This is a genomic window from Pelagibius sp., assembly GCF_028281305.1.
Taxonomy (GTDB): Bacteria; Pseudomonadota; Alphaproteobacteria; order Kiloniellales; family Kiloniellaceae; genus Pelagibius.
This window is the reverse complement of record NZ_JANQKD010000108.1, coordinates 57,672-141,432: the sequence shown is the minus strand read 5'-3', so window position 1 is coordinate 141,432 and position 83,761 is coordinate 57,672. Positions and strand designations below refer to the sequence as shown.

Annotated in this window: 71 protein-coding genes (1 of these 71 running past the window's edge); 36 read left to right on the top strand and 35 right to left on the bottom strand. The window is 66.0% G+C overall.

Annotated features, from left to right (window positions below):
• Positions 1-7 precede the first annotated feature (7 nt).
• On the top strand, positions 8-88 hold the full coding sequence (locus Q0982_RS23870) for a 2OG-Fe(II) oxygenase (RefSeq protein ID WP_299399242.1): 81 nt from the start codon (positions 8-10) through the stop codon (positions 86-88).
• A 9-nt stretch (positions 89-97) separates the two neighbouring features.
• Here the strand turns inward: Q0982_RS23870 and Q0982_RS20745 are convergent, their stop codons facing one another.
• On the bottom strand, positions 98-850 hold the full coding sequence (locus Q0982_RS20745) for an RDD family protein (RefSeq protein WP_299399230.1): 753 nt from the start codon (positions 848-850) through the stop codon (positions 98-100).
• Positions 851-1,052: 202 nt separating this feature from the next.
• Between Q0982_RS20745 and Q0982_RS20740 the strand changes: the two genes are divergently transcribed.
• The 9 genes from Q0982_RS20740 to argE all read left to right on the top strand — a co-directional run bounded on the left by Q0982_RS20740 (position 1,053) and on the right by argE (position 10,378).
• Positions 1,053-1,640: a cytochrome c gene (locus tag Q0982_RS20740; protein WP_299399227.1), complete on the top strand. Its 588-nt coding sequence runs from the start codon at positions 1,053-1,055 to the stop codon at positions 1,638-1,640.
• A 345-nt stretch (positions 1,641-1,985) separates the two neighbouring features.
• Complete coding sequence (locus Q0982_RS20735) at positions 1,986-3,212, top strand: ABC transporter substrate-binding protein (protein ID WP_299399225.1); 1,227 nt, start codon at positions 1,986-1,988, stop codon at positions 3,210-3,212.
• A gap of 61 nt (positions 3,213-3,273) precedes the next feature.
• On the top strand, positions 3,274-4,971 hold the full coding sequence (locus Q0982_RS20730) for an ABC transporter permease (protein ID WP_299399222.1): 1,698 nt from the start codon (positions 3,274-3,276) through the stop codon (positions 4,969-4,971).
• Positions 4,968-5,669 carry an ATP-binding cassette domain-containing protein gene (locus Q0982_RS20725; RefSeq protein WP_299399220.1) on the top strand — a complete coding sequence of 234 codons (702 nt, stop codon included), beginning with the start codon at positions 4,968-4,970 and terminating at the stop codon, positions 5,667-5,669. Before Q0982_RS20730 ends, Q0982_RS20725 begins: the two co-directional genes overlap by 4 nt.
• 228 nt (positions 5,670-5,897) lie before the next feature.
• Positions 5,898-6,767: an OmpA family protein gene (locus tag Q0982_RS20720; RefSeq protein WP_299399217.1), complete on the top strand. Its 870-nt coding sequence runs from the start codon at positions 5,898-5,900 to the stop codon at positions 6,765-6,767.
• Between the two features lie 220 nt (positions 6,768-6,987).
• Positions 6,988-7,380 carry a Co2+/Mg2+ efflux protein ApaG gene (apaG, locus tag Q0982_RS20715; protein WP_299399215.1) on the top strand — a complete coding sequence of 131 codons (393 nt, stop codon included), beginning with the start codon at positions 6,988-6,990 and terminating at the stop codon, positions 7,378-7,380.
• 78 nt (positions 7,381-7,458) lie between these two features.
• Positions 7,459-7,635, top strand: coding sequence for a hypothetical protein (locus Q0982_RS20710; RefSeq protein WP_299399212.1), 177 nt, complete (start codon positions 7,459-7,461; stop codon positions 7,633-7,635).
• A gap of 129 nt (positions 7,636-7,764) precedes the next feature.
• A complete protein-coding gene (locus tag Q0982_RS20705) occupies positions 7,765-9,210 on the top strand; it encodes a TrkH family potassium uptake protein (RefSeq protein WP_299399210.1) in 1,446 nt (481 codons plus the stop codon).
• Positions 9,211-9,220: 10 nt separating this feature from the next.
• Complete coding sequence (argE, locus tag Q0982_RS20700) at positions 9,221-10,378, top strand: acetylornithine deacetylase (RefSeq protein WP_299399207.1); 1,158 nt, start codon at positions 9,221-9,223, stop codon at positions 10,376-10,378.
• Between the two features lie 47 nt (positions 10,379-10,425).
• Here the strand turns inward: argE and murI are convergent, their stop codons facing one another.
• The 7 genes from murI to Q0982_RS20665 all read right to left on the bottom strand — a co-directional run bounded on the left by murI (position 10,426) and on the right by Q0982_RS20665 (position 19,248).
• Positions 10,426-11,286, bottom strand: a complete 861-nt coding sequence (gene murI / locus Q0982_RS20695) for a glutamate racemase (protein ID WP_299399205.1) — start codon at positions 11,284-11,286, stop codon at positions 10,426-10,428.
• A 15-nt stretch (positions 11,287-11,301) separates the two neighbouring features.
• Positions 11,302-11,892, bottom strand: a complete 591-nt coding sequence (locus Q0982_RS20690; RefSeq protein WP_299399202.1) for a hypothetical protein — start codon at positions 11,890-11,892, stop codon at positions 11,302-11,304.
• Between the two features lie 63 nt (positions 11,893-11,955).
• A complete protein-coding gene (locus Q0982_RS20685; RefSeq protein ID WP_299399199.1) occupies positions 11,956-12,891 on the bottom strand; it encodes an Hsp33 family molecular chaperone HslO in 936 nt (311 codons plus the stop codon).
• On the bottom strand, positions 12,876-13,814 hold the full coding sequence (gene argF / locus Q0982_RS20680; RefSeq protein WP_299399197.1) for an ornithine carbamoyltransferase: 939 nt from the start codon (positions 13,812-13,814) through the stop codon (positions 12,876-12,878). The genes Q0982_RS20685 and argF overlap by 16 nt, the downstream gene beginning before the upstream one ends.
• Position 13,815: 1 nt before the next feature.
• A complete protein-coding gene (locus Q0982_RS20675) occupies positions 13,816-14,994 on the bottom strand; it encodes an aspartate aminotransferase family protein (RefSeq protein ID WP_299399195.1) in 1,179 nt (392 codons plus the stop codon).
• A 274-nt stretch (positions 14,995-15,268) separates the two neighbouring features.
• Positions 15,269-17,683, bottom strand: coding sequence for an FAD-dependent oxidoreductase (locus tag Q0982_RS20670; protein ID WP_299399194.1), 2,415 nt, complete (start codon positions 17,681-17,683; stop codon positions 15,269-15,271).
• 41 nt (positions 17,684-17,724) lie between these two features.
• Entirely contained in the window at positions 17,725-19,248 is a 1,524-nt protein-coding gene (locus Q0982_RS20665) for a trimethylamine methyltransferase family protein (RefSeq protein ID WP_299399192.1), read from the bottom strand.
• A gap of 102 nt (positions 19,249-19,350) precedes the next feature.
• Between Q0982_RS20665 and Q0982_RS20660 the strand changes: the two genes are divergently transcribed.
• Both Q0982_RS20660 and Q0982_RS20655 read left to right on the top strand, forming a co-directional pair.
• Positions 19,351-20,265, top strand: a complete 915-nt coding sequence (locus Q0982_RS20660; protein ID WP_299399181.1) for a LysR substrate-binding domain-containing protein — start codon at positions 19,351-19,353, stop codon at positions 20,263-20,265.
• 70 nt (positions 20,266-20,335) lie between these two features.
• Positions 20,336-20,773: a GNAT family N-acetyltransferase gene (locus tag Q0982_RS20655; RefSeq protein WP_299399180.1), complete on the top strand. Its 438-nt coding sequence runs from the start codon at positions 20,336-20,338 to the stop codon at positions 20,771-20,773.
• A gap of 23 nt (positions 20,774-20,796) precedes the next feature.
• Here Q0982_RS20655 and Q0982_RS20650 read toward each other — a convergent pair whose 3' ends face one another.
• The 6 genes from Q0982_RS20650 to Q0982_RS20625 form a co-directional block, all read right to left on the bottom strand.
• The gene (locus Q0982_RS20650) at positions 20,797-21,762 is read right to left on the bottom strand and encodes a TraB/GumN family protein (protein ID WP_299399179.1); all 966 of its coding nucleotides are present in this window, start codon (positions 21,760-21,762) and stop codon (positions 20,797-20,799) included.
• A 22-nt stretch (positions 21,763-21,784) separates the two neighbouring features.
• Entirely contained in the window at positions 21,785-22,735 is a 951-nt protein-coding gene (locus Q0982_RS20645; protein ID WP_299399178.1) for a TraB/GumN family protein, read from the bottom strand.
• A gap of 146 nt (positions 22,736-22,881) precedes the next feature.
• Complete coding sequence (locus tag Q0982_RS20640; protein ID WP_299399177.1) at positions 22,882-23,826, bottom strand: TraB/GumN family protein; 945 nt, start codon at positions 23,824-23,826, stop codon at positions 22,882-22,884.
• A gap of 127 nt (positions 23,827-23,953) precedes the next feature.
• The gene (locus tag Q0982_RS20635) at positions 23,954-24,889 is read right to left on the bottom strand and encodes a TraB/GumN family protein (RefSeq protein ID WP_299399176.1); all 936 of its coding nucleotides are present in this window, start codon (positions 24,887-24,889) and stop codon (positions 23,954-23,956) included.
• A gap of 31 nt (positions 24,890-24,920) precedes the next feature.
• Complete coding sequence (locus tag Q0982_RS20630) at positions 24,921-25,760, bottom strand: ABC transporter permease (protein WP_299399175.1); 840 nt, start codon at positions 25,758-25,760, stop codon at positions 24,921-24,923.
• A 24-nt stretch (positions 25,761-25,784) separates the two neighbouring features.
• Complete coding sequence (locus Q0982_RS20625) at positions 25,785-26,600, bottom strand: ABC transporter permease (protein WP_299399174.1); 816 nt, start codon at positions 26,598-26,600, stop codon at positions 25,785-25,787.
• Between the two features lie 93 nt (positions 26,601-26,693).
• Here Q0982_RS20625 and Q0982_RS20620 point away from each other — a divergent pair, with 93 nt between their 5' ends.
• Positions 26,694-27,314: a regulatory protein RecX gene (locus Q0982_RS20620; protein ID WP_299399173.1), complete on the top strand. Its 621-nt coding sequence runs from the start codon at positions 26,694-26,696 to the stop codon at positions 27,312-27,314.
• A 10-nt stretch (positions 27,315-27,324) separates the two neighbouring features.
• Here the strand turns inward: Q0982_RS20620 and Q0982_RS20615 are convergent, their stop codons facing one another.
• Positions 27,325-28,065: a sulfite exporter TauE/SafE family protein gene (locus tag Q0982_RS20615; protein ID WP_299399172.1), complete on the bottom strand. Its 741-nt coding sequence runs from the start codon at positions 28,063-28,065 to the stop codon at positions 27,325-27,327.
• 156 nt (positions 28,066-28,221) lie between these two features.
• Between Q0982_RS20615 and Q0982_RS20610 the strand changes: the two genes are divergently transcribed.
• Positions 28,222-28,833, top strand: coding sequence for a glutathione peroxidase (locus Q0982_RS20610; protein WP_299399171.1), 612 nt, complete (start codon positions 28,222-28,224; stop codon positions 28,831-28,833).
• Positions 28,834-28,985: 152 nt separating this feature from the next.
• A complete protein-coding gene (locus tag Q0982_RS20605; RefSeq protein ID WP_299399169.1) occupies positions 28,986-29,456 on the top strand; it encodes a M48 family metallopeptidase in 471 nt (156 codons plus the stop codon).
• 12 nt (positions 29,457-29,468) lie between these two features.
• Here the strand turns inward: Q0982_RS20605 and Q0982_RS20600 are convergent, their stop codons facing one another.
• Complete coding sequence (locus Q0982_RS20600) at positions 29,469-31,121, bottom strand: adenylate/guanylate cyclase domain-containing protein (RefSeq protein WP_299399168.1); 1,653 nt, start codon at positions 31,119-31,121, stop codon at positions 29,469-29,471.
• Positions 31,122-31,354: 233 nt separating this feature from the next.
• Between Q0982_RS20600 and Q0982_RS20595 the strand changes: the two genes are divergently transcribed.
• A complete protein-coding gene (locus Q0982_RS20595; RefSeq protein WP_299399164.1) occupies positions 31,355-31,735 on the top strand; it encodes a DUF1289 domain-containing protein in 381 nt (126 codons plus the stop codon).
• 43 nt (positions 31,736-31,778) lie between these two features.
• On the opposite strand, the gene Q0982_RS20590 is transcribed toward Q0982_RS20595, so the two are convergent.
• The 6 genes from Q0982_RS20590 to Q0982_RS20565 form a co-directional block, all read right to left on the bottom strand.
• On the bottom strand, positions 31,779-32,219 hold the full coding sequence (locus tag Q0982_RS20590; protein WP_299399163.1) for a hypothetical protein: 441 nt from the start codon (positions 32,217-32,219) through the stop codon (positions 31,779-31,781).
• A gap of 145 nt (positions 32,220-32,364) precedes the next feature.
• Positions 32,365-32,583, bottom strand: coding sequence for a hypothetical protein (locus tag Q0982_RS20585; protein WP_299399162.1), 219 nt, complete (start codon positions 32,581-32,583; stop codon positions 32,365-32,367).
• A 323-nt stretch (positions 32,584-32,906) separates the two neighbouring features.
• The gene (locus Q0982_RS20580; protein WP_299399161.1) at positions 32,907-33,368 is read right to left on the bottom strand and encodes a hypothetical protein; all 462 of its coding nucleotides are present in this window, start codon (positions 33,366-33,368) and stop codon (positions 32,907-32,909) included.
• A 118-nt stretch (positions 33,369-33,486) separates the two neighbouring features.
• Positions 33,487-34,704, bottom strand: coding sequence for an efflux RND transporter periplasmic adaptor subunit (locus tag Q0982_RS20575; protein ID WP_299399160.1), 1,218 nt, complete (start codon positions 34,702-34,704; stop codon positions 33,487-33,489).
• 28 nt (positions 34,705-34,732) lie between these two features.
• Positions 34,733-37,096: an ABC transporter permease gene (locus Q0982_RS20570; RefSeq protein ID WP_299399159.1), complete on the bottom strand. Its 2,364-nt coding sequence runs from the start codon at positions 37,094-37,096 to the stop codon at positions 34,733-34,735.
• Positions 37,097-37,104: 8 nt separating this feature from the next.
• On the bottom strand, positions 37,105-37,848 hold the full coding sequence (locus Q0982_RS20565) for an ABC transporter ATP-binding protein (RefSeq protein ID WP_299399158.1): 744 nt from the start codon (positions 37,846-37,848) through the stop codon (positions 37,105-37,107).
• A gap of 160 nt (positions 37,849-38,008) precedes the next feature.
• Here Q0982_RS20565 and Q0982_RS20560 point away from each other — a divergent pair, with 160 nt between their 5' ends.
• The 4 genes from Q0982_RS20560 (at position 38,009) to Q0982_RS20545 (ending at position 45,197) form a co-directional block, all read left to right on the top strand.
• Positions 38,009-39,241, top strand: coding sequence for an alpha/beta fold hydrolase (locus tag Q0982_RS20560; RefSeq protein ID WP_299399157.1), 1,233 nt, complete (start codon positions 38,009-38,011; stop codon positions 39,239-39,241).
• A 267-nt stretch (positions 39,242-39,508) separates the two neighbouring features.
• Complete coding sequence (locus Q0982_RS20555; protein WP_299399156.1) at positions 39,509-40,915, top strand: trehalose-6-phosphate synthase; 1,407 nt, start codon at positions 39,509-39,511, stop codon at positions 40,913-40,915.
• A gap of 80 nt (positions 40,916-40,995) precedes the next feature.
• A complete protein-coding gene (gene otsB, locus Q0982_RS20550) occupies positions 40,996-42,678 on the top strand; it encodes a trehalose-phosphatase (protein ID WP_299399155.1) in 1,683 nt (560 codons plus the stop codon).
• Entirely contained in the window at positions 42,675-45,197 is a 2,523-nt protein-coding gene (locus Q0982_RS20545; RefSeq protein WP_299399154.1) for a glycoside hydrolase family 65 protein, read from the top strand. Before otsB ends, Q0982_RS20545 begins: the two co-directional genes overlap by 4 nt.
• Positions 45,198-45,267: 70 nt before the next feature.
• Here Q0982_RS20545 and Q0982_RS20540 read toward each other — a convergent pair whose 3' ends face one another.
• Both Q0982_RS20540 and Q0982_RS20535 read right to left on the bottom strand, forming a co-directional pair.
• On the bottom strand, positions 45,268-46,419 hold the full coding sequence (locus tag Q0982_RS20540; protein WP_299399153.1) for a helix-turn-helix transcriptional regulator: 1,152 nt from the start codon (positions 46,417-46,419) through the stop codon (positions 45,268-45,270).
• A gap of 600 nt (positions 46,420-47,019) precedes the next feature.
• Positions 47,020-54,699 (bottom strand): right-handed parallel beta-helix repeat-containing protein, encoded by a 7,680-nt coding sequence (locus tag Q0982_RS20535; protein WP_299399152.1) that lies wholly within the window; start codon positions 54,697-54,699, stop codon positions 47,020-47,022.
• A gap of 427 nt (positions 54,700-55,126) precedes the next feature.
• Here Q0982_RS20535 and Q0982_RS20530 point away from each other — a divergent pair, with 427 nt between their 5' ends.
• The 5 genes from Q0982_RS20530 to Q0982_RS20510 all read left to right on the top strand — a co-directional run bounded on the left by Q0982_RS20530 (position 55,127) and on the right by Q0982_RS20510 (position 61,495).
• A complete protein-coding gene (locus Q0982_RS20530; protein ID WP_299399151.1) occupies positions 55,127-55,738 on the top strand; it encodes a transglutaminase-like cysteine peptidase in 612 nt (203 codons plus the stop codon).
• Positions 55,739-55,815: 77 nt separating this feature from the next.
• Positions 55,816-56,892 carry a DUF1612 domain-containing protein gene (locus tag Q0982_RS20525; RefSeq protein ID WP_299399150.1) on the top strand — a complete coding sequence of 359 codons (1,077 nt, stop codon included), beginning with the start codon at positions 55,816-55,818 and terminating at the stop codon, positions 56,890-56,892.
• Between the two features lie 686 nt (positions 56,893-57,578).
• Entirely contained in the window at positions 57,579-58,733 is a 1,155-nt protein-coding gene (locus Q0982_RS20520) for a helix-turn-helix transcriptional regulator (protein WP_299399148.1), read from the top strand.
• A 201-nt stretch (positions 58,734-58,934) separates the two neighbouring features.
• Positions 58,935-59,684, top strand: a complete 750-nt coding sequence (locus tag Q0982_RS20515) for a TylF/MycF/NovP-related O-methyltransferase (RefSeq protein ID WP_299399146.1) — start codon at positions 58,935-58,937, stop codon at positions 59,682-59,684.
• A 92-nt stretch (positions 59,685-59,776) separates the two neighbouring features.
• A complete protein-coding gene (locus Q0982_RS20510) occupies positions 59,777-61,495 on the top strand; it encodes an ABC transporter ATP-binding protein (protein WP_299399145.1) in 1,719 nt (572 codons plus the stop codon).
• Between the two features lie 31 nt (positions 61,496-61,526).
• On the opposite strand, the gene Q0982_RS20505 is transcribed toward Q0982_RS20510, so the two are convergent.
• The 5 genes from Q0982_RS20505 to Q0982_RS20485 all read right to left on the bottom strand — a co-directional run bounded on the left by Q0982_RS20505 (position 61,527) and on the right by Q0982_RS20485 (position 67,310).
• Positions 61,527-62,273 carry a 2OG-Fe(II) oxygenase gene (locus tag Q0982_RS20505; RefSeq protein WP_299399143.1) on the bottom strand — a complete coding sequence of 249 codons (747 nt, stop codon included), beginning with the start codon at positions 62,271-62,273 and terminating at the stop codon, positions 61,527-61,529.
• Positions 62,267-63,124, bottom strand: coding sequence for an FkbM family methyltransferase (locus tag Q0982_RS20500; protein ID WP_299399142.1), 858 nt, complete (start codon positions 63,122-63,124; stop codon positions 62,267-62,269). Before Q0982_RS20500 ends, Q0982_RS20505 begins: the two co-directional genes overlap by 7 nt.
• Before the next feature lie 27 nt (positions 63,125-63,151).
• A complete protein-coding gene (locus Q0982_RS20495; protein ID WP_299399140.1) occupies positions 63,152-64,555 on the bottom strand; it encodes a hypothetical protein in 1,404 nt (467 codons plus the stop codon).
• A gap of 194 nt (positions 64,556-64,749) precedes the next feature.
• Complete coding sequence (locus Q0982_RS20490; protein ID WP_299399139.1) at positions 64,750-66,168, bottom strand: hypothetical protein; 1,419 nt, start codon at positions 66,166-66,168, stop codon at positions 64,750-64,752.
• Positions 66,168-67,310, bottom strand: a complete 1,143-nt coding sequence (locus Q0982_RS20485) for a mitochondrial fission ELM1 family protein (RefSeq protein ID WP_299399137.1) — start codon at positions 67,308-67,310, stop codon at positions 66,168-66,170. Before Q0982_RS20485 ends, Q0982_RS20490 begins: the two co-directional genes overlap by 1 nt.
• 174 nt (positions 67,311-67,484) lie before the next feature.
• On the opposite strand from Q0982_RS20485, the gene Q0982_RS20480 reads away from it, so the two are divergent.
• From Q0982_RS20480 to Q0982_RS20465, 4 genes are all read left to right on the top strand, one after another.
• Positions 67,485-68,243 (top strand): 2,3-diphosphoglycerate-dependent phosphoglycerate mutase, encoded by a 759-nt coding sequence (locus Q0982_RS20480; RefSeq protein WP_299399136.1) that lies wholly within the window; start codon positions 67,485-67,487, stop codon positions 68,241-68,243.
• Positions 68,244-68,427: 184 nt separating this feature from the next.
• The gene (locus Q0982_RS20475; RefSeq protein ID WP_322097081.1) at positions 68,428-69,141 is read left to right on the top strand and encodes a sterol desaturase family protein; all 714 of its coding nucleotides are present in this window, start codon (positions 68,428-68,430) and stop codon (positions 69,139-69,141) included.
• A 131-nt stretch (positions 69,142-69,272) separates the two neighbouring features.
• Positions 69,273-70,427: a dATP pyrophosphohydrolase gene (locus Q0982_RS20470; RefSeq protein WP_299399133.1), complete on the top strand. Its 1,155-nt coding sequence runs from the start codon at positions 69,273-69,275 to the stop codon at positions 70,425-70,427.
• Positions 70,424-71,239, top strand: a complete 816-nt coding sequence (locus Q0982_RS20465; RefSeq protein WP_299399132.1) for a nucleotidyltransferase family protein — start codon at positions 70,424-70,426, stop codon at positions 71,237-71,239. The genes Q0982_RS20470 and Q0982_RS20465 overlap by 4 nt, the downstream gene beginning before the upstream one ends.
• Here the strand turns inward: Q0982_RS20465 and Q0982_RS20460 are convergent.
• On the bottom strand, positions 71,222-71,995 hold the full coding sequence (locus Q0982_RS20460) for a phosphocholine cytidylyltransferase family protein (RefSeq protein ID WP_299399130.1): 774 nt from the start codon (positions 71,993-71,995) through the stop codon (positions 71,222-71,224). The genes Q0982_RS20465 and Q0982_RS20460 overlap by 18 nt on opposite strands.
• Before the next feature lie 113 nt (positions 71,996-72,108).
• Between Q0982_RS20460 and Q0982_RS20455 the strand changes: the two genes are divergently transcribed.
• Positions 72,109-73,053 (top strand): metallophosphoesterase, encoded by a 945-nt coding sequence (locus Q0982_RS20455; RefSeq protein ID WP_299399129.1) that lies wholly within the window; start codon positions 72,109-72,111, stop codon positions 73,051-73,053.
• 21 nt (positions 73,054-73,074) lie between these two features.
• Here Q0982_RS20455 and Q0982_RS20450 read toward each other — a convergent pair whose 3' ends face one another.
• Positions 73,075-73,599, bottom strand: coding sequence for a DUF2141 domain-containing protein (locus Q0982_RS20450; RefSeq protein WP_299399127.1), 525 nt, complete (start codon positions 73,597-73,599; stop codon positions 73,075-73,077).
• Between the two features lie 183 nt (positions 73,600-73,782).
• Between Q0982_RS20450 and Q0982_RS20445 the strand changes: the two genes are divergently transcribed.
• The 6 genes from Q0982_RS20445 to Q0982_RS20420 all read left to right on the top strand — a co-directional run bounded on the left by Q0982_RS20445 (position 73,783) and on the right by Q0982_RS20420 (position 80,090).
• Complete coding sequence (locus Q0982_RS20445) at positions 73,783-74,211, top strand: HIT family protein (RefSeq protein WP_299399126.1); 429 nt, start codon at positions 73,783-73,785, stop codon at positions 74,209-74,211.
• 46 nt (positions 74,212-74,257) lie between these two features.
• Positions 74,258-75,565, top strand: a complete 1,308-nt coding sequence (locus tag Q0982_RS20440; protein WP_299399124.1) for an LptF/LptG family permease — start codon at positions 74,258-74,260, stop codon at positions 75,563-75,565.
• Positions 75,562-76,647, top strand: a complete 1,086-nt coding sequence (locus Q0982_RS20435) for an LptF/LptG family permease (RefSeq protein WP_299399123.1) — start codon at positions 75,562-75,564, stop codon at positions 76,645-76,647. The genes Q0982_RS20440 and Q0982_RS20435 overlap by 4 nt, the downstream gene beginning before the upstream one ends.
• Before the next feature lie 180 nt (positions 76,648-76,827).
• Complete coding sequence (locus Q0982_RS20430; protein WP_299399121.1) at positions 76,828-78,099, top strand: CDP-alcohol phosphatidyltransferase family protein; 1,272 nt, start codon at positions 76,828-76,830, stop codon at positions 78,097-78,099.
• A 2-nt stretch (positions 78,100-78,101) separates the two neighbouring features.
• The gene (locus tag Q0982_RS20425) at positions 78,102-79,124 is read left to right on the top strand and encodes a diacylglycerol kinase family protein (RefSeq protein WP_299399108.1); all 1,023 of its coding nucleotides are present in this window, start codon (positions 78,102-78,104) and stop codon (positions 79,122-79,124) included.
• 3 nt (positions 79,125-79,127) lie between these two features.
• Entirely contained in the window at positions 79,128-80,090 is a 963-nt protein-coding gene (locus Q0982_RS20420; protein ID WP_299399105.1) for a hypothetical protein, read from the top strand.
• Positions 80,091-80,099: 9 nt separating this feature from the next.
• On the opposite strand, the gene Q0982_RS20415 is transcribed toward Q0982_RS20420, so the two are convergent.
• The 4 genes from Q0982_RS20415 to Q0982_RS20400 all read right to left on the bottom strand — a co-directional run.
• Positions 80,100-81,314 carry an aminotransferase class I/II-fold pyridoxal phosphate-dependent enzyme gene (locus tag Q0982_RS20415; RefSeq protein WP_299399103.1) on the bottom strand — a complete coding sequence of 405 codons (1,215 nt, stop codon included), beginning with the start codon at positions 81,312-81,314 and terminating at the stop codon, positions 80,100-80,102.
• A complete protein-coding gene (locus tag Q0982_RS20410) occupies positions 81,311-81,571 on the bottom strand; it encodes an acyl carrier protein (protein ID WP_299399101.1) in 261 nt (86 codons plus the stop codon). The genes Q0982_RS20415 and Q0982_RS20410 overlap by 4 nt, the downstream gene beginning before the upstream one ends.
• Before the next feature lie 103 nt (positions 81,572-81,674).
• Complete coding sequence (locus Q0982_RS20405) at positions 81,675-82,664, bottom strand: NAD(P)-dependent oxidoreductase (RefSeq protein ID WP_299399099.1); 990 nt, start codon at positions 82,662-82,664, stop codon at positions 81,675-81,677.
• Between the two features lie 92 nt (positions 82,665-82,756).
• Positions 82,757-83,761, bottom strand: the 3' portion of a protein-coding gene (locus Q0982_RS20400; RefSeq protein WP_299399240.1) for a fatty acyl-AMP ligase. It continues 777 nt past the right edge of the window; the window shows 1,005 of its 1,782 coding nt (coding positions 778-1,782); the start codon falls outside the window, past its right edge — the gene reads right to left on this strand; the stop codon is at positions 82,757-82,759.

Sequence of the window (83,761 nt, the reverse complement as noted above, 5' to 3'; positions counted from 1 at the left end):
CCACCGGGTGAAGCTGCGCCACGGCGTCAGCCGGATCCACGCCGGCGAACGCTTCGCCGCCGGCATCATCTTCCACGATGCCCAGTAGCGTCGGAACCTATCGAACGTTCCGGGTATTGAACACTAGGTCATGCCACATCCGTCGGTCTTCGCGCACCAAAGCGACGAAGAGGCCGATGAAGAACAAGGACAAAGTCAGAAACCCTAGGAGAGTGTGGCCAATCGACCTCAGCAAGCTTGGACGCTCGGGCCACCGCTGCTCAATCCCCATCAACAGATCCCCTGCCGACTGCCGACCCGCCGCCGCTGGCCAGCAATAGGCACAGAGCCACGCGACAACGCCGCCTGGAAAGAAGAGCATCGTCATCAAGGCATGAGGCCGGCGGGCCAATGCCTCCGGCATCGGGCCGAGAGAAGGCGCCCCTAAACCTTCCAGCAACAACGCGAGCATTACGAAAGGCATCATAAGCAGCACGAAACAAACAAAGCAGTCGATGTTGAGGGCGAAGTAGCGCCGAATGATCCCGGCGGGCCTTTCCTGGTTTGTCTGCAACGGTCCGATAACTCTAGGGAGAAAGAATGCTGCCGTGCCAAAGAGCCAAGATACAATATGCGCCGGATGATAGCTGACCTCTAAATGATAAGGCGGCAGGCTATGCCTGCTTATTCCCCCTGAGCCGCCAATCGCGAGCGACAAGACCATTCCGATGAGCAATAAAAGCAGGACCAATCGGCGCCCGTTGTTGTCGATGAGTTTGCGGTCCGTACTTACCAAGATTGTAGACCTAGAAGAAGGTTCACGACCGAAGTCTCGACAGATCGCAATAAGCTCTAGCTGCCGGAACTTCATACGCGCAATGGTTGCTCACTCAAACGCAGCGGTAAAGTTGTTCTTTCACTGGAATCAAGGCGCTGGCGATCGTCGAGATGCTGCGCGGGCAGTTGGTATCAGGGGAACCTAAAGACGCTCGCGCTTCTTGACCTGGGTCATGGCCGCGCCAAGGTGTGGCCGCTACCCCTGAGGTCAGAGACCGCCAAGGGGAGCCGCCCTTATGCCTTCACTACGCCCCTTCCCGCTGCGCGCCGCCCTCACCGCGACCGCCATGACCGCGCTGCTGGCCGCCACCCTGCCGGCAGCCCTGGCCCAGGGCGGTGCGGCGGACCCGGAGGACCGGCTGACGATCATCCCCGGCCTGGACCCCTGGAACGTCGAGATCGACCGGCTGCCGGAATGGGACCTGGAAAACAGCCCGCCGAAGCTGGAGGACCGGGCCGCGCGCCACCGCGAATTCATTCAGGCCGGCGTCCCGCTCGAGTACCGCAGCCGCCGCAGTCCCTTTCCCGCCAGTCCGGGTACCATTGCCGCGGGCGGCGCGGTCTACCAGGCGAACTGCGCCGACTGCCACGGGGCGAAAGGCCGCGGCGACGGGGACGCGGGGCTCGACCTGCTGCCCTCCCCGGCGCTGCTGGGTCAGCTCATGGACCGGCAGGGCGCGGTGGACGAATACCTGCTGTGGTCGATCGCCGAAGGGGGCAGCGCCTTCGGCACCGCCATGCCGGCCTATAAGGACACGCTTCAGGAAGACGACATCTGGCGGGTCGTCGCCTATATGCGCGCGGGCTTTCCCTCGGCCGAGTAGGGGCTGCCGCGTAGGGGCTGCCGAAGAGGGATCGCCGAAGAGGGACCGCCGATGAGGACCCGCTGACCGGAGCCCGCCGAAAAAGCCACCCCGGAAACCGGGTCTGCGTAACGGTTCACGAAACCGGACCATCCAATAAAAGCCCTGTGATCATCAACCCCTGACGGATGACAGGGCCTGGGCGCGCCTGTAGGCTGCCCCCATCTAAGCCAAGGGACGAGACGGCCCGATCCTTTCCCCGGGCCCTTGGCCCTGGCGGGGGCAGCCATCCCGGCCCGCGCAGCCCTGGCATCGGCCGAACCCAGGGCGCAAGATGGGACCCGAGCAACGATAGGAGATCAGCATATGCGCCGCCGGATTGCGCTCCTGCCGCTTTTGGCCGCCGCCCTGGCCACATCCCTGGGCCTGGCGGGCAAGGACGCCGCCGCCGCCGAGCAGCGCCCCTGGGCGGAGATCGCCGACGCCGCCAACGGCCAGACGGTCTATTGGAATGCCTGGGGCGGCGACGAGCGGATCAATGCCTATATCGCCTGGGTCGGCGAGCGGGTCTGGGACGACTACGGCGTCATGCTGCGCCACGTGAAACTGGCCGATACCGCCGATGCGGTCTCCCGCGTCCTGGCGGAGCGCGCGGCGGGCAAGACCGCAGACGGCTCCATCGACCTCATCTGGATCAACGGCGAGAACTTCGCCACCATGAAGGACAATGCCCTGCTGTACGGGCCCTTCACCGAGGCGCTGCCGAACTTCCAACTGGTCGACTTCGAGGACAAGCCGTCGACCCTGGTGGACTTCACCGTGCCGACCGAGGGGCTGGAGGCGCCCTGGGGCATGGCGAAGCTGAACTTCATCTACGATTCGGCCCGCGTCGCCGAGACGCCGGGCTCCATCCCGGCCCTGCTCGACTGGGCGCGCGCCAATCCCGGGCGGTTTACCTATCCGACGCCGCCGGACTTTCTGGGCAGCACCTTCCTGAAGCAGGTGCTGATCGAACTGGCGCCCGATCCGGCCTTTCTGCAGCAGGCGGTGGTCGACGACTCCCAGGTCGAACAGGTTGCGCGGCCGCTGTGGGAGTTCCTCGACGCCCTGCACCCCCATCTCTGGCGCGGCGGCGAGACTTTCCCCGCCAGCGGCCCCGCCCAGCGTCAGCTGCTCGACGACGGCGAGGTCGACATCACCCTTTCGTTCTATCCCTCGGAAGCGTCGTCGGCCATCGCCAACGGCCTGCTGCCGGAAACGGCCCGCACCTTCGTGCTGGACCGCGGCACCATCGGCAATACCCACTTCGTCGCGATCCCCTTCAACGCCAGCGCCGCCGAAGGAGCGCTGGTCGTCGCGAACTTTCTGATGAGCGCGGAGGCGCAGGCCGAGAAACAGAACCCGGAGGTCTGGGGCGACGATACGGTTCTGGCCATGGCCAAGCTCGACCCCGCCGAGCGCAAACGTTTCGAGGACCTGCCTGCCGGCGTGGCGACCCTCGCGCCGGAGGATCTAGGGCCGACCCTGTTGGAGCCGCATCCCTCCTGGATGGTGCGCATCGAAGCGGAATGGCAGCGCCGCTACGCCCGCTAGGCAGGCGCACAGCGCCGGTTGCGCGAATAGCCTCGGAAGCCATACCGCCGGGCACGACAGCATGACCCGCCGCGATCTTCTCGCCTATCTGCCGGGCGCGACCCTGCTGCTCTTCCTGACGCCGGTGGCGGCCGGGCTGATCGGCACCTGGCTGCCGGCCTTCGGCTACTTTCCGACCCTGGGCGGCCATAGCTTCACGCTCGAACCCTGGGTGATGCTGTTCGATCATCCGGGCCTCCGCGAGTCGCTGCGCCTGACCCTGGTGTCCGGCCTGCTGGCGACGGTCATCTCCTTCTCGCTGACCGTGTTCTTTCTGGCCGCCTGCCACGGCGGGCGCATCACTCTGGCGATCCGCGGCCTGATGGCCCCGCTGCTGGCCGTGCCCCACGCAGCCATGGCGCTGGGGCTCGCCTTTCTCATCGCACCCAGCGGCTGGCTGGTGCGGCTGGTCTCGCCCTGGGCCACCGGCTGGGACCTGCCGCCCGACGTGGCCACGGTGCAGGACCCCAACGCCCTGGCCCTGACCCTGGGGCTGGTGATGAAGGAACTGCCGTTCCTCTTGCTGATGACCCTGGCGGCACTGGAGCACAGCCGCGCCGAGGAACGTCTGGCGATCGCCCGCTCCCTGGGCTACGGGCCGGTCATGGCCTGGCTGAAGACCGTGCTGCCCGCGGTCTACCGACGGATCCGCCTGCCTGTCTACGCCGTGCTGGCCTATTCGCTTTCGGTGGTGGACATGGCGCTGATCCTGGCGCCGCTGTCACCCCCGCCCCTGGCGGTCCAGGTTCTCCGCTGGTTCAACGATCCGGATCTGACCATGCGCTTCGTCGCTGCTGCGGGGGCGGTGCTGCAGCTGTTGCTGGTGGTCGGCGCGATCGCCCTTTGGCGCCTCGGCGAGATCCTGGTCGCCCGCCTGGGCCGCCTGTGGATCGCCGGCGGGCGGCGTGGCGGCAAGGGCCGGGTTCTGCGGGCCGCAACGACGGCGCTGGTGCAGCTCCTGGTGGCGATGGCGGCAGCGGGCCTGCTGGCCATGGCGCTGTGGTCGGTAACCCGCCGCTGGCGCTATCCCGATGCGCTGCCCTCTGTGTTCAGCACCGATATCTGGGCGCGCCAGGGCCACGACCTGCTGTGGATCACCGGCACCACCCTGATCAGCGGCCTCGCTGCCGCCTTCATCGCTGTCGCGCTGGTCCTCGGCTGCCTCGAGAACGAGAAGCGGCGCGGCCTGACCATCTCCACCCGGGCGCTCTGGCTGCTCTACGTCCCCCTGCTGGTGCCCCAGGTGGCCTTTCTGTTCGGCAGCCAGGTATTGTCGATCCAGATCGGCATCGACGGCACCTGGGTCGCCCTGGTCTGGAGCCACCTGCTCTTCGTACTGCCTTATGTGTTTCTATCGCTCGCCGATCATTACCGCGCCCTCGACGAACGCTACAGCCGCACCGCGCTCTGCCTGGGGGCCAGCCCCAACCGGGTGTTCTGGCGCGTCAAGCTGCCCATGCTGCTGCGCCCGGTGCTCTTCGCCGCGGCGGTAGGCTTTGCCGTCAGCGTGACCCAGTACCTGCCGACGCTCTTTGCCGGGGCGGGCCGCTTCGTTACCCTGACGACGGAAGCCGTCAGCCTCTCTGCCGGGGGAGACCGCCGCGTGATGGGCGTCTTTGCTTTTCTTCAGGCCGCCTTGCCGTTGATCGCCTTTGCCGCTGCTTTGGCCCTGCCGCGGCGCCTGGCCCGCACCCGCATCCTACGGGAGCAGCGGGCATGACCGTCATCTCGGTCACCAAGGACTACGGCCTGGCGTTGCGCCAGGTCGACCTGGCCCATGGCGGCGGACGGTTCCTGGGCCCGCTCAGCCTGACCGTGGCGCCCGGCGAGGTGGTTACGGTGATGGGGCCCAGCGGCTGTGGCAAGTCGAGCCTGCTGGCCTTCGTCTGCGGCACCCTGGACCCGGCGCTTACGGGCAGCGGACGCATTCTACTGAACGGTGAGGAGCTGGCCAGCCGCCCGCCCGAGGAGCGCCGTATCGGGATCCTGTTCCAGGACGATCTTCTCTTTCCCCATCTCTCGGTGGCCGGCAATCTGGCCTTCGGTCTGCCGCCCGAAATCCGCGACCGCAAAGCCCGGCGCGCGCGCATCGAAGAGGCGCTGGCGGAAGCGGACATGAGCGCCTTCTACGACCGCGATCCGGAAACCCTCTCCGGCGGCCAGCGGGCGCGCATCGCCCTTCTAAGGACGCTGCTGTCGGAACCCTGCGCCCTGCTGTTGGACGAACCCTTTGCCAAGCTGGACGTGGCCCTGCGCGCCCGCTTCCGCTCCTTCGTCTTCGAGCACGCCCGCGCCCAGTCCCTGCCCACTCTGCTGGTCACCCACGATCCCGCGGATGCAGCCGATGCCGGCGGTCCGGTCCTGGAGATCGATGCGGGGGGCCAGGTCATGGCACGCCGCACCGCCCATCTCGGTTAAGGCTGCCCTGCAGACGCCGACCCGCTGCCGCCGCGGCGCCTTTCCGGAATAACTTCTCAGACCAGCGGTCTTAAGCAGCAACGGTTCGGGCTCCGGGGGTGGCTGCCCGGCGGGGGCCAACGGGGTGGGCAACGGGGTGGGTCGTCCACAAAGATCACAACTCTCACCTGCCTTTGCCATCACGACCGGGTGGCGGATCCGCATTCGATGAGAGGGAGATGTTCAAGAATGATCTTCATGCGAGTTTTGGCTTTTGGGGTGCTGACCATCGCGGTCAGTGGCTGTGTCGCCGGCTACAACGTCGACAGGATGCGCACGGCGGAAGCGACCGGCACCCCCTTTACAACAGCCCTGACCGCGGAGTACCGCGACCTGACCGAGTTCGAGGCCGACGAGATGGTCGACTGGCACTCCGCCGATCTCTATGCCAGGAAAGGTCTCATGGCCGCGGAAGGCAGCGAGGTGCAGCCGGAAGCCGTCGGCGACTGGCGTATTCCTGAGTCCATGGTTCCGGAGTTCTCCGACGGCCGGGCGCGCCTCGTCAGCCTGCTGGACGCCAGCGCCAGAACCAAGGCGCCCGAGGACGCCGCCATCGCCCAGACGCGCTTCGACTGCTGGCTGGAACAGCAGGAAGAGGGCCATCAGCTTGACCACATCGCCCGCTGCCGCGACGAATTCTATGCCGCCCTGGACAGGCTGGACGGCGCGATGGCAGAGGCGCCGCCCCCGGCAGCCCCGGCCCCGACACCACCGCCTGCGCCGGTCGCGCCGCAGACCTTCGTGCTGTTCTTCGACTTCGACAGCGATGTCATCACCCCGGCCGGCGCCACGGTGATCGACGAAGCCATTGCCGCGGCAGGCAGCGGCGGCTTCAGCGAGTTCTCCGTAACCGGCCACGCCGACCGCGCCGGATCGGAGGACTACAACCTCGATCTCTCGCTGCGCCGGGCCGACGCGGTGCGGGACGCCTTGACCGGCCGCGGCTTCGATCTCGACGGCATCTTCGTGGCCGGCCGTGGCGAGGCAGAGCCGGCCGTTCCCACCGCCGACGGGGTTCGCGAACAGGCCAACCGGCGAGTGGAAATTATCCCGCAATAACAAGACTTTACACCTTATCGGGGTCGGCGGTGCGATAGGGTACTGCCGACCCTTTCTTGTCAACGCTTCAGAGCGTAGACTGCGGAGGTTCAGGTGTTGCCGGGCGGCGCCCGCCTTAGCGATCCGCCAGGGGCTGGCAGGGTCGGTGATGCCGTTTCACGCTTTGGCAGAGGCTCCCCGCGAGAGGGGGCTGCCGGCGAACAAGGGACCCGCAGAGATCATGTACAGCGCGACCACCCACTCGATCAGCGTGACGGTCAAGCCGATATACCTAGACGAACAGTCCTCGCCCACCGAAGGACACTATGTCTGGGCCTATCAGGTGACGATTGAGAACACCGGGCCGGAAACCGTCCAGTTGCTGAACCGCTACTGGCGCATCACCGATTCCATGGGGCGGGTGCAGGAGGTGCACGGCGCTGGCGTGGTGGGCGAACAGCCGACCCTGCAGCCGGGCGAGAGCTTCGAGTACACCAGCGGCACACCGCTTTCCACGCCCTCCGGCATTATGGTTGGCACCTACGAGATGGAAGGCGCCGACGGCAGGCGCTTCGACGTTGATATTCCGGCCTTTTCGCTGGACAGCCCCCACCAGCCCGTGCAACTCAACTGACGCTGCCGGGTCCTGTGCCGGCTGCCGCCGGGGGGTGCGGGCAGGCGTGGGAGAGAACAAAGAGGGGAAGACAGGCGCGTGGAGGAAAGCCACACAATAACGCCCTTTGCCGCCGGCCAGCAGCCGTGCCGGCAGGAAACCTTGAAGGCCGGCGAGACGCTGATCCGCTGGAGCAGGGGCGACCCGGAACGCGGGGACCGGCGCGAGTTTCTCGCCCTGGTCGGCAACCCCGCGCCGAGCGGCCGTGCCCGCTAGCCCGCCCCAACGCCGAACCCCTTGATCGATTCCCTTGTCTGATATGATGCAGGTCTTCAACAGAGTCTTGCGGGCGCCCGGGGCAAGCGGCAGCCAACCGCCGCCGTGCGCAGCAGGAAGACTGCGGCCATGATCGAGCTGCGGCCGGTTCTTTTCATCAACGGCATTCTGATCACCGTTCTGGCCATCGCCATGGTGATCCCGGCGGTGGTCGACGCGGCGGTGGGACACCCGGACTGGCTGGTGTTTTCCAAGGCCGCCGCCGTCACGCTGTTCATCGGCGTGTCGATGATGCTGACGACGCGCTCGCGCCTCGGCAACTTCTCGCTGCGCCAGGCCTTCGTCATGACCAACCTGGCCTGGATTGTCATCGCGGTCTTCGGCGCCCTGCCCTTCACCTTTTCCGAGCTGGAGCTGAGCTTCACCGATTCCTTTTTCGAGTCGATGTCCGGGGTCACCACCACAGGCGCCACGGTGATCGTCGGGCTCGATTTCGCACCGCCGGGAATCCTTCTCTGGCGCGCCATCCTGCAGTGGCTGGGCGGCATCGGCATCATCGTCATGGCCGTCGCCATTCTGCCCGTGCTGCAGGTCGGCGGTATGCAGATGTTCCGCGTCGAGGCCTTCGATACCGACAAGGTGCTGCCGCGCGCGGCCCAGATCGCCGGCGGCATCTCGATCATCTATGTCTTTCTGACCGCCGTCGCGGCGATCATGTTCTGGTCTGTCGGCATGTCCACCTTCGATGCCGTCGCCCATGCCATGACTTCCATCGCCACCGGCGGCTTCTCCACCTACGACGCCTCCGTCGGCCACTTCGCCAACCCCGCGGTGGACTGGACCATGAGCATCGTCATGGTGCTGGGGTCGATTCCCTTCGTGCTCTATCTGCGGGTCATCCGCGGCGACCTCAGGCCGGTCTTCGCCGACACCCAGGTGCGCTGGTTTCTCATCATCCTCGCAGCGGCCATCGGGCTGACGGCGATCTGGCTGGTCCTTCAGTCGCTGATGGAGCCGCTCCCGGCCCTGCGTTACGCGACCTTCAACATCATTTCAGTGATGACCGGCAGCGGCTTTTCCACCGCCGACTACAATGCCTGGGGCAGCTTTGCGCTTTCGCTGATGTTCGTGCTGATGTTCGTCGGCGGCTGCGCGGGCTCGACCACCTGCGGGGTCAAGATCTTCCGGCTCCAGGTCCTCTACTCAACAGCCAAGGCACAGCTGCAACGGCTGATGCAGCCCAACGGCGTGTTCTTCGCCTACTACAACAAGAAGCCGATCCCCGAGGCCGTGGCGGCCTCGGTCATGTCCTTCTTCTTTCTCTTCGTCACCTGCTTCGCGCTCCTGGCCATCGGGCTGGGCATGACCGGGCTGGATTTCATCACCGCGGTCTCCGGCGCCGCCTCGGCCATTGCCAACGTCGGGCCCGGCCTGGGCGACGTGATCGGCCCGGCGGGCACCTATGCGACACTGCCGGACAGCGCCAAGCTGCTGCTGTCCATCGGCATGCTGCTGGGGCGCCTGGAGCTCTTCACGGTGCTGATCCTGCTGGCCCCTGCTTTCTGGCGCGGCTAGGAGCGCAGCCATGATCCGATCCTCCTCCCGTGAAATGATCGAGCGCCTCGTCGGTTTCGATACCGTCTCCGCCAAGTCCAACCTGGCGCTGATCGACTTCGTGCAGGACTACCTGGAAAGCCAGGGTGCACGCTGCCGGCGCATCGTGAACGCCGAGGGCACCAAGGCAAACCTGCTGGCGAGCCTGGGGCCCGACCAGCCCGGCGGCGTCGTGCTTTCCGGCCACAGCGACGTGGTGCCGGTCGACGGGCAGCCCTGGGACACCGACCCTTTTACAGTCGTCGAAAAGGACGGGCGGCTCTACGGGCGCGGCACTGCTGACATGAAGAGCTTCCTGGCCATCGCGCTGGGGCTGGTCCCGGAGATCGCCGCGCAGCCGCTCGCCAAGCCGATCCATCTCGCCTTCTCCTATGACGAGGAGGTCGGCTGCACCGGTGTGGCTTCGCTGATCGACACAGTCTCGCGCCAGCTGCCGGACCCGGCGCTGGTGATCGTCGGCGAACCCACCTCCATGCAGATCGTCAACGGCCACAAGGGCTGCTTTCTTTTCGAGACCGAGATCACGGGGCAGGCAGCCCACTCCAGCCTGCCGCAGCTCGGCGCCAACGCCATCATGGCGGCCGGAAAGATCATAGCCCACATCGCCGGCCTGGCCGCGGAGAAGCGCGCCGCCGCGGACCCCGAGAACCCCTTCGATCCGCCTTATACCACCTTCAACATGGGCGAGATCAACGGCGGCAAGGCGATCAACATCGTCGCGCAGGACTGCCGCTTCACCTGGGAGTTCCGGCCCGTTCCCGGCGAGGACACGGATGCGATCATCGCCGAGGTCGAACGCTTCGCCATGGCGGAGGTCCTGCCGGAGCTGCAGGAGTTCGCACCCCATGCCAGCATCGAGATACGGCGTCCGGCCACCGTGCTGCCGCTGGCGCCGGAAAAGGACGGGGCAGCAGAAAGCCTGGTGCGCCGCCTGACCGGCGCCAACGACAGCGCCGTCGTTTCCTTCGGTACCGAGGGCGGGCTGTTCCAGGCCGCCGGCCTGTCGACCGTCGTCTTCGGCCCCGGCTCCATCGATCAGGCCCATCAGGCCAACGAGTTCATCGCCCTGGAACAGGTGGCCGCCTGCGAGGCCTTCCTTCTGAAGCTCTGCGACTGGGCGCGGAGTTGATCCGCTAAAGCTGATGGCTTGAAGCGAACAGCGGGAGCAGGCGCCGCTTAAATCCTGTCGAGTTCCTTGGCCGAGTGGAAGGCGACCTCCGCCCCGAAAAAGCGGCTGGCGAAGGCCGACACTGTCTGAGGATCGCCTGATGTCAGGAAGCGCGCGCCGCTCAGGCTCCCGGGCGTGGCAGCGAAGCGGGGATGCCGCTCCAGATAGTCGGCCAGGCTGGCGGCCACGATGCCCGGCTGGTCCATCAGCCGCGTCGTCTCCGGCAACGCCTCGGCGAAATGCTCGGCCACCAGAGGGTAGTGGGTGCAGCCCAGCACGGCGGCCCCCGGGACGGCGCCGCCGGTCTTCGCCAGCATCTCGGCAACGTAGCCCGTAACCATGGACTTCAGGCGCGTCTGCGGTTCCTGGCCCTCAATCGCCGCGACGAGCTGAGGGCAGGCCTGGGCGACGACGCGCAGCTGCGGTGCGCGCAGGGAGATCTCCAGGGGATAGGCCCCCGACAGCACGGTGCGCTGGGTGGCAAAGACGGCAACGAGGCCATCCTCGGCGACCCGGCCCGGCAGCGGCAGCCCGTCCCGCCAGGAGGTCGCGGTCAGCGCCTCCACCATGGGAACGAAGACACCCAGCACACGGTGATTGGGGGCGTTCTGCGACAGCCAGTCCTGCTGCATGCGGCGCAAGGCGACGGCCGAGGCAGTGTTGCAGGCCAGGAGAACCAGGCGGCAGCCGTGCTGAAACAGCCGCTCCACAGCCTCCAGGGTCAGGCGGTAGATCTCCTCCGGCTCGCGCCGTCCATAGGGTGCATGCGCGTGGTCGCCGAAGTAGACGAAGTACTCCTGCGGCAGCCGCGCGATGAGCTGGCGGAGAACCGTCAGCCCGCCGTGACCGGAATCGAAGACCCCGATCATCGCTACCGTGAACGGCTAGAGTATGATGTAAGGGAAGAAGGCACTGCGGACGGTCTCTTCAAGCTGGGTGTTGAGATCCTGCATGGTGTCTTCCGTCAGCTTGTACCAGACCTGCTCGCGTTCCTTAAGGCTGATGTCTTCCGGGACGGTGATGGAGCGCCGCGCCTCGGCGTTCGCCGTCGCCTGAACCTGGCGGCCATCCAGAATCTGCATGTCGATAACAATGCGGGCTTCGTAGCGCTCCGACTGGTCGGTGGTCAGCAGGCCTCTGACCCCGCTCTGCGTGGCGAGCGCCGTCTCCGTCACCGAGGCCTCGCGGACGATGTAGCGGAAAACAAGGCGGTCGCCGTCGGCTTCCAGCCGGTCCTGCGCCCAGCGCGTCGCGGCATCGTGTGGCCGGACCGGGAAGCGATGCTCCACGTTGGGGTCCTTGCCCGGCATGATGTAGGCCTGCTCGATGCGCACATCGCCGACATCCAGGCGGATCTCCCCAAGGTGACTGTAGGTGAGGTCGGCAAACTCGTTGCGCGGGTCGTCAACGGCGCAGGCGGTAAGAAAACCGCCGAGCGCGAGGAAAACACAAAAAGGCCTCAGAAAGGCAAACATGCCGGCAATCCCTGGATGGTCAAGACTTGGGACGTTCAGGCATAAGCGCAGAATTGGGCAGGATCAAGGCGCGTAAATGCGCTCCAAATCGTCTTCGTCGAAGCGATAGACCCGGGTGCAGAACTCGCAGGTGACTTCAACCGCACCATTGACCTTGAGATCTTCAATCTCCGATCTCGGCATGGCCGCCAGCACGGTCTCCAGCCGCTCGCCGGAGCAGCGGCAACCCTCGAAAAGGGGGCGCGGTTCGAAAACCCGCACGCCTTCCTCGTGGAACAGGCGGTAGAGCAGGTCGTTCAGCGGCAGGCGGTCGTCCAGCAGCTCTTCGGGCTTGACGCTGGCCTGCAGCACCATGGCACGGCGCCAGTCGTCCGCGTCCTCAATGCTGTGGATGTGCTCCTCCGGCAGGCGCTGCAGCACCAGGGCGGCGGAGACCCAGGCGCCGCCGCGCCGGTCGGCGGCCAGAACGATGCCGCTCTGAAGCTGTTCGGACTGCATGAAGTAGTGCTGCAGACAGTCGGCAAGGGTATCGCCGTCGAGCACGACGATGCCCTGGTAGCGCTCGCTGTGCACGCCCTGGTCGACGGTAAAGGCGAGCGAGCCCTTACCGAAAAGATCCGGGACCGTCGGCAGCGGCCCCACCTCGGCGATGACCCTCTCAAGCCGCTCCCGGTCGAAGCTGGCATAGCCGCGCATGGCCCCTTCGGCGGTGACGTCGACCACCATGAGCCGGATCGGCCCGTCGCCGCTGGCCTGCAGCGTGAAGACACCCTCGTACTTCAGCATTGCGGACAGCCCGCCGCAGAGCGCCAGCATCTCCGCCAGCAGGCGGGCCACCGGCTCCGGATAGTCGTGGCGCCGCAGGATCTCGCTGCTGACCTGCTCCAGCCGCAACAGGCGCCCCCGGATGTCGGAGGATTCGAGCAGGAAGGGCTGAACCTTGTCGGCGTCGATGCGGGTTTCCGGACTGTCGCCGTCGGGCATCAGGTCAGGCACCACGCGAGAATACCTTTCTGCGCATGGAGGCGGTTTTCCGCTTCATCCCAGACCACCGACTGCGGGCCGTCGATCACTTCGGCGGTCACCTCGTTGCCGCGGTGGGCGGGCAGGCAATGCATGAAGATGGCATTCGGCTTGGCCAGCGCCATGACCCGCTCATCCACCTGGTAGGACCGCAGCAGGTTGTGGCGGCTTTCGCCGTCGTCATCGCCCATGGAAACCCAGGTGTCGGTCACCACCGCATCGGCATCGCCCACCATCGCGTCGACATCGGAGGAGACGACGATCCTGCCGCCCTCCGAAGCCGCCCAGTCCAGCACCTCCTGCGGCGGCCGAAGCGGCTCCGGACAGGCTAGGCGCAGCTCGAACCCGAAGCGCACGGCAGCGTGGATCCAGGAGGCCGCCATGTTGTTGCCGTCGCCGCACCAGGCCACCACCTTGCCGTCGATACGGCCGAGATGTTCCTCGAAGGTCATGACATCCGCCATGAGCTGGCAGGGATGGGTGACGTCGGTCAGGCCGTTGATCACCGGCACCGTGGCATGCTCCGCCACTTCCAGCAGGATCTCCTCCTTGGTGGTGCGGATCATGATGGCATCGACGTAGCGCGACAGGACGCGCGCGGTGTCAGCGGCGGTCTCGCCGCGGCCGAGCTGGGTCCCGCTGGGTTCCAGCACCACGGCCTGGCCGCCAAGCTGGTGCGCCGCCACCTCGAAGGAGACACGCGTGCGGGTCGAAGGCTTCTCAAAGATCATGGCCAGGGTCTTGCCGGCCAGCGGCTTGGCTGCCCCGTTGGCCGCTTCGCCGCGCTTCATGCGCGCAGCGTCGTCGAGCATGGCGCGGAGTTCCGCCGTGTCCAGGCGATCGAGATCGAGGAAGTGCTTCGGCGGGCTGTTCGCCGGAACTTTGGTCTGTACGGTCATGTCACGCCGCCTTGGCCCAGGTGGTACAGGCCCGCTCGATCGCCTGGACCGCTTCGTCGACGTGGCGGTCCTCGATGATCAGCGGCGGCAGCAGGCGGATGACATTCTCAGCCGCTCCCACCGTCAACAGGCCCTCGTCGCGCAGCTTGGCGACCAATTCGGTATTGGGGACCACGCATTCCAAACCGAGCATCAGGCCGGCGCCGCGCACCCCCTTCAGCACCTTCGGATGGCGCGCCGCAAGCTCGGTGAGCCGCTCCCACAACTGCTGACCGGTCGCCTCGACCCGCTCCAGAAAGCCTTCGTCCAGCATCACGTCCAGCACCGCGTTGGCCACCGCCATGGCGAGCGGGTTGCCGCCGAAGGTGCTGCCGTGGGTGCCGGGCTGCATGGCCGCAGCCGCCTTGTCAGTCGCCAGGATGGCGCCCACGGGGAAGCCGCTGCCCAGGCCCTTGGCCAGCGCCATGACATCCGGCTCGATCCCCGCCCACTGGTGGGCGAAGAGCTTGCCGGTGCGGCCCATGCCGCACTGGATCTCGTCCAGGATCAGCAGCAGACCGTACTCGTCGCAGACCGCCCGGAGCGCCCGGAGGTATTCCAGATCGGCGGCGCGGATGCCGCCCTCGCCCTGGATCGGCTCCACCAGGATGGCGGCCGTTTCCTCGGTGATGGCGTTGCGCAGTTCGTTCATGTTGCCGAAGGGCACGTTGTCGAAGCCCTCGGAGGCCGGGCCGAAGCCGTCCAGGTACTTCGGATTGGCGGCCGCCGAGAGCGCGGTCAGCGTGCGCCCGTGAAAGGCGCCGGAGCAGGAGATGACCCGCGTCTTTTCCGGATGGCCGGCGGCATAGTGGTAGCGGCGGGCCACCTTCAGCGCCCCCTCGATGGCCTCGGCACCGGAGTTGGAGAAGAACACGCGGTCGGCAAAGCTGTTGGCCGCAAGGCGCCCGGCCAGGCGCTGCCCCTCCGGAATGGTGTAGAGGTTGGAGACATGCCACAGCCTGGCCGCCTGCTCCTGCAGGGCGGCGACCAGATGCGGGTGGCTGTGTCCCAGGGCGTTGACCGCGATACCGGCGGCAAAGTCCAGGAATCGTCGCCCGTCCGCCGTATAGAGATAGGGGCCTTCGCCGCGCTCAAAAGCGAGGTCGGCGCGCGCATAGGTCGGCATCAAGGCGTCGCTCACGGACCAAACTCCTAAATTCAGGACCAAAAGTACCGGGTCGCCAGGGACGGCCCGGACGGGACAACTCCTCAAATTCACTTAGCTTCGGGCTGAAATACAAGCCTTTTCAAAGCCGCTCGGGCTTTGAACGGAGCCGCAAAGGGCCGACACTATTGGCGCAACGCCACGCCCTGTCAACCGGACCGCCGCCCCTCGGACCGCTGAACTCCAAGACTGCTGCCCCCAAGACCGCTGCCCCGAAGACCGCTGCCTCCAAGACCGGCACCCACTGCCCTCAGGCCCGCATGCGCGCACCGCCGGGGTCGTAGAGGGGCTGGCCCTGGATCGCAGCGGGATAGAGCGTGCCGTTGATCTCCACCTCCAAGGCCTGCCCGTCGCCCGCCAGCTCGGTCGGCACGTAACCCAGCGCCATCGAGCGGCCGGCATGGTGGGCATAGCCGCCGGAGGAGACATAGCCCACGGCCTCGCCGCCATGCAGGATCGCCTCGTCGTTACAGACGTCGATATCGGCCGTTTCGATGGTCAGCGTCACCAGCCTGCGGGCCGGGCCGTTGCCCCGCTCCGTCTCCGCCGCGGCCTTGCCGATGAAGTCCTTGTCCCAGGCAATGAAGGCATCAAGACCGCTTTCCGCTGCGGTGAAGTCGGGCCGGTAGTCCAGGGTCCAGACACCCCAGCCCTTTTCCAGGCGCAGACTCATGAGCGCCCGGGCGCCGTACCAGCGCAGCCCCAGGTCCCTGCCGGCCTCCTCCACCGCCTCGGACAGGCGCAGCAGATAGGGCGGGGCCACGTAGATCTCATAGCCCAGTTCGCCGGAGAAAGAGATCCGCGCGAGCACAGCCGGCACCCCGGCGACAAAGGTTTGGCGGATGTCGCGGAAGCGCAGCGCCTGCGCCGAAACGTCGTCGCGGCAGATCCTTGCGAGAAGATCGCGCGAGCGCGGGCCCGACAGGGCGATGCCGTGCAGGCTGTCGGAGAGGTTCTCATAGCGGACGCCCGTTTCCGGCAGCTGCGCTTCGAACCAGCGGCGGTGTGCCTCCTGCATGGCGCCGGAGCCGAAAAGTAAAAAATGGTCGTCGTCCAGGCAGGCGACTGTGAGGTCGCCGTAAAGCTTGCCCTTGGGGGTCAGCATGGGGGTCAGGGACAGCCGCCCCGGCTTCGGCAGGCGCCCGGCGAGGAGGCGGTCGAGGAAAGGCCTGGCGGCAGGCCCGCGAAAACGATGCTTGGCGAAGTTGGCGATCTCGATGCAGCCCACGGCCTCCCGCACCGCCTGGACCTCGCGGGCCACGTAGCTATGAGCGCGCGAGCGGCGGAAGGTCGGCTCCTCGTGGGCATCCTCCGGCCCGTCGGCGAACCAGAGGGCATGTTCCAGGCCGAAGCTCTGGTCCATCACCGCCCCCTTGGCGATCAGGCGGTCGTGCAGCGCGGTGGTCTTCTGTCCGCGGCCCTTGGGCAGGGTTTCGTTGGGAAAGGTCATGACGAAGCGGCGCTCGTAGTTCTCCGTCGACTTCACCGTGCCCCAGTCCGGGCTGGCGAAGTCGCCGAAGCGGGCCACGTCCATGGCCCAGACGTCGATGGAGGGTTCGCCGTCGATCATCCACTCGGCCATGCAGAGGCCGACCCCGCCGCCCTGGCAGAAGCCCGCCATGACGCCGACGGCGACCCAGTAGTTGCGGAGGCCCGGCACCGGACCGATCAGCGGGTTGCCGTCGGGCCCGAAGGTGAAGGGCCCGTTGATGATGTTCTTGATGCCCGCTTCCTGCAGGGCCGGAATGCGCTCGAAGCCCAGTTCCAGCCGCTCGGCGATGTTGTCGAGCTTGGGCTCCAGCAGTTCGTGGCCGAAGTCCAGCGGTGTGCCACCTACCGACCAGGCCGTCGCCCGCGGCTCGTAAGTTCCCAGCAGCATGCCCTTGCCCTCCTGGCGGAAGTACATGTTGCCTTCGTAGTCGATGCCGGCGGGCAGGCGTTCGCCGCCCCGCTCGGCGATGGCCGGAATCTCCTCGGTGATGAGGTAGTGGTGCTCCATCGGCTGGACGGGCAGGTCGAGGCCGGCAAGGTGCCCAACCTCCCGCGCCCAAAGACCGCCAGCGTTGACGATCCGCTCGGCGTTGATGGTGCCCTTGGGCGTCACGACGTCCCAGGTTCCGTCGGGGCGCTGGTTGGTCTCGATAACCGGCGTATGGGTGTAGACCTTCGCGCCATGGACCTTGGCCGCCTTGGCATAGGCGTGGGTAACGCCCGAGGGATCGATGTCGCCGTCCAGAGGATCCCAGAGCGCGGCGATGTAGCGCGAGGGGTCGATCAGCGGATGGCGCCGCGCCGCCTCCTCCACCGAGATGAATTCCTGGTCCAGGCCCATGGTGCGCGCCTTGGAGCGCTCGCGCTTCAGGTAGTCGTGCCAGGTCTCGTTGGAGGCGAGGTAGAAGCCGCCGGTGGCATGCAGGCCGACGGACTGGCCGGAGAGCTCCTCGATCTCCTTGTAGAGGTTGATGGTGTAGCCCTGCAGGCGCGAGATGTTGGGATCGGAAGAGATGGTGTGGATCTGCCCGGCGGCGTGCCAGGAAGAGCCGGAGGTGAGTTCCTGGCGCTCCAGCAGGATCACATCCTTCCAGCCGAACTTGGCGAGGTGAAACAGGATCGAACAGCCGACCACGCCGCCGCCGATGATCACCACCTTTGCATGACTCTCCAAGATCCGCTCTCCTTCGCTTCTTTCCGGTCGTGCCGGGGTCTTCAATACCAGGCATCCGGCAGGTCGCGCTTGCGCCGGGCGACGTAGTCCCGCAGGGCCTCGTCGACCGCCGGGTCGATGGCCGGCGCTTCGTAGTCCTTCAGCAGCGCATTCCAGCGCGCAAAGGCGCGCCGCTCCATATCCTGACCGCCCTGCTCCTCCCAGCTCTCCACGTTCTCGCTGTCCGACAGCGCCGGCTCGTAGAAAGCGGTCTGGTAGTTGCGCAGGGTGTGGGCGCAGCCCAGGAAGTGCCCGGCCGGTTCGACCTCCTCGTAAGCGTCACGGGCCAGGGCCTCGTCGTCCACCGCCATGCCGGAGAGCAGCAGGCGATAGGCCCCCAGGCGGTCGGCATCCATCACAAGCTTTTCGAAGCCGGTACAGAGCCCGCCTTCCAGCCAGCCGGCGGACTGCAGCACGAAGTTGGCGCCGGCCAGCGCCGTCGAGTGCATGGAGTCCGCGCTCTCGTAGGCGGCCTGGGCATCGGCGACCTTGGAGGCCGTCAGCGAACCGCCGCTGCGCAGCGGCAGACCGAGGCGCCGGGCAAGCTGGCCGATGACGTAGTGGGAGATTACCGGCTCCGGCATGCCGAAGGTGGGCGCCCCGGACTTGAGGCTCATGGAGGAGAGGAAGCTGCCGAAGATGAAGGGCGCGCCGGGCCGCACGATCTGACTGTAGGCGCAGCACATCATCGCCTCGGCCAGGGCCTGGGCAACGGAGGCGGCGGTGGAGACCGGCCCCATGGCCCCGGCGAGAATAAAGGGGGAGACGATGATCCCCTGACCGGCGCCGCAGTACACACGGATCGATTCCGTCACCACCTTGTCCACCAGCAGCGGCGAGTTGGTGTTGACGTTGCCCAGGATCACGCAGTTGGACCGAAAGGTCTCCTCGCCGTGCAGCAGGCGCGCCATGGCAACACAGTCCTCCGCCCGGCTTTTCTCGGTGATGGCGCCCAGGTGCGGCTTGTCGCTCCAGCGCATATGGGCGTAGAGCATGTCGAGATGCCGTTTCGATACCGGCACGTCGCAGGGCTCGCAGACGACGAAGCCGCCGTGGTGCAACTCGGGCAGCAGGTAGGTCAGCTTCACCAGCTTCTCGAAGTCGGCCATGGAGCCGTAGCGGCGCCCGCCCTCCAGATCGCGCACGAAGGGCGGCCCGTAAACCGCCGTGAAAACCTGGTGGCGCCCGCCGATCCGGACCGAGCGCGCCGGATTGCGGGCCACCTGGATAAACTCTGAAGGCGCCGTCCGGCAGAGCGCGCGCACCAGGTCGGCGGGCGCCCGGACCCGCGTTCCGGTCACTTCGGCGCCCGCGCGGCGCCAGTCCTCCAGCGCCTCGGGGTCATCGCGGAACTCCAGGCCAACGTCCTGAATCAGCCAGTCGGCCTGGGCCTCGAGCCGCTGCAGGCCCTCCTCCCCGAGGTATTCGAGATAGGGAATCCGGCGAGTCACATAAGCCGGAACCACCTCTTTGCGAGATCTCTCGCTCCGGGTCCCTCCGCGGGACCGGCGTGCACGTGCGGGCATAGCCATTGATTTCAGCCCCACTGAAGACGGACAATCTGAAATAAGCGATGTTTCCGGCGCTGTGACCTTCAAAAAAGCTGAGCCATTGCATAAACTACACTTATGGATGAAGTTCAGGACCTGGTGCATTCGCTGCATCACCTCAGAGTCTTCGAGGTGGCCGCGCGGCACCGCTCCTTCACGCGGGCTGCCGAAGAGCTGAACGTGTCCCAGCCGGCAGTCAGCCTGGCAGTGCGCCAGCTCGAGCAGGCCCTCGGCGTGCGGCTCTTCGCCCGCGGTCACCGGTCTGTCAGCCTGACCCAGGCCGGCGAGATGCTGTTTGCCGACGTCTCCGCCGGTCTCGGCCTGATCCTGGAAACGGCCCGCCTGCTGCGGCGCCAGGGCCGGCAGAGCCATGTGACCCTCTCCGTGTCCACCGCCTTCGCCAACCACTGGATGGTGCCGCGCCTGGCGGACTTCCACCGTCAGCATCCGGGCATCGACCTGCGCCTGCAGACCACGGACAAGGACCTGGACCTGGCCCAGGAGGGCGTGACCCTGGGGGTGCGCCGAGGCGACGGCAACTGGCGCGGCTATGCCGCCGCGAAGATCGCCGAGGAGGAACTGATCGCCGTTGCCAGCCCGCGCTTGCCGGCCGCCCAGGCGGAGATTGCAACCCTGGGCGATCTGGCGGCCCAGCAACTGATCCATCTGGAAGAGCCCTTCCGCCCGCGGCCGGGCTGGCGCGAGTGGTTTACGGCCTTAAGCGGCGACTACAGCGACCGCGGTGGCGGCCTGCGTCTCAACGACTATGCGCTGGTGCTGCAGGCGGCCATGGCCGGAGAGGGGATCGCACTCGGCTGGCGCCATGTCGTCGCGGGTCTGCTGCACCAGGACCTGCTGGTCCAGGTTGGCCCCTGGTGCTGGCAGACCGCCGCCGCCTTTCACCTCATCTGGTCGCGCGAGGCGGAGCTTCCCGCCCAGGCCGAGGCGGTGCGCGACTGGATCATCGAAACCGCCCAGGCCGACCGGCGCTGAGGGGGCGGACGAGACGGGCAAAACTGTGCTAGCCCTGCCGTTCGAACAGAACGCGGCTCAGGGGAATTGAATGCAGATCGGGTTCGTCGAAAGCGAGGCGGAGATCGCCCTCTGCCTGGACCTCAGACGCAAGGTCTTTATGGACGAGCAGGGCGTCAGCGAAGAGGAGGAGATCGACGGCCTCGATCCGGTCTGCCGCCACGTCCTCGCCGTGGACGACGGCCGTGCCGTGGCGGCGGCACGGGTGAAGACCTCCGGCGATCTCGCGAAGATCCAACGGGTCTGCGTCGCAACCGCCTATCGCGGCCAGGGGCTGGGGGCGCAACTCATCCGCTACATCGTCGATGCGCTCACCGGCGAGGCCTCGCTCGCGGTGGTGAGACTCGGCGCGCAAACGCAGGCACTGGGGTTTTACGAGCGGCTCGGTTTCACGCCTGTGGGCGGGCGCTATCTGGATGCCGGCATTCCGCACCAGGACATGGAACTGAGGCTGGCTGACCGCCGCTGAAGGCCGCAGCCCCGGTACCGGTCTCAGTGAAGGCGGGTAATGGTGTAGCCCTGCTTTTCCAGCAGGCGCAGAATGCCTTCTTCCCCCGGCATGTGCGCCGCACCGACGGCCACGAAGGTCGACCCGCGGCGCATCAGCGGCAGCATGCGCTCGACCATGATCCGGTTGCGGTCGGTGATCAGGCGGTCGTCGATGATCGCTGCGGTCTCAGGGTCCAGCCGGCTCAGGTAGTCGTCCCAGAGCGCAACGAACATCGCCAGATCGCCGTCGAGATAGAACTGGAACTTCGGCGCCTGCGCCTTGCGCTTGGAGTAGTGATCGAGCGTCAGTTTCAGGAGGTTCGCCTGATGCTCAAGCGGCATCTTGTCATAGATGTCGAACTGCTCCTGCGGAGATTCCAGGCCGACAACCTCCTTGCCCGCATCGTGGGCGCGCGATTCCAGCCAGTCGTCGAGGATCATGTTGTGACCGCTGGGCTGAAGGCGCTCGTAGTCCACATACCCCAGGTTCTCGCCACCGACATAGAGCCACATGACCCAGGGTTTGATGTCGGCGTTCGGTGCCAGCTCACGCTGATTCAGGTGCCAGCGCAGGATCCCGAAGCTGACAGGGCCGATCAGGTCTTCCAGGTCCTGGTCGCCGCTGAGGCGGAGCCGCTCTGTTTCGTAGAGCTCGTCGATGACCGCGTCCTCGTCCTCCCTCAAGAGCTCGAAGGCGGCAATCTCCGCTTTCGCAAAGGCCGCCTCGACCGCATCTGGCAGATCCATTACGCGGCGGTCGTCGACATGCATTGTCCCGAAGGCGTAGCTGGGCTCCAGCCCTTCGCGGTCGATCTGCCAGATGCGGCCCTGGCCGAAGGGAACGTCAGGCCGCTCGGGCAGCGGTATGGGCTCGGGTGGTGTACAGGCCGCAACCGCAAAGGCCAGCATCAGCAGCACAAGCAGTCGCGTCCCCTGCGCCGGCCAGAGCCTTGCAATCCTGCGCGTCATGTCCGGACCTCCCCTTCGGTGCCTAGTGAACACGCGTCACGCGGTAGCCCCGCCGCTCCAGCATGCGCAGGATCCCATCCTCCCCCGAGAGGTGGCCGGCGCCGACCGCGACGAAGGTGGAGGCTTCCCGCATCAGGGGCTCCATGCCATCAGCCATGATCCGGTTGCGGTTGGTGATGATCCGGAACGTCAAGGTCTCAGCCGCCTCAGCAGAGTAGCGGCTCATCCTCTCCTCCCAAAGCCCATGGAGCATCGCGAGATCGCCATCCAGATAGAACTGCACCGTGGGCGCCCCTTCGCGGCGGTTATAGTAGTTTTCGACCGCGCCTCTGAGAAGCTCCACCTGAATGTCCATCGGTATCGTGTTGAACTTCGCGAAGCCCTCCTCCCAGGTCTCAAAACCTTCGACCCGCTTGCCGGCGTCCCAGGCCCGCTCCCGCAGCCAGTCATCCAACACCGGCCTCGTCGGATCGGACTCATCGTCGGTGGTGTAGAAGGTTCCGCGGTAGCCGCCGAGATAGCGCCAGAACACCCAGGGCTTCACATCGTTGCGCGGGCGGTACCCACGGCTTTCCATGATGGACTTCAGCCTGCCGTAGGTGCCGGCGCCGACGAGCCCTTTCAGCGTCATGTCCGAAGGCAGCTTCGTCAGGTCTCTATCGATGGGGTCCGGGTCCTTGCCCCGCTCCTTCTTGTATTCGAACACGGCGATCTCCGCGTTCCTGAAGGCGCGCTCGGCCGCATCGGGAATATCGAGCACCCGCGGGTCGGAGATGTGATAGGTGCCAAAGACGTAGCTGGGCGCAGTGTCGTCGCCTTCCACCTTCCAGATGCGCCCCTCGCCGAAGGGTATGCTCGGGCGTTCGGGCAGCGGTATGGGCTCGCGCGGCGCACAGGCGGCAACGGCCAGAACAACAACCAGCGCAACCCAAAGGGTGCTCAGGCGCGACGAAAAGAACTCTGCGAATCGCATGGACCAACCCCTCGACAGTGCACTGCGAAGACGACTGTCCGGCGTGGAGACAACCGCTCGGCCGAGAGCTTTGCACCTTCGAGGCGAAAAAGGAAGCTTGACAACTCAACCGCACATCATCGTCGGCCGAGGACCGACAGAAGGGGCTAATAGACCCGCGTCACCCGGAATCCCTGCTGTTCCAGGAGGTGGAGAATGCCCTCGTCACCAGGCATGTGGAGGGCGCCGACCGCGATGAAGGCGCGCCCCTGCTTCAGCAGCGGGATCATGCGGTTCACCATGGTGCGGTTGCGGGCATCCAGGAACTGCTCCTTGAAGGCCCGGGCGCCCGGCTCCGCGTTCTCCCGCGCCATGCGCTCGACCAGCTGGTAAACCGGCGACATGTTGCCGGCCAGGTAGCTGTCGATGAGCTCGCTGCGCGCGCCGGGCCGCTCCTCCAGCTTCACGAGGACCTGGCGCAGCATCTCCGCCTCCTCCTCCAGGGAGGTGTCGGTCAGAAGAGAGAGCTGCTCTTCGATGTGCTCCAGGGCGACCACCTGCATCCCCAGATCGTAGGCGTACTGGATCAGCCAGGCATCCAGCACCAGGTCGCCGTCCATCTGGCGGCGGAACTCCTCCGGCGAGATCTGGAACAGGAACGCCAGGGAGGAGGGCCTGAGACCCTCGATGGCGTCCTCGGGCAGCCCATAGCGCTGCGCATGTTTCACGGCCTTCTCATAGGTCTCCCGGCCCAGCACAGCAGCCAGCGAACGCCCCTGCGGCAGCCGCCTGCTGGTGGTGATCTCCTGGCGCTCCGCGGGGCCCACCAGCAGCTCGAAGGCGGCGCGCCGGGAGGACTTGAAGGCCCGCAGGATCGGGCGCGGCAGATCGCGCACCCGCGGATCGGCGATATGGATGGTGCCCATGATGTGGCTGGCCGGCGCGCCGCTGCGCTCGACCCGCCACAGCCGGCCTTCGCCGTGGCGGACGGCATGCGGGTCCACCGCGGCGGCAAAGCCGGGCCACAGCAACAAAAAGACGGCAAGGAGGGCAAAGCCCAGGCTTGGGCGCAGGAGCGGGTTGAAGCGGAGGCGCTTGCGCAGCGCAGTCATGACGGCATCCCGGGGTTGGCGTTGCGTCCAGGGCCGGCCCGCCCAGCGAGGGGGTCAATCGCCGGTTGTGCGTCAGTCTGGCCGGGATGTCTTAAGATTTCGGCAAACCGGAGGAGGACACGCCGTCCTAATAGACCCGCGTGATGCGGTAGCCCTGCCGTTCCAGGAGATCGAGCACCCCGGCCTCGCCGGGCAGATGGCCGGCGCCGATGGCGACGAAAGCGCCGCCGCGCTGCAGGAAGCGCTCCATCCGCGCGGCCATGGTGATGTTGCGGTCGAAGAACAGGCGCTGCTGAAAGCGCCGCGCCGCCTCCGGGTCGCTGACCCCTTCGAGATCGTTGAGCTGCGCCATGATGGCGCCGACCTGCCCCTTCAAATAGTCGTTCAGCATGGCGTTGAAGGTGGCTTCCAGTTGACCGCTGTCGGCCACGAGTTCGCTCACCATGGCGACCTGCTCCGCTTCGGTCATGTCGTCGAAGATCGCGATCTGCTCTGCATAGCTTTCCAGGCCGTGCACCGCCTTGTTCAGGCGCAGCGCCTCGCTGCGCAGCCAGTCGTCCAGCACCTTCTCGCCCTGTGCGAGGCGCGCCATCTCGGCTTGCGGAAAGATGAGGAAGGTGCTCAGGGCCCAGGGCTTCAAGGGCCGCAGCATCTGGGGCTGAAACCCGTAGCGGGCGGCAACCTCAGCCACCGCGCCGAAGAGATCGGGTCCCAGGATGTCGTCCAGGCGCCGCCCCTGGGGCAGGGCCATGGCCTGCTGCAGGCGGGCCTGGCCCTGCGGGTCCTGCGGCAGTTCGAAGACCACGTCGCGGGCCGCCATGAAGGGCTGGCGGATCTGCTCCGGCAGGTCGCGCAGCCGCGGATCGGTCGAATGCAGGGTGCCCAGGACGTGGCTTGCTGGCCCGCCGTCGCGCTGCACCTTCCAGAAGATGCCCTCGGCGTACTTCGTGGAATCGGCCGCCGCCGGTACCGCCGCCGATACTGCCATCGCGGCCGCCAGCAGGACAAAGGCCACGAACTGCAGGGCCACCCGGCCCGCGAAGAGGAACGGGAGTCGTTTCATGAAAGGGCCTCCGGAGTCGCCCGCGGCCCGGTCAGGGCCGGATCTTGTAGCCGATTGCGAACAGCCGCCAACCAAGCAGGGCCAGCAGGGCCGAGAGGCCGAGCAGCAGCCCGATCCCCAGTGCCTGCGAAGACTCCGCATAGCCGATGAGCCCGGCGCGGAAGCCGTCGATGGCATAGAAGACCGGGTTGTAATAGATCCACTCTCTAAAGGCCTCCGGCAGGCGTTCGACCGAGAAGAAGGTCCCCGACAGCAGGCCGAGAGGCGCTATGAGGAAGCCTTCCACCGCGGAATAGTGGTCCCAGCGCTCGGCCCAGATCCCGACCACGGTCCCCAGCAGACCGAAGAACAGGGCGGTGGCGCAGGCGAAACCGATCACCAAGCTTGCATCGAAGTATGAAAAATCCACAAAGATCGCCGCCGCGATGCCAAGCAGTACACCCACTGAGAGCCCGCAGGTCGCCGACGAGAGGGCATAGCCGGCAACCAGCTCCAGCGGGCTCAGCGGTGCCATCTGCACGTCGCTGATCATGCCCTCCATCTTCTCGAAGACCAGCATCGCCGCGGCATTCTGGAAAGCGGTGTGGGCGATGGCGTAGAGGATGATCCCCGGCGCGATGAAGGCGATGAGGCCGACACCGGGTACGATGGTGCTGTGCTCGTTCTGGGCGACGCCGAAGACGAGAATGAACAGCAGGCTGGAAACCAGCGGACCCACCAGCAGTTCCAGGCCGAAGCGGTAAAAGCGCAGCACGCCGCGGTGATAGTAGTGGGTCCAGAAACCCCGCGCATTGAAACGCCGGAAGTGCAGCGGCCGCCAGCTGCGAAACGCCAGCATGCCGCGCGGAGGAACCGTTTGGCGCAGACTCATGTCTCGTTCGCGTTCATCGGCCCCTCACGGCTTCAGGCGATATCCGGTGGCGAACATCCGGTGGGTCACCGTCCAGAGGAAGACGTTGAACAGTGCCATGACCACAAGGCCAATGGCGAGCGATCCGTCCGCATGCCCGATGAAGCCGTAGCGGAAGCCGTCGATCATGTAGAAGAAGGGATTGAAGTGGGCCACCGTCTGCCAGACCGGCGGCAGGCGCTCGATCGAATAGAAGGTGCCGGAGAGGAATGAGAACGGCGTGATGACGAAGTTGGTCACCGCCGCGATGTGATCGAACTTCTCGGACCAGATGCCGCCGATCATGCCGAGCAGCGCCAGCATCAGCGAGGCCATGACTGCGTGATAGACGATGAAGTGCGGCGCATGGATCGGGATGGGAACGAAAAGCCACATGCCCAGGCCCACCGCCAGCCCCACCATCAGCCCGCGGGTGACCCCGCCGGCGGCGATGCCCAGCGTCAGCTCGCCCGGCGACAGCGGCGGCATGAGGATGTCGACGATGTTGCCCTGCACCTTGGCGATCACCAGCGAGGAGGAGGTGTTGGCAAAGGCGTTCTGCACCATCGCCATCATGATCAGGCCGGGCGCCAGAAACACCGCGAAGTCGACACCGCCCACCTGGCGGCCGCCACCGCCCAGCGCCAGGGTGAAAATCGCCAGAAACAGCAGCGTCGTCACCATCGGCGCCAGCAGCGTCTGGGTAAAAACGTTGAGGAAGCGGCGCACTTCCTTCATGTAGAGGGTCCACAGGCCGCGCCAGTTGACCGGCCCCATGCGGCGCACGGAGGCGGCGGCGAGCGAGACGGGGTGATGTTCCATGGTGGATGACATAATCCCAGGCGTCGGCGGGCGCAAGCAAGGCGCGGAAAGCCACGCTGAGCGCGCGCTCCGCCAGTCGGGGAGCACGCCGAGGTGAGCGAAACGGGAAGCAGCCAGGGCCGTGAACGTCCTGAAGACGAGGCGAAGGGGGCGCGGCGCAAGCGTCGGCGCCAGCCGCTGAAAGCCAGCCCCGAAGCGCTGGAACGGGCGGCACTGCGCTATCTCGACCGCTACGACGCGGCCTCCGGACACTTGCGGCGTCTGCTGCTGGCCAAGGTCACACTGTCGTCGCGGGTGCACGGCACCGATGCAGCCGAAGGCGCGGCCGCGGTGGAGCGGCTGATACAACGCCTCACCGCTGCCGGGGTGTTGGACGATGCCCGCTTCGCCCGCGAGCGCCTGCGCAGCCTGCGCGCCAGAGGGTGCTCCCTGGCCATGGTGCGGGCCCGCCTCGCCGCCAAGGGCCTCTCCCAGGACCTGATCGAGACCACCCTGACCGAGGCGGATGAAGACGAGGTCGGCACGGACCTGACGGCGGCCGTGACCTACGCCCGGCGGCGGCGCCTCGGGCCCTTCCGCAGCGAAGCACGAGCCGAACGGCGCGAGCGGGACCTCGCCGCCCTCGGGCGCCAGGGCTTCGACTACGACACCGCCCGGCGCGTCATCGACTGCGAGGACCCGGCAACCCTGCTGACCGAGGCCGGCCCCCGTTAGGAAAGGGTCGTCACGCGAGCAGGGACCGCAGAGCGAGATAGAGGCCCAGCACCAGCAGAACAATCAGGAACAAAGTGCGGAAGGTCGCCGGGTTGAGCCGCCGGCGGACGATCTGGCCGAGCCACAGGCCCAGAGTCACGGCCGCCAGCGCCCCGGCAACCGCTGGTCCCAGGGACCAGGAGAGGGCCTGGACCGAGGCCAGATTGATGGCCAGTGCCACGCTGGACACCGTGAACGAAAGGCCCATGGCCTGGATCAATTCGTCCTTCTCCAGGCCGATGGCCTGCATGTAGGGCACCATGGGCATGGACGAGACCCCGGTGGCGGCGGTGACAAGGCCCGTCAGCCCGCCGGCCAGGGCGCCGAACCACCCCTGTTGAGCTTTGCCGATGGTCACCTGAAGCGACACCAGGCTGCTTGCCGCGTAGGCCGCCAGAACAACCCCAAGGATGATGGTGCCAATCCGCGCGTTTTCCTCGGTCAGCCAGTCGGCCCCAAGCAAGGTGCACAGAAAGGCACCGACCAGAAGCGGCCAGACGCGGCGCAGCAGAGCGCGCAGGTGCGGGCCCATGAGCATCTGCCAGGCGTTGGTGAAAAAAGCCGGGATGACGAGCAAGGCCGCAGCTTCCACCGGCGGCATGACGAGGACCATGAAACCCATAGCGATGGGCGGCAGCCCCAGGCCGACCGCGCCCTTGACGGTGCCCGCCAGCACCAGCGCGGCGGCCACGAACATGGCGGTCAGCTCCATCCTGGGCTCTCCCTGGGAAAACACGGCGGCGGCGAGCTTAGCAAGGCCGGCGCCCTTTGAAAGGCGTCAAAACATCCGGCTTGTCCGGGCATTCGCAAGGGCTACATAAGGAGTGTTCATACAGCGCCACCGACTTGCCCAGGAGGCTTCCGGTCCATGGCTATGCGCAGAGTCGCGATGGGTGTTCTGGCTGCAGCCGGCCTGCTGTTCACAGGCCCTGCCATCGCCGAACCCGGCAGCACGCAAGACTTCACCTTCACCTCCATCGAGGGAGAGCCTCTGGCCCTCTCCGACTATGCGGGCAAGGCGGTGCTGGTGGTCAACACAGCCTCGCAATGCGGCTTCACGCCACAGTATGCCGACCTGCAGGACCTCTGGGACCGTTACCGCGACCGCGGCCTTGTGGTGCTGGGCGTACCCTCCAACGACTTCGGCGGTCAGGAGCCCGGCAGCGAAGCGCAGATCAAGGAGTTCTGCGAGGTTCACTTCGGCATCGACTTCCCGATGACCGAGAAGCAACAGGTCGTCGGCCCGGAGGCGCACCCGCTCTACCGCTGGTTCGCGGCGGAACTGGGCCGGCAGGGCACGCCGCGCTGGAACTTCCACAAGGTTCTGATTGATCCCGACGGCGCACTGGTCGCGGGCTGGCCGTCGCGCATCCGCCCGGTTTCGCAGGAGATTCTGTCAGCGGTGGAGCGCGTCCTGCCGGCGGAACAGACCGGCTTTCATGAGCAGACGAACATTCACAGGCAAAGCGCCGCCCGGTAGCGCTGCCGCTGGCACGATCAACCGCTTTTGACTTGGTGGTCGGCGTGGTGCCGATCATAGTAGGCCCGCGCCGTGGACATGAGGTATCCGGGCCGGTCGCTGCCTAAGGTGACCGCCGGGATGCAGCGAGAAGGATTGGAGATACGATGCAGATGCTGACCCGACTTTTCTTTCCCGCGGCTCTTGCCTTTATCGTCGCAACGGGGCCGGCCCTGGCTGACAGCAGCGCCTCGTCGGCCGCGAACAAGGCCAAGGCCGATCCGGCCTACGCCCAGGCCGAACAGCTTGTCGAGGACGGCAAGTACGAGGCCGCCATCCCCGTGCTCGAGGGCATCGTCGCCAAGGACCAGGAAAACGCCGACGCCTTCAATCTTCTCGGCTACAGCCATCGCCAGCTCGGCAGTATCGACGTTGCGCTCGGCCACTACGAGACCGCCTTGCGGCTGCAGCCGCGCCATCGCGGTGCCAACGAGTACCTGGGCGAGCTCTACCTGAAGCTGGGCGATCTGGAGAAGGCGCAGGAACGGCTCGACGTCCTCGACGACGCCTGCTTCTTCGGCTGCAAGGAGTACACGGAGCTGAAGAACGCCATCGCCGCCTACAAGGCCAAGGTGGGCAGCTAGAGCGGATCTGTTTCAGGCGTCCCCGGCCGGCGCCGGCAGCATCTGGGCATCTGCCAGAACGTGGATGTCCAGCGGCGCCGAACGGCCGCGCACGTCGATCTGGTGCCTGGGAAAGGGGCTGAGATCGAGCCCGGCATGGGCCGCCAGCGGCGCCGAGACGATAAGCTGGGCAGCATAGTCCTTGGTGAGCGCCTCCAGGCGGCTTGCCGTGTTGACGGCATCACCGATCGCCGTCACAGAGGTGGCGCGCCCATAGCCCATCTCGCCGACGATGGCCGCGCCGGAGTGAAGGCCGATCCCGATGCGCAACGGCTGCTCCAGGTCCGAGGCGAGACTGCGGTTCAGTTCGTCGAGGGACTTGGCCATCAGGCGCGCGGCCTCCATGGCGTTGCGGCTGCCTGCGGCGATCCCCTTTTCAATGCCGAAGAGGGCCATCACACCGTCGCCGATGAACTTGTCGATGCGCCCGCCGGCGTCCTCGACAGCGGTCCCCATGGCCGTGAAATAGCGGTTGAGAATGAAGACCACGTCGTAGGGCAGCCGGTCCTCGGACAGGGTCGTGAAGCCGCGCAGGTCGGCAAAGAGGATTGCAATCTCCCGTTCGTCGCCCTGCAGATAGCCGGGCCGGGGCCGCGCCGCACGGGGACCGCTGGCCGGCGGCAGCAGGGGTGTCACCTCGCAGTCGGCAAGGACAGCGGTCTGGCAGGCCAGGCGGACGTTCGGCGCCGCACCGACGCGCGCCAGAACGCGCCGCTCCTCGCCGCTGGGCGGCGGCAGCGCGGCGCCACCGCGGCCGACCCGCACCCGGCAGGTCGAGCAGCGCCCGCGGCCCCCACAGACCGAGGCATGGGCGATACCGCCCAGGCGGCTGGCATCCAGGACCGTGGTGCCCTTCGCGACGGTCACGCGGCGCGCGCCCGGATAGGTCAGCCGGACCATGCCGCGGCGGCGCTTCCAGATCCGCCACAGCAGGCGCGCCACGAGGGTCAGCGCCAGCAGCCCAAAGAACCCGATCACGAGACTGTCGCGCAGCAGCCCGATCTCAGCGATTGCCTCGGAAGAGGGAACGTTGGCCTGGCGCAGGACCTGCCCCACCCAGTCGGGGTCTTCCGCCAGACGCAACACCTCGCGCGCCGCGAAGAGGTACCCGCCCAGGGACAGGGTAGGGATCAGAATGGCCAGGGCCAGCGCATAGGACACGATGCGTCCGTACCAGGGTTTCAGCCGGAGCCAGAGGTGCAGCCCGATACAGCCATGCAGCCACACCACCACCACAAGGGCTGCTTGCTGAATGGCGATGGCGACATCGAAAACCACCTGGACGGTGACGATGTAGAGATAGCTGTCGTCGAGGCCGTAGACCGCGTGGGTGAAGCGCGTCCCCAGCACGTGCAGGGCGGCCAGGGGAACGATCAGCACGCCCATCAGGTAGCGCAGAGCCTCGGCAGGCTCCATCATCAGGCGTTCCCTGGTAAAGATGGCGACCAGGGCCAGCGCCAGATGAACGAGCAGGGCGCCGTACAGCAGGATCGTCAGCGGCCAGGATCGCCAGAAAGCGGTGAAGGCTCTGCCGCCCGCCTCCAGCGCGTCAAAGGATACCAGCCCCAGGGCATGGTTCAGCAGGTGCGTCAGCACATAGCCGAACAGCACCAAGCCACTGATCAACCGCAAGCGCCGGACCATACCGATCCCGTCACCCCTTCGAACACCTGCCTGCGGCTCCGCCCCCGCAGCCTTCCTGGAGACTCCGCACGCCGCCGCCCGTCCCAGAGGCGCCGCGCCGCGTAATCATAGGCACGGCTCTACGGCTTGCAAAACACCTTTGCTCTCTGCTAATGGCCGAACAGCAGGGTCCGGCGGCCGCGCCGGAACCCGGGTTGAAAGCAGAGGAAACGGCCTTGAGCCCTGGACGCCAGCCCGACGACGACCGCACGGAGAGACCGGCGCTCACCGCGGAGACACCTCCCGCCGAAACGTCCCCTGCCGAAACGTCCCCTGCCGAAACGTCCCCTGCCGGGACCAACGATGCAGAGGACCCGGCGGCGCTTCGTGCGGCCCGGCGCGCCCGGCGACGCGCCCAGAGGCGTGAAAGGGCGCGCCGCGGGCTCGACACCTCTGTCCCCTCGCCCTGCATCCAGGTCTGTCAGGTCGATCCCAAGAACGACTGCTGCATCGGCTGCGGCCGCCACATCGACGAAATCCGGGACTGGCCGATCCTGTCGGCGGAAGAGAAGACAGCGATCCTGGAAAAGCTGCCGGAACGGTTTCGAAAGAAATAGAAGAGGGCCGCGCCGGCGCGAAGAGGCAAGGCCGCGGCCGTCGTCAGGCCTGCAGGCGTGCTTCGTCTTGGGTGGGGGCCGCCTCAGCGTTCTGTGCCCTGGGCAGCGGCGCACAGGCGCTGTTCTCGCTGGCCCCACTGGCCCGCGCAAAGATCGCCGTCATGATCCGCTCCTGGATCTGCATATCCATATGCGTGAAGACCCCGGCGATCTCCCGCCGGTCGCGGTCGACCCAGACCACCACGGCGCGGCAGGCGAAGATCAGCGGGTCTTCGGCGAGGTCGACCCGCACCGACATGTCCACCTTGTCGCCGGGATAGTGTCCGGCACGGTATCCGGTCGCGGAAAATCCGCGCCGCGACCAGTCCTTCAGGGGATAGTCACAGCCGTCTATGGAGATGAAACCCTTCAGATGAGAACCGCGCGGTTCGCCGCGGCGCTCTTGGCGGGGGTTGGAAAGACGCGACAGAAAACCGAAAATCATGTCCCAATAATGTCGCAACAGCCTGAAGCATTCGTTAATAACCGCCGCAAACTGGGGCAAATCCCGGTTAATGCGACGCAATTCCAAAACGCTCGGGCAGAGTTGCGGGGACTGGTCCCTGGGAGGACCGGTCAGGTGAAGTGGATCACCCGGAACCGAGCGGCCGGAAGCGGCTGCGGTCCATGAGCACGGAACAGGACAGCGTCACCCGGCGCGAGGGGTCGAGCGTGTCCCGCAACGACACGTGGTTGATTGCGCGGGCGTCGGTAAAGAAGGACTCGACTTCCCACTGTCGGGCCGTTGCCCGCATCTCCTGAAATCGCTCGCCGACACGCACCGCGGCGCCGGCCAATGGTCGAGGCATATCCCTATCCCCTTGCTGCGCCGGGCCCTCTCAATGCACCGGCCTAGGGCTTCACGCGGTCGACTTCACGCGACGTGGCCCTCTGTCGCCTCTGCGGACGATTGACGGGATGTATTATCCTGCGCACCGGCTGCCGTTCAACTCCTCCGAGCCTCGAAAAGCGTGTGAAAAAAGGGGCCGCAGCGACGCTCAACCGCAAGCTCAGCCTCAGTTTCAGAAATTGGCCGGCGCAGCGGGTCCGGGGTCGAGGAAAGACACCACACGGGAACATTGCTGTGCGATTTCGGAACAGCGATATCCCATCGAATGCCGGCAGGATCGGGTCAGTGTCCGATCAGAGTCTTGCACAACATCACATGATCCGGTGCATGTCCCTCCGCCAGCAGGGGCGCATGGAGCGCCCGCTCCGGACGACGTGGCCCTGCCATGCCAAGACGCGTTCTGAGCGCCATGCAATGCTTCTCCCGCGCCAGCCTCTCCGTCTCCTGAACCAACACGGCGACCGCCATGCTGCAGGTGCGGCGCAAGGGAGCGGCGGCAATGACTTCGCGCGCAACCAACGCACGACCATGGTCGAGGTCCGGGTCGATGGTATAGGCGAGCAAGGCATAGATTGTGCCGCGCTCGTCCTGGGCTGTCAGGATGCCGCGCTCAAGCGGCAGCGCCGGGGTGACATGGGAGGCAGCGAACTGCGTCCAGGCCTCCAGAGAGAGCTGTGGATGACGCAGCTGGGCCAGCGGATAGGCTTGACTGACCTTGCCTTCGGTGAGTGGCAGAACCCTCATGGATCGAGTGCCTGTGAAGAAAAACAACAGCGCAGAGCTTCGGGGACTGCGCCGGCAACGTCGTTGACGTACATCAAGTTGGTGTACAAAGGGCCGGGAGGCGACAGATGCGGCAGCCTCAATCGCTGTCATCGCGTGCCGTCAGCCCAACCCCCTCGACAACCCGGTCGCTGGGGTAGAGCACAACGCGGACACCGTCCTCCAGGCCGTCCAGCACCTGGGCCTCCAGATCCGTCCGCCGGCCGACGGTGACCGCCTGGCGCCGCGCGCGTCCGCCATCCTCGACGAAGACGGCCCAGTCGCCGCCGTTGCGGAACAGCGCCGTCAGCGGAACCTTAAGCACCGACTCGCTCTCCCAGAGGACGATCCGCACCTCGACGCGGTAGCCGTGGCCCAGGCGGGCCCAGGCCTCTGGCGGATCGGTGATGTCGATGATCACGTTCACCCGTTGCTCTTCGATGCCCAGGGCCGAAACCTTTGTGAAGCCTGTCGGCTCAATGCGTCTGACACGGCCCTGCAGGTCCTCGGGACCGCCCCAGTCTTCGATGATCACGCGCTGACCGGCTTCGACCTTTACTGCGTCCTCCGACAGGAGATCGACGACGATCTCGAGATCGCGCGGATTGCCGATATCGATCAGCGCCTGGCCCGAGGTCACCACACCCTCGCTTTCCTGATGAATGCGCAGGATCTGTCCACTGACCGGCGACGTCATCACCACGCAATCGCAGGCATCGTAGCTGCGCTGAGCCGTGGCGGGAGAAACCAGTTCCGCACGGGCGCGCTCCAGTTCCCAGTCGCGCATGCGCAGGCCAGCCTCGGCGGTCGACAGCGCGGCGCGTTTGGTCCTGAAGACCCGCTCCGCATCGTCGAGCGCGCGCTCCGAAATGGTGGCGGAGGCGATCAGCCGGCGCGCGCGTTCCAGCTCTGCTTCCGCGAAGTCCAACTCGGCTGCCGCCATTTCCACCTCTGCGACCGCGAGGCTGCGGGCTGCCTGCGCCGCTTCGACCGCTGCCTCGGCCTGCGTCGCGCTGCGCACGTCGAGAAAGGTGGGGTCGATCGGTTCGATCTGCGCGACCTCCGTCAGTCTGGCTTCGAGTAAGTCGCCGACGTCGTGTTCGATGCGCCGCATGTAGCCCGTCACCGGCGCCGACAGCACAAAGACATCGCGCACCCGGGTCTCCCCCTCCTCGCCGACGGTGACCACCAGCGGGCCCTCACCGGCAAGAACGAAGTCCACGGAGACCGGGCGCGGCCAGAAGGCATAGGCAAGCCCGATGCCCAGAAGCACAACCAGCGCCCCCCAAAGCACCGCGCGGCGCCTTTGTACCGTCATAACAATCTGCTCCTCTTGCTCAAGTGCATCACTCCCGGGTCTTCAACACGGCGATCAGGTCGAGCGCGTCGAGCCGCTCACGCACCAGAAGGCCGGAGACCACCGCGGCCAGAAGCACAACCACCACAGCCAGCCCGAAGGTCGAGGGATCGATGACCAGCGGGACCCGGTAAAGCTCGGTTTCGAAGGCGCTGGTGATCAGCCATGTCAGCCCGAAGCCGGCCAGGCAGCCGAGCGGCAGACCGAAGAAGACCGTGAGGCCGACCTCGCCCAAAAGAATGTAGGAGATCTCCCAGCGGGTGAATCCAAGGACGCGCAGCGTCGCCAACTCTCGGCCGCGCTCGGACAGGGCGATGCGCGCCGTGTTGTAGACCACACCGAATGCCAGGGTGCAGGAGAACACGCTGAAGAAGGACACGAAGATCGTCAAGGTGCGCGCCAGGGTCTCGTGAAAGGTGTCTACCGCGGCGCGCCGCATCATCACCGCCGAGACCTCGGGCAGATCCTTCAGTTCGGCAAAGAGCGCCGACTGCTCGGCCTCGTCGATCAACAACCCCAGGAACTGGGCACGGCGCGGCTCAAGCAGGCGGCGGTTCAACGCCTCCTTGTCGATGTAGGCCGGCATGCCGAGATAGGTCTCGAAAACGGCCGCCACCGGGAACTGAAGGGTCGGACGGCGCCCCTCCAGAACCTCTACCCAGATCTGGTCGCCCGGCGACACGGCGAGCTTCTCCGCCAGCATGCTGGAGAGCACCAGGCCGCTGGGCGGCAGGTCGACCACCTGGCCGGAGGTGTCGTAGATGGGCTGCAGACGGGCGTCCGGCACAATACCGGTCAGCGAGCCGCGATGCATGCGCGTGCCGGCACGGAACACGGCGGTTACGATACGCTGTGGTTCAACCGCAAGCACGCCCGGCAGGCCGGCCAGTTCCCGCACGATCGACTCGTGCTCAGCCTCGACCAGGCCGATCGTGGCATCCTGGTGCTGCGATTCGAAAAAGTTGACGTGCGCCATGTGGTCGATGGAATCGAACCACTGCAGCGTCGAGATCATGACTGCCACGGCCATGGCAATACCCGAGGCGGTCAGAAAGGCACGCAGCGGCCAGCGCAGAATCTGCCGGAAGATCATGCGCGTCGGCTGATCGAGGGCCGCAGCGGCACGGCTCTTGCCCATGGCGCCCCTTTGGAAACTGGGCGGCGCGGGCGGGCGCATGGCTTCCGCCGGCGCCAGGGAAACGGCGCCGCGTACACCGCCCACCGCCCCCAGCAACGCCGCCGCCATGCTGACGGCCGCAGCCGTCGCGAAGGACCCCGGCCCGGGACGAAAAAGCAGAAACGGGAAACGGAACTGCTCGGCATAGATCTGCGTGTTCATGTAGCCGAGGCCGTAGCCCAGAGCCCAGCCCAGCAGGACGCCGAGACCGGCCATCACCATGACCAGCTTCGCGTAGTGCCAGCCGACGGCGAGATTGCTGTAGCCGAAAGCCTTCAGCAGACCGATCTCGGTACGCTCGATGGCGATCAGGCGGGCCAGCACCATGTTGGTCAGAAAGGCCGCCACGCCCAGAAAGATGGTGGGCAGTATGGCCGACATGCTGCGCAGCTGCTCCAGTTCGCTCATGATGAACCAGTTGGAGATCTGATCCTTGCGGGCATAGGCCCCGATGCCGCCATAGTCTTCCAGCAGGCTGTCGAGCCGCTCGATCACCGCTGTCGGCTCGGTGCCGCGCAGCAGCGAAAGCGCAACGTCGTTGAAGGAGTCCTCCAGGTCGTAGGCCGCCGCCAGGGCCTCGCGCCCCATCCAGAAGACGCCGAAGCGCTCTGAATCGGGCATCAGGGCGCCGGGACCGATGGCATAGACGAACTCGGGCGACAGCGCGGTGCCGACCACGGTCAGGGTGCGCTTGTTGCCGCGCAGCACTGCCTGGAAGCTGTCCCCGGGGATCAGACCGTGGGCTTCCGCGAAGGGCTCGTTGACGATCACCTCGTCGACCCGATCCGGTGCGATCCAGCGGCCGCTGCGCAGGGCCAGGCGGTTGAGCAGGGGCTGACCGCGTTCGGGGACGGAAACGAACTGACCGATGATCGGCTCCTCGAAACCTTCGACATCGACCACGGCAAACTCGGCGATACGGGTCTCCACGGCCTGAACGCCGGGCAGTTCCGCGATCTTCGATTCCATGGAACGGGGCGCGCGCTTCACCTCGGCGAAGACCTGCGCGAAACGATAGCGTTCGTAGTAGGCCTCCGCGGTTTCGCGCAGCGCCTCGTGAGAGCTCAGGGACATGATGAGCACGCCGACACCGGAGGCGACGATCAGGGCGATGGCGAGCATCTGGCCGCGCAGGCGCCAGAGGTCGCGCCGCAGTTTGCGATTGAGCGCCGACATCGCCCGGCCTACCAGGTCATCTCGGAGGCTCGGCGCTTGCTTGGATTGTCGCGGGTCTCCGAGATGTGGCCGTCAGCGAAAGAGATCACGCGATCGGCCATCTCGGCGATGATGGCATTGTGCGTAATCAGCGCGGTGGTCGTCCCCAGCTCTTCGTTCACCCGCTGAATGGCCTCGAGAACGATGGTGCCGCTCTTGCTGTCGAGCGCGCCGGTCGGCTCGTCGCACAATAGGATTCGCGGCTGTTTGGCAATGGCGCGGGCAATGGCGACGCGCTGCTGCTCACCGCCGGAGAGCTGTGCCGGAAAGTGGTCGAGGCGCTCGCCGAGGCCAACCAGGCCCAGTGCCTCCTCCGGGGTGATCGGCTTGGGCGCGATCTCGGTCACCAGGGCCACGTTTTCCCGCGCCGTCAGACTGGGAATGAGGTTGTAGAACTGGAACACGAAACCGACGTAGTCGCGGCGGTAGCGGGTCAGCGTCGACTCGTCGAAGGCAGTCAGTTCCTCGCCATCGAAGAAGACCTGGCCCGCCGTCGGCCGGTCGAGCCCGCCAAGGATGTTCAGCAGTGTCGACTTGCCGCTGCCCGAAGGACCCAGCAGCACCACCAGCTCCGACTGAAAAAGCGTAAGGTCGACCCCCCGCAGGGCGTGCACCTCCACCTCTCCAGTGCGGTAAACCTTCGTCAGTCCTCTGGCGGTGATCGACGGGCGCCGCAAACCACCGTCCGCCGCCAGGCTGGGCTCGGCCTGCATGCCACTCCTCCGGTCCCCTTTGAATGTCCGACTCCGCGGGTTTTGAAAGCAGCCTAAGGGCAGGGCACGGCGTCAGCCTTGACCCAGATCATCACCCCGTCGGAAGCTGCTGCCGTATCAGGAACCCTCTTCACGGTCTGAACCGCAACCACCGGGAGCCATGACTGCAGTGCGCAACGCGCGGACGCGAATCCTAAACACCACCTTCGGACTGCGGACTGCCGCAATCGCCGGCGGCCTGGGGCTTCTCGCTGTGATCCTGGGCGGCTGCGTTTCACAGCAAAGCTGGGAGGCGACGCGCCTGCTGCGCGACATCGATGCCGGCAGCCGCCAATCGGCGCTGAAGGAGCAGACGCCGCGGCCCAGCCGGACAACCCTGCGGTACCCGGTCGGGGATAGCGAGACCCGCGCCGATCTCTATGAACCGCACCAGCCCATCGGCGGCGCCCTGGTTCTGGTGCCCGGCTTCACCCGCGAGGGCAAGGACGATCCGCGGGTCGTCAACCTGGCCACCAGCCTGGCGCGGGCACGCTTTCTCGTCCTCGTTCCGGACGTTCCCGGTTCCCGCCAGCTGCGCGTGCGCCTGGAAGACACGCAGGACATCGGTGCGGCGATGGTGCAGCTTGCCGCCCTGCGGCCCGAGGCCGCGGAGCAGGGCGTGGCCGTGGTCGCCATCTCTTATGCCGTCGGCCTGGCGGCCATCGCCAGCCGGGACGTGCGCGCGGAAGCGCCCCTGCACTTTCTCGTCGGCGTCGGCGGCTACTACGACACGGCGGCTGTGGTGACCTATGCCACCACCGGACGCTACCGGCTGCGGGGCAGCGGTCCGTGGCGGGCCGGCGATCCGTTGGAAGAGGCCAAGTGGGTGTTCCTGGCCAGCAACGCTGTAGTGCTCGACAACCCCGGCGACCGCGCGATCCTGGAACGCATCAGCGAGCGTTGCTTCCAAGGCTGCCAGGAAGGGACAGAAGTCCTTTTGCGGCGCGCAGGCGAGGACGGCCTGGGGCCGGAGGGGCTGGCGCTGCTGCGCCTGATCACCAACCGCGATCCCGACAGGGTCCCGGAGCTCCTGGCCGCCCTGCCGGCCTCCGTGACGGCCCAGCTCGAAGGCCTCTCGTTGCGCGGCGACGACCTGGACGTCCTGGCCGGCCGTCTGGTTCTGGTCCATGGGCGGCTGGATCCGATGATCCCCTACAGCGAGAGCCTGGCCCTGGCTGATGCGGTCCCGGACAGCGAGGTTTTCGTCATCGACGGCTTCTCTCATATAACCCCACGCGATGTGGGGTGGAGCGGCAAGCTGCAACTGATCGACGCCATTCAGGCGGTGCTGAGCCGGCGGGCAACGCCCTCCGAAACGGCAGACCTGGGCAGGGACAGCCTGGCGGACCGCTGAGGCCGACCGCACGGATCGACGGCAAGACAACAAGGAACAATTGTCTTTGGGCGAACCCTTGCGCCAGATCAAGGCAGACCCAACGTAAACGCGCGATAGGTTGATCAAATCGTCACTCGAACAACGCCATGCGCAACGATCACCTAAAGAACAAAAGCAGAGGTTCATCGCGGCTTGGCTGGCGACTTCGTTCAGGCGGCAGCGCGTCAACTCATTGTGTCGGCGCTGCACCGGCGAAGACGTCCAGAACAGGGAAAGCACCCCCCCATGGAACGTCTGGTCATCGTCTCAAATCGTGTCCCTACACTGCGTTCACAGGATCCCGCTGGCGGGCTGTCTGTGGCCCTGAAATCCGCGCTCGAGGAAAGCGGCGGGCTCTGGTTCGGCTGGAGCGGGAAGGTTACGGAAGCCCCCGGATCCGACTGGCGGGTCAACCAGCATGACGGCTTCTCGCTCGCCACGCTTGATCTCTGCCGCGCGGAACTGCGCGGCTACTACGAGGAGTTCTCGAACCGGACCCTCTGGCCCGTCTTCCACGGCCGCCTCGACATCTGCCGGCCGGAACGCAAGGCCTTCGACACCTACCGCAGCGTCAACCGCCGCTTCGCGGAGGTTCTGACCCCGCTGCTCAAGGACGACGACACCATCTGGGTCCAGGACTACCACCTGATCCCGCTGGGCAAGCACCTGCGGCACAGAGGCGTCGAGGGCCCGCTCGGATTCTTCCTGCACATCCCCTTTCCGCCGCCGCAGACCTTCGCGGCCCTGCCGTGCTATCGCGAGCTGCTGGCCGATCTCTGCTTTTACGATCTGGTCGGCTTCCAGACCGAAGCCTGCGCGGAGAACTTCCGCCACGCCGTGGCCGAGTTCCTGGATGCGGAGCCGGGCGCCGACGGCAGCCTGAGAATGGGGGACCATGTGACCCAGGTCGACGCCTTTCCGGTCAGCCTCGACACCGCCGCCTTTGCGGAGATGGCCCAGTCCGAGGAAGTCGAGGAAACCGCCGACCAGCTGCGCGACTTCATGGGCGACCGCCAGTGGATCTGCGGCGTCGAGCGCCTGGACTACACCAAGGGCCTCGCGGAGCGTCTGCGGGCCTTTGCCACCGCTCTCGACCGCACGCCGGCGCTGCGCGGACATATTTCCCTGATCCAGGTTGCCGCGCCGTCGCGCGAGTCGGTTCCCGAGTACCGTGAGATGCGCAGCCAGTTGGAGGGCCTTTCCGGCAGCATCAACGGCCGCTTCGGCAGCTTCGACTGGACGCCCATTCACTATCTCAACCGGACTTTCAGCCAGAAGCAGCTCGCTGCCCTCTACCGGGTCAGCCGGGTCGGGCTGGTCACCCCGTTGCGCGACGGCATGAACCTGGTCGCCAAGGAGTACATTGCTGCACAGGACCCGGAAGACCCGGGCGTGCTCATCCTTTCGCGTTTCGCCGGTTCGGCTCAGGAGCTGACCGAAGCGCTTCTGGTCAATCCCTTCGACATCTCCTCGACCGCCGAGGCCATTCAGGACGCCCTTGAGATGCCCTTGGCCGAACGGCGCCGGCGCTGGCGCCAGATGAAGCTCCATCTCGACACGCACGACGTTCACGCCTGGCGCAACGCCTTTCTTGACGCGCTGGCCGAGGCGTCCGCCGACAGCAGCGCAGTGGGAGAAACCCGAGCCGCCTGATCCGACCGAACCCCCAAGATCGTCTGTTGATTGCCTCTTGCCTGTTTGCGCCTGAACCAGAAGCGAGTGCAGTAATGACCATGAGCGGTATGGAAAACCGGACTGCGGAAGAGGATGACCAGCAGGCGGACCAAGAGCCCAAAGGCCCGGCGGCGAGCCTTGATGACCTTGATGCCATTCTCCTGGACCTGGACGGCGTCATCACCGAGACAGCGGAGGTTCACGCGAACTCCTGGAAGGAGATGTTCGACGCGTTCCTGCGCGAACGGGCATCACGGCTGAGTGCGGGCTTTGTCCCTTTCGATCTCGACCATGACTACAAGCAGTTCGTGGACGGCAAACCGCGCTACGAAGGGGTTGCCAGCTTTTTGGAGTCGCGGGGCATCTCGCTGCCACATGGCCATGACCGTGACCCGCCCGACAAGGAAACGGTCTGCGGTCTCGGCAACCGGAAGAACCAGCTCTTCCTGAAGGCAATCCGCCAGAACGGTGTGACCACCTATCCGAGTTCGGTCGACTTCATTCACAAGATCCGCCGCCTCGGCCTGAAAGTGGCCGTCGTCACCTCCAGCCGCAACGGTCGCGAGGTGCTGGAGGCCGCCGGTGTCGCACAGCTCTTCGACGCCAAAGTCGATGGCATCGTGGCGCGCGAATGCTGGCTGGACGGCAAGCCCTCGCCGGACACCTACCTGGAGGCGGCGCGGCGCGTCGGCTCAAGGCCGGAGAGAGCCGCGGTGGTGGAGGATGCGGTCTCCGGCATCGAGGCGGGGCGCGCCGGCCGTTTCGGCCTGGTCGTCGGTGTCAGTCGCGACGGAAATCCCAGACTTCTGCAGCGGGCGGGCGCCGACGTCGTCGTTTCCGACCTCAGCGAACTCCATCTCGGTGACGCGGACGCCCCAGATCCGGATGCTCTCGATGGGGCGCCGGACAGAAGCGACGGCCATACGCTGGAGAACAGGATGCAGCCCGCTCCCCCCGCTCTCGAAAAGCTGGATGACATCAAGTCCCGAATCGGCACACGCAGGCTTGCCGTCTTCCTGGATTACGACGGCACGCTGACGCCGATCGTCGCCCGTCCCGATCTTGCCGTCCTGTCGGACAGCATGCGCAGCACCCTGCGGACCCTGGCGCGGGCCTGCACCGTGGTCATCGTCTCCGGCCGCGAGCGCGGCAATGTCGCCGACCTGGTCGACCTGGAGGAGATCGTCTACGCGGGCTCGCACGGCTTCGACATCGTCGGCCCGGAGGGCACCGAGATCCAGCACGAGGAAGGGGAAGCCTTTGTTCCCGAGGTGAAGCGCGCGGCTACCGAGATCGGTCACCGCGTCGCCGGGATCGAAGGCGTTCTGGTGGAGGACAAGAAGCTTGCCTTGGCCGTCCACTTCCGTCTCGTGAAGCCGCAGGACGTGCCGCGCGTGGAAGAAGCCGTGGACGCGGTGATGGCGCAGCACCCGCTGCTGCGCAAGACCGGCGGCAAGAAGGTCTTCGAACTGCGGCCGAACATCGATTGGGACAAAGGCAAGGCGGTGCTCTGGCTGCTCGAGGCCCTCGAGCTTGAAGGAGACGAGGTCCTGCCGATCTACATCGGCGACGACGAAACGGATTTCGACGCCTTTCGGGCGCTGCGCGGCAAGGGGCTTTCCTTTCTGGTTGCCGAGCAGCCGCTCGACGGCGCTGCCGATTACCTTCTGCGCAACCCGCAGGAGGCGGAAACACTTCTGGCCGCGTTGTCGGCCTTCCTCCGGGGGGAGCTTGCGCAATGAACGACTGGTTCCTGGTTTACGACGGCTTCGTTCCACAGCAGCAGGGGCTGCGGGAGACGCTCTGCACACTGGGCAACGGCTACTTCGCAACCCGCGGCGCGGCGCCCGACGCGCTCGCCGATGGGACGCACTACCCAGGCAGCTACCTCGCCGGCGGCTACAACAGGCTGACCACGGAGATCGCCGGCCACGAGATCGAAAACGAGGATCTGGTCAACGTCCCCAACTGGCTGCCGCTGGTGTTCCGTATCGGCGACGGCCCCTGGCTGCGCCCGGGCGAGGTTGAATACCTGGACTACCGCCAGGAGCTCTCGCTGAAAGAAGGCATCCTGCGCCGCAGCCTGCGGGTCAAAGACTCAGAGGACCGCATCACGCGCGTGGATGAACGGCGCTTCGTCTCCATGAGCAACTCCCACCTGGCCGGCATCGAACTGCGGCTGACGCCAGAGAACTGGGCAGGCAAGCTCACCGTCCGCTCCGCCCTCGACGGCGGCGTCACCAATGCAGGCGTCCCCCGCTACAGCGCGCTGAACAGCCGTCATCTGGAGACGGTGGAAACGACGGAGACCGGCGACGACACCATCCTTTTGCGCAGCCGCATGGTGCAAAGCCGGCGGGAGATCGTCGAAGTCGCCCGCACGCGAATTTTTAACGGACTGGGGCTTTTGCCGGCCAGGAAAACGCTGGAACGCCTGCCCGACTTCATCGGCCAGGACATTACGCTGGATGCCGAGGAGGGGCGGGAGCTGCGGGTCGAGAAGATCGTCTCCCTCTACACCGGCCACGACGCGGCGATCTCGGAGCCCGGCATCGCAGCCCTGCAGGAGTGCCGACACGCCGGATCCTTCGAGGACCTCCTGCAGGCCCATCGCAGCGCCTGGAAGCATCTCTGGGAGGAGTGCGGCATCGAGATCGAGACCACGGCCAACTCCCAGGTGGAGATGAAGCTGCGCCTGCACATCTTCCACCTGCTGCAGACTGTCTCCACCCACTCGGTCGATCTTGATGTCGGCGTGCCGCCCCGGGGCTGGCACGGCGAAGCCTACCGCGGCAAGATCATGTGGGACGAGCTCTTCATCTTTCCCTTTCTCAATCTGCGCAAACCGGTCCTCACGCGGGCTCTGCTGCGGTACCGCTTTCGCCGCCTGAACGAAGCGCGGCGCGCCGCCCATGAGGCGGGTTTCCGCGGCGCGATGTTTCCCTGGCAGAGCGGCAGCGACGGGCGGGAAGAGTGCCAGCGCTTTCACCTCAACCCCATGTCCGGCCAATGGATTCCCGACAACTCCCACCGCCAGCGCCACATCAACGCCGCTATCACCTTCAACGTCTGGCAGTACTACCAGGTGACCGAGGACCGGGAGTTCCTCTACGACTTCGGCGCCGAGCTGATGCTGGAGATCGCCCGCTTCTGGGCCAGCATCGCCAGCTATGACGCCGCCAGCGGACGCTACGCCATCCGCGGCGTCATGGGCCCGGACGAGTTTCATACCGCCTACCCCGGCAAGGACCCGAGCGAGGCCGGCGGCCTCGACAACAACGCCTATACCAACGTCATGGTCGCCTGGTCCCTGACCCGCACGCTGGACGCCCTGGACTTGCTGCCCGACACGCGCCGCCGCGAGCTCTGCGACAAGCTTGGCCTGACCGCCGAGGAGCTGGGCCACTGGGACGACCTCAGCCGCAACCTCATGGTTCCCTTCGACGGGGACGGCGTCATCTGTCAGTTCGAAGGCTATGACCGCCTGAAGGAATTCGACTGGGAGGTCTACCGCGAGAAATACGGCCACATCGAGCGGCTCGACCGCATCCTCGACCAGGAGGGGGCCGACCCGAACGACTACAAGGTCTCCAAGCAGGCCGATGTGCTGATGCTGTTCTTCCTCTTCTCCGCCGAAGAGCTGACGGAGATCTTCGCGCGCCTGGGCTACGACTTCACGCCCGACATGATCATCAACACGATCCGTTACCACATGCAGCGCACCTCCCACGGATCGACCCTCAGTTGGGTTACGCATGCCTGGGTGCTGGCGCGCGCCGACCGCAGCCGCTCCTGGGAGCTGTTCAATCAGGCCCTTAACAGCGATATCGCCGACCTGCAGGGCGGCACCACCGCCGAAGGCATCCATCTCGGCGCCATGGCGGGCACCATCGATCTTATGCAGCGCTGCTATCTGGGCATCGAGCCGCGCACCAACGTCCTGACGTTCAATCCGCGCCTGCCGGAGGAACTGACAGGGCTGAAGACCACGGTGCGCTACCGCGGACAGACGCTGGACCTGGAAGCGACGCAGGAGAAACTCTCGATCACCAGCCGCACGGTGACGGCACATCCGATCACCATCGCTTACCGCGGCCAGACCCGCGACATCAGCCCGGGCCAGCGCTTCGAATTCCGCCTCTTCCCGGAGCTCCCGCGGGACCACCAGGTCAAGCAGCGGGATCGCACGGAACTGCAGCGCCACTGCCGCCCGCGCCGGCCTGCAGATCCGCCTCAGGAGGCCTCGACAGCACAAGCCTGAGAGCCACTGCCGCGCCGGTCAACTTCGGCGTCACCCCTCTGCTGGTCGCCGTTCAGGGCGCCGGCCCTGCCTAGCGGCGGGCGTTGAGAATCGCCGCCAGCTCCGCGCGGCGGGCAACCCCGAGCTTGGCGTAGATGCGCTTGCGGTGGGTCTTCACCGTGTTGAGGCTGACGGCCAGGGCATCGGCAATCTCCCGCTCGCTGCGCCCGCCCGCCAGCAAGCCGGCAACGCGCGTCTCGCCGCGGGTCAGGCTCAGCGCGGCGGCCACACCCTCCGAGACAATCGGCCGCTGGGAGTCCGGATCCTCTATGGTCACCAAAGCCGTGGCCGCAACCGGCGTGCTCCACAGGACGTCGAAGGCAAAGGGCGTGACCTCCGCCACAAAAGGCATCGCGGCGGAGGCGCGGTGGATCACAACGAAGGTCGGCCCCTTGGGCGCCGTCGTCGGGCCCTCGCCGAGCTGAAAGGACAGGGCAGCGCGCAGTTGCCTTTGTGCATCGGCTTCCTGCGGCACCAGCCGGCCGTGGCGGGCGGTCAGTCCGTCGCCCTGGGTGCAGATCGCCTCCGCCTTTGCGTTCATCTGCGAGATCCTGGCACTGCGGTCGACAAGAAAGGCGGCGCGCCCGTTACGGCCCAGAGCCTCCAGCGCGGCGACCAGCGTCGCGCCCATCTGGGTCACCTGGCGCTGTATGCGGAGCGCCCGGGCGACATGGCCGCCCAGGGCCTGGAAGAGCGCCAGTTCCCGCTCGTCGAAGGGCTCGGACTTGCGGCTCCGGTTGACGACGATCCTGAGCTGGCTGTCGGCGTCGAACCGCGCGGTAAAGCGGCCGAGGTGGAAGCAGTCGATGCGCCGGCAGAGGTCCTGGTAGTATTCGCTGCGCGCAAACGCGGCCACATCACAGACGTCATGCATGCGCAGCACGGAGGGGGTCAGCGCAACCCCGACCTGTGCTCTGAAGGGGTCAAGCCGGTGATATCGGGCGTAGTAAAGTTCCCCGATATCCCGGGTCTGCAGGCTGCTGTGAAGAGTCTCTGGCGTCGGGGCAATGCTCAGGGGGTCGTGGCGGATCTGCGCTATGTCGCTGCGCTCGACCGCCACCGCAGCACAGGCGGCACCGAAGGTGGATGCAATGCGCAGAAGCGCGTCATGCCAGTCCACCTCCCCCGTCGTTGCACGGTAGACCTGGTCCAGCGCTCTATCGAAACTTTCCGGATCCACCACCAAGCCGCGGACGCCCTCCCACTGTGCGTGAGGAGCAGCCCGTTGCCCGCCCTTCCGTACCGAAGGTCAGAGCTTCCGCATTCCGGTCGTAGACCTTGTTGGATCTTTCGGCGTTCTGTTCAGCGCTCTGCATGCACACCCCGCGCTCTACAGGGGCCTTGACGCTGCTCCGCCGGTACACTCACCCATGCCACAACAACCGTTCCATTGACGCTACCGGACCACTCGTTCTGCGCGAGTTCTCTGGCCGCGGTTTGTAGGCAAATCAACACAAATGTCCAGTGTCATGGCGTGCTGCCCCAAAAATGACCGCTACTGTCTGCGGCAGGGCGCTGCTCGGACGTCTGCGGTCGGAGAGAGAAGCGCCGGGCAGTTGAGGAGCTTGAGGGGGCTCGCTGCCCGGCGCCAGGAAAGGCGATAGGGTCCCTAGTGGGGTCGAACGGTCCACCCTCGTCGCCTTGGGTGCGATTATGAGGCTATGTTCTGAATGCTTGCCCCAGGAGTCTTCTAGCAGGCCCGGCCGCCCGGCCAATCACCCCGGGGGGTGATTGGCTTACGGATGGCACGCGCCTCCACGCCGCCCCTTCACCCGCACCCACCCTAGGGCACCGACAAGACCAAGTCGTCGACCGTCAGGTCGCCGGTGACGTTCACCACAGTCGCAAGGGTAACCTCGAACCCTGCCGTGGAGGGATCGCTGTCGATCAGGATCGTCGCATCCGCCCCTGTCCCGTCCTGCAGAACCTGGACACGCGCGCCGCGGTCAGCCGTATCAACCCCGAGCGCGTCGAAGAGTGCGTCCAGATCGATGCTGTCGGCCCCTTCGGCATCGAAGCCGTCGATCAGGTCGCCGGCATCAAGCAGGGTTTCGTAGGCGAAGGTGTCGTTGTCGGCACCGCCAAACAGCGTGTCGCTGCCGGCATCACCGTAGAGGGTATCGTTGCCCTCGCCGCCATAGAGGATATCAGCCCCGTCATCGCCCGCCAGGTCGTCGTCGCCGAGACCGCCGATCACCGTATCGTCGCCGCCACCGCCGTCGATGGTGTCGCCCGCATCCTCTCCGTCGAGCAGGTTGGCGCCATCGTTGCCTTCGATGTCGTTCGCCGCATCGTTGCCGATTACGGAGAGCGGCGCGGTCCCGCTCAGAACGATGCCGGTCGCATAGCCGTCCATCAACTCAAGGGCGGCGTCTGTGTTCGGATCATTGCTGGTAACTTCGATATCGTCGTAAACGCCGATGGAACGGTCTCCGTCGAGCGTGCCATTGCCCGAGAAGCTGTTGCCGTCCAGCGTCACCGTCGGATTGGCTTCCCCAGGCCCGAGACCCAGTCCCTCGTAAGGGTTGTTGGTGAAGCTGTTGTTCGTGACGACAGCGCCATCGGGCCCATCGATCGACATCCCGACGAAGTTGCCATCAAAGGTGTTGTTGGAGACAAGCGCGTCTGTCGCACCCGGATTGATGAACACGCCCGACGACCAGCCGGTGAAGCTGTTCTGACTGATAGTCAGACCGGTGTTGCCGCCGTTGGAGGTCCCCAGAATGCCCCGGAACCCATCGGTCAGCGCATCGTTGTTGGTGTGTGTCAGGATGTTGTTCTGAATCGTGATGTCCGCCGCACCGCTGGCCAGATAGATCCCCGCCTTCTGGCCTTGCAGATTGCCGTTGCCCTCCTGAAGAGTGAAGCCGTCGATCGTCGTGCCGTCGGCGCCGTCGCGCAGGAGGATGCCGCCGGTGATTGTCGTCTCGGCGCCACTGCGGCTGTCCCCGTTGGGATCGACGCCGGACTGCACGCCGAGCAGCGTGACCTGCTTGTCGATGTCCAGGGTCTCAGCGTAGGTGCCGGGACGCACAATAATGGTATCGCCGTCGGAGGCCGCATCGATGGCGGCCTGGATCGACTGGCCGTCCGTCACCACGAAGATGGACTGGTCGTCGAACCGCACCTCCTCGATGCCTGTCAGGCTGTCGGTGCCGTCCGGGCCGGTAACCGTGATCGTCGTGTCAGCGATGCTGACTTCGTACTGATCCCGGTTGCCTGAGAAGACTGCCGTATCGAAGTCCGCCCCGCCATCGATCGTGTCATCGCCGGCGCCGCCAACCATTGTGTCGTCGCCCGCACCACCGCTCAGATCGTCGTGATCGGTGGCAGAACTTGTGGCGGTGATCTCCAGGTTGTCGAAGTAGAAGCCCTGATTGTCACCGCCATCGCCGTCGGCGGCGGCGCCGCTGCCGCTCGGCCGGAAGAACAGGCCGACAGCCTGATTAGTCTCGGCATTGGCGTCGTGATCGTCGTCAAGCCAATTCCAGTAGTTCTCGAAGGTCGTGCTGGTACCGATCAACTGACCGTCGAGGTAAATCTCGATCACATCGTTGTCCGCACCGTCGTTGAAACGCAGCACCATCTCCAACTGATGCCACTGCGCACCGTCGACATCCAATCCCTCGACCACCGTCCGATTGCCGGAAAAGGCGGTATAGTCGTTGGTATACCACTGATCGTTGGTCGTCGTGGGCTCATTGGCTGCAATCCGCAAGCCGACGCTGGCATCCCATTCAAGGACCATGAAGTTGATCCGGTCGGCGCTGCCGACGCGGCCGAAGTCCACCTCGACACGGGACGAGTCCGGCATGTCGCTGACGGGTCTGAAGTCGTAGGTGACGCGAATGGTATCGAAGTCGGCTGACGTCAGCGGCTCCCCAACGGTTTCCGCCTCACCCGAGCTGTTCTTCACAACAGGCGAATAGGGCCCGGCGAAGTCTGTTATGGAAGGGTCGCTGGAGATCCGAAACACATTCCCTCTGTCCCCGCCCAGATCGACGATCTCCTGGTCGCGGTCGGCGTTGCCCCGCAGGATCCAGTCGTTTTCGCCATCGGTTATCGGCCCTGTGTCGAACTCGCTGAAGTCCGTCGAGAAAGTGGCAGAGGTGTCGTCGCCATTGCCATAGAGGACATCGTTGCCTTCGCCGCCAACCAGAGAGTCGTCGCCGAAGCCGCCCGCCAGAGTGTCCGCCCCGCCGGCTCCATCGAGGGCATTGGCGCCGTTGTTGCCGGTGATTTCGTTGTCACCGCTGTTACCGGTCACAGAGAGCCCGCCCTCGCCAAGAAGCTCGACGTCGGTGGCGCCGTCTTGCAGCACCAGGACCCCTCCCGTTCCGGCGTCGTTGCTCGTCACCGTGATCCCGTCACCGTCGCTGTAGACACCGACCGGCTGGCCGCCATTCCCGGCAAAGGTGTTGCCGTCCAGGACCACCTCACGGCTGCCGTCCTTGGCGCCAAGCCCGATGCCTTCCTGCTGATTGTTGGTGAAGCTGTTGCCGGTGACCACCTGACCGTCCGGCTCCTCGAAGGCCAGACCGACCAGGTTTCCGTCGAAGTCGTTGCCGGAGATGACCGCCCCGGGCGCGCCTTCTTCCACATAGAGGCCGGTGCGCCAGCCGCTGAAACTGTTCTGACTGACCGTCAGGCCCGTGTTGCCGCCGTTGTCGGCGTTGATGATGCCGCGCGTACCAGCACTGAAGTCGTCGACGGCACCGCCGTTGAGGATATTGTTCTGGATCGTAATGTCGGTGGCACCGGCCTCCAGGCTGATGCCGACGTTGCCCGCACCTTTGTTGAGCGTAAAGCCGTCGATGGTCGCGTTGTCGGCGCCCACCGTGACCGCGATGTTCCCGTTGATCACGGTCTCCGCGCCGCCGCGGCCGCCGCCCCCGGTGGGATCGATCCCGCTTTGCGCACCGATCAGGGTGATCTGCTTGTCGATCGTCAGGTTTTCATCGTAGGTGCCGGGACCTACCAGAATGGTATCGCCGTCTGAGGCTGCATCAATTGCGGCCTGGATCGACTCCCCTTCGATAACTTCGAAGTTTGCCGACACTTCGACGCGCATCTCGCTCTGGCCAACAACCTCACCCGACTCTGCGTCACGGACCGTCAGCACGAAGTCGTAGCTGCCGGGCGCCGAGGGATCGTAGTCGTTAAAGTACCAGCCGATGTTCTGCGAGTTCTGCAGCCCGTCCGTCGCGCCGCTGGCATCCTGATAGTAGTCCTCGCCGGTCTCCGTCCGATGGACGATGGGGTCGAAGACCATAACCCCTTGGGTCGTGTTGCCGTGGACGTCCGTAAAGTCGGCCACGATGGAGATGCTGTAGGTGTCTCCGGAAATATCGGCGGCGCCGTAGTCCACGATGCTGTAGTCGAAGTTCCAGAGCCCCGTCGAGGACCCCGGCGTGACGCCGGTCTCGACGAAGTAGGTCAGGCCCTCCGAGTCCGGGTCACCCTGGAAGCGGACCTTGGCCTTGATGGCGACCTCGATCTGCGCCTCGGTATTGTCGTGGACGACGAAGTTCTCGTTGGAATTGCCGGTCCCGGGGTGGAAGTTGTCGCTGTTCTCGTCGCCACCGCCCGCGGTGGTTTCCGGGACGCCCCGCTGCAGGGCCGCCTCGAACCTCATCGTCCCGTCGGCAAACTGCAGTGTCTCGATGTCGGAGAGGCTGTCGCTGCCCTCGTCACCGTCGTTCGCGTTTCCGTCGGTTACGGTGACGCCACCTTCGCTGTCTCCGGAGATGTCGAAATCGAGGCGCTCGCCGAAGTAGGAAGCCGTGTCCTCGCCGTCGTCTCCAGTGATCGTATCGTTGCCGCCACCGCCAAAGAAGTAATCCTGGCTCGCGCCGGTCAGGACGTTGTCGCCATCGAGCACGTCATAGGGCGCAGGCAGGCCGTCGGGATAGTCGATACCGTGGGCGAGGTCCCAGCCAACGGTCCCGGAGGCCGCCAAGAAGTCGGAATAGACGAGCTCGCCGTTAACCTCCGTGACGTTGCCCGCGTGATAGGGGCGGTCGCCGAACTCCTTGGCGGCTTCGGTCCGGGGGTCCGGCTGATTTTCGGGTGCCAGGTTGGTAAAGCGGTCCGCAATCGGCCCATCGCCCAGATTGCCCAGCAGGTTGTCGTGCAGAGTCTGCTGCCGGTCATCGGACACTTTCACCAGATCCAGCAGCGCTTCGCCACCCGCGTTCAGATAGCGAACGTAGTCGTTGCCCAGATAGGCGAAGTCGGTGTTGACAGGCAGGTTCAGGAAGCTGCCGCCACTCACGTAGCTCTGATCCAGGAAGATCCAGAAAGCCGCGAAAGCATTGGCGTGGCTGCCGTCGACCGTCAGGCTCTCCGGGATCCGGGATTGCTCGGCATCCAGTCCGTCGAATTCCAGCGCCAGGAGATTGCTCACGCTCGGCGCCGTCCCGTCGTTCGGCAGCGTCAGGCCGGCGTTGACAATCGCGACCGCAGCATCTCCGGCGATGGTGAGGCTCTGATCGGTCGCCAGAGGACTGGCGTCCGGGAAAGCCGCGGCGATCTGCCCGCCGTCCAACTGGACGCTCTGACCGTTCGATGTGGTGATCTCGATCAGGTTGCCCAGACTGGTGAAGGTTGCGGCTACGCCACTAAGGCTCGAGATATCCAGTGCCGTTACTTCATCGCCCAATTGGTCGGCGTCAATCGTGATCGCCGCATCCGGGCTAAGCACCGGGACCGCCACACCCTCGAAACTGTTGCCGACGATCAGACCGTCGTCATCGTAGTTGTCGAAGCTGTCGCGGATCGCCGGCACGAAGCCGCCGCCATTGAAGTCGTTGCCGGTGATGACGGCGTTCTCGCCGAAGATCTCCAGCAGGCCGAAATCCGCGGTTTCCCCATTGAAGGTGTTGCCGGTAATGACAGCGTCGCCGGCCTCGATGCCCAACAGCAGGCCGGCGTTATCACCACCGCTGATCGTGTTGTCGATAAAGCGCACGTCGCTGGAGGCATTGGCGGCGCCCAGGCTGGCCTCGCCGTTGTTGTAGGCGACGGCAGCGGGTCCCTCGCCGGAAAGGTCGTTGCCACGCACTGTCAGGCCGTCGATCTGCCCGCCGGTCAACAACGCATGGCCCGCAATGCCGAGCATGCTGTTGCCTTCAATAACGACGTCCTCATTGTCGCCGACCACATAGACCGCGGCCAGGTCGCCGTTCCCGGTCTCGATATCGAACCCATTGCCCGGGCCGCCGAGAACGACATCGTCGACTCCGGATTCGATGCGAACGGCAGAACCCTGATTGACGCCGGCGCCGGTGATCGTAACGCCATCGCCAATTGCCAGAAGCGTCAGGGACTTGTCGATGGTGATGGGACCGTAGCTCCCGTCCGCCACCAGGATGACGTCGCCCTCGTCGGCGGCATCGATCGCGTCCTGGATGGAGGCGAAGGGATGCCCCGTGCCGACCAACAGCACCGCGGTGTCACCGAAGGTCAGACTCTCGACATTGGTGATGGTGTCGGTGTCGCCGGTGGCGGTCTCGGTGACCAGGATCTCACCACCGTCGCCGCCGGCAAAGGTAAAGCCCCTGACGTCGGCGTCGTAGCGCGCCACATCGATGTCGGCGCCGCCGTCGATGGTGTCGCTGCCGGCGTTGCCGATGATGTCGTCGTTGCCCGCGCCGCCGAGGATGCTGTCGTCTCCCGCGCCGCCTTGCAGAACGTCTGCCCCGTCACCGCCGTCGAGTGTATCGTTGCCCGCGCCGCCGGATATCGCATCCGTGCCGCCGCCGCCGCTTATACTGTCATTGCCACCGAGGCCGTCGAAGCTGTCACCGCCGTCACCACCGACGGTGACATTGTCGCCGTCGTCCAGCACATCCGCGCCGTCGACGTCGCCGACTTCGGCGTTTTCGGCCGCGACTTCGATCTCCGACGTGTCGTCGAAGTTCTCGACGGCTGAACCGTCATCATTCTCGACCGCCTGCTCGATGGCCTCCGAGGCGTCATCCTGAGCCACCTGAGCGACTTCAGCCAGATCGGTCAGCACCTCGACGGCATCGCTGTTCTCATCGATGTCGATATCCTCCACGACCTCGTTCGTCGTGGTGATGACGCTCGTCGCGTTAGCGATGTCATCCGGGCTCAGATCGTCGGCCGTGGTTTCGCCGGTGTTGTCCTGATGGGTCTGCGCAGCGTCGCCCAGGACATCACCAACCTGTCCGTCGTCACTGAGATCGGTACCGGTCCCCTCTTGCGCGATCTTGTCCGCGATCGCCTGGAAGGCGGCGTCCGATGCTGCTTCCGCATCGGTCGCGCCGGCGCCCTCCAGTGCGGCGGTGACCTGCACCGCCGTGTTGGCGACCTGGATGCCGGCCTTGACGACTTCGAGCGCCTCGGTATCGCCGCCGGCAGCGGCGGCAACCGGATCGGTGTTGTTCAGATCGAAGCCCTCGTCGATTCCCAAGGCTTGCTTGACCTGGGTTTCGGCCGCCCCGGCATCGGTACCGCCTTCGACAAGCTGCTGCACCAGGGTCGTCAGCGGGGTGATGACCGTCGCCCCTTCCGGCGCCTTCAGCACGCCCTCGAAAGCCAGGCCTGTGGAAACGTCCGTACCGCCGATCGCGATCAGTGGCCCGCTACCCCCGGTCAGCGAGAAGTTGCCGTTGATGTCGGTAGTCCCGAAGACCTCCCCCTCATCCAGCTCGCCGTTTCCATTGGCGTCCCGGAACACCGTTGCATTGGCGATATAGCCGTCGACCACCTGGCCGGCGACGGTCTCGACAGTGGGACCGCTGTCGCCGGATACCGGCGACGACGCCACGAAGATCTCCGGCGCGTCGCTGACGAGCAGGGGCAGGCCCGTGAATACGCTTCCGGAAGAAACTCCTGTCGCAGCGGTGGGCGCGCCCACGCCGGCGAGCGCGTCAATGGCTTCGGAGACGACCGTTTCGCCGAGGTTGTCCTGATACTGGGTCGCACCGCCGCCTTTGGCGGCCGGGCTGCCCTCACCACCCGCGGTTTCCGCAGGCGGGCCTGCCGGAGTCTGCGGCAGTGACCCCGGCTCCGCGCCCTCCGGAAGGGCAAACGCCACCTCGAGCAGGGCGGAGACGTCATAGTCCACACCCGCGACCTGGAGCAGCGGTGCATCCGCCTCCTCGGCCATGCCGGCGAGCTTCAGAAAGACAATCCGGGAGTCCGCGGTGCCGTCACCGTCGGCATCGAAGATCAGGACGATGTCCTCACCGTCGACCTGGAAGCGCGCGTCCTCTGCGAGGACGTCGAGAGCGTAGACCGCACCCGGCTCGCTGACGATGGTGATGGTCTCACCGGCTTTCGGTGCGGCGACTTCGACCGCGGCCTGGGCCTGACCGTGTAGCTGCTGCTGCGCGCTGGCCAGGTGCTCCTGTTCATTGGGCGTCGCGGACTGCAGGTCCGCAGCGTCCTGTTCCATGACGCCGTCCAGGCGCCCATGGCCATCAACTCGCTCCATTTTCGGTGTGCCCCTTCTGTCCACACTTGGGTCTATCCCCGACTGGTGACCATAGGACCGGGGGTTGCGCCAAGGCGTCACCCTAGAGGGTGATTTTCACCCGTCGCCTAAGCCAAAGCATCCGGCAATACCTAAACAAATCATTTGATTAACGTCACCTCACAGGGTGACGGCAGGGTCTCTGCAAAGGCGTAGGTCTAGAGGCACGACAGAACGTTGGGTCTCTCTCTGAACGCATAGATTGCGCCCGGCAGTCACTGGAAGCGGTCGGGACCGACCGCACAGGCAGGGCGGGCAGCTCACCAGGCGGGCAGCTCAGAAGAGGCAGCAGACATAGCCGGCCGGGAACGGCAGCGGCGGACGCGGGACAGCAAGTCGCGCCACAGGCGTCTGCGCGCAGCCGGCCGGTCGAGCGAAGGAGCCACGGATGCCGTCACGACGACCTCTTCCGGCAAGACGCCGATTTCTCGCCATCTCTGCAAGCGCGCTGGCGCTTACGCTCCTGCCGCAGCGCGCACGGGCAAACCTCGCGATCCTGCCAGAGCCTCTGCCGCCGTCGACGCCGATCGGCAATGGCGACTTCACCAACGCGCCCGGCGCGTGGCTCAGAATGCTGAAGCACCATCCCTCTTTGCATCCAGGCAAGAAGGCACTGGCCAGCGTGGCGTCCACCCGCATCCGCGAGGCGGAACTGGACCATGTCAACCGCCTGGTCAACACCGAGGTCCGCTTCCGCCTGGACAGCCGTGAAATCTGGGAGCCGGCGGCCGCATCCGGCGACTGCGAAGACTTTGCGATCCGAAAGCTGGAACTGCTGGTCAAGCGTTTCGGATGGCCGCGCAACAGCCTGACCCTTGCAATCTGCTACGCCGAGACGGGGCAGGGCCATGCGGTGCTCCTGGCCCATACCAGTCGCGGCACCTACGCACTCGACAACCGCAGGCCCGGCGTCTCGCCGTGGCGCGCCCTGCCCTACCGCTGGGTCGCCCGCGAGGAACCGGGAAGTCCCTTCGCGCTGTGGCGTTCAATCGTGACCTAGACGGCCCCCTCATCCGAACGGGTGCCGTACACGGTCAACTGGCGCGCCGATCCCTCCTCCAGCAAAAGGACCGACCCATGCAGGCCTCCCCCCAAGCAGCCGCTGTCAAAGCAAATGCCCTGACGCATGAACTGCAGCACGAACGCCTGCTGCGCGGCCCGGAACGACCGAGCAAGCGTTACGCCCTCGGCCTGCCGTGGGAGAGCTTCGCGCGCGCCTGGAGCCTGGCCGAGGACAGGCTGGCGCGTCTGGAACAACAGCTCCTCTCCAGCGATCTGCGCCACTCCTGGATCTGCCGCGCAGACTTCAAGGAGGTTTCGGCCCTGGTCGCCCGCGAAGGCGAGGCGGTCGCCATGGAAGATCTGGTCCTGGTCGACGCCCAGAGCCTGCCAAGCCGCCCCAGTGCCGCCTGGATCAAGGCCAAGGCCCTGCTGTCGTTGAGGCGTCAGATCGGCCGGGCCGGGCCGGCGAAAACGCTCACCGTGGAAGGTCTTCTCGCCCTGGAGCAACGCCTGATGGAGATCCTCGATGAGGGCGAGGAAAGCGATGAGGCGATGGAAGGGGAACTCGCGGAAGATGGGCGGCGGACGGCAAGCATGGACCGCCTGCAGCGCTGGCTCGACGTGGTCGGCGAATTGGAATCGACGCCGGCGGTCCCAGCCGCGGCCATGGCCTTGCGTGTCTGGCAGCGGATCAAGCCGCTCGATCATTACGGCACGGAGATCGGCCTGCTGCTGGCCCCCCTGCTGCTCTGGCATTGGGGCAAGACGAAGGGCATGACCGTCTGCCTGGCTGCGGGCCTTCAGGAGACCCGTCGGCACCTGGACAGCGCCACGCCGCTGGATGCCTGGATCCGTCAATTCTGCGAAGCCGTTCAGGTAGCCGCGAATGCCGGCCTGGACGAGCACCACAGCATTGCGCGCGGGCGCGCGCGCCTGGTTGAACTGCTGACCCGCCATGGCGCGGGGTCGCGCCTGCCTCATCTGGCCTGGCTGTTCCTGAACTACCCGGCCCTCTCGACGCGCTTCATAAAGCGCCGGCTGGAGCTGACGGCCCAAGGTTCGAACTGGCTTTTACAAGAACTCATTGCCGAAGAGGTTGTCCGTGAAATTACCGGAAAGCCCAAAAACAGAGTTTATAGTTTGGCCTCCTAGCACTCATTACTTTGCAGTCCGACACAATGCCCTATTAGGGCATTGTGTCGGATATTTTGCCCGCTTTTAGCGTATTTGAATCATAAAATATCTGATATACACGCATAAGAATCAGAATCTTATTAGAAATATACATAAAACGCACTTAATACGGGAGACCTTAACACATACAATAGAGGGAACTGGATGATCGAGTAAGTGAGCATCCGGCGATCAGGCGAAGGGACGTAGAGCACTGATCGCAACTCCGCTCATCGGATCGGGCCGCGCCAAAAAAAGTGGCTTGGTGCCCAGCATTCACCCGGTCCGACAACGCCAAACAACAAGGTCGCGTAAGCAATTAACCGTAGTCGCATAGACTATGGGGAGTTGCATCAGCGCCGAGCTAATCACCCCTGAGGGTGACGCACCGCCCCTTCTCCGACCGCTAGCTTTCAGGCGGGGAGTAGAGGGTTGGAATTTAACGTTTTCACACTTGCCGTAGAGGCCGGCCGGCCGGCGCGTCCCTGGATGGGCGCCCGCGGGGGAGTCTGTGCGGCGGGTGGCGTTTTCCAACCGAAGCCCGCTCAGAGTGAGACGATTCTGTACCCGGCATTCTTCGGTTTGCAGGCGCGGCCCGGTACGGAAGGAGCGCACGTCCAACTTGCTGCGTGCGGCACGCCTGCATCCGACCCGGCCGCCGGCGCATGGTAATCGATCGCCAAGCCTTCGATGGCCTTGTCGAGCAGGTCTACCGCGCCTCAACCGGTGAGATCACCTGGCGCGCGGCCTTGCGGTCCATCGCCGCTGCCTTCGATGCTTCCTTTGCGGCCCTGGCATTGGAGCGCTGCGAGCTCTGGCAGCTGCGTCTTGACCCTTCGGAAATCACGCCGATGCCGGTCGCCGCACACCTCTCGACCGATCTCGATAACTTCATCGAGCGCTACTTCGCCTACTACCACCGCCTCGATCCCTTCCGGATCAGCGTGCCGATCGCCTTTTCGCCGACCATCCAACGCCTGCAGGACGTCTGCGATCCGCGGGACTTCGCGAAGAGCGAGTACTACCGGGACTTCGCCAGAGAAGCCGATTCCTTTCACCTTACGCGCTTCACGTCGCGCCTGGATTCCAAGCTGCAGTTGAAGCTCGCGCTGAACCGGGACGAAACCGGGGTTCCCCTCGACGATCTCGAGATTGCGCGCTTCGACTCCCTCACAACCCACGTCATTCGCGGGCTCAAGGTAGAGCGCCACGTCACCCAGATGGGTGCGACGATGGACGCTGCCTTCGAGGCGCTGGACCAGATCGGACGCGCCGCCTTCTTGGTGGACCGCAATGCCAAGGTCGTGCGCATGAACGCGCTGGCCGAGACCCTCAGCTCCACCGCCGACGGCCTGACGGTGCGCGCCGGCAAGCTGGTGCTCGACTCCGGTCAGGGGCAGCGCGGGCTGCTGCAGGCCCTGGCCCAGCGCCTCGGCGAGAACGAAGAGAGCCAGCCCAGCCAGCCGACGGTGATCGCCGTCGAGCGCCCCTCCGGCGCGCGCCCCTACCTGGCAGAGGTCACGCCCTTTGAGTTCGAGGTCTACTGGAGCACAGGTATCGCGGCAACGGCGCTGATCACCATCAACGATCCCGACCCGCGGCCAATCCAAAGCCTGAGCGAGTGGGGCAAGGCCCTGGGGCTGACGCGCGGCGAGTGGCGCGTCGCACGCACCCTGGCCAGCAGCCGCGACGAGGGCGAAGTGGCGCAAGCCCTCGGCATCAGCCTGAACACGGTAAAGACCCACCGCAAACGCATCTATGCCAAGCTCGGCATCAACCGCCGCGCCGAACTGACGGCAATGATCCCCGGCTTGCGCTGACGGCCTGCCTCTATTGCGGCGGCCTGGCACGCGCCGGGGGGCGCGGCCACCGCCGTCGCCGCTGCCTTGCCTCAGCAGTCGGCGTGCCGCGCCCGAGGGCGGCACCCGCAGAACGCTTGGGAAAACGCTTCGGATCATGCGGCTTGCGGTGCCAGGAAAATCCTGCCAAACACGGAGCCGCGTCCGAAAGAGGCATTTCCTGTGCAGCTACGAAAACTCCTGCGCTACGGCTATCGATCCCTGACCGGAGAGCCGCACGAAAAGCGCGACTTCTCGTTCTATGTCATGAACCAGCTTGCCAAGTGGCTGGACATGAGGATCTACAACAAACACACGAACTGGCAGGACGACCGCGACTTCCTGGCGGTCATGCGCCGCTTCGACCCGCGCTATCCGCGTGTCAAGGAACGCCAGTTCTTTCTGTACAACCTGGCCCGCAGCCTGCGCCACCTGACCGGAGAAACCGCCGAATGCGGGGCCCTGGGCGGCGCATCGAGCCACGTGATCATGTCGGCCTTCGAGGACGACAGGGCGCATCACATCTTCGATTCCTTCAGCGGCCTGTCCGAGCCCACCGAACACGACAAGCCGAAGACGACAGAGGTGCGGGCCCTGCAGGCCGGCGAGTTCGCCAGCCCGCTGGAGGCCACCCGCCGGAATCTGGCAGAGCACCCCCATGCCATGTTCTACAAAGGCTGGATCCCGGAACGCTTCGATGAGGTGGCCGACAAGCAGTTCTGCCTGGTCAGCGTCGATGTCGACTTCTACGAGCCGACGCGGGACTCGGTCCTCTTCTTCTTTCCGCGGCTGGTGCCGGGCGGTGCACTGATCTGCGACGACTACGGGTTCAGCACCTGTCCGGGCGCCAAAAAGGCCATGGACGAGGCCGCGGAAAGCCTGGGGCGCAGGGTGATTCACGTCCCCACCGGTCAGGGCTTGATCCTGAAGTAAGGGCAATTGGCCGCCCGGACGGGCCTGGACGGCCCTGGCCCGCCGGCCACATTGACCTTGACCCCTCCGGCATAACCGCAAATACATGGGCGATGATCGGTATTCTGCGCATCTTCTACGGCGCCGAGGGAACCAAGCCCTGGCTGGTTCTGGCCTGTCTGCTGCTTGCCGGGATCTTCGAAGGCATCGGCCTTGCCTCCCTCCTGCCGCTGCTGTCCCTGGCCATCAACGACGGCGCTGCGGACGGCTCGGTCCTTGTCGGCTATGTCGAGAGCGCCCTGGCGGTCGTCGGCCTGAAGCCCGAGCTCGGCCTGCTTCTGGCGCTCGTGGTCGGGGCCATCGTCCTGAAGTGCCTGTTGACGGTCGTGGCGATGTCCTACGTCGGCTATGCGGTTGCCGAAGTCGCAACCGGCCTGCGCGCCGACCTGATCGGGCGGCTGTTGAAGGTGCGCTGGGGATACTTCACACATCAGCCGGTCGGGCGGATTGCCAACGCGGTCAGTGTCGATGCGACGCGCTCGGGACATGCCTACCTGATGGCGGCGAACTTTCAGGTGAACGCCATCCAGACCGTCGTCTACAGCGTCGTCGCCGCCCTGGTGTCCTGGCAGCTGGCGCTGGCGGCGCTGGCTGTGGGCGGCGTTATCGCATTGTCGCTGCACTTCCTGGTACGGATCACAAAGAAAGCCGGGCGGCGGCAGACGGAGCGCACCTCGGAACTGGTGATCTATCTGAGCGACGCCCTCAGCAACATCAAACCGCTCAAGGCGATGGCCAGGGCGGGCAAGTTCGCCAACCTCTTCGAGCGCAAGATCAGGCAGCTGAAGCGCGCGCTGCGGCGCCAGGTGATCAGTCAGTACGCTCTGAAAAACCTCGAGGAGATGCTCGTCGTCATAGTGATCGGCATCGGGTTCTACTTCGCCGTCACCCGTTGGCAGGTTCCCGTTGCGCAGCTTATGGTGATGGGCATCCTGCTCTATCAGGCGGTCTCCAGCGTCGGCAAGATGCAGCGCCAGTTTCAGAAGGCGGTCCTGTTGGAAAGCCCCTACTGGTCGATGCGCGAGCTCATTGAGGAAGCCGCAGCCGCCGAGGAGCCGAACCCGGGCCACACCGTTCCAAGTCTTGTCCGCGGATGCGGCCTCGAGTCTGTGACCTTCGCTCACGACAGCGAAAAGATCCTCGACGCCGTGTCGCTGGAGGTCCCGGCCGGCGGCCTGACCGTGATTACCGGCGCCTCGGGGTCCGGCAAGACGACCTTGATCGACCTTCTGCTGGGGCTGCACCAGCCGCAGAGCGGGCGCATTCTGATCGACGGCGTGCCTCTCGGCGAGATCGACCTGCAGGCCTGGCGCAGCTTGGTGGGCTATGTGCCGCAGGAACTGATCCTGTTCCACGATACCGTGCTCGCCAACATTACGCTCGGCGATCCGAACCTCGGCGAGGCCGAGGTGCGCGAAGCCCTGGAGGCCGCAGGGGCCTGGGATTTCGTCAGCGCCATGCCCCAGGGCCCCTACACCGTCGTCGGCGAGAAGGGGGCGAAGCTCTCCGGCGGACAGCGCCAGCGCATCGCGCTTGCACGCGCCCTCGCCACAAAGCCGAAGCTCTTGATTCTGGACGAGGTCACCAGCGCGCTCGATCCGCGCACGGAACGCGACATCTGCCGCAACATCGATGCGCTGAGCCGCGACATGACGGTCCTGGCCATCACCCACCGGGAAGCCTGGACGGAGATTGCCGAGCGGACCTTCCGGCTGGAGCAGGGTGCCGTGACGCTGGTGAAGAACGACGGGAACCTGAAGCGGCCCGCCTGACCAAGCAGGTGGGTGGCGCGGCCGGCGGCGGTCAGTTGGCCTCTATATTGATGGTCAGGGTTCGCCGCAGGACTTTGGAGTCATTCCCGGTCATCGGCCAGACCGCATGCCAGGAATTGTAGGTCTTGACGAACACCAGGCACTGGTTCGGCTCGAAGGGGTAGGTTCGCACGCAGTCGACCTCGTCGAAATCCATATAGCCGTTGACGAAGTTGTAGCTGCGGGCGCGGTCCTTGGGCCAGACCACACTGGTGCCACCGCCGTACTCCTCTTTCCACTCGTCCTCCCGCAGGATCGGGATCACCATGGTCACGACCTTCGAGGGATGGTCGGTGTGGGGGCGGATGTTGCCGCCGGTCACCGGCATGGAAGAGAATTCGAAGCGTGAACGCAAACGCGGGATATGCGGCTGCGGGCTTCTCTTCTTCAAGGCCTTGAAACGCTTAAGGGCCCGCTGCTGCCACGACACGTTGGCCAGGCCGAGATCGATGTTGTGCGCCTTCAACATCGTCATAGTGTCGACAATGAAGCTCTCACTCGCGATGTAGTCGTAAAAGCGTCCCCAGGCCTCATTCTTGCGGAGATGGTCGAAGTAGCCGGCTTTGTTGTTGTGGCGCGACAGCGAGTACTTGACCCCGTTGAACTCTTTCAGAACGAAGGTCTGATCGTCCGGAAAGGTGTCGATCAGTTCCCGATAGAGATCCGCGTCCAGGGCGCCGCGCGCGAGGCCGATCGGATAGGGGTCGTAGTCGAACTTGATGGACTCGAAATTCAACATGCCGCCACCGCTTCCTCGGCCGGGCGGAAGACCGCGTTGTAGGCGACCTGCTCCGGGTCGGTGCCGGCGCCGATCTGGCGCAGTCCGCCCATGGTATCGTTGCGCGAGGCGAAGGCGTAACCCTGTGCTTCCATAAAGCCGAACAGCGCGTCCTTCTCGCGCGCATTGACTTCGACGCTGACCGCGCGGGGGCGCTGGCTTCCGTTCAGGAGCTGACGCATACCGCGCAGAATGCGGGCCTCGTTACCGTCGACGTCGATCTTAATGACATTGGGAACCCGCATCGTGCCGGCGGCAATCAAGTCGTCCAGGCTGGTGCCGTACTTCATCTCGGTCACCAGGGGCACGTAGTCCTGCTCGTCGACATCGACGGCCGCATGAAGCTGGCTGCCGGAGGAGCCGGCCTCCAGGCTCATGTAGTGGAACGGAAACACACCGGGCGCGTCCGTCAGGGCCAGCGAGAAGGGTGTGATGCGCCGGCAGAAGCCATTGCGCCGGATGCTCTCCACGAGACTGGCGAAGTTGGCGGCCAAGGGCTCGAAGGCGTAGACCTGACCGGTCTCGCCGACGCGGGACGCGGCCATCAGGCTGTAGAGACCGACATTGGCGCCGATGTCGCAGAACACATCGCCTTCGCGCAGTTCCTGGCGAATCAGCTCGATGGTGCCGACTTCTTTCAGATAGATGCTGCTGATTCGCCACAGCTCGCGGAAGGAAGCAGGGTCGAAGCGGTAGGCGTTATCCCCGTCGCGCAGCTCGCAGCGGCCCATCAGTCGCCGGGCCAGCCCGAAGCGCAGCTTGGCCACACGCCGGCGCGCGCCCTTCAGCTTGGAGTATCCGAGTTCTGCCATTCTGGTCCGATCCGGCGATGCCCTGGCTTAGCCGCGAAAGACCCGGTCGCTCTTACCGAACTTGCCCTTGAGCTGGGCGCAGAGCGTCCACTGTTTGCCCGGATTGCGGCGGGCTGCGGCATCCAGCTGTTCGCGCCACCACTCCGGCGGCTGGATGGTGCAGTGGGCATTCTGTCCGTCCGGCAGGAACTTCTTCGCCGGATAGCAGGCCGCCACCGCGTAGACGAAGTGCCGCGCGTGCCGGAACAGCTTGTCCAGCACCCAGGAGATGTCCTCTTCGGTGATGTGCTCCAGCACATCGGTGCAGATGACCCCGTCGTAGCTTTGCTCAATGGGCCCGGCGTAGGGTTCGTATCCCGGGTCGTAGCAGGTGACCTTGGTGTCGCCCCATTCCTTCTGGGATTTGAAGCGCGAATCATCCGCTTCGCCCGGATAGGGTTCATAGTACAGAGCCTTGCCCGAGCCGTAGTCCAGAAGCGTGGTCGCCCCGGTCGACTTGATCAGGTTCGCGATCGGGCCGACATGCTCGATCAGCGACTTGCCCGAGAAGGTCTTCTCCGGCGGGCGCCCGACGTCCGGCGAGCCCTGTTCGTGCATGGTCTTGTACATCGCGACCATGTTGCGATAGCGCTGGCTGGGCCGATCCTCGGTGAACAGCGTGAAGCCGGCGGCATCGGCCGCTTGCTCCATCTCGAACCAGATCTGCCCGTTCGGATTCTCCTTGTAGCGCAGCACCTTCGGGAACGGCCGCCAGGGCTGCATCTGCAGCGTTGTGTAGTGCAGCAGCTTGGAGACGCCCGGCTCGTACTCGTGGTCGCGGGAATTCCACAGACCGGAAAGCTGGCGCCACATGCCGTCGATCGCCTGCACGCGGTGGCGGAAGAACTTGTGCCGCTCGCCCCTCTCGGCATCTTCGCGGTGCCAGAGCTTGGCCATCTTTTCGCAGTCCAGAAGCATCACCGCGGTTTCCTTTTCGGTGATGCACATCTGGCCGGCGCCCTGCATGTCCAGATCGAAGAGTTCGGCCGGGTCGGTCAGATAGATCTGATCGACGTCGTTGTAGATCGCCCGGCCGGTCTTCCCGGCCAGATCGGGGATGGCGTAGCGGTAGGCGGTAAACCCGGTCTTCCACTTCGTCCTGTCGAAGCCTTCGAGATCCTTCATCAGATAGATCTCGTAGCGGCGCGCCGGATCGCGCGCCTGCAGGATCGACCAGACGAAGATCCGCTCCGCACGATGCTGGGCCGGTTCGGTGCCCAGGTAGATGCGCACCGGGGGTTTCGGGCTCGGCTCGACGCCGGGCTCGACGTCCAGGGCCACCAGTTCGGGCTCCTTGCGGGTGCCGAGAGGGCGGTTCCGCTCAAGGCGCAACAGATGCCCGATTCGCTTGTGGTAGTACTTGGTCTTGAAACTGGGCTGGACAGCAGTCAAGGACTTACTCTCTCAACAATCGGTGGGCGCAAATGAACAAAGGCCTTGATGGCCGGACGGCTCGCGCCCTGGGCGGGCCGTCGACAAGGCAAAGGCATACAACCGAAGAACGGCCGAGCCCCGGGGAACTCTGAACCGGTTTCCCTTTAAATCAGACGCGCCCGCCGGGGACAAGGGAGAGTTGGCCTGCGCGCTCAGCGCGGTTCCGCCCCCAAGGCCGCCGGGGGCGGCTTGCCGTCGGCCAAAGCCTCCTCGGCATCAAGCCGGGCGGCGCAGTGCTCCTCCCAGCGCGCCTTCAGCGCAGGACTGAGGATCACCAGCTCGCCCTCATAGAGATCCAAGGCCTCCAGCAGCAGCGCCAGCTCCGAGTCGGCATCGTGTCCCGGTGAGTAGGCATTCGGCGTTTTGCTGTCGCCCGGGTAGGTGCCGTCCGGATGGCTGAAGAGGTCGATGCCCGAAATGACCAGCCGGGCGGGCTTCAACGCCACTGCGGTTGCCAGCATGGCGGCGCCGTTGGTTGGCCGGATCCCCTGCCAGCGGGGCTCCGAAAGGTAGAGGTCGAAGCGTTCGATCGTCGCATAGCTGGTCCGGCCGCGCCCTGGCCGCAGAAAGCGGGTGACCAGGAGCCGCCCCTCGGACTTGATGCTCTGGAGGCCGAAGATCGGCGCACGGATCGCTGCCAGCGTTGCCTTGGCGCCGGTGAAGACCATATCGGGCGCCGTGAGGAAGCCGCGCGTGTGCCAGACATGGTTCACCCGGAAGAGGCTGTCGAACCGCACCTGGCCAACCTCCGGCGCTTCGGAAGACGGCCCGTTGCCCAGACAGAGGATCGTCTCTGGATTGCCGAGACGCTCGCGCAGCCGGTCGAGGGTGTCGAGGCGCTCCACCTTCGCCGCGAGCCACGCCCTGAAGCGCGGGTTCTCCATGCCGCGCAGCGCTGCCTGTTCCAGCCGGCGCCGCAGCGGGCGCTGGGCGCTGCGCATCAGCTTGAGGTCCTGTCCGAGGAGCGGCGTGACAACACCGAGAAACGCCTCCCGGCGCGCCTCCGGCTCAGCGCCGGGCAACGTCACACGCTCGGCCGACAGGCCGCTTTCCAGAAGCGATGCCTCGGCCGCCTGGCTGGCCACAAGGCAATGCTGAACGCCGTCGAGGTCGTCGGCTTTGAGCGTCCGGGATGAAGCCCTCTCCGCCCCACCACCAGCCCCCAAATCGGCCAGAACGACCGGCGCGGCGCGGCGAAGGGCCGCCCGCAGAACAAAGCGGTCCAGGCGGTCTGCCGAGCCCAGCAGGACCACCGCGCGGACGTTCAGATTGATCAGGTAGCGGCTGGCGCAGAGGGCCAGCGGCAACGGCGGCGGCAAGACGATCGCCCAGGGAAAACGCGCCGCCAACCAGCCGCGAACACCCGGATCGGCGGCGGTGAACAGGAAGTCCAGCCGCGGAAAGCGATCGGCCAGCGTCCGCACCGCCGCCTCAACCGCCTCGAAAGCGTTGCGGTCGGCCCCATGGAACCAGATCGTCCGCTCGCCGGAGAACCGAACCTTGCCGCAGCGAACAAGGAACCCTTCGGCAGTGGACCCGTTGTTCCGCCGCGCTGGATGTCCCGACGCCATCACCTGCGCTCCAGCAACAGCCTGACGCGGTCCAGCAGCCTGCTCTGGCCTGGGTGCGGTTCCGGCCTTTGCGGCACCCCGGCTTCGGAGAACGGCTTGGCGAGCCCCGCCTCCGCGAGGCCGCGGTGCAGGATCTCCAGGTCGCGCGGCGGAACGACCCATCCTCTGCCGATCAGGCCGCTGCAAAGGCTTGCGCGCCACCCCCTGGCCGCTTGCGCCTGGGCCAGCACCCAGCCGGAAAGGCGGGCACGCAGGGAGCGGGGGCGTGCAGCAACGGGATAGATGAAGAGCGGTTTGGCGGTCGCGGCGGCTTCGGCCAGCATCGATTCGCTTTCCCCCGTCACCACGAGAATGTCCGCCTGCGCCAGGTACCCGAGATAGGGGTTTTCGCTCTGATCCGCGCGCCAGCAATGCAGCCCTGCCCCGGGTGCGCCGCGGCGCAAGGCCGATTCGACCGGCTGGCCGCTGCGCCGGCTTGTCACGCAGGTGAGCGACCCTTCGAGCCCTGCGGCGAAGCTCTCGACCTCGCTCGCCATCCTCTCGGCGGCCTCGGCCGTCAGCCGGTGGTGCGCCGTGGTGCCGCCGACCAGCAGCACGACCCGCGGCGCGGAGGCCCCGTCCAGGAGCTCCGGCCAGCGCGCAGCCGCCTCCCGCAGACGGTCCGCGTTGACCTGTGTCGGCGGCAGCAGCACCTGGACGCGCTTGGGATGATCGGGAAGCTGAAAGTGCCGGCAGCTCACGGCGAGATCGAACGGTCCGGCGACATTGGCGCCCTTGCGGCCGAGCTGAACGAGGCGCGTGCGGTTACCGCTCTGGCGCTTGATCCAGCGCGCCACCGGGACGGAACGGCGGCCCATGGCAATCACCAGATCGGGCCAGGGTGGCCGCAGGCCGGCCGCGGCATCGCGGCGCAGCGTCACCAGGCTGGCGCCCAGCAGACGGTTGCTGATCCGGTTGACCGGCGTGAAGCGGAGGCTCTTGGTTTCGTAGGGCCAGCCAAGGGCCTCTGCGAGGCCGACAACCTGGGTCACATGACCGGGACGATCGTCCAGCAGCAGCCATACCAGGGGTGTCCGCGCGTTGGCCCTGCTCGGCTCCGGCGGCTGGTCCTCCAACGCGGCTTGGGGCTGCACTGCGGTCATACTGCGGTCATGGCGGTCGGCAGGTTGCGTTTCTCTGTCGCCTTAAGAACAGGCCGCCCCTGACCCCGGCGCAGGGGAGCATTTGCGGGCGGCGCCTCTAGGGTTTATATCCCCTGGTCCCAACGGTAAAGGCCCTCGCCGGCCATGGCATGGTCCGGCAAAGCAGGGGAGAAAATGCCTACACTTGTCCTGGTGCGACACGGCAAGACCGAGTGGTCGAAGCAGAACCGCTTTGCTGGCTGGGCCGATGCCCCTTTGAGCGCCGAAGGCCGGCGGGAGGCCCATGCCGCTGGCCGGCTGGTGGCCGACCTGGGCCTGACCTTCGGGCTCTGCGCCACCTCCTGCCTCAGCCGGGCTGCCGAGTCCCTCTCGGTGATGCTTGAGGCCATGGAGCGCCCCGATCTGGCGGTGACCCGGAGCTGGCGGCTGAACGAACGCCACTACGGCATTCTGCAGGGCGAGAACCGGGCCAGGATGGCCCTGCGCCACGGCAACCAGCAACTGGCCCAATGGCGGCGCCATTTCACGGCCGCGCCACCGCCGCTGCCCGACGGCGATCCGCGGCTGCCCTGCCGGGATCCGCTCTACACCGGAATCGACCCGGCCCTGCTGCCGCGCAGCGAAAGCCTGGAGCAGGCAAGCGCGCGGGTCGCGCCCTGGTGGCAGGAAGCGCTCGCCCCGCGTCTCAGCCAGGACGAGGATGCGCTGGTGGTGGCCCACACCAGCAGCATCCGAGGACTGGCCCGCCAGATCGAGCACCTCGACGATGCCAGCGCCGCGGCGTTTCGGATCGCCACCGCGACCCCCGTGGTCTACCGGCTGGACCGGGATCTCAAGGTCCTGGACAAGCGCGAGATCACGGCCGGCTGGGGCGGGCGCCTGCGCCAGCTCGTGAACCGCCACAAGCCGGGCACCCGCATCTCCTGGATCTGAGGCTTTCGTTACCCAACTGATGGGCGTCGGCGACCCGGAAAGGCTTGTCAAAGCGTTGATTCTCAGCCTCCTACGCCCTAGCTTGGGTCTCATCCCAGTGAAGTCAGCCTGAGAAACCCAAAGGTTCGCGATCGTGCTGATCAGCAGAACGCCCTGGTCGGGGCGCAAGTACTTTCTCGACAAGATGACCCTGCGCGAGTTGGTCTGGGCCTATGTGACCTATCCGGCCATTCAGGCCTATGCGCTGCTCACCTTGGTGAGCGCGGGCCTTGCCGCCTATTGGGGCGGGCAGCCGCTGGCCATGGCCGCCGCGGTCGCCGCAACGCTGCTGGTCTATCCGGTCGTCTGGTATGTACTGCACCGCTTTGTGCTGCACGGCCGCCTGCTCTACCGGTTTCCGCAGACCGCGGCCCTGTGGAAGCGCATCCATTTCGACCACCACCGCGATCCCAACGATCTGGGCGTCCTGTTCGGCTCGCTCTACACCACGCTGCCGACGATCCTGGCCGTCACCATTCCGATCGGCTGGCTGATCGGCGGCCCGGGCGCCGCGGCGGCGGCGGCCGCCACGGGCATCGTGACGACCTGCTTCTACGAGTTCTGCCACTGCATCCAGCATCTTCCCTTCACGCCGAAGCTGGCTTTCCTCAGACGGATCAAGCGCCATCATCTGGCTCATCACTTCCACAGCGAACAGGGCAACTTCGGCATCACCAACTTCTTCTGGGACCGGGTGTTCAACACCTTCTATGCCGATGCGAAGCAGATGCCGCGCAGCGCCACCGTCTTCAACCTCGGCTACACCGGCCCGGAGACCCAGCGCTTTCCCTGGGTGGCGGAACTTTCGGGCTTGGCCGCCGACGGCAGCCAGGTGCAGCGGCACAGACGGGATGACTGAACAGCCCCGGGATCTGGCACGGGATCTGGCACGGGATCTGGCGCGGGATCTGGCGCGGGATCCGGCCGGCGGCCACCCGGCGAACCGCCGCCGCCCCACCCGCTGATCGGGCCCGGGAGCGCCGGAAGGGCATGACCAGCGGCAGCCAGGCGCTGAGCATCAAGGCCGTGGAGACCGCCGCCGAGCGGGAGGCCTTCATCCGCCTGCCCTGGACGCTCTACCGCGACGACGCAGCCTGGGTCCCGCCGCTGCTGCAGGAGCGCCGCGACCACCTCAATCCCGGCAAGAACCCGTTTTTCCAGGACGCCAAGGCGCGATTCTGGCTGGCCCTGCGCGGCGGCCGGCCGGTGGGCCGGATCTCCGCCCAGGTCAACCACAGCCACCTGGCCCGCCACCGCGACGCGACCGGCCACTTCGGCATGCTGGAGGCCGAAGATGATGCGGAGACGTTCCAGGCCCTCACCGAGACGGCCGAAACCTGGCTGCGCGAACAGGGGATGCGGCGCATTGCCGGTCCCTTCAACCTGTCGATCAACGAGGAACTCGGACTTCTGGTCGACGGATTCGCGACCCCGCCGTACCTGCTGATGGGCCATGCCCGGCCCTACTATGCCGGTCTTCTGGAGGCGCTGGGCTACCGCAAGCTGAAGGATCTCCTGTGCTATCACTATGATGCCCGCACGCAGCCCCCGCCGCCGGTGGCAGCACTCCTGCGCAAGGCCGCCGCGCTGGACACGCTGACAGTGCGGCCGATGGATATGGGCCGCTACGAGCAGGAACTCTCCACGATCATGGACATCTTCAACGATGCCTGGTCGGAAAACTGGGGCTTCGTTCCCATGTCCGAGGCCGAGTTGAAGCGGACGGCAAAGGACCTGAAACCGATCGTCCGCCCGCAGTCAATCGCCATCGCCGAACTGGACGGCGTACCCGTGGCCATGGCCATCAGCCTGCCCAACGTGAACGAAGCCATCGCCGACCTGGACGGACGCCTGCTGCCGTTCGGCTGGGCCAGGCTGATCTGGCGGCTGAAGGTGAACACCACCAAGACCGCCCGTGTGCCCCTGATGGGCGTGCGGCGGACCCACCAGGGCGGCCTCATGGGGGCCATGCTGGCGTTCTCGGTAATCGAACGGATCCGCCAGAGCCAGTGTGCGCTGGGCGTCGAGCACGGCGAACTGTCCTGGGTGCTGGAAGACAACCAGCCGATGATCCGCATGATCGAGGCGCTGGGGGCGGTTCCTTACAAGACCTACCGCCTCTACGGGCGCGACCTCGCCGCATGAGCCCCGCGCCGGCCCTGCCTGAAGACAGGCGCTTCACCGCCCTGGTGCTGGCCGCCGACCGTGGCGTCGGCGACCCGGTTTCCCGCGCCGCCGGGGTCGACCACAAGTGCCTCGCCATGGTCGCCGGAACGCCGATGCTGGAGAGGGTCATCGGGGCCCTGGCCGAGAGCCCGCAGATCGGGGCGATTGCCGTCTGCCTGGCCGACCCGCTGCTGCTCGACCGCTTCGACGGGCTGGCGGCGCTGCGCCGGAGCGGCCGTCTCTCGGCCCTGCCTGCGGCCGCCACGCCGAGCCAGAGCGTTCTCCAGGCACTGGACGCCCTGGACAGGCCCTTTCCCGTTCTCATCACGACCGGCGATCATGCCCTCTTGAGCCGCGCGATGGTCGACCACTTCTGTGCCGAGAGCCTGAGCGGCGGTGCCGCGGTCACCGCCGGCCTCACGGCCTCCGGCACCCTGCTGGCGCGCTATCCGGCCTCCCGGCGCACCTATCTGCGCTTTCGTGACGAGCGCTATTCCGGCAGCAATCTCTTCGCCCTGCTGGGCACGGAAGGCCTGGAGGCCGTGCGTCTCTGGCGCAGGGTCGAACAGCACCGCAAGCAGCCCTGGCGGATCGCCGCCCTCTTCGGGCCGATCCTGCTGCTCGGCTACCTGCTGCGGCGCTTCAGTCTGGACGAGGCCATGGCGCGGGTGTCCAGGCGGCTCGGGATTGCGGTGTCAGCGGTGAAGATGCCTTTTGCGGAGGCCGCGATCGACGTCGACAAGCCGGAGGATCTTGACCTCGTGGAACAGATCCTAGGAGGACCTGGCTGACTTGAGGACGGGATCGGCGTCCGGCTGCCACGACGCCACCATCTGGCGGGCGGCCTTGAGATCGACGGGATAGTCGATCTCGCACCAGTCGTGGCCGCTGATCGTGACCGCCTGTATCTCGAGCTCCGACGCCAGCGATGCGACCACCGAGAGATACCATTGGCGGAGCGCCTGGGCGTCCTGCATGGCAGCCTCCAGCGCGGCGACAAAGCGCGCCGGCCCCTCGCCGCGGAAATACAGCATGCCGATGGACTCGCCATGCACCCGCTCCGCCGGCAGGGTCTTGCCGATGTCCAGCAGGCGCTTGCCGTCCAGTTCCACCTTCATGTCGTCGTCGTCGTAGCGGTCCTTGTGGTCAACCGCGAGGCTGACGGCCGCCGCCGGGCTTGCGAGCAGCGTCTCCAGAACCGGCTGGCTGAACAGGGTGTCGCTGTTCAGCAGCAGAAAGTCCCCCTCCATCTCCTGGCGGGCCATCCAACAGGTCGCCAGGTTGTCCGCGACCGCATAAAAGGGGTTGTAGACCGGGCGAAAAGCGGCCTGAGGCCAGCGTTCGGCGCATCGGGTGAGGCTGCGCTCGACCGCCGCCAGGTTGAAGCCGGCCAGGAACACGATTTCGTCGACGCCGCAGTTCACCAGGGCATCGACCTGCCACTCAAGCAGGCTCTGCCTGCCAACGGGGAGGAGCGCCTTGGGTTCGACTTCTGTGAGCGGAAGCAGGCGCCGGCCCTGGCCGGCCCCAATAACCAATGCTTTCAATGCAGAAAGAACCCCTTAGGCGATTTTACCTTTGACCCTGAGGGGCATTTTGATCACATGTTCCCGCAGAAACGTCAACCTTCGAGCTGCCGATAGGGCCTGCGAAGAAACAGGTGTTTACCCTCGCCCATCTCTCCGACCCGCATCTCGGCCCGCTGCCCGCGGTGCGGCCGGCGGACATCCTGAACAAGCGCTTCTTCGGCTATCTCTCGTGGCTGCGCAAGCGCCGGGCGATGCACCGCCCGGAGGTGCTGGCCGCCCTGGCCGCGGATCTGGCGACCACCGGGGCCGACCACCTGGTCATCACCGGCGACCTGACCAACATCGCCCTGGAGCAGGAGTTTTCCCAGGTCGGGGAATGGCTGCACAGCCTGGGCAGCGCCGAGCAGGTCACCGTCATCCCCGGCAACCACGATGCCTACGTGGCGGTTCCCTGGGAGGCCTCTCTCGGCAAGTGGCAGGCCTTCATGACGGGAGATCCGACCGGCAGCGAACCCATAAACGGCGCCGCCCGGCCCGGTCCATCGCCCAACCCTCAGAAAACCGGGCCCGACGCCTTTCCCTTCGTGCGGTACCGCGGCCCGGCGGCCATCCTGGGCCTCAGCTCAGCCCAGCCGACGCCGCTGTTCTGCGCGCACGGCACCCTCGGCGAAGCCCAGCTGGCGCGCCTCAGCGACGCCCTGGAGCGCCTGGGACGGGAAGGCTGGTTCCGGGTCGTGCTGCTTCATCATCCGCCGAGCCTGGAGGGCATCGCCCGGCGCAAGCGCCTGATCGATGCCGAGCCCTTCCGCAAGGTGATCGCCGAACGCGGTGCCGAGTTGGTGCTGCATGGCCACGATCACACCTTCGGCAAGCAGACCATCGACGGTGCGGAGGGCCCCGTGCCGGTTCTGGGCGTGCCTTCAGCCTCGGCGGCCAGCAGCGGCAAGAAGCCGCAGGCGCACTATCAGCTCTACACCATTGCGCAAGACGCAAAGCGCTGGCGCATCGATGTGACCGCCCGCGGCTTCGACCCGGCCGGCGGGCGGTTCTCCGAGACCCGGCGCTACAGTCTGTAAAGGCCTAAGGTCCGGAGGACCCTACAGATAGAGTACGGAGATGCTCACCTTGGTGGTGCTTCCGTTGACCGAAAACAGGGTTTCCTCCTGCTCCGGCTTGCCGAAGCGGAACCCCGGATTGTTCGAGAAGCCGTAGCCTTCCGAAGGAATGCCGAGGAAATTCCGATCGAACTCTTTGTTGCCGTTCTCATCGTGATAGAGTGCGATCGAGTAACGGCCCTCGGCCGGGGCCTTAAGGCACAGCAGCGTCTCGCCCTCATTGGCCTCGACCCTTATGCGGTCAAGCCGCTGCCCCCGCTTCAGGAAGCCTTCCGGGTCATCGCCGTACAAGACCGCTGTTATCAACCCTTTGGAATTGCGCACATTTTCGACTTTGACCTCAATCTGCGCGCCCTCTTCCGCCGTGCAGGCCGCCTGCTCGGCAGCGATCGCGTCGCCTTGCGCGATCCCCATGGCAAGCACGCCCAGGCCGAGAATTGCGGCCAGCCCCAAGCTGGCCTGTTTCAAGCTGGCCCGTTTCAAGGTTGAGATCCGGGAAATGATCATCACATCTCCTTATCGTCCGGCAGCAAAACGCCGCCAGGCTCCCGGCGGCTTTCACTAGTACGGCTGCGATGGCGGGAACATCCCCATGCAAAGCAGCCGCCGTCGGGCGCTTCAGCCCCAGCGAGGTATGACCCTGTCGTGACTTTGTCAAGCGGACCCCAAACCCTCCGGCCCAATGCGACCATGCAAAAGTTCGGCTATCCCGGTTCCCTGATCCGGGAGTACGGGCACTGGGTGGTGCTGCTGCGTCCCCATCAGGCAACCCTGGGCGCCCTGGTGCTGGCCTGCAAGGACGAGGCCGGGGCGTTCAGCGAGATCAGCGCAGAGGCCTATGGCGAGCTTCAGCAGGCCGTCAGGGACATCGAAACCGGGCTGCGCGCGTTCCGCCCCTATCAGAAGATCAACTATCTCATGCTCATGATGGTCGATCCGGACGTCCACTTTCACGTGCTTCCGCGCTATGACAGCGGCCAGGAGTTCGCCGGAACGATCTATCCGGATGCCGGCTGGCCCGCAGCCCCAGACCTGTCGTCCGGGGTTACGCCGGATGCGGCCGCCCTGGCGCAGCTCGGTGAAGCTGTGAAGGCCGCCTGGCCGGGTTCGGCAGCCTGACGGCCGAAGGCGGGCCGAAAGAGGCAGACGGAAAGCGGAGCCCAGAGTGCCGACGATCAGCAGCTATCTTCTGAGGCAGACCATGATGCCGCTGGTGGTGACCGTCGGCATCGCTCTGCTCGTGCTGCTGACCGAGCGGATGCTGCGCCTCTTGGACATGGTGCTCGATTCCGACGGCGGCCTGACCGTGCTGCTGCAGATGCTGGCCTTTCTCGTCCCGCATTACATGGCGCTGGCGCTCCCGGCGGCCTTTTTTCTCGGCGTTTTTCTCGCATTCAGCCGCCTGCACCACGCCCGGGAGCTCGATGCACTGGGGTCGGCAGGCATCGGTCTGCCGCAGCTTCTGCGGCCCGTGATGATCCTGGCGCTGGTCCTCACCGCCGTCTCGGCGGTGAACTTCACGCTCGGCCAGCCCTATGCCCGCTACACCTACCGCGCGCTGATCCATGAGGTCGCGGAGCAGGCGGTGAACACCTACCTGCAGCCCCGCACCTTCATGGAGGCGAACGGCACCACCTTCATGGCCAACGGCGTACGCCGCGGCAGCCGCGAGTTCAGCGGCGTCTTCCTTTACGAAGAAGACGAAGACGGAAACAGCATCACCATGACCGCGGAGCGCGGCCGGCTGGTGATCTCCGAGACGACCGGCGGCTCAACCCTTGTTCTGTCGAACGGCGTGCGCCTGGAGGCCGGGCCGGCGGCTGACCCCGACGCCGGGGCCGACCGCGATACGGCAGAACGCGATACGGCAGAACGCGATTCAGCGGACAGCACAGCGGAAGAGGGCCGGAAGGTCGGGGTCCTGAACTTCGGCCGTCTGCAGCTGCCAACCAATCTGGTCGGTCAAGAGGCCTTTCGCCCGCGCGGCGAGGACGAACGCGAGCTGACCTTGCTGGAGCTCTGGCAGTACCGCGCGACACCCCCGCCTGATGTAACCAGCGATCAGATGCTGGCCGAGTTTCACGACCGGCTGGTGCGCACCTTCTCGCTGACCTTTCTGCCCTTCCTCGCGGTTGCCCTTGCCATCGGGCCGCGAAGAAGCCACCAGGGTTACGGGATCGCGGCGGGTCTGTTTCTTCTGATCGTCTACAACCAGGCACTCAGCATCGGCAAGTCGATTTCCTCGGTCGGCCATGTGAGCGCGCTTGTCGGACAGTGGCTGCCTTTTCTCCTGATCGTCGCCGTCAGCGTTTTCCTGTTTTATCGGCGCGCCTACGTGGTGACCCGGGGGGCCGCCTGGCCCTCGCCGGCCGAGCTGGTCAAGGCGATCCTGCAGTCCATGCGGCCCGGCGGCGACGCCAAGCGCCAGGCGTCTACGGGCCAGGCGTCTACGGGCCAGGCGTCTACGGAATGAGGGTTCTCACCCGATATGTGACGCGGCTGTTCGTCGCGCGATTTGCCCTCCTGCTGTTCGGCATGGGTGCGTTTCTGATGGGCCTCGATCTGATGGCCAATGCCAGGGGCGTCATGGCTCATGACGACGGCGGAACGGCGGCGCTGGCGCGTTACGTCATGCTGCGTTCGCCGACCATCGTTTCGGACCTGATAAAGATCGCAACGCTGCTGGCCGGCCTCCTTACCCTGACGCTTCTCATCCGGCACGGCGAACTGACGGCGATCTGGAACTCCGGCGTCTCGCAGTTCGGTCTGGTGGGGCGCCTGATTCCCCTGGCCATCGTGCTCGGCGGCCTGCAGTTCGTCGTCGACAACGAACTCGTGCCACCCAGTGTCCAGGCGCTTCAGGAATGGGGCGTCGCCGAGGACAACAGCCGGCCGACGCTGCAGGACAGCAGCGGCATGACCTGGATCCATGTCGGCGACGACATTGTCCGGATTCCCGCCGAGAACATCGATGCCGAGGGGCTCCGCGACTTTACGCTCTTCGAGCGCAGCGCAGAGGGAAGGCTGCTGGCACGCGTCGACGTGCGCCACGCCGAGTACCGCGACGGCCTGTGGCAACTCTTCGGCGTCACGACGGTTCCGGCGGCAGGAGGCCGGCCAACCTTTGAAGCCCAGCGGACCTGGCCGATCGACCTTCAGGCCGCCAACCTGCAGCATCTGCTGGCGCACCCGAGGGACCTTTCTTTCTACGAGACGCAGCGCTTCGTCGACGGCAGAGGCGGCAGCACATGGGCCCCCTACCTCTACGAGACCTGGCATTATGCCAAGCTGGCAGATTGCCTGATTCCCTTCCTGATGCTCTGCCTCAGCGTGTTCCTTGCCCAACAGTCGCAACGCTCCGGGCGGCTGGGCCTCCTCCTCATCGGCGGTATTGCTGTCGGTTTCTCTTTTTTCATATTCAACGGAATCACCCTTGCAATGGGTGAGGTCGGGCTGCTGCCGCCGCTGCTTGCCAGCATCGCACCCCTGGCGATCTTCGGCGCGGTCGCCGCCAGTGTCGCCTACTGGCACGAGTTGAAGCACCGCCCCACCTAGGCCGGCCCCCTCAGCCCTTTCTACCGGCTGCGCTGCGCAGCCGGCCTTGACAAGCCGGGGTCCGTTCGCCAAATGGGGCGCTTCAGCCGTTCCCCGCAGGTTTGACGGGCCCCGTCCCGGAGGTCGCCGCGGACTTCGCCCCACACTTTGCCAGGGCGGACTTCAAAAAAGAGAGCCCAGGTGCGCGCCGAAACCGAAACAGGGACATCCCAGGATCAATCAGCCCAGGATCACTCCGCCCAGGAGATCTCGGCCCAGGAGATCTCCGCCCAGGAGACCTCCGCCAGCCGGACGGAGGGGCCCGAAGCCCCGCGAACGGCCTGCCTGATCGGCAAAGGCACGCTTGAGATCTGGTTCGCGACCCCGGAAGACCGGCTGCGGCGCAGCTTTGCCGCAGCGGGAATCGATTGCTTTGTTCCGGACTCCGCGCTCGCAGGAGAGGACCAGGCGGTCATCCTCGTCCGTGCCGATGCGGTGATCGACACGCCGCTGGTCAAAGCCTTGCTGAACGCCCCCGGCGCCGTGCTGCTGTCCAACGGGGACCCTGCCGGGGTGCCGCTGGCAGTGCATGCCCCGGCCGGACTGGCAGAGGCCGGCGCGGCCGTTCTGCAGTCCGCGCAGGGGACGCCGCTTCCCGAGGGCCTGAGGCCGGTCCGCAGTGCCGAACTGGGCGCGTCGTACTGGGAGGCCCTGCGCAAGCGGGAAGAACCCTACGCCCTGCTGCCCGACCGCGAAACGCGCGCAGCAGCCGAGTGGCGCATGTTCATGGGCACCTACAAGGGCGCCACGGATCTCGTCACCAAATGGCTCTGGCCGCGTCCCGCCTTCTACGTCACCAAGCTCTGCGCACGCCTCGGCATCTCCCCCAACCAGGTCACCGCGGTCAGCCTTGTCGCCGTAATCGCGGCCTTCTACTGGTTCTGGGAGGGCAACTGGCTGCCGGGATTGCTGGCCGCCTGGCTGATGACCTTCCTCGACACCGTCGACGGCAAGCTTGCCCGCATCACGCTGCGCTCGTCGAAGTTCGGCAATGTCTTCGACCATTCCATCGATCTCATCCATCCGCCCTTCTGGTACGTCGCCTGGGGGCTGGGCCTGCAGCAGGGTGCCCATGGACTGGACAGCGGGACCCTGACCCTCGCGCTCACCGTGATTGTCGCGGGCTACATCCTGCAACGGGTGATCGAGGGCATCGCCATCTGGCGCCTGGGCCTGGAAATCCACATCTGGCGGCGCATCGATACCTGGTTTCGGCTGGTCACCGCCCGGCGCAACCCCAACCTCGTGCTGCTCACCCTGGCTGCGGTGCTGGGACGTCCCGATCTCGGCCTCATTGCCGTTGCCGTCTGGACCGCGGTCTGCCTGCTGCTCCACGTCCTGCAGCTCTTTCAAGCGATGGCGGCGGCGCGCGGCAGAGGGCGCCTGAGATCCTGGATGACCGAGCCGCGCTGACCATGGGCAGCCTCGGCGTCATCACCAATCCGCGCAGCCAGAAGAACAAGCGGGGCATCGAGAAGCTGGACGCCGCCATCGCCGGAGTACCCGGCGCCCGCCACGCGGTGCTGGAGACCGTCGCCGACATCCCCGAGATCCTGGCCGACTTCGCCCGCAGAGAGATCGATACCGTGGCCGTTGCGGGGGGAGACGGCACCATCCAGGCCGTGCTGACCGCTCTCTTCGGCGACCGCCCTTACGCGCAGCCGCCGCGCCTGGCGGTGCTGCCCTGCGGCATGACCAACATGATCGCCGGCGACGTCGGCCTGCGCGGAAGCATGAGCGCGGGTGTGGCGAAGCTCGGCAGACTGCTGCAGAGCGCGGACGAAGAGGAGATCGCCCGGACCACAGCGGAACGGCAGATCCTGCGGCTTGAAAACGCGCGCGGCAGACCCCCGCAGTACGGCATGTTCTTTGGCGGCGCGGCCATCTATCGCGCCATCATCGCTTGCCGGTCCAAAGTCCATCCCTACAAAGTCAAGGCCGATACCGCCGCCGCCGTTACCCTGGCGGGTCTCCTCGCCGACTGGCTGCTGCGCGGCCGCGGCGCCCGGCAAGGCGATGCCGAGGCCAGCGCCGGTCCAGGCAGGGGCGGTCCAGGCAGGAAGGTCTTTTCCGGCGACAGGATCGACGTCACCTTCGACAACCAGCCAGCCGAACATCTCACCAGCCTGGTGATCCTGGCGACCACGCTGGACCGTCTTGTGTTGGGCAGCCGGCCGTTCTGGGACGGCGGCGACGGACAGTTCCGCTTCACGAGTATCGCCTACCCGCCCGAGCGTCTCCTGCGCTATGCCGGCCGCGTGCTTTATGGCGGCGAAGACCGCAAGCTGCCCGAAACAAGCTATCTCAGCCGGCGGGCCAACCGGGTCTCGCTCGCCATGGACTGCCCCTTCACCCTGGATGGCGAGCTCTTTGAGCCTGAGCCCGGGTGCCCCGTCCTGCTTGCCGCCGACCAGCAAATCCGCTTCGTGAGGGTTTGAGCGGTGAGCAGCGGAGAGCTTGAGGCACTGCTGCAGGCAGAGGTTCAACGCCCCGTCGCCCCCTCTGTCGCCCAGCCCATCGCCGCGATCGCCGAAGCCGCAAAGCAGCGGCACGGGGCTGTGGCCGCAACGCTGTTCTACGGCTCCTGTCTTGGCCGCGAAACCCTCGAAGGCCGGATCGCGGACCTCTATCTTCTGGTCGACAGCTATGCCGACGCTCACCGCAGCGGTCTGAGCGCGCTGGCCAACCGGGCCTTGCCGCCAAACGTCTACTACCTGGAAACGCGGGATGCCGAGGGCGCCGTCGTGCGCGCCAAGTACGCCGTCTGTTCGCTTGCCGACTTTGCCGCCGGGGCCGGGGGACGCTGGTTCCATCCTTATCTCTGGGCCCGCTTCGCGCAGCCTTGCCGGCTCGTCTACAGCCGCGATGCCGACGTCAGGGCACAGGTGACGTCAGTCCTCGCCCGCTCCGTTCTCCATACGGTGACGGAGGGCGCCGCCCTGATGCAAAGCAACTTCACGGTCGAGGATCTGTGGACGGCGACGTTCCGCGAAACCTACCGCACGGAGCTGCGGGCCGAAGGTCCGGATCGAGTCAAAGATCTCTACGATGCAAACCGCCAATACTTCGAGGCCTTGGGCAAAGCCGCCCTCTTCGCGCTGAAGGTGCCTGCGGTCGCCGGGCAAGACGGCGCGCCGGCAGGCCCGACGCGTTACGCTTGCCCGGCACCCGGTGGCTCACCCCAAAGCAAGTGGCGGCTGCGCCGTGTCCAGGGCAAGCTGCTCTCGGTGCTGCGGCTGATGAAGGCGGCCTTCACCTTCGCCGATGGCCCGGACTACCTGGCATGGAAGATCGAGCGGCACTCAGGCGTGGCCGTGACCCTGACCCCCTGGCAGCGCCGGCACCCTCTGCTGGCGGCCCCGCTTCTGTTCTGGCAGCTCTACCGCCGCGGCGCCTTCCGCTGAGAGCGGCGGCTACTCGGCGGCTGATTGGGTCGCCTGCCAGGCTTTCAACGCTTCGAGACAGCTGCCGAAGATCTCGCAGATGCGCTGGACCTGCGCGGGCGTGTGTGCCGCTGAAAGGCTACAGCGCAACAGCGAGCTGCCGTCCGGTGTGCCCGGCGGCAGCGCGAGGTTCACGTAGACCCCGGCTTCCATCAGGGCGTTCCACATGTAGACCGCCGCTGCCTCGCTCGGCATCTTGAGGGCGATGATCGCACTCGTCTCGGCACAGATGGTGAAACCGAGATCCTTCAGCCCGTCGTAGAGAGTACGGGCGTTCTGCCAGAGCTGCTGGCGCAGTTCCGGGCGCGCTTGGATCTTTTCGAGGGCCGCCATTGCCGTGGCAATGGTCGACGGCGAGGAAGAGGCGGTGAACATGTAAGGCCGGCTCGTATAGCGCAGGCGCTCGAAGCCCGGGTGATCGGAAGCGCCAAAGCCGCCGACCGCGCCCAGGCTCTTGCTGAAGGTGCCGACAACGTAATCGACGTCCTCTTCGACCCCGGCGGACTCGACGACGCCGCGGCCGCGGTCGCCGAAGACACCCAGCGAATGCGCCTCGTCGACCAATAGTTCGACACCATGACGGCGCTTCACATCGGCAAACTCGCCCAGCGGCGCCTGATCGCCGAGCATGCTGTAGATGCCCTCCACGACCACCAGGGTGCCGCCCGTTCCTCCGCTCAGCCGGGACAGACGTTTGTCCAGGTCCTCGGGCGAGTTATGCCGGAAACGGACGAGCTTGGCGCCGCTGAGGCGGCAGCCGTCATAGATGCTGGCATGCGAATCTGCATCCAGCAGAATCGTGTCTTCGGGACCGGCCAGGCCTGCGAGGATTCCGAGGTTGGCCTGATAGCCGGTCGGAAACACCATCGCCGCATGGCGGCCCAGAAAACCGGCAATCGCCTGTTCGAGGCCGCGATGACTGGCATAGGTGCCGTTGGCAATGCGCGAACCGGTCGTCCCGGTGCCTTCGCGCGTCACGGCATCGGCCGTCGCGGCGACGCAGTCGGGATCGAACGTCAGGCCCAGATAGTTGTTCGTGCCAACCAGAATGACATCCCGGCCGTTGATCACGGCTTCGGTGGCCGAGACGATCCGATCCATGCAGATGTTGAAGGGGTCCCGGCCAAACGACAGAAGACGCTGGTGGCGCAGGGAGACCTTGTCGTATTTGTCGAGCAAACTCATTGGGCCGGCTTCTTGCTCAGTTCGGCGAGGACTGCATCGACCAGGTCCTGCAGCGTCTTCACGTCCGGCAGCAAGCTGATGGGAATGTCGATTTCAAAGCGGTCCTCAACCTCCATGACCATGTTCATGGCAGCGACGGAGTCCATGCCGAGATCGGTGGCAAGGTCTGTCTCCGGCTGCAGATCGACGGACTGCGGGTTAAACGGCTCGAGCAGCCGAACCACCTCCGCATGGACCTCATCGGCAGTCCATTGCATGTGTTTACCTCGTTGCTTGGTTTGGCCCTGAACAAGAGCCTGAGATTCACCGCTCACCGGTCCGACCGCACTCCCAATGCCTTCCCCAGCCCTGAAACAGCCCCTAAATCCAGCCCGCAGCCTTATACCATGCCAGGGTCTTTGACAAACCCTCGTCGAAGCCAACCGACGGTTGCCAGAAGGGAAACTCGTTGAGCCGGTTGGTCCGGCAAACCCAGTCCGGATGGGCAATCTCGTTGACCTTGCCCTGGGACAGCATCGGGGCCCTGCCCGTCACCAGGGCGGAGCCGACGCTGACCGCCGCCGCGAGACGCTGCACGGCCAGGGGCACTGCAAAACTGCGAACCCTGCGCCCCAGATGGCCCTCGGCCGCCGCAAGAACCTCCGCCCAGCTGTAGCCACTAGCCTTGCCGTCATCGATCTCCAGGACCGAGGCGCGCGGAACCGTGGTGTGCGATACAGGTGCGTTCTGTGCCGGGGGCCCCAGCAGCGCCACGACAGCGGCGGCAAGGTCCTCGACATAGATCATCGAAAACCGCCCGCGCGTCCGCGGAATCACCGCAAAACCCTTGGAAATCTGCCGAAAAAGGTCCAGCGTGGCGTGATCCCCGGGCCCGTAGACGACCGGCGGCCGCAGAACCTGCCAGAACAAGCCGACCCCCTCCTTCCGCAGGGTCTCCTCGCCCCTGTACTTGCTGGCGGCGTAGGGGGAAACCTGTGGTTCGCGCGCCGCCAGGGACGAGACGAGCAGGAAGCGGGGCGGCACCGGCTGGGCGGCGGCAGTCTCGACCAGGCGGGCTGTGCCGTCACGGTTTACCTGATCGAAGGCACTGGAACGGCGGGCCGCCACAAGGCCGGCGCAATGCACCACCACGTCGGCACCCTCGACCAGCGCCGCCAAGGCGTCCCGCGATTCGAGCGACCCTGTTACCGGCGTCACGCCGGGCGCCGGTCCGCCCAACCCGCCCTGCCGCCGGGTCAGCGCCCTGACGCGCCAGCCGGCGGCTGTCAATTGGCGGAGGATATGACCACCGACGAAGCCGGTGGCACCGGTCAGGGCGACACAGCCGGGCGCCGGCGTGGTCTCAGTCATGCTCCGTCAGCTTTCCTGCAGCAGTCGGGGCGCGGCTCCCCTCACGGGACCGGGCGCTTGCCAGGGCCGTTCCCCGTTATGACCTTAACCGGTCAATCGCCCGACTGCGAAGATGCGGATACGGCGGACGAGACCTGTTTGATCGAGTGGCTTACATCAGCGATCTCGCCGGTCAGGTAGTCCTGGCGGACCGCGGAGCGGCTGAGCTTGCCGGAGGACGTGAACTTCAGGGTCTTTGGCGGTACAAGCACCACACGGCAATCGGCGCCACAGGTCGTCCGGACCGTCGCTGCGGCCTGTTTACGGAGCTGCTCGCGCGCCACGGGGTCATGCAGACGGCATTGCAGGATCACCACCATCTGCTCGCCGACGTCACCCTCGATGACCGAGAAGCAGGCCACGTCACCCGCGCGCACGTCCGCCAAGGCTTCAACCGCCCACTCGACGTCCTGCGGCCAGATATTGCGGCCGTTCAGAATCACAAGGTCCTTGCGCCGGCCGGTCACGATCAGGTTGCCCCCGGAGACGTAGCCCAGGTCACCCGTGTCCAGCCAGCCGTCCTGGGTTTTCACGGCTTCGGTCGCCGCCGGGTCATCAAAGTAGCCATCCATGACACTGGGACCGCGGACCACAATCCGACCGACGTGATGGTCGGGCAGCTTGTCGTTCTTCTCGCTGCGGATTTCCACCGCATGGTCCGGCAGCGCGGTCCCGCAACTGACGAAGGACCGCGCGCTGCGGCTCGACCCGTTCGGGCCGCGCTTGACCGGCGTAACGATCCCGTTCCCCGCATAGCGGCCCTGGTCGACCCGGTCGATCTCGATACCGGTGTCCAGCGGCGCGAAGGCCACCGCCAGCGTTGATTCAGCGAGGCCGTAGCTCGGCAGGAAAGCCTTGGGCGAGAACCCGGCAACCCCGAAAGTTTCCGCGAAACTGTGAAGAATATCGGCCCGGACCATGTCGCCGCCGATGCCGGCAACCCGCCAGCGCTCGAGGTCGATTTCCTTGGCCGAACCGTTGAGGCCCCGGCGCACACAGAGTTCGTACCCGAAGGTCGGGCTGAACGAAATGGTGCCGCCGTAGCGCGACATCAGCTT

Bases quoted from the DNA above. Each gene is read 5' to 3' on its own strand.
- Q0982_RS20505 (WP_299399143.1), bottom strand. From the start codon at position 62,273: ATGTTGAATTTCGAGTCCATCAAGTTCGACTACGACCCCTATCCGATC.
- Q0982_RS20560 (WP_299399157.1), top strand. From the start codon at position 38,009: ATGACTGCAGTGCGCAACGCGCGGACGCGAATCCTAAACACCACCTTC.
- argE (WP_299399207.1), top strand. From the start codon at position 9,221: ATGATCCGATCCTCCTCCCGTGAAATGATCGAGCGCCTCGTCGGTTTC.
- Q0982_RS20435 (WP_299399123.1), top strand. From the start codon at position 75,562: ATGAGGGTTCTCACCCGATATGTGACGCGGCTGTTCGTCGCGCGATTT.
- Q0982_RS20520 (WP_299399148.1), top strand. From the start codon at position 57,579: ATGGTAATCGATCGCCAAGCCTTCGATGGCCTTGTCGAGCAGGTCTAC.
- Q0982_RS20660 (WP_299399181.1), top strand. From the start codon at position 19,351: ATGGATGAAGTTCAGGACCTGGTGCATTCGCTGCATCACCTCAGAGTC.
- Q0982_RS20610 (WP_299399171.1), top strand. From the start codon at position 28,222: ATGGCTATGCGCAGAGTCGCGATGGGTGTTCTGGCTGCAGCCGGCCTG.
- Q0982_RS20655 (WP_299399180.1), top strand. From the start codon at position 20,336: ATGCAGATCGGGTTCGTCGAAAGCGAGGCGGAGATCGCCCTCTGCCTG.
- Q0982_RS20470 (WP_299399133.1), top strand. From the start codon at position 69,273: ATGACCAGCGGCAGCCAGGCGCTGAGCATCAAGGCCGTGGAGACCGCC.
- Q0982_RS20570 (WP_299399159.1), bottom strand. From the start codon at position 37,096: ATGTCGGCGCTCAATCGCAAACTGCGGCGCGACCTCTGGCGCCTGCGC.
- Q0982_RS20555 (WP_299399156.1), top strand. From the start codon at position 39,509: ATGGAACGTCTGGTCATCGTCTCAAATCGTGTCCCTACACTGCGTTCA.
- Q0982_RS20690 (WP_299399202.1), bottom strand. From the start codon at position 11,892: ATGTTTGCCTTTCTGAGGCCTTTTTGTGTTTTCCTCGCGCTCGGCGGT.
- Q0982_RS20575 (WP_299399160.1), bottom strand. From the start codon at position 34,704: ATGACGGTACAAAGGCGCCGCGCGGTGCTTTGGGGGGCGCTGGTTGTG.
- Q0982_RS20640 (WP_299399177.1), bottom strand. From the start codon at position 23,826: ATGACTGCGCTGCGCAAGCGCCTCCGCTTCAACCCGCTCCTGCGCCCA.
- Q0982_RS20535 (WP_299399152.1), bottom strand. From the start codon at position 54,699: ATGGAGCGAGTTGATGGCCATGGGCGCCTGGACGGCGTCATGGAACAG.
- Q0982_RS20405 (WP_299399099.1), bottom strand. From the start codon at position 82,664: ATGACTGAGACCACGCCGGCGCCCGGCTGTGTCGCCCTGACCGGTGCC.
- apaG (WP_299399215.1), top strand. From the start codon at position 6,988: ATGTACAGCGCGACCACCCACTCGATCAGCGTGACGGTCAAGCCGATA.
- Q0982_RS20410 (WP_299399101.1), bottom strand. From the start codon at position 81,571: ATGCAATGGACTGCCGATGAGGTCCATGCGGAGGTGGTTCGGCTGCTC.
- Q0982_RS20740 (WP_299399227.1), top strand. From the start codon at position 1,053: ATGCCTTCACTACGCCCCTTCCCGCTGCGCGCCGCCCTCACCGCGACC.
- Q0982_RS20545 (WP_299399154.1), top strand. From the start codon at position 42,675: ATGAACGACTGGTTCCTGGTTTACGACGGCTTCGTTCCACAGCAGCAG.
- Q0982_RS20525 (WP_299399150.1), top strand. From the start codon at position 55,816: ATGCAGGCCTCCCCCCAAGCAGCCGCTGTCAAAGCAAATGCCCTGACG.
- Q0982_RS20530 (WP_299399151.1), top strand. From the start codon at position 55,127: ATGCCGTCACGACGACCTCTTCCGGCAAGACGCCGATTTCTCGCCATC.
- Q0982_RS20705 (WP_299399210.1), top strand. From the start codon at position 7,765: ATGATCGAGCTGCGGCCGGTTCTTTTCATCAACGGCATTCTGATCACC.
- Q0982_RS20445 (WP_299399126.1), top strand. From the start codon at position 73,783: ATGCAAAAGTTCGGCTATCCCGGTTCCCTGATCCGGGAGTACGGGCAC.
- Q0982_RS20585 (WP_299399162.1), bottom strand. From the start codon at position 32,583: ATGCCTCGACCATTGGCCGGCGCCGCGGTGCGTGTCGGCGAGCGATTT.
- Q0982_RS20415 (WP_299399103.1), bottom strand. From the start codon at position 81,314: ATGAGTTTGCTCGACAAATACGACAAGGTCTCCCTGCGCCACCAGCGT.
- Q0982_RS20725 (WP_299399220.1), top strand. From the start codon at position 4,968: ATGACCGTCATCTCGGTCACCAAGGACTACGGCCTGGCGTTGCGCCAG.
- Q0982_RS20650 (WP_299399179.1), bottom strand. From the start codon at position 21,762: ATGACGCGCAGGATTGCAAGGCTCTGGCCGGCGCAGGGGACGCGACTG.
- Q0982_RS20635 (WP_299399176.1), bottom strand. From the start codon at position 24,889: ATGAAACGACTCCCGTTCCTCTTCGCGGGCCGGGTGGCCCTGCAGTTC.
- Q0982_RS20730 (WP_299399222.1), top strand. From the start codon at position 3,274: ATGACCCGCCGCGATCTTCTCGCCTATCTGCCGGGCGCGACCCTGCTG.
- Q0982_RS20480 (WP_299399136.1), top strand. From the start codon at position 67,485: ATGCCTACACTTGTCCTGGTGCGACACGGCAAGACCGAGTGGTCGAAG.
- Q0982_RS20745 (WP_299399230.1), bottom strand. From the start codon at position 850: ATGAAGTTCCGGCAGCTAGAGCTTATTGCGATCTGTCGAGACTTCGGT.
- murI (WP_299399205.1), bottom strand. From the start codon at position 11,286: ATGATCGGGGTCTTCGATTCCGGTCACGGCGGGCTGACGGTTCTCCGC.
- Q0982_RS20490 (WP_299399139.1), bottom strand. From the start codon at position 66,168: ATGGCGTCGGGACATCCAGCGCGGCGGAACAACGGGTCCACTGCCGAA.
- Q0982_RS20510 (WP_299399145.1), top strand. From the start codon at position 59,777: ATGATCGGTATTCTGCGCATCTTCTACGGCGCCGAGGGAACCAAGCCC.
- Q0982_RS20485 (WP_299399137.1), bottom strand. From the start codon at position 67,310: ATGACCGCAGTGCAGCCCCAAGCCGCGTTGGAGGACCAGCCGCCGGAG.
- Q0982_RS20500 (WP_299399142.1), bottom strand. From the start codon at position 63,124: ATGGCAGAACTCGGATACTCCAAGCTGAAGGGCGCGCGCCGGCGTGTG.
- otsB (WP_299399155.1), top strand. From the start codon at position 40,996: ATGAGCGGTATGGAAAACCGGACTGCGGAAGAGGATGACCAGCAGGCG.
- Q0982_RS20475 (WP_322097081.1), top strand. From the start codon at position 68,428: ATGACCCTGCGCGAGTTGGTCTGGGCCTATGTGACCTATCCGGCCATT.
- Q0982_RS20615 (WP_299399172.1), bottom strand. From the start codon at position 28,065: ATGGAGCTGACCGCCATGTTCGTGGCCGCCGCGCTGGTGCTGGCGGGC.
- Q0982_RS20720 (WP_299399217.1), top strand. From the start codon at position 5,898: ATGATCTTCATGCGAGTTTTGGCTTTTGGGGTGCTGACCATCGCGGTC.
- Q0982_RS20630 (WP_299399175.1), bottom strand. From the start codon at position 25,760: ATGAGTCTGCGCCAAACGGTTCCTCCGCGCGGCATGCTGGCGTTTCGC.
- Q0982_RS20450 (WP_299399127.1), bottom strand. From the start codon at position 73,599: ATGATCATTTCCCGGATCTCAACCTTGAAACGGGCCAGCTTGAAACAG.
- Q0982_RS20425 (WP_299399108.1), top strand. From the start codon at position 78,102: ATGGGCAGCCTCGGCGTCATCACCAATCCGCGCAGCCAGAAGAACAAG.
- Q0982_RS20465 (WP_299399132.1), top strand. From the start codon at position 70,424: ATGAGCCCCGCGCCGGCCCTGCCTGAAGACAGGCGCTTCACCGCCCTG.
- Q0982_RS20605 (WP_299399169.1), top strand. From the start codon at position 28,986: ATGCTGACCCGACTTTTCTTTCCCGCGGCTCTTGCCTTTATCGTCGCA.
- Q0982_RS20590 (WP_299399163.1), bottom strand. From the start codon at position 32,219: ATGATTTTCGGTTTTCTGTCGCGTCTTTCCAACCCCCGCCAAGAGCGC.
- argF (WP_299399197.1), bottom strand. From the start codon at position 13,814: ATGACCGTACAGACCAAAGTTCCGGCGAACAGCCCGCCGAAGCACTTC.
- Q0982_RS20735 (WP_299399225.1), top strand. From the start codon at position 1,986: ATGCGCCGCCGGATTGCGCTCCTGCCGCTTTTGGCCGCCGCCCTGGCC.
- Q0982_RS20625 (WP_299399174.1), bottom strand. From the start codon at position 26,600: ATGGAACATCACCCCGTCTCGCTCGCCGCCGCCTCCGTGCGCCGCATG.
- Q0982_RS20645 (WP_299399178.1), bottom strand. From the start codon at position 22,735: ATGCGATTCGCAGAGTTCTTTTCGTCGCGCCTGAGCACCCTTTGGGTT.
- Q0982_RS20580 (WP_299399161.1), bottom strand. From the start codon at position 33,368: ATGAGGGTTCTGCCACTCACCGAAGGCAAGGTCAGTCAAGCCTATCCG.
- Q0982_RS20565 (WP_299399158.1), bottom strand. From the start codon at position 37,848: ATGCAGGCCGAGCCCAGCCTGGCGGCGGACGGTGGTTTGCGGCGCCCG.
- Q0982_RS20665 (WP_299399192.1), bottom strand. From the start codon at position 19,248: ATGCCCGCACGTGCACGCCGGTCCCGCGGAGGGACCCGGAGCGAGAGA.